The organism is Cupriavidus sp. CER-90, from assembly GCF_057652055.1.
Map to the genome: position 1 here is coordinate 1983667 of NZ_JBYGYM010000002.1, position 112910 is coordinate 2096576.

The 112910-nt window shown below is 66.3% G+C and carries 105 protein-coding genes and 1 tRNA gene (2 of these 106 only partly in view); 53 read left to right on the top strand and 53 right to left on the bottom strand.

The genetic code is table 11. The features are described from left to right. Together AC24R4_RS19740 and AC24R4_RS19745 are read left to right on the top strand one after the other, a co-directional pair. Positions 1 to 702: the 3' portion of a PilT/PilU family type 4a pilus ATPase gene (locus AC24R4_RS19740; protein WP_153947305.1), read on the top strand. 438 nt of this gene lie to the left of the window's left edge; the window shows 702 of its 1140 coding nt (coding positions 439–1140); the start codon falls outside the window, past its left edge; it ends in the stop codon at positions 700 to 702. A 55-nt stretch (positions 703 to 757) separates the two neighbouring features. After that, a complete protein-coding gene (locus AC24R4_RS19745; RefSeq protein ID WP_400391373.1) occupies positions 758 to 1252 on the top strand; it encodes a glutathione peroxidase in 495 nt (164 codons plus the stop codon). Positions 1253 to 1285: 33 nt separating this feature from the next. Here AC24R4_RS19745 and AC24R4_RS19750 read toward each other — a convergent pair whose 3' ends face one another. The 10 genes from AC24R4_RS19750 to AC24R4_RS19795 all read right to left on the bottom strand — a co-directional run bounded on the left by AC24R4_RS19750 (position 1286) and on the right by AC24R4_RS19795 (position 11295). Beyond that, on the bottom strand, positions 1286 to 1978 hold the full coding sequence (locus AC24R4_RS19750; protein WP_092601546.1) for a helix-turn-helix transcriptional regulator: 693 nt from the start codon (positions 1976 to 1978) through the stop codon (positions 1286 to 1288). Positions 1979 to 1985: 7 nt separating this feature from the next. Then, positions 1986 to 2390, bottom strand: coding sequence for a VOC family protein (locus AC24R4_RS19755; protein WP_400391377.1), 405 nt, complete (start codon positions 2388 to 2390; stop codon positions 1986 to 1988). 96 nt (positions 2391 to 2486) lie between these two features. Further along, a complete protein-coding gene (locus AC24R4_RS19760) occupies positions 2487 to 3212 on the bottom strand; it encodes an LrgB family protein (RefSeq protein WP_400391380.1) in 726 nt (241 codons plus the stop codon). After that, positions 3209 to 3580, bottom strand: coding sequence for a CidA/LrgA family protein (locus AC24R4_RS19765; protein ID WP_400391383.1), 372 nt, complete (start codon positions 3578 to 3580; stop codon positions 3209 to 3211). Before AC24R4_RS19765 ends, AC24R4_RS19760 begins: the two co-directional genes overlap by 4 nt. A gap of 167 nt (positions 3581 to 3747) precedes the next feature. Beyond that, positions 3748 to 5019, bottom strand: coding sequence for a glycolate oxidase subunit GlcF (glcF, locus tag AC24R4_RS19770; protein WP_400391386.1), 1272 nt, complete (start codon positions 5017 to 5019; stop codon positions 3748 to 3750). A 42-nt stretch (positions 5020 to 5061) separates the two neighbouring features. Continuing rightward, positions 5062 to 6177, bottom strand: coding sequence for a glycolate oxidase subunit GlcE (gene glcE / locus AC24R4_RS19775; RefSeq protein WP_400391388.1), 1116 nt, complete (start codon positions 6175 to 6177; stop codon positions 5062 to 5064). A gap of 48 nt (positions 6178 to 6225) precedes the next feature. Then, positions 6226 to 7164, bottom strand: coding sequence for an ion transporter (locus tag AC24R4_RS19780; RefSeq protein ID WP_400391391.1), 939 nt, complete (start codon positions 7162 to 7164; stop codon positions 6226 to 6228). A gap of 79 nt (positions 7165 to 7243) precedes the next feature. Beyond that, positions 7244 to 8755, bottom strand: a complete 1512-nt coding sequence (locus AC24R4_RS19785) for an FAD-linked oxidase C-terminal domain-containing protein (protein ID WP_400391393.1) — start codon at positions 8753 to 8755, stop codon at positions 7244 to 7246. 220 nt (positions 8756 to 8975) lie between these two features. Further along, entirely contained in the window at positions 8976 to 9866 is an 891-nt protein-coding gene (locus tag AC24R4_RS19790; protein ID WP_400391396.1) for a LysR substrate-binding domain-containing protein, read from the bottom strand. A gap of 10 nt (positions 9867 to 9876) precedes the next feature. Next, the gene (locus tag AC24R4_RS19795; RefSeq protein ID WP_400391399.1) at positions 9877 to 11295 is read right to left on the bottom strand and encodes an FAD-binding oxidoreductase; all 1419 of its coding nucleotides are present in this window, start codon (positions 11293 to 11295) and stop codon (positions 9877 to 9879) included. 193 nt (positions 11296 to 11488) lie between these two features. On the opposite strand from AC24R4_RS19795, the gene AC24R4_RS19800 reads away from it, so the two are divergent. The 4 genes from AC24R4_RS19800 (at position 11489) to AC24R4_RS19815 (ending at position 17447) form a co-directional block, all read left to right on the top strand. Continuing rightward, positions 11489 to 12043: a cob(I)yrinic acid a,c-diamide adenosyltransferase gene (locus tag AC24R4_RS19800; RefSeq protein WP_400391402.1), complete on the top strand. Its 555-nt coding sequence runs from the start codon at positions 11489 to 11491 to the stop codon at positions 12041 to 12043. Between the two features lie 169 nt (positions 12044 to 12212). After that, entirely contained in the window at positions 12213 to 14159 is a 1947-nt protein-coding gene (gene dnaK, locus AC24R4_RS19805) for a molecular chaperone DnaK (protein WP_400391406.1), read from the top strand. A gap of 174 nt (positions 14160 to 14333) precedes the next feature. Further along, entirely contained in the window at positions 14334 to 15473 is a 1140-nt protein-coding gene (gene dnaJ / locus AC24R4_RS19810) for a molecular chaperone DnaJ (protein WP_400391408.1), read from the top strand. A gap of 114 nt (positions 15474 to 15587) precedes the next feature. Beyond that, on the top strand, positions 15588 to 17447 hold the full coding sequence (locus AC24R4_RS19815; RefSeq protein ID WP_400391411.1) for a chorismate-binding protein: 1860 nt from the start codon (positions 15588 to 15590) through the stop codon (positions 17445 to 17447). Between the two features lie 153 nt (positions 17448 to 17600). Here AC24R4_RS19815 and panB read toward each other — a convergent pair whose 3' ends face one another. The 7 genes from panB to AC24R4_RS19850 form a co-directional block, all read right to left on the bottom strand. Continuing rightward, complete coding sequence (gene panB / locus AC24R4_RS19820; protein ID WP_400391414.1) at positions 17601 to 18422, bottom strand: 3-methyl-2-oxobutanoate hydroxymethyltransferase; 822 nt, start codon at positions 18420 to 18422, stop codon at positions 17601 to 17603. Between the two features lie 123 nt (positions 18423 to 18545). Then, positions 18546 to 19187, bottom strand: coding sequence for a deoxynucleoside kinase (locus AC24R4_RS19825; protein WP_400391417.1), 642 nt, complete (start codon positions 19185 to 19187; stop codon positions 18546 to 18548). Positions 19188 to 19207: 20 nt separating this feature from the next. Continuing rightward, on the bottom strand, positions 19208 to 19726 hold the full coding sequence (folK, locus tag AC24R4_RS19830; protein ID WP_400391420.1) for a 2-amino-4-hydroxy-6-hydroxymethyldihydropteridine diphosphokinase: 519 nt from the start codon (positions 19724 to 19726) through the stop codon (positions 19208 to 19210). 1 nt (position 19727) lies between these two features. Next, positions 19728 to 21347 carry a polynucleotide adenylyltransferase PcnB gene (pcnB, locus tag AC24R4_RS19835; protein ID WP_400391423.1) on the bottom strand — a complete coding sequence of 540 codons (1620 nt, stop codon included), beginning with the start codon at positions 21345 to 21347 and terminating at the stop codon, positions 19728 to 19730. A gap of 1 nt (position 21348) precedes the next feature. Continuing rightward, complete coding sequence (locus AC24R4_RS19840) at positions 21349 to 22023, bottom strand: histidinol-phosphatase (protein ID WP_153947324.1); 675 nt, start codon at positions 22021 to 22023, stop codon at positions 21349 to 21351. 106 nt (positions 22024 to 22129) lie between these two features. After that, positions 22130 to 22843: a DnaA regulatory inactivator Hda gene (hda, locus tag AC24R4_RS19845; RefSeq protein WP_400391426.1), complete on the bottom strand. Its 714-nt coding sequence runs from the start codon at positions 22841 to 22843 to the stop codon at positions 22130 to 22132. 51 nt (positions 22844 to 22894) lie between these two features. Next, positions 22895 to 23965 carry an AI-2E family transporter gene (locus AC24R4_RS19850; RefSeq protein WP_487523503.1) on the bottom strand — a complete coding sequence of 357 codons (1071 nt, stop codon included), beginning with the start codon at positions 23963 to 23965 and terminating at the stop codon, positions 22895 to 22897. A gap of 205 nt (positions 23966 to 24170) precedes the next feature. On the opposite strand from AC24R4_RS19850, the gene purM reads away from it, so the two are divergent. Continuing rightward, complete coding sequence (gene purM, locus AC24R4_RS19855) at positions 24171 to 25223, top strand: phosphoribosylformylglycinamidine cyclo-ligase (protein WP_153947327.1); 1053 nt, start codon at positions 24171 to 24173, stop codon at positions 25221 to 25223. A 167-nt stretch (positions 25224 to 25390) separates the two neighbouring features. Here the strand turns inward: purM and AC24R4_RS19860 are convergent, their stop codons facing one another. From AC24R4_RS19860 to mutL, 3 genes are read right to left on the bottom strand one after another with little or no spacing between them, the layout of a single operon-like run. Next, a complete protein-coding gene (locus tag AC24R4_RS19860) occupies positions 25391 to 25885 on the bottom strand; it encodes a GNAT family N-acetyltransferase (RefSeq protein WP_400392990.1) in 495 nt (164 codons plus the stop codon). Positions 25886 to 25938: 53 nt separating this feature from the next. Next, positions 25939 to 26895, bottom strand: coding sequence for a tRNA (adenosine(37)-N6)-dimethylallyltransferase MiaA (miaA, locus tag AC24R4_RS19865; protein ID WP_400392988.1), 957 nt, complete (start codon positions 26893 to 26895; stop codon positions 25939 to 25941). A gap of 25 nt (positions 26896 to 26920) precedes the next feature. Beyond that, complete coding sequence (gene mutL, locus AC24R4_RS19870) at positions 26921 to 28906, bottom strand: DNA mismatch repair endonuclease MutL (protein ID WP_400392986.1); 1986 nt, start codon at positions 28904 to 28906, stop codon at positions 26921 to 26923. Between the two features lie 125 nt (positions 28907 to 29031). Between mutL and AC24R4_RS19875 the strand changes: the two genes are divergently transcribed. Beyond that, positions 29032 to 29685, top strand: a complete 654-nt coding sequence (locus AC24R4_RS19875) for a VTT domain-containing protein (protein WP_400392992.1) — start codon at positions 29032 to 29034, stop codon at positions 29683 to 29685. Between the two features lie 34 nt (positions 29686 to 29719). Here the strand turns inward: AC24R4_RS19875 and AC24R4_RS19880 are convergent, their stop codons facing one another. Further along, positions 29720 to 30568 (bottom strand): SirB1 family protein, encoded by an 849-nt coding sequence (locus AC24R4_RS19880; RefSeq protein WP_400392984.1) that lies wholly within the window; start codon positions 30566 to 30568, stop codon positions 29720 to 29722. 16 nt (positions 30569 to 30584) lie between these two features. Further along, positions 30585 to 32135: a murein biosynthesis integral membrane protein MurJ gene (gene murJ / locus AC24R4_RS19885; protein ID WP_400392982.1), complete on the bottom strand. Its 1551-nt coding sequence runs from the start codon at positions 32133 to 32135 to the stop codon at positions 30585 to 30587. 353 nt (positions 32136 to 32488) lie between these two features. On the opposite strand from murJ, the gene rpsT reads away from it, so the two are divergent. Further along, the gene (gene rpsT, locus AC24R4_RS19890) at positions 32489 to 32755 is read left to right on the top strand and encodes a 30S ribosomal protein S20 (protein ID WP_066732116.1); all 267 of its coding nucleotides are present in this window, start codon (positions 32489 to 32491) and stop codon (positions 32753 to 32755) included. A 165-nt stretch (positions 32756 to 32920) separates the two neighbouring features. Here rpsT and AC24R4_RS19895 read toward each other — a convergent pair whose 3' ends face one another. After that, entirely contained in the window at positions 32921 to 33226 is a 306-nt protein-coding gene (locus AC24R4_RS19895) for a DUF3579 domain-containing protein (protein ID WP_092601779.1), read from the bottom strand. Between the two features lie 450 nt (positions 33227 to 33676). Between AC24R4_RS19895 and argF the strand changes: the two genes are divergently transcribed. Together argF and ppnP are read left to right on the top strand one after the other, a co-directional pair. Further along, positions 33677 to 34600, top strand: coding sequence for an ornithine carbamoyltransferase (gene argF, locus AC24R4_RS19900; RefSeq protein WP_400392980.1), 924 nt, complete (start codon positions 33677 to 33679; stop codon positions 34598 to 34600). A gap of 83 nt (positions 34601 to 34683) precedes the next feature. Further along, positions 34684 to 34995 carry a pyrimidine/purine nucleoside phosphorylase gene (ppnP, locus tag AC24R4_RS19905; protein ID WP_400392979.1) on the top strand — a complete coding sequence of 104 codons (312 nt, stop codon included), beginning with the start codon at positions 34684 to 34686 and terminating at the stop codon, positions 34993 to 34995. 66 nt (positions 34996 to 35061) lie between these two features. Here the strand turns inward: ppnP and murB are convergent, their stop codons facing one another. Then, a complete protein-coding gene (murB, locus tag AC24R4_RS19910; RefSeq protein ID WP_400392977.1) occupies positions 35062 to 36084 on the bottom strand; it encodes a UDP-N-acetylmuramate dehydrogenase in 1023 nt (340 codons plus the stop codon). Positions 36085 to 36191: 107 nt separating this feature from the next. On the opposite strand from murB, the gene AC24R4_RS19915 reads away from it, so the two are divergent. Continuing rightward, positions 36192 to 36677: a YajQ family cyclic di-GMP-binding protein gene (locus tag AC24R4_RS19915; RefSeq protein ID WP_092601771.1), complete on the top strand. Its 486-nt coding sequence runs from the start codon at positions 36192 to 36194 to the stop codon at positions 36675 to 36677. Positions 36678 to 36701: 24 nt separating this feature from the next. On the opposite strand, the gene AC24R4_RS19920 is transcribed toward AC24R4_RS19915, so the two are convergent. The 3 genes from AC24R4_RS19920 to AC24R4_RS19930 form a co-directional block, all read right to left on the bottom strand. Then, positions 36702 to 37151, bottom strand: a complete 450-nt coding sequence (locus AC24R4_RS19920) for a DUF192 domain-containing protein (protein WP_092601769.1) — start codon at positions 37149 to 37151, stop codon at positions 36702 to 36704. A gap of 151 nt (positions 37152 to 37302) precedes the next feature. Then, positions 37303 to 37497 carry a hypothetical protein gene (locus tag AC24R4_RS19925; RefSeq protein WP_066732106.1) on the bottom strand — a complete coding sequence of 65 codons (195 nt, stop codon included), beginning with the start codon at positions 37495 to 37497 and terminating at the stop codon, positions 37303 to 37305. A 124-nt stretch (positions 37498 to 37621) separates the two neighbouring features. Continuing rightward, entirely contained in the window at positions 37622 to 38233 is a 612-nt protein-coding gene (locus AC24R4_RS19930; protein ID WP_487523504.1) for a pseudouridine synthase, read from the bottom strand. Positions 38234 to 38507: 274 nt separating this feature from the next. Between AC24R4_RS19930 and icd the strand changes: the two genes are divergently transcribed. Continuing rightward, entirely contained in the window at positions 38508 to 39758 is a 1251-nt protein-coding gene (icd, locus tag AC24R4_RS19935; RefSeq protein WP_400396649.1) for an NADP-dependent isocitrate dehydrogenase, read from the top strand. Positions 39759 to 39827: 69 nt separating this feature from the next. Here icd and AC24R4_RS19940 read toward each other — a convergent pair whose 3' ends face one another. Both AC24R4_RS19940 and AC24R4_RS19945 read right to left on the bottom strand, forming a co-directional pair. Then, positions 39828 to 40595, bottom strand: coding sequence for a carbonic anhydrase (locus AC24R4_RS19940; protein ID WP_487523505.1), 768 nt, complete (start codon positions 40593 to 40595; stop codon positions 39828 to 39830). A 400-nt stretch (positions 40596 to 40995) separates the two neighbouring features. Then, complete coding sequence (locus AC24R4_RS19945) at positions 40996 to 41205, bottom strand: cold-shock protein (RefSeq protein ID WP_029051623.1); 210 nt, start codon at positions 41203 to 41205, stop codon at positions 40996 to 40998. A 569-nt stretch (positions 41206 to 41774) separates the two neighbouring features. On the opposite strand from AC24R4_RS19945, the gene clpS reads away from it, so the two are divergent. From clpS to AC24R4_RS19965, 4 genes are all read left to right on the top strand, one after another. Then, the gene (clpS, locus tag AC24R4_RS19950; protein WP_049815983.1) at positions 41775 to 42101 is read left to right on the top strand and encodes an ATP-dependent Clp protease adapter ClpS; all 327 of its coding nucleotides are present in this window, start codon (positions 41775 to 41777) and stop codon (positions 42099 to 42101) included. After that, complete coding sequence (gene clpA / locus AC24R4_RS19955; RefSeq protein WP_153947338.1) at positions 42098 to 44395, top strand: ATP-dependent Clp protease ATP-binding subunit ClpA; 2298 nt, start codon at positions 42098 to 42100, stop codon at positions 44393 to 44395. The genes clpS and clpA overlap by 4 nt, the downstream gene beginning before the upstream one ends. A 221-nt stretch (positions 44396 to 44616) precedes the next feature. Next, positions 44617 to 45630, top strand: a complete 1014-nt coding sequence (locus tag AC24R4_RS19960) for a Bug family tripartite tricarboxylate transporter substrate binding protein (RefSeq protein ID WP_400391637.1) — start codon at positions 44617 to 44619, stop codon at positions 45628 to 45630. 4 nt (positions 45631 to 45634) lie between these two features. Next, positions 45635 to 46480 carry a VOC family protein gene (locus AC24R4_RS19965; protein ID WP_400391640.1) on the top strand — a complete coding sequence of 282 codons (846 nt, stop codon included), beginning with the start codon at positions 45635 to 45637 and terminating at the stop codon, positions 46478 to 46480. 52 nt (positions 46481 to 46532) lie between these two features. On the opposite strand, the gene dut is transcribed toward AC24R4_RS19965, so the two are convergent. The 6 genes from dut to AC24R4_RS19995 all read right to left on the bottom strand — a co-directional run bounded on the left by dut (position 46533) and on the right by AC24R4_RS19995 (position 54117). Beyond that, positions 46533 to 47027, bottom strand: coding sequence for a dUTP diphosphatase (dut, locus tag AC24R4_RS19970; protein ID WP_092601756.1), 495 nt, complete (start codon positions 47025 to 47027; stop codon positions 46533 to 46535). A gap of 97 nt (positions 47028 to 47124) precedes the next feature. Then, positions 47125 to 48144, bottom strand: a complete 1020-nt coding sequence (locus AC24R4_RS19975) for an LLM class flavin-dependent oxidoreductase (protein WP_400391643.1) — start codon at positions 48142 to 48144, stop codon at positions 47125 to 47127. Further along, positions 48137 to 49363: a bifunctional phosphopantothenoylcysteine decarboxylase/phosphopantothenate--cysteine ligase CoaBC gene (gene coaBC, locus AC24R4_RS19980; protein WP_400391645.1), complete on the bottom strand. Its 1227-nt coding sequence runs from the start codon at positions 49361 to 49363 to the stop codon at positions 48137 to 48139. The genes AC24R4_RS19975 and coaBC overlap by 8 nt, the downstream gene beginning before the upstream one ends. 215 nt (positions 49364 to 49578) lie before the next feature. Continuing rightward, positions 49579 to 50127 carry a signal peptidase II gene (gene lspA, locus AC24R4_RS19985; protein ID WP_400391648.1) on the bottom strand — a complete coding sequence of 183 codons (549 nt, stop codon included), beginning with the start codon at positions 50125 to 50127 and terminating at the stop codon, positions 49579 to 49581. Continuing rightward, positions 50127 to 53006, bottom strand: coding sequence for an isoleucine--tRNA ligase (ileS, locus tag AC24R4_RS19990; protein ID WP_400391651.1), 2880 nt, complete (start codon positions 53004 to 53006; stop codon positions 50127 to 50129). The genes lspA and ileS overlap by 1 nt, the downstream gene beginning before the upstream one ends. A gap of 121 nt (positions 53007 to 53127) precedes the next feature. Then, complete coding sequence (locus AC24R4_RS19995; RefSeq protein ID WP_400391654.1) at positions 53128 to 54117, bottom strand: bifunctional riboflavin kinase/FAD synthetase; 990 nt, start codon at positions 54115 to 54117, stop codon at positions 53128 to 53130. A gap of 284 nt (positions 54118 to 54401) precedes the next feature. On the opposite strand from AC24R4_RS19995, the gene AC24R4_RS20000 reads away from it, so the two are divergent. Then, positions 54402 to 56192 (top strand): ATP-binding response regulator, encoded by a 1791-nt coding sequence (locus AC24R4_RS20000; RefSeq protein WP_400391657.1) that lies wholly within the window; start codon positions 54402 to 54404, stop codon positions 56190 to 56192. Positions 56193 to 56324: 132 nt separating this feature from the next. Here the strand turns inward: AC24R4_RS20000 and AC24R4_RS20005 are convergent, their stop codons facing one another. Next, positions 56325 to 56984 (bottom strand): response regulator, encoded by a 660-nt coding sequence (locus AC24R4_RS20005; protein ID WP_029051234.1) that lies wholly within the window; start codon positions 56982 to 56984, stop codon positions 56325 to 56327. Positions 56985 to 57221: 237 nt separating this feature from the next. Between AC24R4_RS20005 and purN the strand changes: the two genes are divergently transcribed. The 6 genes from purN to nadC all read left to right on the top strand — a co-directional run bounded on the left by purN (position 57222) and on the right by nadC (position 64337). After that, positions 57222 to 57881, top strand: a complete 660-nt coding sequence (gene purN, locus AC24R4_RS20010) for a phosphoribosylglycinamide formyltransferase (RefSeq protein WP_400391672.1) — start codon at positions 57222 to 57224, stop codon at positions 57879 to 57881. Continuing rightward, positions 57878 to 59275 carry an RsmB/NOP family class I SAM-dependent RNA methyltransferase gene (locus AC24R4_RS20015; protein WP_400391659.1) on the top strand — a complete coding sequence of 466 codons (1398 nt, stop codon included), beginning with the start codon at positions 57878 to 57880 and terminating at the stop codon, positions 59273 to 59275. Before purN ends, AC24R4_RS20015 begins: the two co-directional genes overlap by 4 nt. Positions 59276 to 59327: 52 nt before the next feature. Continuing rightward, positions 59328 to 60683 (top strand): mechanosensitive ion channel family protein, encoded by a 1356-nt coding sequence (locus AC24R4_RS20020; protein WP_400391662.1) that lies wholly within the window; start codon positions 59328 to 59330, stop codon positions 60681 to 60683. A 307-nt stretch (positions 60684 to 60990) separates the two neighbouring features. Continuing rightward, complete coding sequence (locus AC24R4_RS20025; protein WP_400391664.1) at positions 60991 to 62181, top strand: DesA family fatty acid desaturase; 1191 nt, start codon at positions 60991 to 60993, stop codon at positions 62179 to 62181. A 141-nt stretch (positions 62182 to 62322) separates the two neighbouring features. Next, positions 62323 to 63477: a quinolinate synthase NadA gene (nadA, locus tag AC24R4_RS20030; protein WP_400391667.1), complete on the top strand. Its 1155-nt coding sequence runs from the start codon at positions 62323 to 62325 to the stop codon at positions 63475 to 63477. Continuing rightward, complete coding sequence (gene nadC / locus AC24R4_RS20035) at positions 63474 to 64337, top strand: carboxylating nicotinate-nucleotide diphosphorylase (RefSeq protein ID WP_487523506.1); 864 nt, start codon at positions 63474 to 63476, stop codon at positions 64335 to 64337. Before nadA ends, nadC begins: the two co-directional genes overlap by 4 nt. A gap of 33 nt (positions 64338 to 64370) precedes the next feature. Here nadC and nadB read toward each other — a convergent pair whose 3' ends face one another. The 3 genes from nadB to rpmB form a co-directional block, all read right to left on the bottom strand. Then, entirely contained in the window at positions 64371 to 65984 is a 1614-nt protein-coding gene (gene nadB / locus AC24R4_RS20040; protein WP_400395642.1) for an L-aspartate oxidase, read from the bottom strand. A gap of 223 nt (positions 65985 to 66207) precedes the next feature. Continuing rightward, a complete protein-coding gene (gene rpmG, locus AC24R4_RS20045) occupies positions 66208 to 66378 on the bottom strand; it encodes a 50S ribosomal protein L33 (protein ID WP_029051226.1) in 171 nt (56 codons plus the stop codon). Between the two features lie 13 nt (positions 66379 to 66391). Continuing rightward, positions 66392 to 66625 (bottom strand): 50S ribosomal protein L28, encoded by a 234-nt coding sequence (gene rpmB, locus AC24R4_RS20050; protein WP_008644908.1) that lies wholly within the window; start codon positions 66623 to 66625, stop codon positions 66392 to 66394. Positions 66626 to 67012: 387 nt separating this feature from the next. Here rpmB and AC24R4_RS20055 point away from each other — a divergent pair, with 387 nt between their 5' ends. The 7 genes from AC24R4_RS20055 (at position 67013) to AC24R4_RS20085 (ending at position 74222) form a co-directional block, all read left to right on the top strand. After that, the gene (locus AC24R4_RS20055; RefSeq protein ID WP_400395645.1) at positions 67013 to 67504 is read left to right on the top strand and encodes an FKBP-type peptidyl-prolyl cis-trans isomerase; all 492 of its coding nucleotides are present in this window, start codon (positions 67013 to 67015) and stop codon (positions 67502 to 67504) included. Further along, complete coding sequence (gene ispH / locus AC24R4_RS20060) at positions 67504 to 68496, top strand: 4-hydroxy-3-methylbut-2-enyl diphosphate reductase (protein ID WP_153947353.1); 993 nt, start codon at positions 67504 to 67506, stop codon at positions 68494 to 68496. The genes AC24R4_RS20055 and ispH overlap by 1 nt, the downstream gene beginning before the upstream one ends. 670 nt (positions 68497 to 69166) lie before the next feature. Continuing rightward, positions 69167 to 70375: a branched-chain amino acid ABC transporter substrate-binding protein gene (locus tag AC24R4_RS20065; protein ID WP_153947354.1), complete on the top strand. Its 1209-nt coding sequence runs from the start codon at positions 69167 to 69169 to the stop codon at positions 70373 to 70375. 221 nt (positions 70376 to 70596) lie between these two features. Continuing rightward, a complete protein-coding gene (locus AC24R4_RS20070) occupies positions 70597 to 71532 on the top strand; it encodes a branched-chain amino acid ABC transporter permease (protein WP_092601748.1) in 936 nt (311 codons plus the stop codon). A 13-nt stretch (positions 71533 to 71545) separates the two neighbouring features. Then, entirely contained in the window at positions 71546 to 72700 is a 1155-nt protein-coding gene (locus AC24R4_RS20075) for an ABC transporter permease subunit (protein ID WP_400394916.1), read from the top strand. 13 nt (positions 72701 to 72713) lie between these two features. After that, positions 72714 to 73490 carry an ABC transporter ATP-binding protein gene (locus AC24R4_RS20080; RefSeq protein ID WP_400394918.1) on the top strand — a complete coding sequence of 259 codons (777 nt, stop codon included), beginning with the start codon at positions 72714 to 72716 and terminating at the stop codon, positions 73488 to 73490. Positions 73491 to 73505: 15 nt separating this feature from the next. Beyond that, a complete protein-coding gene (locus AC24R4_RS20085) occupies positions 73506 to 74222 on the top strand; it encodes an ABC transporter ATP-binding protein (protein ID WP_092601742.1) in 717 nt (238 codons plus the stop codon). Between the two features lie 179 nt (positions 74223 to 74401). Here the strand turns inward: AC24R4_RS20085 and AC24R4_RS20090 are convergent, their stop codons facing one another. Together AC24R4_RS20090 and AC24R4_RS20095 are read right to left on the bottom strand one after the other, a co-directional pair. Further along, on the bottom strand, positions 74402 to 75589 hold the full coding sequence (locus AC24R4_RS20090; protein WP_400395867.1) for an acetylornithine transaminase: 1188 nt from the start codon (positions 75587 to 75589) through the stop codon (positions 74402 to 74404). Between the two features lie 261 nt (positions 75590 to 75850). Next, positions 75851 to 76906, bottom strand: coding sequence for a CDP-6-deoxy-delta-3,4-glucoseen reductase (locus AC24R4_RS20095; protein ID WP_400395865.1), 1056 nt, complete (start codon positions 76904 to 76906; stop codon positions 75851 to 75853). A gap of 10 nt (positions 76907 to 76916) precedes the next feature. Between AC24R4_RS20095 and AC24R4_RS20100 the strand changes: the two genes are divergently transcribed. The 11 genes from AC24R4_RS20100 to hutG all read left to right on the top strand — a co-directional run bounded on the left by AC24R4_RS20100 (position 76917) and on the right by hutG (position 89288). Next, complete coding sequence (locus AC24R4_RS20100; protein WP_400395863.1) at positions 76917 to 77942, top strand: NAD-dependent epimerase/dehydratase family protein; 1026 nt, start codon at positions 76917 to 76919, stop codon at positions 77940 to 77942. 335 nt (positions 77943 to 78277) lie between these two features. Then, a complete protein-coding gene (locus tag AC24R4_RS20105; RefSeq protein ID WP_400392847.1) occupies positions 78278 to 79240 on the top strand; it encodes an ABC transporter substrate-binding protein in 963 nt (320 codons plus the stop codon). Positions 79241 to 79253: 13 nt separating this feature from the next. Continuing rightward, positions 79254 to 80126 carry an ABC transporter permease gene (locus AC24R4_RS20110; RefSeq protein WP_400392849.1) on the top strand — a complete coding sequence of 291 codons (873 nt, stop codon included), beginning with the start codon at positions 79254 to 79256 and terminating at the stop codon, positions 80124 to 80126. After that, a complete protein-coding gene (locus AC24R4_RS20115; RefSeq protein ID WP_400392851.1) occupies positions 80123 to 80902 on the top strand; it encodes an ABC transporter ATP-binding protein in 780 nt (259 codons plus the stop codon). The genes AC24R4_RS20110 and AC24R4_RS20115 overlap by 4 nt, the downstream gene beginning before the upstream one ends. A 29-nt stretch (positions 80903 to 80931) precedes the next feature. Continuing rightward, positions 80932 to 81693, top strand: a complete 762-nt coding sequence (gene hutC / locus AC24R4_RS20120; protein ID WP_153947363.1) for a histidine utilization transcriptional repressor HutC — start codon at positions 80932 to 80934, stop codon at positions 81691 to 81693. Between the two features lie 92 nt (positions 81694 to 81785). Beyond that, complete coding sequence (hutH, locus tag AC24R4_RS20125; RefSeq protein ID WP_400392853.1) at positions 81786 to 83348, top strand: histidine ammonia-lyase; 1563 nt, start codon at positions 81786 to 81788, stop codon at positions 83346 to 83348. Between the two features lie 147 nt (positions 83349 to 83495). Then, positions 83496 to 85199, top strand: a complete 1704-nt coding sequence (hutU, locus tag AC24R4_RS20130) for a urocanate hydratase (RefSeq protein ID WP_400392855.1) — start codon at positions 83496 to 83498, stop codon at positions 85197 to 85199. Then, complete coding sequence (locus AC24R4_RS20135; protein WP_400392857.1) at positions 85199 to 85798, top strand: HutD/Ves family protein; 600 nt, start codon at positions 85199 to 85201, stop codon at positions 85796 to 85798. Before hutU ends, AC24R4_RS20135 begins: the two co-directional genes overlap by 1 nt. Beyond that, positions 85795 to 87021, top strand: a complete 1227-nt coding sequence (gene hutI, locus AC24R4_RS20140) for an imidazolonepropionase (RefSeq protein WP_400392859.1) — start codon at positions 85795 to 85797, stop codon at positions 87019 to 87021. The genes AC24R4_RS20135 and hutI overlap by 4 nt, the downstream gene beginning before the upstream one ends. Then, positions 87018 to 88424, top strand: a complete 1407-nt coding sequence (locus tag AC24R4_RS20145; protein WP_400392861.1) for a formimidoylglutamate deiminase — start codon at positions 87018 to 87020, stop codon at positions 88422 to 88424. Before hutI ends, AC24R4_RS20145 begins: the two co-directional genes overlap by 4 nt. Positions 88425 to 88466: 42 nt before the next feature. Next, positions 88467 to 89288, top strand: coding sequence for an N-formylglutamate deformylase (hutG, locus tag AC24R4_RS20150; RefSeq protein WP_400392863.1), 822 nt, complete (start codon positions 88467 to 88469; stop codon positions 89286 to 89288). A gap of 91 nt (positions 89289 to 89379) precedes the next feature. On the opposite strand, the gene aspT (AC24R4_RS20155) is transcribed toward hutG, so the two are convergent. The 5 genes from aspT (AC24R4_RS20155) to AC24R4_RS20175 all read right to left on the bottom strand — a co-directional run bounded on the left by aspT (AC24R4_RS20155) (position 89380) and on the right by AC24R4_RS20175 (position 94628). Further along, a complete protein-coding gene (aspT, locus tag AC24R4_RS20155) occupies positions 89380 to 91065 on the bottom strand; it encodes an aspartate-alanine antiporter (RefSeq protein WP_400392865.1) in 1686 nt (561 codons plus the stop codon). Positions 91066 to 91144: 79 nt separating this feature from the next. Beyond that, positions 91145 to 92848 (bottom strand): aspartate-alanine antiporter, encoded by a 1704-nt coding sequence (aspT, locus tag AC24R4_RS20160; RefSeq protein WP_487523508.1) that lies wholly within the window; start codon positions 92846 to 92848, stop codon positions 91145 to 91147. A gap of 267 nt (positions 92849 to 93115) precedes the next feature. Then, the gene (gene loiP, locus AC24R4_RS20165; RefSeq protein ID WP_487523509.1) at positions 93116 to 93865 is read right to left on the bottom strand and encodes a metalloprotease LoiP; all 750 of its coding nucleotides are present in this window, start codon (positions 93863 to 93865) and stop codon (positions 93116 to 93118) included. A 182-nt stretch (positions 93866 to 94047) separates the two neighbouring features. Beyond that, positions 94048 to 94132: transfer RNA gene (locus tag AC24R4_RS20170), tRNA-Leu, on the bottom strand. Positions 94133 to 94253: 121 nt separating this feature from the next. Then, positions 94254 to 94628 (bottom strand): HNH endonuclease family protein, encoded by a 375-nt coding sequence (locus AC24R4_RS20175; RefSeq protein WP_400393071.1) that lies wholly within the window; start codon positions 94626 to 94628, stop codon positions 94254 to 94256. A 99-nt stretch (positions 94629 to 94727) separates the two neighbouring features. Between AC24R4_RS20175 and AC24R4_RS20180 the strand changes: the two genes are divergently transcribed. Beyond that, positions 94728 to 95666 carry an alpha/beta hydrolase gene (locus tag AC24R4_RS20180; RefSeq protein ID WP_400393073.1) on the top strand — a complete coding sequence of 313 codons (939 nt, stop codon included), beginning with the start codon at positions 94728 to 94730 and terminating at the stop codon, positions 95664 to 95666. 28 nt (positions 95667 to 95694) lie between these two features. On the opposite strand, the gene AC24R4_RS20185 is transcribed toward AC24R4_RS20180, so the two are convergent. The 3 genes from AC24R4_RS20185 to AC24R4_RS20195 are packed head-to-tail and all read right to left on the bottom strand — an operon-like array spanning position 95695 to position 98706. Then, positions 95695 to 96573 carry an NAD(P)-dependent oxidoreductase gene (locus AC24R4_RS20185; RefSeq protein WP_400393075.1) on the bottom strand — a complete coding sequence of 293 codons (879 nt, stop codon included), beginning with the start codon at positions 96571 to 96573 and terminating at the stop codon, positions 95695 to 95697. 25 nt (positions 96574 to 96598) lie between these two features. Next, on the bottom strand, positions 96599 to 97750 hold the full coding sequence (locus AC24R4_RS20190) for a methyltransferase (RefSeq protein ID WP_400393077.1): 1152 nt from the start codon (positions 97748 to 97750) through the stop codon (positions 96599 to 96601). A 14-nt stretch (positions 97751 to 97764) separates the two neighbouring features. Further along, positions 97765 to 98706, bottom strand: a complete 942-nt coding sequence (locus AC24R4_RS20195) for a CysB family HTH-type transcriptional regulator (protein ID WP_400393079.1) — start codon at positions 98704 to 98706, stop codon at positions 97765 to 97767. Between the two features lie 172 nt (positions 98707 to 98878). Between AC24R4_RS20195 and AC24R4_RS20200 the strand changes: the two genes are divergently transcribed. From AC24R4_RS20200 to cobA, 7 genes are read left to right on the top strand one after another with little or no spacing between them, the layout of a single operon-like run. Beyond that, positions 98879 to 99652, top strand: a complete 774-nt coding sequence (locus AC24R4_RS20200; RefSeq protein ID WP_343655851.1) for a sulfite exporter TauE/SafE family protein — start codon at positions 98879 to 98881, stop codon at positions 99650 to 99652. A gap of 31 nt (positions 99653 to 99683) precedes the next feature. Beyond that, positions 99684 to 101366, top strand: coding sequence for a nitrite/sulfite reductase (locus AC24R4_RS20205; RefSeq protein ID WP_400393081.1), 1683 nt, complete (start codon positions 99684 to 99686; stop codon positions 101364 to 101366). Between the two features lie 19 nt (positions 101367 to 101385). Then, positions 101386 to 101973, top strand: coding sequence for a DUF934 domain-containing protein (locus AC24R4_RS20210; protein ID WP_400393083.1), 588 nt, complete (start codon positions 101386 to 101388; stop codon positions 101971 to 101973). Continuing rightward, a complete protein-coding gene (locus AC24R4_RS20215) occupies positions 101970 to 102770 on the top strand; it encodes a phosphoadenylyl-sulfate reductase (RefSeq protein WP_400393085.1) in 801 nt (266 codons plus the stop codon). The genes AC24R4_RS20210 and AC24R4_RS20215 overlap by 4 nt, the downstream gene beginning before the upstream one ends. Positions 102771 to 102796: 26 nt before the next feature. Then, positions 102797 to 103768 carry a sulfate adenylyltransferase subunit CysD gene (gene cysD, locus AC24R4_RS20220; protein WP_400393087.1) on the top strand — a complete coding sequence of 324 codons (972 nt, stop codon included), beginning with the start codon at positions 102797 to 102799 and terminating at the stop codon, positions 103766 to 103768. 24 nt (positions 103769 to 103792) lie between these two features. Beyond that, positions 103793 to 105097 carry a sulfate adenylyltransferase subunit 1 gene (locus AC24R4_RS20225; RefSeq protein ID WP_400393089.1) on the top strand — a complete coding sequence of 435 codons (1305 nt, stop codon included), beginning with the start codon at positions 103793 to 103795 and terminating at the stop codon, positions 105095 to 105097. 39 nt (positions 105098 to 105136) lie between these two features. Beyond that, complete coding sequence (cobA, locus tag AC24R4_RS20230) at positions 105137 to 105913, top strand: uroporphyrinogen-III C-methyltransferase (RefSeq protein ID WP_400393091.1); 777 nt, start codon at positions 105137 to 105139, stop codon at positions 105911 to 105913. A 225-nt stretch (positions 105914 to 106138) separates the two neighbouring features. On the opposite strand, the gene AC24R4_RS20235 is transcribed toward cobA, so the two are convergent. From AC24R4_RS20235 to lptF, 3 genes are read right to left on the bottom strand one after another with little or no spacing between them, the layout of a single operon-like run. Next, positions 106139 to 106564 (bottom strand): sirohydrochlorin chelatase, encoded by a 426-nt coding sequence (locus AC24R4_RS20235; RefSeq protein ID WP_487523510.1) that lies wholly within the window; start codon positions 106562 to 106564, stop codon positions 106139 to 106141. Between the two features lie 2 nt (positions 106565 to 106566). Further along, the gene (lptG, locus tag AC24R4_RS20240; RefSeq protein WP_400395013.1) at positions 106567 to 107769 is read right to left on the bottom strand and encodes an LPS export ABC transporter permease LptG; all 1203 of its coding nucleotides are present in this window, start codon (positions 107767 to 107769) and stop codon (positions 106567 to 106569) included. Then, the gene (gene lptF / locus AC24R4_RS20245) at positions 107766 to 108902 is read right to left on the bottom strand and encodes an LPS export ABC transporter permease LptF (RefSeq protein WP_400395011.1); all 1137 of its coding nucleotides are present in this window, start codon (positions 108900 to 108902) and stop codon (positions 107766 to 107768) included. The genes lptG and lptF overlap by 4 nt, the downstream gene beginning before the upstream one ends. A 165-nt stretch (positions 108903 to 109067) precedes the next feature. Between lptF and AC24R4_RS20250 the strand changes: the two genes are divergently transcribed. From AC24R4_RS20250 to AC24R4_RS20260, 3 genes are read left to right on the top strand one after another with little or no spacing between them, the layout of a single operon-like run. Beyond that, positions 109068 to 110600 carry a leucyl aminopeptidase gene (locus tag AC24R4_RS20250; RefSeq protein ID WP_400395009.1) on the top strand — a complete coding sequence of 511 codons (1533 nt, stop codon included), beginning with the start codon at positions 109068 to 109070 and terminating at the stop codon, positions 110598 to 110600. A 24-nt stretch (positions 110601 to 110624) separates the two neighbouring features. Beyond that, entirely contained in the window at positions 110625 to 111059 is a 435-nt protein-coding gene (locus tag AC24R4_RS20255; protein ID WP_400395007.1) for a DNA polymerase III subunit chi, read from the top strand. Continuing rightward, positions 111056 to 111583 carry a DUF2486 family protein gene (locus AC24R4_RS20260; RefSeq protein WP_400395005.1) on the top strand — a complete coding sequence of 176 codons (528 nt, stop codon included), beginning with the start codon at positions 111056 to 111058 and terminating at the stop codon, positions 111581 to 111583. Before AC24R4_RS20255 ends, AC24R4_RS20260 begins: the two co-directional genes overlap by 4 nt. 155 nt (positions 111584 to 111738) lie before the next feature. Here the strand turns inward: AC24R4_RS20260 and ilvD are convergent, their stop codons facing one another. Next, positions 111739 to 112910 carry the 3' portion of a dihydroxy-acid dehydratase gene (gene ilvD, locus AC24R4_RS20265; protein ID WP_400393018.1) on the bottom strand. Its footprint extends 502 nt past the window's final position, so only the last 1172 of its 1674 coding nucleotides appear in the window; the start codon falls outside the window, past its right edge; the stop codon is at positions 111739 to 111741.

A 112910-nucleotide genomic window follows, 5' to 3' on the forward strand; every position in this document is an offset into this window, starting at 1 on the left:
TCGCTGGCGGCCATGCTGGACCACCGCAACGCGCATTCGTATGGCCACATCATCACGATCGAGGACCCGATCGAATACGTGCATGCGCACCAGAACTGCATCGTCACGCAGCGCGAGGTGGGCATCGATACCGAGTCGTGGCACATCGCGCTGAAGAACACGCTACGCCAGGCGCCCGACGTGATCCTGATCGGCGAAATCCGCGACCGCGAGACGATGGAATACGCGATGCAGTACGCCGAGACGGGCCACCTGTGCCTGGCCACGCTGCACGCGAACAACGCCAACCAGGCCATCGACCGGATCGTCAACTTCTTCCCCGAGGAAAAGCGCCAGCAGCTGCTGATCGACCTGTCGCTGAACCTGAAGGCGATGATCTCGCAGCGTCTGCTGCCGCGCGCCGGTCGCAAGGGCCGCGTGCCGGCTGTGGAAATCATGATCGGCACGCCGCTGGTGGCCGACCTGATCTTCAAGGGCGAGATCCACGAGCTCAAGGAAGTCATCAAGAAATCGCGCGAGCAGGGCATGATCTCGTTCGACCAGGCGCTGTTCGAACTGTACGAGGCCGAGAAGATCACCTACGAGGACGCGCTCAAGAACGCCGACTCGCTGAACGACCTGCGCCTGATGATCAAGCTCCATAGCACGCGGCATCGCGACGCGGATCTTGGCGCCGGCACCGAACACCTGAACGTGATCTGACGCGGGCGGCCGGGGCGCGGTATGCTTGCGCCCATTACCTTTCAGGAGACCGACGATGAGCAACGTCTACCAGTTCGAAGCCAGTTCGCTGGCAGGCCAGCCGGTGCCGCTGGCCGACTTCCGGGGCAAGGTGCTGCTGATCGTCAACACGGCCAGCGAGTGCGGCTTCACGCCGCAGTACGCGGGTCTGCAGACGCTGCAGGACAGCTACCAGACGCGCGGCTTCGATGTGCTGGGCTTTCCGTGCAACCAGTTCGGCAAGCAGGAGCCGGGCGATGCCGAACAGATCGGCGCGTTCTGCGAATCGCGCTTCCACGTCACCTTTCCGATGTTCGCGAAGATCGATGTCAACGGCGCCGATGCGCATCCGCTCTACAAGTGGCTGACGTCGGAAAAGCCGGGGCTGCTGGGCACCCAGGCGATCAAGTGGAATTTCACCAAGTTCCTGCTGCGCCGCGACGGCACGATCTTCAAGCGCTATGCGCCGACCACCAAGCCTGACGAGATTCGCGGCGACATCGAGACGCTGCTCAGCGATCCGGGCGCCTGAAACAGACCCGCCGGCGGCCGGCGGCGGCCGGCTTCAGCCGTGCGAGTCCGCCCGGACCGCGCGCAGGAAGCCGTTGAGCGAACGCTCCGGCGTTTCGTGGAAATGCTCGGCCAGCATGGTCAGCTTGCGGCAGCGGTCCAGCCGGAAGCTCCGGTAGTCCTCGCGCGCCGTGCACCAGGCGGCCACCAGCCAGACATTGCCCCAGAAGAACAACCCCAGCGGCTGCACCACGCGCACGGTGTCGCGCTGTTGCGCATCGGAATAGTCGATCTGCAGCAGCCGCTGCGCGCCGATGGCCGTGTGGACGATGTCGAACGCCTCGCGCACGGCGGGGTGGTTGGCATACTCGGGCGCGAAAATGCGGCTCTGCTGCGCGGCCAGGCGCCGTTGCGGCGGCAGGGCGGCCATCAGCTTTTCCAGCGATGGCTCGGCCGCGGCGGCCAGCGCGCCGCCGCCCCAGGCCTTGAGCAGGCGCAGGCCCGCCACCATGGCCTCCACTTCCATCGACGTGAACATCAGCGGCGGCACATCGTAATCGGGCCGCAGGCGGTAGCCGATGCCGGCTTCGCCCTCCACAGGCACGCCGGACAGCGACAGCGCCTGGATGTCGCGGTAGACCGTGCGTTCGGACACGCCCAGCCGCTGCGCGAGCAGCGCGGCCGTGGTCAGGCGGCGCCCGCGCAGGACCTGGACGATCTGGAAAAGGCGGTCGGCGCGTCGGCTCATGGCGGTGTCAGTGCGCGACGGCGGCGGGTGCGGCAGCCATGGCCGGTTCATGCAGGCCGATCCGGTTGCCTTCGCTGTCGGTGATATGGGCGAAGCGGCCCATGTTGTCGGGCAACTGCACCGGGCCGCGCACGGTGCGGCCTCCGGCATAGGTGACCCGCGCCAGCACGTCGTCGAGTTGCGGGGCGTTGAAATACGGCACCGGGCCGTAGAACGCGCTGGACCGGTACTGCTCGCCGCGCACCAGCGCACCGGCCGAGCTTGCATGGGTGAATACGGCCAGGTCGACGTCGCCCACGGTTTCGCGGCGTAGCGGATGCTCGAACACCGTTTCGTAGAACTGCATGGCGCGCTTCATGTCGGTCACCGGGATTTCCAGCCAGTTGACCAGTGCATTGGACGGGTTGGCCATGGTGGCGCTCCTCTTTGTCGTGTCGGGAGACCGGATCATGCGCGGGCACTCCTGACAGCGTGCTGTCAGGAGCATGTCAGGGGCCCGGGTGCGGTCTCAATGCGGCATCCAGGCCGCCATCACCGGCACCAGGATGGCCGTCAGTACGCCATTCAGCCCCATGCCCAGTGCCGAAAACGCGCCGGCCTCCTGGCTGACCTGAAACGCCCGGGCCGTGCCGATGCCGTGGGCTGCCACGCCCGTGGCAAAGCCGCGCACGGTGTAGTCGCGCACGCGCAGCAGGTTCAGCAGGCCGGTGGCGCTGATCGCGCCGATGATGCCGGTGGCCATCACCAGCACGGCGGTCAGCGACGGCAGGCCGCCAATTTTCTCGGACACGCCCATCGCGATCGGGATCGTCACCGACTTCGGCGCCAGCGACAGCACCACCTCGGGCGACGCCCCAAGCAGGTAGGCGATACCGACCGCCGACACCACGGCGGACACCGAACCGGCCAGCAAGCCGGCCAGCAGCGGCAGTACATTGCTGCGCAGCTTCGGCAACTGGGTGTACAGCGGCACAGCCAGCGCCACGGTGGCCGGCCCCAGCAGGAAGTGCACGAACTGCGCGCCGTCGAAGTAGGTCTTGTACGGCGTGCCGGTCACGGTCAGCACCGTGACCAGGATGGCCACCGAGATCATCACCGGATTGGCCAGCGGCGAGAACCGCGCGCGTTCGTAGATGCGGAACGCGAACACATAGGCGACGAGCGTGGCGGTCAGCCCGATCAGCGGACTGGCGGCCAGGTACACCCAGATTTCATTGAGACGCGGCGACATCATGGCTGGGCTCCGGCATCCACGGCATCGGCCGGCGGCTTGCGCATCAGTGCGCGCGTGACCAGCGCGGTCACGGCGATGGCCACCCAGGTGGAGATCACCAGCGCGATGACGATCGGCAGCCATTCGCTACCGATGCGGTTGGCATGCACCATGATGCCGACGCCGGCCGGCACGAACAGCAGCGACAGGTGCTTGAGCAGGTCATTGGCCGAGCCCTGGATCACGGGCAGCAGCCGGTTGTCGAATACGAGCCAGCCGAACAGCAGCAGCATGCCGAGCACGGGGCCGGGCACGGGCAGACGCAGGGCGTAGCTGATGACTTCGCCCACGGTCTGGAAGACCAGCAGGATGGCAAACGTCTGGAGCATGGGGGCAGCTTGGGAGAATCCGATGTGCCGCCATGTTACTCCCGGACAAGATGCGTGCAAGCTGAGGCACCGGCCCGTTGCGCCGGGAACACGGCCGTCGCGATGGCGGCGCTGGCCCTCTCCCCCGACCCCTCTCGCGCCTTGCGGGAGAGGCGAGCAAACATCCCCTACGCCGCCTGCGCCGCCACTGTCGGCGCCAGCATGCGGTCCACCAGCTCCACCCAGTGGATCACCGGCGTGTCCGTGCCGCTTTGCAGGTGCGTGATGCAGCCGATATTGGCCGTGGCGATGGCATCGGGCGACGTGGCCTGCAGCTTGCTCAGCTTGTCGTCGCGCAGCTTGTACGACAGCTCGGGCTGCAGGACCGAGTACGTGCCCGCCGAGCCGCAGCACAGGTGGCTGTCGGCGCAGAGCCGCACGTCCACGCCCAGGCGCGTCAGCAGCGATTCCACCTTGCCGCGGATCTGCTGGCCGTGCTGCAGCGTGCAGGGCGGATGCCACGCCACGCGGCGGCCATCGCGCGGCACCGCGCCGGCCAGCCGGTGCAGGTCGTCGGCGAAGTCGGGCAGCAGCTCGGACAGGTCGCGCGTCAGCGCCGACACGCGCGCGGCCCGTTCGGCGTACGTTGGATCATTGCGCAGCAGGTGGCCGTAGTCCTTGACCATCGCGCCGCAGCCCGATGCCGTCATGACGATGGCCTCGGCGCCGGCCTGGATATGGGGCCACCAGGCGTCGATGTTGGCGCGCATGTTGTCGAGCCCGCCCGCATGGTCGCCGGTGTGGAAGCGGATCGCGCCACAACAGCCGGCCTCGCGCGCCAACACCAGTTGCACACCAAGCTTGTCGAACACACGGGCCGTTGCGGCATTGATGTTGGGCGACATGGCGGGCTGCACACAGCCGTCGAGCAACAGCATCTTGCGCGGATGCTCGCTGCGCGGCCAGGTGCCCGGCGTCGTCGGGTGGGCCGGCACCTTGTTGCGCAGCGTCTGCGGCAGCAGCGGCCGCACGATCTGGCCCAGCTTCAGCGCCGGGCCGAACAGCCCGGGCCGGGTCAGGCCCTCGCGCAGCATCCAGCGCGCGATGCGCTGCCTGGCGGGGCGCCGGATCCCCTGTTCGGCCAGCCGGTCATCGACGATCTGCCGGCCGATGTCGACCAGGCGCCCGTACGTGACCCCCGACGGGCAGGTCGATTCGCAATTGCGGCAGGTCAGGCAGCGGTCCAGGTGCAGGCGCGTGCTTTCGGTCACCGCGCTGCCTTCGAGCACCTGCTTCATCAGGTAGATGCGCCCGCGCGGGCCGTCCAGTTCGTCACCGAGCAGCTGGTAGGTGGGGCAGGTGGCGGTACAGAAGCCGCAGTGCACGCAGTTGCCGACGATCGATTTCGCCTCTTCGCCTTCGGGCGTGTTGCGCAGGAATTCGGCCAGTGTGGTTTGCATGGTGGGGGATCGTTATCGTTGGGGACCGTGTCCGGACGTGGCTCAAAGCCCGCTGTACATGCGCTGTGGATTGAAGATGCCCGCTGGATCGAAGCTGGCCTTCAGCCGCCGGTGGATCGCCGCCAGTGGCGCCGGGAGCGGCGTGAACACGCCCACGGCCTTGTCGCCGTTGCGGAACAGCGTGGCATGGCCACCCACGGCCTGGGCGGCCGCGCGGACCCGGTCGGCCGACGCGACGCTGTCGTCGGGCGCCAGCCACCAACGCTGGCCGCCGCCCCATTCCACCAGTTGCTCGCCGGGCAGGTCCAGCGGCGTTGTCACCGGCGGGACGGCAATGCGCCACAGCGCGCGGCCGGCGTCGCGCGCCGGCGTGAAGAACGGATAGGTCTGCTCGCGCAGGGCGGTCCACAGCTGTCGGGCATGGCTGGCATCGACCACCTCGCCGCCCAGGCTGTCGCGCGCCGCGCAAACGGCGGCGGTGGCGCCGCTCAGGCGCACGCACAGCACGCCGTCATGCCAGGCCGACGCCGCGATCGGCAACGGCTTGCCGCCCCATTTGTTGAGTTGGTCGATGGCGTCGGCCTGGGACAGCGCAAAGCGCAGCGTGGCGTCGTCGAACGGCACGGGCAGCACCTTCAGCGATACCTCGGTGACCAGGCCCAGCGTGCCGAGCGAGCCGGCCAGCAGGCGCGATACATCGTAGCCGGCCACATTCTTCATGACCTGCCCGCCGAAGTTCAGGATCTCGCCCTTGCCGTCCATCAGCTGCGCGCCGAGCACGAAATCGCGCAAGGCGCCCACCGACTGGCGGCGCGGCCCCGACAGCCCCGCCGCGAAGGCGCCGCCCAGCGTGGCGGTGCTGGCCTGGCCGTGCGCGGCGAAATGGGGCGCCTCGAAGGCCAGCATCTGGCGGTGCCCGGCCAGCACGTCCTCGATCTCGGCCAGCGGCGTGCCGCAGCGCGCGGTGATCACCAGCTCGGCTGGGTCATAGTCGACGATGCCGCGATACGCCCGTGTATCGAGCACGGTGCCGACCAGCGCCTGGCCGTAGAAATCCTTGCTGCCGCCGCCGCGCAGCCGCAGCGGGGTGCGGCTGTCGCCGGCCTGGCGAATCGCGTCGCGGAAGGTCGCGAGGGTGGCGTCGAGGGTGGCTTGCATGAGGACGTGTCGTGATAGGGTGGGTGGGTCAGGGGCGCATCGGGCCCATCATGGGCGCGGCGGCCTGGGCGGCGGCCGGTTCTCCACGGCGCCTTCGAGCCGGCCCTCCAGGCCTGGCTCGCTGCGGTACGCCGGCAGCGCGCTGCCGCAGTGCTGGCAGAACCTGGCGGACGGCTCGTGCCCTTCGGTCAGGCATTGCTCGCACGAGCGCGTGGTCAGCGGCCGCTTGATGATGCTGGCGGCCAGCTCGGCGCCGACGATGCCGGTGGGGAAGGCGATGATCCCGTAGCCCAGCAGGATCGTCAGCGACGTGATGAACTGCCCGATCGGCGTCTTCGGCACCATGTCGCCGAAGCCCGTGGTGGTCAACGTGACGATGGCCCAGTACATACTGAGCGGAATGCTGGTGAAGCCGTGCTCGGGGCCTTCGACCACGTACATCACGGTGCCCAGGATCACCGTGATGATGAACACGGTGGCCAGGAACACGAAGATCTTGCGCCGGCTATTGGCCAGTGCGCGGGCCAGGATCTCGGCCTCCTCGAAGTACACGGTGAGCTTGAGGATCCGGAACACCCGCAGCAGGCGCAGCAGCCGCACGTCGATCAGGAACGCCAGCTCGGGCACGAAGAACGACGCCCAGGTGGGCATGATCGAGATGAAGTCGATGATGCCGTAGAAGCTAAGCGCGTAACGCAGCGGGCGCTTCACCACGCACAGCCGCATGACGTACTCGGCCGTGAACAGCAGCGTGAACATCCATTCCAGCGCCGTGAACGCCGTGCCCAGCCGGGCGTGGATGGACGGCACGCTGTCCAGCATCACCACGCCGACACTGGCGACGATGGCGATCAGCAGCACGACGTCGAACAGTCGCCCCGGGCGCGTGTCGGCTTCGAAGATGATCGTGTACCAGTGCTGGCGCCAGCCCGATTCGGGCTGGCCCAGGCGCTGGCGGATCATGGCGTTGGTGTGGCGTTGTGGCATGTCTGACGAAACAGGTAAGCAGGGGCGGGTGGATAAACAGGCAGCGTGCCGCCATCCCCCGCCGGGCCCTGCGCGTCGATCAGAATCGCGGGATGTCGGGGTGGGGCAGCAGGCCGCGCCTGACGTGCATCTTGCCGTATTCGGCACAGCGTGCCAGCGTCGGGATGGCCTTGTCCGGGTTGAGCAGGCGCGCGGGATCGAACGCCGCCTTCACGCCGAAGAACGCCTCGCATTCCTCGCGCGAAAACTGCACGCACATCGAATTGAGCTTTTCGACGCCCACGCCATGCTCGCCGGTCACGGTGCCGCCCAGTTCGACGCAGGTCTCCAGGATGTCGGCGCCAAACAGTTCGGCGCGGTGCCATTCATCGACGTCGCCGCCATCGAACAGGATCAGCGGGTGCATGTTGCCATCGCCGGCATGGAACACGTTGATGCACCGCAAGCCGTACTTCTGCTCCATCCGTTCGATGCGCTTGAGCAGCGTGCCGATGTGCTTGCGCGGGATGGTGCCGTCCATGCAGTAATAGTCGGGCGAGATACGGCCCGCGGCCGGGAAGGCGTTCTTGCGGCCGCTCCAGAAGCGCAGGCGCTCGGCCTCGTTCTGCGACACCGTGATGCGCGTGGCGCCCGAAGCGCGCAGCACCTCGCTCATGCGGCCGATTTCCTCGGCCACTTCCTCGGGCGTGCCGTCGGACTCGCACAGCAGGATGGCGGCGGCATCGAGGTCGTAGCCGGCCTTGACGAATTCCTCCACGGCGGCCGTGGCGGGGCGATCCATCATCTCCAGGCCGGCCGGGATGATGCCCGCGGCAATCACGTCGGCCACGGCATTGCCGCCTTTTTCCACGTCGTCGAAGCTGGCCATGATGACCTGCGCCAGCTGCGGCTTGGGGATGAGCCGGACGGTGACCTCGGTGACCACGGCCAGCATGCCTTCGGAGCCGATGATCGTGGCCAGCAGGTCCAGGCCCGGCGAATCGGGCGCCTCGGAGCCGAACACGACCACATCGCCCTCCATCGTCACCGCGCGTACGCGCAGCACGTTGTGGACGGTCAGCCCGTACTTCAGGCAATGCACGCCGCCGGAGTTCTCGGCCACGTTGCCGCCGATGGAGCAGGCGATCTGCGACGACGGGTCGGGTGCGTAATAGAGATTGTGCGGCGCGGCCGCTTCGGAAATGGCCAGGTTGCGCACGCCGGGCTGGACCACCGCCGTGCGCGAATACGGATCGACCGACAGGATGCGCTTGAACTTGGCCAGCGACAGCACCAGGCCGCCCGCGACCGGCATGGCGCCGCCGGACAGGCTGGTGCCGGAACCACGCGGCACCACGGGCACGCCGAGTTCGTGGCACAGGCGCAGCACGGCGCAGACCTGGTCCTCGGTGTCGGGCAGCACCACGGCATCGGGCACCTGCCGATAGGCCGCCAGACCATCGCACTCGTAGGGGACGGTGTCTTCAGCCCGCCACAGCACGGCCGCGTCGGGCAGGATGGCCGACAGCCGGGCCAGCAGCGCGGCACGGCGGCCATCTGCGGCTTGGGCGGATACATCCGCAACGGTGCGGGCGTCTTGGGGGGCGTTCATGGCAGCAACTCCTGTGACGGACCGGGCGCCGCATGCTGCTTCGCAGGCACGCGGCCGGGACGGCAGACTATAGCGCAGGCACCTCGCCAGGCGGGCGCCCGGGCACGTGAATTCCGCATGCCGACCCGATCAAAATGGTTCATGCCGGCGCGGGCAGGGGGTGGGCACCGGCGCACACCGTCGTCGGGCAGGGGACGCTTCCAGCGTAGTGGCTCAGGCGCTACCAGTCCAGCCCGAGCAGCCAGTCGATGAAGTAGCGCGCCTCGGGCAGCAGCGGCGCCTGCTCGCGCTCGACGATGTAATAGCCGTGCGGCGAGATCGATTCCACATCGAGCAGCTTCACCATCTGGCCGGCCGCCAGCCACTGGCGCGCCATGCGCTGGCGCACCAGGCCCACGCCCTGGTTCGACACGATGGCCTCCAGCATCAGGCCGATGTCGTTGAACTGGGCGCCGGTCTGCGGCTCGGGCCAGTCCAGGCCCGCCGTCTCGAACCACGGGCGCCACGGTTCCAGCGGGCTGCGCAGCAGCGTCAGGTTGTGCAGGTCCTCGGGCCTGGTGATGGCAAAGCCGTTCACGCGCTCGTAGTATTCGCGGCCGCACGCCGGGAACACCGGCTCCACCAGCAGCCTGGTGGTCTTCAGGTCCGGATAGCGGCCCGTGCCGTAGCGGATCTCGATGTCGGTATCCTCGGCCTTCACATCCAGGAACGGCACGGCCAGGTGCAGTTCCAGGTCGATATGCGGATACAGCGCGCTGAACTCGGGCAGGCGCGGCACCAGGTGCTGGCGCCCGAAGGTGGGCGGAATGGCCACGCGCAGGCGCGTGCGCAGCTTGTTGTACTCGGGGCGCGCCAGTTCGTTGAGCGATTTCAGCGCATCCTGCACGTTGCGCTGGTAGCGTGTGCCGGCCGTCGTGAGCCGCAGCGCGGCGTTCGAGCGCACGAACAGGTCCTCGCCCCAGAGCTCCTCCAGGTTCTTGATGCGATGCGAGACCGCGCTGGGCGTGACCGACAGTTCCTCGGCCGCGCGGGCAAAGCTGCCCAGCCGCGCCGCCGACTCGAAGGCGATCAGCAGGTGCAGCGGCGGAACGCGTTGGAAGACCGATGCCATGGCCGCGGGCTCAGCGCGACGCGCTGAAGATCTTGCCCGGGTTCAGGATATGGTTCGGGTCCAGCGCGTCCTTGATGGCGCGCATCAGGTCCAGCGCGTCCTCGCCGTGCTCCTGCACCAGAAAGCCGATCTTGTGCAGGCCCACGCCATGCTCGCCGGTGCAGGTGCCGCCCATCGACAGCGCGCGCTCGACGATCCGGCGGTTGATGGCCTCGGCCTCGGCCATTTCCTCGGGCTTGCCGGTATCGACCAGGATCGCCACGTGGAAATTGCCGTCGCCGACATGGCCGACGATCGGGCAGGGCAGCGACGATGCGTTCAGGTCGCGCTCGGTCTCGGTCACGCAATCGGCCAGGCGCGAAATCGGCACGCAGACGTCGGTGGTCACCGCGCGGCAGCCGGGCTTGAGCTGCAGCATCGCAAAGTAGGCCGTGTGGCGGGCATTCCAGAGCCGCGTCCGGTCTTCGGGGCGGGTGGCCCACTCGAAGCCCTGGCCGCCATGCTCGGCCACGATTTCCTGCACGGTCTCGGCCTGCTCGCGCACGCCGGCCTCGGTGCCGTGGAATTCGAAAAACAGGTGCGGGGTCTCGGGCAGTGTCAGGTTGTCGTGGCGGTTGATGGCGCGGATGGCCAGCGCATCGACAAATTCCACGCGCGCCACCGGCACGCCCAGCTGGATGGTCTGGATGGTGGCACGCACCGCGTCGCCCATGCTCGGGAACGCGCATACGGCAGCCGAAATGGCCTCGGGCTGCGGATACAGGCGCACCGTGACCTCGGTGATGATGCCCAGCGTGCCTTCGCTGCCGATGAACAGGCGGGTCAGGTCGTAGCCGGCCGACGACTTGCGCGCGTGGGTGCCGGTGCGGATCACGCGGCCATCCGCCATGACCACGGTCAAGGCCAGCACGTTTTCGCGCATGGTGCCGTAGCGCACGGCGTTGGTGCCCGACGCGCGCGTGGCGCACATGCCGCCCAGCGACGCGTCCGCGCCCGGGTCGATCGGGAAGAACAGGCCCGTGTCCTTGATTTCCTGGTTCAGCTGCTTGCGCGTGACGCCCGGCTGCACGGTGACGGTCAGGTCTTCGGGATGGACGGCCAGCACGCGGTTCATTTGCGACAGGTCAAGGCTGACCCCGCCGGCAACGGCCAGCAGGTGGCCTTCGAGCGACGAACCGGCGCCGTAGGGAATCAGCGGCACGCCATGGGTGTTGCACAGCCTGGCCACCTCGGCCACTTCCTCGGTGCTGTGGGCAAATACCACGGCATCGGGCAGGGCGGGCGGAAACGGCGATTCGTCACGGCCATGGTGCTCGCGCACGCCGTTCGAGGTGGAAAAGCGGTCGCCGAAGCGGGAGGTCAGGGCATCGGCCAGGGCGGACGGGAACGGGCGGCGCGCCAGGGCGGCGGCAGGTGTGGGGTGGTTCATGCGGGTCTCCGGGCGGGCCGTATGGCTCTGTATGTAATGGAATGCCGCTATTCTACGACTCGCCTACGCCGCGTGCGCCACCTGATGGGCGGGCATTGGCCGCCATCCGGCCGATAAACGGCCATCCCGGACCGGAAGCAGGCCATAATTGCGCCACTTCGAAGCACCAACCCCAGAAAACGAGGAGACCGGCATGGGCAACCGCCTGTCCAAGATTGCCACGCGCACCGGCGATGCCGGCACCACCGGCCTCGGTGACGGCAGCCGCGTGGGCAAGAACAGCCTGCGCATTGCCGCCATCGGCGACGTCGACGAGCTGAATTCCCAGATCGGCCTGCTGCTGACCGAGCCGGACCTGCCGGCCGACGTGCGCGATGCGCTGCTTCATATCCAGCACGACCTGTTCGACCTGGGTGGCGAACTGTCGATTCCCGGATACACCTTGCTAAAGGAACCCCAGGTGGCGCAGCTCGATACCTGGCTGGCGCACTACAACGCCAGCCTGCCCCGCCTGGCGGAATTCATCCTGCCCGGGGGCAGCCGCACCGCCGCCCATGCCCATGTCTGCCGCACCGTGTGCCGGCGCGCCGAGCGTTCCCTGGTGGAACTGGGCGCCGCCGAATCGCTGAACGACGCGCCGCGCCAGTACCTGAACCGGCTCTCGGACCTGCTTTTCGTACTGGCTCGCGTGCTGAATCGCGCGGGCGGCGGCACCGACGTGTTGTGGCAGCGCGGGCGGCCGTCCTGATTGTGATGAATAGCTAACGTTAAGCCGGCTGGCGGGTCTGGCCGGATAAACCGAGAAAATTACTCGGATTTGCGGATTACACCCTTGAAATGGCCCGGGACGGCCACATTTCGCTCTCAGTCGAGATTGCAGTCCCTGACTGAGAGACAGGGCAATAGGAGAGAACACTATGGGTAAGATCATCGGTATCGACCTGGGTACCACCAACAGCTGCGTGTCGGTCCTGGAAGGCAACACGCCAAAGGTCATCGAGAACTCGGAAGGCGCGCGCACCACGCCGTCGATCATCGCCTACATGGAAGATGGCGAGATCCTGGTTGGCGCCCCGGCCAAGCGTCAGGCCGTGACCAACCCGCGCAACACGCTGTATGCCGTGAAGCGCCTGATCGGCCGCAAGTTCGAGGAGAAGGAAGTCCAGAAGGACATCGGCCTGATGCCGTACTCGATCGTCAAGGCCGACAACGGCGACGCCTGGGTTGGCGTGCGCGACCAGAAGCTGGCCCCGCCGCAGGTGTCGGCCGAAGTGCTGCGCAAGATGAAGAAGACCGCCGAGGACTACCTGGGCGAGCCGGTGACCGAGGCCGTGATCACGGTGCCGGCGTACTTCAACGACTCGCAGCGCCAGGCCACCAAGGACGCCGGCCGCATCGCGGGCCTGGAAGTCAAGCGCATCATCAACGAACCGACCGCCGCGGCGCTCGCGTTCGGCATGGACAAGAACGAGAAGGGCGACCGCAAGATTGCGGTGTATGACCTGGGTGGCGGCACGTTCGACATCTCGATCATCGAAATCGCCGACGTCGATGGCGAGAAGCAGTTCGAAGTGCTGTCGACCAATGGCGACACGTTCCTGGGCGGCGAAGACTTCGACCAGCGCATCATCGACTACATCATCGGCGAGTTCAAGAAGGAACAGGGCGTCGATCTGTCGAAGGACGTGCTGGCCCTGCAGCGCCTGAAGGAAGCCGCCGAAAAGGCCAAGATCGAACTGTCGAGCTCGCAGCAGACCGAGATCAACCTGCCGTACATCACGGCCGACGCCTCGGGTCCGAAGCACTTGAACCTGAAGATCACGCGCGCCAAGCTCGAAGCCCTGGTGGAAGACCTGATCGCCCGCACGATCGAACCGTGCCGTACCGCGATCAAGGACGCCGGCGTCAAGGTCAGCGACATCGACGACGTGATCCTGGTGGGCGGCATGACCCGCATGCCCAAGGTGCAGGAGCAGGTGCGCGAGTTCTTCGGCAAGGAAGCGCGCAAGGACGTGAACCCGGACGAAGCCGTGGCCGTGGGTGCCGCCATCCAGGGTTCGGTGCTGTCGGGTGACCGTACCGACGTGCTGCTGCTGGACGTGACGCCGCTGTCGCTGGGCATCGAGACGCTGGGTGGCGTGATGACCAAGATGATCTCGAAGAACACGACCATCCCGACCAAGCACGCCCAGGTGTTCTCGACCGCTGACGACAACCAGCCGGCCGTGACGATCAAGGTGTTCCAGGGCGAGCGCGAGATGGCCAGCGGCAACAAGCTGCTGGGCGAGTTCAACCTGGAAGGCATTCCGCCGTCGCCGCGCGGCATGCCGCAGATCGAGGTCTCGTTCGACATCGACGCCAACGGCATTCTGCACGTGGGCGCCAAGGACAAGGCCACCGGCAAGGAAAACCGCATCACGATCAAGGCGAACTCGGGTCTGTCGGAAGACGAGATCCAGCGCATGGTGAAGGACGCCGAGGCCAACGCCGAGGAAGACAAGAAGGCCCGCGAGCTGGCCGATGCCCGCAACCAGGCCGATGCGCTGATCCACTCGACCCGCAAGGCCCTGACCGAGCATGGCGACAAGCTCGAGGCCGGCGAGAAGGAAAAGATCGAAGCCGCGATCAAGGAACTGGAAGACGCCGCACGCGGCGGCGACAAGACCGAGATCGATGCCAAGGTCAATGCGCTGTCCGAAGTCAGCCAGAAGCTGGGCGAGAAGGTCTACGCCGACATGCAGGCCAAGGCCGGTGAAGCCGGCGCGGCGGGTGCAGGCGCGGCCGGTGCCGGCCAGCAGCAGGCCCAGCCCCAGGACGATAACGTCGTGGACGCCGAGTTCAAGGAAGTGAACGACAAGAAGTAAGCGGGAAGGGGGCGGCGGCGCGGGTGATGCCGGCGCCGCTGCCCGTTCCCGACGCCGGGCGACGGTGGTCTGACTCACGGTGCAAACCACGGTCGGACACCGCGCTCGGCTTTTTTGCTTATCGCCCGCCGGGTGTTTTCATGACCCGCCGGGCCCATCAGGTATTGAGCCACCATGGCAAAACGTGACTACTACGAAGTGCTCGGGGTAGGCAAGAACGCGAGCGAAGACGAGATCAAGAAGGTTTATCGCAAGCTCGCGATGAAGTACCACCCGGACCGCAATCCGGACAACAAGGAAGCCGAGGAAAAATTCAAGGAGGCCAAGGAAGCCTACGAGATGCTTTCCGACCCCGAGAAGAAGGCTGCCTATGACCAGTACGGCCATGCGGGCGTGGACCCGAACATGGCCGGCGGCTTCGGCGCCGGCGGGTTTGGCGGCGGCGGCTTCGCCGAGGCGTTTGGCGACATCTTCGGCGACATCTTCGGCCAGGCGGCCGGTGGCGGCCGACGCGGCAACGGCCCGCAGGCCTACCGGGGCGCCGACCTGCGCTACAGCATGGAGATCTCGCTGGAGCAGGCCGCGCACGGCCACGAGGCGCAGATCCGCGTGCCGCACTGGGACGATTGCGATCACTGCCACGGCAACGGCGCCGAGCCGGGGTCGTCGGTGGAAACCTGCCCGACCTGTAACGGCGTGGGCCAGGTACGTGTGTCGCAGGGCTTCTTCACGATGCAGCAGACCTGCCCGAAGTGCCACGGCAGCGGCAAGTTCATCCCCAAGCCATGCACCAAATGCCACGGCCAAGGCAAGCTGAAGTCGCAGAAGACGCTCGAAGTGAAGATTCCGGCAGGGATCGACGAAGGCATGCGCATCCGCTCGTCGGGCAATGGCGAGCCGGGCATCAATGGCGGCCCCCCGGGCGATCTGTACGTCGAAGTGCATATCAAGCCGCACGAGGTATTCGAGCGTGATGGCGACGACCTGCACTGCCAGATGCCGATCTCGTTCGCCACGGCGGCGCTGGGCGGCGAGCTCGAGGTGCCGACGCTGGGCGGCAAGGCCAGTTTCCCGGTGCCCGAAGGCACGCAGGGCGGCAAGACGTTCCGGCTGCGCGGCAAGGGCATCAAGGGCGTGCGCTCGGGCTATCCCGGCGACCTCTACGTGCATGTGAACGTGGAAACACCGGTCAAGCTGACTGACGCCCAGAAGGAACTGCTGCGCCAGTTCGACCGCTCGGTCCACGAGGGCGGTTCGCGCCACAGCCCGCAGGAGCAATCCTGGCTGGACAAGGTGAAGAGCTTCTTCAGCTAAGCCTTCGCGCCGCTGGAAACAGAAACCGGCTACGTGAGCAACGTGGCCGGTTTTTTTATGTATCGTTGGTGCTGGAACGGCCCGGTCCGTATCCCGACCACGTTCGCCAGATTGATGTCTCTCACCGATCCCTTCGTTCTGCTCGACGATGCCCACGCGCCGGGCGTCGCCGCATCGCGTCTGTACACCGGCTTCGTGCGCCAGGACATCGTGCCGGCCGGCACCGATGCCGCCGCGCTCGACGCACTGCTGGCACAAGGCTGGCGCGACAGCCTGCACGTTGCCCTGTTTGCGCCGTACGAATTTGGCGGCCATCTCGTCGGCGCTCCGGTCCATCTGGACGAACGGCTACCGTTCCACGACGGCGCCTTGCGCCTGCTGTGGTTCCGTACGCTGACGCTGCTCGATGCCGGACAGGTGAAGCAGTGGGTCGATGCCCAGGCCGGGCCCGGCCCGGCTGGCGTGCTCGACGTGGCCGGCAACCTGTCGCGCGAACAGTACACCGCCGCCATCGCGCGCATCCATGCGTACATCGAGGCGGGCGATACCTACCAGGTCAACTTCACGCAACGGCTCGGTTTCCAGACCTTCGGCGATCCGGTGGCCTTCTACGCCGCGCTGCGCGATGCCCAGCCCGTGCCGTTCGGCGCGCTGGCACGGTTGCCCGGCGATGGCTGGGTGCTGTCGTTGTCACCGGAATTGTTCGTGGCGCACGATGGCGAGGGCCATCTGGTGGCGCGCCCGATGAAAGGCACGGCCCCGCGCACCGGCGATGCTGACGTGGATGCACGATCGGCCAGGGTCCTGGCCGCCGATCCGAAGAATCGCGCCGAGAACGTGATGATCGTCGACCTGCTGCGCAACGACCTGGGTCGCCTGGCCGTGCCCGGCAGCGTGGCGGTGCCCGATCGGTTTGTGGTGGAGCCGTTCGGCCGCGTGCTGCAGATGACGTCCACCGTCACCGCCACGGCGCAGGCCGGCACGTCGTTCGGCAGCCTGATGCAGGCGCTGTTCCCGTGCGGGTCGATCACGGGCGCGCCCAAGCGCCGCACCATGCAGATCATCGCCGAACTGGAATCCTCGCCACGCGGGCTCTACACGGGGTCGATTGGCTGGCTCGACGCGCCGCGCGCCGGTGGCGCGCTGGGCGCTTTCGGCATGTCCGTGGCGATCCGCACGCTGGTGCTGGCCGCAGCCGACGAGGCCGGCCTGCGGCGCGGCGAGATGGGCGTGGGCGGCGGCATCGTCCATGACAGCGTGGCCGACGACGAATTCGCCGAATGCGGCTGGAAGGCGCGCTTCCTGACGGCGCATGACCCGGGCTTCACGCTGTTCGAAACCATGCATGCGCACGACGGCGTCGTGCTGCATCGCGAACGGCATCTCGCGCGCATCGCCAAATCCTCAAAAACGTGTGGATTCGCATTCGACACACCGGCCGCACGTGCCGCGTTGCAGGCCGAGGCCGCGCGGCTGGGCGACGGCGACTGGCGCTTGCGGATGAGCGTCGACAAGCGCGGCGCCATCGCCTTTGCCAGCGGACCGCTCGTGCCCCTGCCGGCCGCGACGGTCGATCTCGACATGGCGGAACTACGATTGCCGGTGGCCGATCCGCTGCGCCGCCACAAGCTCAGCGCGCGTTATACGTTCGATCAGGGCTGGCAGGCCGCGGAGCGTGCCGGGGCATTCGACTGCCTGTTCTTCAACACGCGCGACGAACTGCTCGAAGGCGGCCGCAGCTCGGTGTTCGTCAAGGTCGATGGGCAGTGGCTGACGCCGCCGCTGTCCGCCGACATCCTGCCCGGCGTGATGCGCGCGGTGGTGCTGGAGGCGGGCGATGCGCTGATCGACGGCCCGGTGGCCGAGACGACCGTGACGCGCGAGGCGGTGCTGCGGGCAGAGGCGATCGTCGTCGCCAATGCGCTGCGGGGGACGATGCGGGGGCGGTTGCGTGACGCACCGCCCACTGATTGACTCCCCTCTCCCGCACGCGGGAGAGGGGTTGGGGGAGAGGGCAAACGCTTCGGCTGCGAGATCCTCGCTTGGTACCGCAATCGCCGGCCCTCTCCCCCGCCCCTCTCCCATCAATGGGAGAGGGGAGCCAAACATTCCGGCGAGTGCGCCGGATCAAGCCGAAAACGTATGTTCCACCGCCGGGAAGCTGCCGTCTTTCACGGCGGCCACGTAGGCGCGCACGGCGCCTTCGATCGAGGTCTGGCCGTCCATGAAGTTGCGGACGAACTTGGCCTTGCGGCCGGGGTAGATGTTCAGCATGTCCTGCAGCACCAGCACCTGGCCCGAGCAGTCCACGCCGGCGCCGATGCCGATGGTCGGCACCTTCAGCATCGCCGTTACCTCGCCGGCCAGCTTGGCGGGCACGGCTTCCATCAGGATTACCTGCGCGCCGGCCTGCTCCAGCGCCTGGGCCTCGCGCTTCAGTTGCGCGGCGCCGGCCTCGGTCTTGCCCTGCACCTTGAAGCCGCCGAATGCGTGGACCGATTGCGGCGTCAGGCCGATATGGGCGCACACCGGGATGCTGCGCTCGACCAGGAATTTCACGGTGGGCGCCAGCCATTCGCCGCCTTCGAGCTTCACCATCTGCGCGCCGGCGCGCATCAGCGTGGCCGCGCTTTCGAAGGCCTTTTCGGGCGTGGGATAGGTGCCGAACGGCAGGTCCGTCACCAGCAGCGCGGTCTGGTTGCCGCGTGCCACGCATTCGGTGTGATACGCCATGTGTTCCAGCGTGACGGGCAGCGTGGTTTGCTGGCCCTGTATCACATTGCCCAGCGAATCGCCGACCAGGATCATCTCGACGCCGCAGTAGTCGAGCAGCGCGGCGAAGCTGGAATCGTAGGCGGTCAGCATGGCGATCTTGTCGCCGGCGTCGCGCATGGCCTGCAGCCTGGGCGCGGTGACGGTCTTGCGGGAGGGGTCGAGGAGGTAACTCATGGCAGTGCCCGTATGGAGTGGCGGCCGTGTGTCGCACGAACAAGCTTCGGCGGCGGCCGTTGTCGTTATCGTGTTGTGCTGCCGGGGGCCTTAGGCGCGTCTTTGCAGCGGCTTTGGAGCAGATCAGCGGGCAGCGAGATTCAGGAAGGCCCTGCGGCCTCGCATGTTCTCGATGCGCGACAGTAGTGTACGGAAATCGTCGTCGTTGTCTACCGGATTGAAGTGGGCGGTATCGACGATCAGCACCGGGGCGTCGTCGTAGCGATGGAACAGTTCGCCGTAGGCGTCGTGCAGCCGTTGCAGGTACGTCTCGTCGATGGCGGATTCGCCAGGCAGGCCGCGTCGCAGAATGCGTTCGCGCAGCAGCGACGGCGTAGCCTGCAGCAGGATGACCAGGTCCACGCGCTGCGCGGGCACCTGCAGCCGTGCCGCCAGTGCGTCGTAAAGCGCCAGTTCGTCGGCCTCCAGCGTCAGCGCGGCATAGAGACGGTCGCGCGCGTACAGGACGTTCGTCAGCATGCGCTGGCCGGCAAGCATCGCCGTCTGCCATTGCTGCAACTGGGTGGCGCGCTGGTTCAGGCAGGCCAGCTGCATCGGCAGCGCGTAACGCTGCGGCTCGCGATAAAAGCGTTCGAGGAAGGGATTCTGGCGGGCGCCGTCGGCGAGTTCGCCGGCCCGCAGGTACTGCGCCAGCCGCTGGGCCAGCGCGGACTTGCCCGATCCGACCGGGCCTTCGACGACGATGCGGCGCAGATGGTCGAGCATGCGTCAGGTGCGCGGTGCGCTCAGGACGGGGTGTTGCCTTCCTGCAGGCGCGTGCACTTGCAAGTGGAAAGCTTTTCGATGCGCTGGTCCTGCACGCCAGGCAGGAAGTCCGCTGCCCGGCCGCGGCCGGGAATGTCCAGCGCGGCGTCCAGCTCGATCAGCGGAACCAGCACGAACGCGCGTTCCGTGATGCGCGGATGCGGCACGGTCAGCGCCTCGGTGTTGATCGCTTCGGCGCCGAACAGCAGCAGGTCCAGGTCCAGCGTGCGCGGCGCGTTGCGGAACGGCCGCTCGCGGCCGAACTGGTCTTCGATGTGGTGGCAGATGCGCAGCAGTTGCGACGCCGTGAAGGTCGTTTCGACCTTGACCACGGCGTTGAAGTAGTCGTCGCCGGAGGCGTCGACCGGGGCCGTGCGGTAGAACGACGACCGCGCAACGACCGTGATCCCGACCTGCTGGGCCAGGCACACGATGGCGTCTTTCAACGCCTGGCGCGCATCTCCAAGATTGGCGCCGATGCCGATGAAGGCAAGCGTCATGTTATTCCTCCGGCTGGGCGCGGCGCGGTCCCGGCTCGGGCTGACCTCCATCGGCCCCGTCAGTCGATTGCGCCTCGCTGCGGGAAGACACTTTATCCGATTTCCGCGGACCGCGTCGGCGGCGCCGTTTGCGTGCCGGCGCGTCGCCATCGTGGCCGGTGCCGTCCTCGGCGCCTTCCGCGCCACCGTCGTGGCCGGTGTCCTGGCCGCCGTCGTGGCTCTCACCCGAACCGCCCCTGGAACCCTTGCCGGACTTGCCGCGCGCGGGCCGGGCCGCCTCGATCAGCGCCTCGCGCTCGTCGGGGTGGGCGTTTTGGAAGTCGGTCCACCACTGGCCCACCTCGGCCGGCTGCTCGCCGGCTTCGCAACGCAGTTGCAGGAAGTCGTAACCGGCGCGGAAGCGCGGCGATTCCAGCAGGCGGTACGGCATGCGGCCCACGCGCTTTTCAAAGCGTGGCTGCATGCCCCAGATGTCGCGCATGTCGGTGACAAAGCGGCGCTGGATGGCCAGCTGGCCGGTCTGCTTTTCCAGCACCATGTCCATGGCCGTGTTCAGCGCGGCGATCGGATGCTCGCCTTCGTCGCGCAGCCTGGTCCAACGCTGCAGCACGTGGTGCCACAGCAGCGACGCGAACAGGAAGCCCGGCGACACCGGCTTGCCGGCCTGCACGCGGCGGTCGGTGTTGTCGAGCGCCAGCTGCACGAAACGCTGGCCCATCGGCTGTTCGATGGCCACGTCCAGCAGCGGCAGCAGGCCCTTGTGCAGGCCGGCCTTGCGCAGTTCCTGCAGCGATGCCCAGGCGTGGCCCGACATCAGCAGCTTGAGCATTTCGTCGAACAGGCGCGCGCTGGGCACGTTGTGGATCAGCGGTGCCAGTTCGGCGATCGGCGCACGGGTTTCCTCGTCGATGCCGAAGCCGGTCTTGGCGGCAAAGCGCACCACGCGCAGCATGCGGACCGGGTCCTCGCGGTAGCGCGTGACCGGGTCGCCGATCATGCGCAGCGTGCGGGCGTGCATGTCTTCCATGCCGTGATGGTAGTCATGCACGGTCTGCGCGGCCGGATCGTAGTACATCGCGTTGATGGTGAAGTCGCGGCGTTCGGCGTCTTCGGCCTGCGATCCCCACACGTTGTCGCGCAGCACGCGGCCGCTGGCGTCGATCGCGTGCGTCTTGCTGTCAAGCTCGGCCCGCTTCAGGCGGCGCCCTTCGGGCAGCGTCTCGCTGGCCACGGCGTCCACCAGCGCGCGGAATGTCGAGACCTCGATGATTTCCTGCTCGCGGCCGCCGTAGAACGTCACGTGCACGATCTGGAAGCGGCGGCCGATGATGCGGGAACGGCGGAACAGCGCCTGCACCTGGTCCGGCGTGGCGTTGGTGGCCACGTCGAAATCCTTCGGCTTGATGCCCAGCAGCAGGTCGCGCACGGCGCCGCCCACGATAAAGGCCTGGTACCCGGCCTGCTGCAGCGTGGACGTGACCTTGACCGCGTTGCGCGAGATCAGCGCCGGGTCGATCCTGTGTTCTTCCACGCCAACCACGCGCGGGGTATGGGCGCGGCCCGTGCGGCGCTGTTTCGGCCCCGGCTTGCCCAGCAGCCGGGTGATGAGCTTCTTGATCACGTCAGAACAGGTCCATGATGCGCCAGCCAGCGGCCGCGGCGTGGTTGCGCAGGCGGTCGTCGGGGTTGGCGGCGATCGGCTCGCTGACCTTTTCGAGCAGCGGCAGGTCGTTGGCCGAATCGCTATAGAACGTGGTGGTGCCGAAGTCGTCCCACTTGGCGCCCAGGCTCTTGAGCCAGCTTTCCACGCGGGTGATCTTGCCTTCGCGGAAGCTGGGCACGCCAGCCACTTCGCCGGTGAAGGCGCTCTCGGGCTTGCCGTCGATCGTTTCCGGATCGGTGGCGATCAGGTGCTTGATGCCGAAGGCCTGGGCGATCGGCGCGGTGACAAAGCTGTTGGTGGCCGTCACCACCGCGCACAGGTCGCCGGCTTCCAGGTGCTTGTACACCAGGGCCTTCGCCTGCGGCGTGATCACCGGCTCGATGACCTCGTGCATGAAGCGCACGCGCCATTGATCCAGCCGGTCGCGCGGGTTGGCCGCCAGCGGGGCCAGCGCAAAGCGCAGGAATTCCTGGATATTGAGCGTCCCAGCCTTGTATTGGCTGTAGAACTCGTCGTTCTTGCGACGATACGATTCCTCGTCGACGACGCCCATGCGGACCAGGAAGCGGCCCCATTCGTGGTCGCTATCGGTCGGGATCAGGGTGTGGTCGAGGTCAAACAGTGCCAGATTCATGGGGCGCGATTTTACATTAAGGTGTCCCGGGCGGTCGGCCGGGCCCGGGGGGACGGGCGGGGCGGCATCTCGCCGGCCCTACCAAGCAAGCGTGCGGGTCCGGCGGCTACTCCCGGAATTCGGCGAACATTTCGCGCAGCAGCGGCAGCGTCACCGCGCGCTTGCGCTCCAGCGAATACATGTCCAGCGCGTCAAGCAGCGCCATCAGGCTGGGCATGTCGCGATAGTGGCGCGTCACGAGCCAGTGCGGGATTTCGGGCGAAAGCTGCAGCCCCCGCTCCTTGGCGGCCTGCACCAGCGCGGCCATCTTGTCCTCGTCGGACAGCGGCTGGAGCTGGTAGACCAGCCCCCAGCCCAGCCGTGTGCGCAGGTCTTCACGTACCGGCATGGCGCGCGGCGCCAGGCTGCCCGCCACCACGAGCGCGCAGCGCACATGGGCGCGCACCTCGTTATAAAGCGAAAACACGGCGATCTGGCGCGCCTCGTCCAGCAGGTCGACGTTGTCGACGGTATAGATCTGGCACGCCGGGTCGAACATGAAGTCGGCCAGCGCGTGGTGCGGGCTCAGGTAGCGGCAGTTCAGGCCGGCGTGGATCGCGGCGTCGCAGACGGCATGCAGCAGGTGGGTGCGGCCGGAGCCCATGTCGCCCCACAGGTAGAACAGGCGGTCGTTGGCCTGCTCGCGCGCCACCAGGCCGGGCAGGTCGCGCAGGCGCTGCACCGGCTCGCGATTGGCCGACACGAAGAAATTGTCGAACGTGGACGGGGGCGGGCTGCCCAGTTCCAGCGACAGCTGCTTATGACTTTGACGCGGTGACATGACGAATCCGTTACTTGCGCGATGCGTGCCTGCAGTATGCCTAGTGCCGGCCTAGTGCCGATAGAGGTCGCTGGCCAGGTAAACGCGTCGCAGCTGACGCGCGCCGACCAGCAGCACCGCACAGGTTGGCAGTGCCAGCAGCACGCCAAAGAAGCCGAACAGCTGCCCGAACGCCAGCAGCGCGAAGATCACCACCAGCGGATGCAGGCCGATACGCTCGCCCACCAGCCGCGGTGTCAGGTAGAAGCTTTCCACGAATTGGCCGATGCCGTATACCACCGCCACGGCGCCCAGCCCGTACCAGTTGCCAAACTGCAGCAGCGCGGCCAGCACCGCCAGCGTCAGTCCGATGCCGAAGCCGATATACGGGATGAACACGGCAAGGCCGGTGAAGATGCCTACCGGGATGCCCACATCGAACCCTGCCACGGTCAGGCCGATCGCGTAGATCGCGGCAAGGATCACCATGACCAGGATCTGCCCGCGCAGGTACTGGGACAGCAGGGCGTCGGTCTCGGCCGACAGTTCATGCACCTTGGGCACCCAGCGGCGCGGCACCAGGCGCTCGATACGCCGCATGACCATGTGCCAGTCCATCAGCAGGTAGAACATCAGGATCGGCACGATGAACAGCAGCCCGGCCAGCTCGATCAGCGCCGATCCCGACACGCGCACGTAGTCGAACAGCACCTGCATCAGGTCTTCGGGGCTGGCCGCGAAGCGGTTCTGCAGCATGCTGCGCAGGCCGGGGAAGTCGAAGCGCACGCGCACGCCCAGTTCGGCCAGCCGGGGCGCCAGCACGCTGTTGAGCTTCTGCAGCAGCATCGGCACCTGTTCGCGCAATTGCGGGATCTCGCGCTGGAGCACCGCGATCAGCAGCAGCACCAGCAGCACCAGAACCACGCCCAGCAGCCCGACCATCAGCGCCACGCCGATGAAACGGGGCACCCGGCGGCGTTGCAGCCAGTCCACGCCCGGATTGAGGATGTACGAAAAGATGAAGGCCACCAGAAACGGCGTCAGCACCGGCGCCAGCGCCAGAATCACGGCGAACAGGGCGGCGCCGACCACCATCCACAGCAGGATGCGCTTGGTGTCTTGGGAAAGCAGGGGAGCGGTCATCGGCGGGTCCGGCGCGTCATGGTTTGGCAGTGTGGCAGGTGGATTCGTCCGCGATCACTGGTCGCCAGGAGCCTGTATCCGTTAAAATCGCGATTTTACTGGACTCGCGTCCGTGCTCCGTGCCCGATTGGCCTCCCCGGCCCAGGGACTTAGCTAAAAGCGACGGATTCCGCACTTCATCCTCATCCAAGACAAGCAGGTTCTCATGAGCGCATCCCCGACCGCCGGCCAGGCAGGCCTTTCCTACCGCGATGCCGGTGTTGACATCGATGCCGGCGACGCCCTGATCGACCGGATCAAGCCGTTTGCCAAGCGCACCATGCGCGAAGGCGTGATGGCTGGTATCGGCGGATTCGGCGCCCTGTTCGAACTGTCGAAGAAGTACCAGGAGCCGGTGCTGGTATCCGGCACCGACGGCGTGGGCACCAAGCTCAAGCTGGCGTTCCAGCTGAACCGCCACGACACCGTGGGCCAGGACCTGGTGGCCATGAGCGTCAACGACATCCTGGTGCAGGGTGCCGAGCCGCTGTTCTTCCTGGACTATTTCGCCTGCGGCAAGCTGGACGTGGACACCGCCGCCACCGTGATCCAGGGCATCGCCCATGGTTGCGAACTGTCGGGCTGCGCGCTGATCGGCGGCGAAACCGCCGAAATGCCGAGCATGTACCCGGACGGTGAATACGACCTGGCCGGCTTCGCGGTCGGTGCCGTGGAAAAGAAGAAGATCATCGACGGCACCACGATCCGCCCGGGCGACGTGGTGCTGGGCCTGGCCTCTTCGGGTGCACACTCGAACGGTTACTCGCTGGTGCGCAAGATCATCGAAGTGGCCAAGCCGGACCTGAATGCCGACTTCCACGGCCAGCGCCTGCAGGACGCCATCATGGCGCCGACGCGCATCTACGTGAAGCCGCTGCTGTCGCTGATCGACACGCTGCCGGTCAAGGGCATGGCCCATATCACCGGCGGCGGCCTGACCGAAAACGTGCCGCGCGTGCTGGCCGACAACCTGACCGCCGTGATCCAGCGCGATGCCTGGACGCTGCCGCCGCTGTTCCAGTGGCTGCAGGCGCAGGGCAACGTGGCCGACGCCGAAATGCACCGCGTGTTCAACTGCGGCATCGGCATGGTCGTGATCGTGGCCCGGGAAGACGCCGAACGCGCCATCCGCCACCTGCAGGCCGCCGGCGAAGCCGTGTGGCAGATCGGCGAGATCCAGGAACGCGCCGAAGGCCAGGCCCAGACCGTGGTGGTCTGAGCGTAGCTTCGTAGTCGGTTTTCTCCCCTCTCCTGCCACGCGGGAGAGGGGCCGGGGGTGAGGGCAAAGCGGTTCTGCTTGCCGATCATCGCAGTTTGAACCGCTGCTCCCTCTCCCCCAACCCCTCTCCCGCTGTGCGGGAGAGGGGAGCACCCCCCCGGCATCCCTCAAGCAGCGCTTAGCGCTTTCAGCGCGTCCCCCGTCACGCGGCAGATGCGCCAGTCCGGCATCACGTCGGCGCCCATCGCCCGGTAGAAATCGATCGACGGCTGATTCCAGTCCAGCACCGACCACTCGAAGCGGCCGCAGCCGCGTTCCACGGCCAGCGCCGCCAGATGCTTGAGCAGCGCCTTGCCCAGTCCATGCCCGCGCCAGGCGGACTCGACGAACAGGTCTTCCAGGTACAGGCCGGGTTTGGCCAGGAAGGTCGAGAAGTTGTGGAAGAACAGGGCAAAGCCAACGGCCTGCTTCGCACCCTCCTGGTCGACTTCCACGATCACCGCTTCGGCATGGGGCCTGGCCCCGAACAGCGCGTCGCCAATCTTCTGCGGCGTGGCTTCCACCAGATGCGTCAGCTTTTCGTATTCGGCCAGTTCCGAGATCAGGCGGAACAGCGTGGCGCTGTCGGCGGGCGTGGCGGGGCGGATCAGGAAGGCGGTCATCGCAATTCGCTCAAAAAAACGGAAGCGATGATTATCGGTCACCCGGCGCGCGGTCACCAGCCCGCGGCCTGGGCCACCTGCGCGACGTAGTCGGGTGCCAGGGCATCGATGCTGATGCGCTCCGGCGTGCTGCGCAGCCACGTCAGTTGCCGCTTGCAAAGCTGGCGCGTGGCGGCAATGCCGCGCTCGCGCATGGTGGCGGCATCGCAGTCGCCGTCCAGGTATTCCCACACCTGCCGATAGCCGACGCAGCGCATCGATGGCAGCCCCAGATGCAGGTCGCCGCGCGCGCGCAGCCGCCGCACCTCGTCGATCAGCCCGCCAGCCAGCATCGCGTCGAAGCGGTCGGCAATACGGGTGTGCAGCACTGCGCGGTCCGAGGGCTCCAGCGCAATCACCCGGTAGCGCGCATCGGCCGCCCCCGTGAAGGTCCGCGCATCGGCCTGGCGGGCCAGCAGTGCCGACATCGGCTGGCCGCTGAGCCGGTAGATCTCCAGCGCACGCTGGATGCGCTGCGCATCGTTGGGCGCCAGGCGCGCGGCCGTGACCGGATCGGCCTCGGCCAGCATCGCATGCAGCGCGGGCCAGCCGCGCTCGGCAGCCAGCGCATCGAGTTCGGCACGCACGGTGGCATCGGCCTGCGGCAGATCGTTCAAGCCCTGGGTCAGCGCCTTGTAATAGAGCATGGTGCCGCCGACGATCAGCGGTGTGTGTCCGCGCGCCCGGATCTCGTCGATCAGCCGTTCGGCATCGGTCACGAACTGCGCGGCCGAGTAGCTGTCGAGCGGATCGATGATGTCGATCAGGTGGTGCCGCACGCTGGCCAGTTCGGCCGGCGTGGGCTTGGCCGTGCCGATATCCATCTCGCGATAGACCAGCGCGGAATCGAGGCTGATGATCTCCACCGGGCGGCGCGCGGCCAGCTCCAGCGCGGCAGCGGTCTTGCCGGACGCGGTGGGCCCCAGCAGGCAGACGATCGGCGGAAAGTCGGAAAACTGCGATGACATCATCAAACGGCCAACGGGAAACAGGGGCTTACTGGCCGCGCAGGAACAGGCGGTCGAGTTCGGTCACGGTCAGCTGCACCCAGGTGGGACGGCCATGATTGCACTGGTCGGCGCGTTCGGTCTGTTCCATCTGGCGCAGCAGCGCGTTCATTTCCTCGACGGTCAGCTTGCGATTGGCGCGCACGGCGCTATGGCAGGCCAGCGTGGCCAGCAGTTCGTTCTGACGTTCGGCCAGCACGCGCGAGCCGCCGTAGGACTGCAGGTCGCGCAGCACGTCGCGCGCCAGTGCTTCGGCATCGGCCTGCTTGAGCAGGGCTGGAATGGCGCGCACGGCCAGCGTGGTGGGCGACATCGGCGCGATATCGAAGCCCAGCAGCTGCAGTGTTTCCTGGTGCTCCTCGGCCGCGCCGATTTCCACCGGGCTGGCCGGCAGCGTCACCGGAATCAGCAGCGGCTGCACGGCCAGCTGGCGCGCGGCCAGGCCGTCCTTGATCTGTTCGTACAGGATGCGTTCGTGCGCCGCGTGCATGTCCACCAGCACCAGCCCGCGCGCGTTCTGCGCCAGCACGTAGATGCCGTGCAACTGGGCGATGGCGTAGCCGAGCGGATGATCGGCCGCGCCCGATTCGGCGTCGGCGCCCGGCAGTGCCGGGACGCGCGGCGGCAGGCGGTCCAGCAGGCCGGGCGGCTCGTCGGCACGGGCGGCCTGGGCGTCGGCCAGCCAGGCGGGCGGGCGCGACGACGGCTGCCACGACCCCGGGTTGGCCGATCCCGGCGAGGTGGCGTCACGCACCATGCCCAGATAGGCCTGGCGCGGCTGCGCAATACCCAGTTCGGTCTGGCGGCCCGCCGAGTAGTTGATCCATTGCGGCGCGGCGCCGGGCACCCCGGCTGCCGGCATGGCCGGGCGCGCGGCGGGCATCGGCATCAGGCCGGCACCGTCGCCGGTATCGGAATGCAGGCTGTCGCCCTGTTCGCCGGCCTGGCGCGCCAGGCAACGCTGCACGGCGTGATAGACAAACTGATGGACCGCGCGCGATTCGCGGAAGCGCACTTCGATCTTCGACGGGTGGACGTTGACGTCGACCAGCTCGGGCGGCAGGTCCAGGCACAGCACATACGACGGAAAGCGGTCGCCGTGCAGCACGTCCTGGTAGGCGCTGCGCACGGCGTGGTTCAGCAGCTTGTCGCGCACGAAGCGCCCGTTGACGAAGAAGTACTGCTGGTCGGGCCGTCCGCGCGATGCCGTGGGCAGGCCGGCAAAGCCGTACAGGTGCAACGCATCGGCGTCTTCGTCCAGCGCCAGCCGCGCCCGCGCGAAGTCGCTACCCAGCACCTGCGCGGTGCGCGTGGACACGTCGCCGGCATTCCAGTGTTCCAGCGGCTTGCCGTTGTGGTGGACGGAGATCGTGACATCGGGCCGCGCCAGCGCCGCGCGCCGGATCATCTCCAGGCAGTGGCCCAGCTCGGTTTGTTCCGATTTCAGGAACTTTCTACGCGCTGGCGTGTTGAAGTACAGGTGCTGCACGTCAATCATCGTGCCCACGCCGCCCGAGGCCGGCTGCAACTGACCGCTGTCGGCGCTGATCTGGGTGGCGTGTGCGGCGTCGGCGGTACGGCTGGTCAGTACCAGGTGCGAGACCGAGGCAATCGACGCCAGGGCCTCGCCCCGGAAACCGAGGGTCAGGACCGATTCCAGTTCATCGAGCGAGGCGATCTTGCTGGTGGCGTGGCGCATCAGCGCAACGGGCAGTTCGTCGGCGGGAATGCCGCAGCCGTTGTCGGTGATGACAATGCGCCGCACGCCGCCTTCCTCCAGCCGGATACCCAGCTGGGTGGCGCCGGCATCGAGTGCGTTTTCGAGCAGTTCCTTGACCACCGAAGCGGGGCGCTCCACCACCTCGCCAGCCGCAATCTGGCTGATCAGTTGATCCGGCAACGGACGGATCGGGCGGCCAGGCTGGGTGGTGCGAAGGGGGGCTGAGGCGTCAGGCAGGGCGGCGTCGGCAGGCATGCGGGCGATTATACGTGCGGCCGGACACGTTTTCGGCACAAGTCCCGCCAAGAGGTGACGGATTGTCGTAATGGCTCTTGTATGATGGGGGCCTTCTTTGGAGAGAGGCTAATTTGGATACCGTATTGCATCTGATCGACATGGTCCTGCATGTCGACAAATTCCTGGGGCAGTTCGTCCTGGACTATGGGGTCTGGGTCTACGGCATCCTGTTTGCCATCGTCTTTGCCGAGACCGGACTGGTGGTGCTGCCGTTCCTGCCGGGCGACTCGCTGCTGTTCATTGCCGGCGCCATGTGCGCGGCAGGCGCCATGAACGAATGGATGCTGGTGGGCCTGCTGTTCGTGGCCGCCGTCACGGGCAACACGGTCAACTACTTCGTGGGCAGCTGGATCGGGCCCAAGGTGTTCGACCAGCACTGGCGCTTCCTGGACCAGCAAGCCCTGCGCAAGACGCATGACTTCTATGAACGCCACGGCGGCAAGACGCTGGTGATGGCGCGCTTCATCCCGATCGTGCGCACCTTCGCGCCGTTCGTGGCGGGCGTGTCGCAGATGACGTTTGCACGCTTCCAGATGTTCAATGTGATCGGTGCGGCCACGTGGGTGTTCGGCCTGGTGTTCGCCGGGTACTTCTTCGGCAACCTGCCGTTCATCAAGCAGTACCTGAACCTGATCGTGCTGGCCGGTATCGGCGCGGCCGTGGTGCCGCTGGTGCTGGGCGGGCTGTGGAAGCTGGTGCGCGGCAAGGGCCGCACGCGCGCCCCAGCCGACCGCTAAGGCTGCGCATGGCCCTGAACGCCGCGGCCGGGCGTCAGCTCAGGCTGCGGCTCATCATGCGCAGGGCTGGCATGCGGTCGCGGATCTGCGTGGTGTCGGCGGCGTCGGGCCGCGCCTGGACGTAGGCTTCCAGGTCTTCCAGCGCCGGCCGGAAGCACTCCAGGTTGGCATATGCCAGGCCGCGGTCGCGGACTTCCTCGATCGAATCGGGCAGCAGGATCACCAGCCGGTTCTGCACCGCCAGCAGCCGCTGCCAGCGCGATTCCTGCAGATAGATGGCCTTCAGGTTGCGCAGCATGCGCGCCACGATCTCGCGATGGCCGGCCACCTGCAGGAACAGCCCCAGCGGCACTTCATTCGACCCCGTGATGCCTTCGCGCTCCAGGAACGGGTCGAGCATCTCCTGCAACTGTTCCTTCGACAGCGTTTCGCCAGTCAGCGGGTCGAGCACGACCTCGCCGGCGGGAATCGTCATGCGCACCAGGAAATGGTTCGGAAACGACACGCCTTTGAGCGGCAGGCCGATCTGCTGGCCCAGCTCCATGTACAGCACGGCCAGCGAGATCGGAATGCCCCGGCGCTGCTTGAGCACCACGTTCAGGTACGAATTGTCCGGGTCGTAGTAATCGTTGGCGTTGGGTCCGAAGCCCAGGTCGCGGTAGAAGAAATGGTTTAGCAGGCGCAGGCGCTGGATGGCGGGCGTGCCTTCGGCGATCCGCCGCTTGAGGCGCACCGCCAGTACGTCGAGGGCGGCCAGTTCGGCTTGCAGGTCCAGGTCAGGGTAGGCGTCCTGGGCAATCGCAAGCGCGGTCTCGGTGAGCGGGATCGCATCGTCGTCGGCCACGAGGCTGGCGAAGTAATCCAGGACTTTCGTGGAGGTCATGGGGCGGTGTTCCTGACTAGCCGGCGCGGCGCCGGAAGGCTGCGTAGCGCAGGCCCATGAGCCACAGTGTACCGAAGTAGACCGCCGCTGCAAGTACCAGGCAGGCGGCCATCAGCGCGATGCGCAGCCACGGCGTGGCACCCATCGCCACCCAGTCGAAATTGCGCGAGAACCACAGCAGCATGCCGGACAGGATCAGCATGGCCGCCGCCAGCCGCAGCAGGAACATGCCCCAGCCCGGCGCCGGACGGTAGAAGCCGCGCCGGCGCAAACCGAAGAACAGCAGCAGCGCGTTGACGGTGGCGCCAAAGCTGATCGACAGCGGCAGGCCGGCATGGCCCAGCACCGGCACGAACACGAAGTTGGACAGCTGCGTGATGACCAGCACCAGGATCGCGATCTTGACCGGGGTGCGGATGTCCTGCCGCGCATAGAAGCCCGGCGTCAGGATCTTGATGAGAATCAGCGCCAGCAGGCCCACGCCATAGGTGCCCAGCGCCTGACGCGTCATCTCCACCGCATGGGCGTCGAAGCGGCCATAGTTGAACAGCACCGATGTCAGCGGCGTGCCGAACAGCATCAGCCCGGCCGCGCAGGGCAGGGCCAGCAGGAAGGTCAGCCGCAGGCCCCAGTCGAGCAGGCCCGAGTATTCCTCGCGGTTGTCGTTGGCGTTGGCGCGCGACAGGCTCGGCAGCAGGATGGTGCCCAGCGCCACGCCCAGCAGCGCCGTCGGAAACTCCATCAGGCGGTCTGCATAGGTGATGTACGACACGGCGCCTGCGCCCAGGCGCGATGCGATGTTCGTATTGATGATCAGGCTGATCTGGGCCACCGACACGGCCAGAAGGGCCGGCGCCATCTGCTTGACCACGCGCCGCACGCCGGGATTGGACCAGGCCTGGCGCAGGTCCAGCGAAATCCGCGGCAGCACGCCCAGGCGGCGCATGGCGGGCACCTGGATGGCCAGCTGCAGCACGCCGCCGATCAGCACGCCCCACGCCTGCGCGTAGATCGGCTGCTTCAGGTGGGGCCCCACCCAGACCGCGGCCACGATCAGGCAGACATTGAGCAGCACGGGCGTGAAGGCGGGCACCGCGAAGTTGCGCCAGCTGTTCAGGATGCCCGAGGCCAGGGCCACCATCGAGATCAGGCCGATGTACGGAAACATCACGCGCGTCATGAACACCGCCGAGTCGTAGGTCTCGGCGTCGCCCCGGAAGCCCGTGGCCACCACGGTCATGACGATCGGCGCGGCAATCACGCCCACCAGCGAAACGGCGGCCAGCACCCAGGCCATCACCGTGGCCACGGCGTCGATCAGCAGATGCGTCTCGGCGTCGCCGCGCTTGCCGTGGTATTCGTTCAGGATCGGCACGAAGGCCTGCGAGAAGGCGCCTTCGCCGAAGATGCGGCGCAGCATGTTGGGGATGCGGAAGGCCACATTGAAGGCGTCGGTCATGTCCGAAGCGCCGAAGGCCCGGGCAATCAGGATTTCGCGCATCAGGCCCGTGATGCGCGACAGCATCGTCAGGCCACTGATGGTGGCAAGGGCTTTGAGAAGGTTCAAGGTGGTAGTCGGGGAAAGCTTCGGACCGGCCGGCCGCTGCGCAGCCCGGGCGGAATGCGGTTCAGACGCCCGTTTGGCCCCAAAAGTTGCCGCGGCGCCACGGTCTGCGGCCAGGCGGCGCCGGATGTGGCGCTTATTATACGGATCGGCCGATGTTGGGCGACCGTCAGCACGGGTATACGAATCGCCCTTGCCTGTGCCGCCAGCATGTGTGTATAATCGCCGATTCGCAAGGACAGTCGCGTCCAGGATTCGTTTGTCGAAACATCCCGGGTCGCACGATGTGACTTAATTGTTGCGTCCCAAATTATTGCGTCGCCCCGGGCGCGCATTCTGAATTCAGGAAGAGATACATGGCAAATTCCGCACAAGCTCGCAAGCGCGCGCGCCAAGCCGTCGCCGCGAACGCCCACAATTCCAGCCTGCGCTCGCGTCTGCGCACCGCCGTCAAGGCAGTTCGCAAGGCGATCGACGCCGGCGACAAGGCCGCAGCTGCTGAAATCTTCAAGCAGTCGCAAACGATCATCGACAGCATTGCTGACAAGAAGATCGTGCACAAGAACAAGGCCGCACGTCACAAGTCGCGCCTGTCGGCCGCCATCAAGGGCATGGCCGCCTAAGTCTGCCTGGGCCGCCCCGGTGGCCTGCAGAAAGAAAAGCTCGTCTTCGGACGGGCTTTTTTGTTTTCTGGCGCGTCGCTGTCCCGGGCTTGGCCGCGTGCGGCCCGCCAACAAAAAACCCGGCGCCGGCCGGGTTTCTTCATGTGGGGTGCGTCGACTTCGGTGTCAGTGTTCGACCGAGCAGGCTTCCACTACCTGGAGGTTGTTGTCGCGGGCGAAGTTGAGGACGAAATCGAGCGCCTTGGGCTCGATGTCGCGCAGCCGGGTATCGACCACCACGTTCTTGACGCCAGCCACGATCACCGGGCGCACATACGGCGAGTAGGTCAGGCGGGGATCGCCGGTATCGCCTTCGGGACGGAATTGCGCCATCACGCCGCACAGCCGCTCGGCCCAGTCGCTGGGGCGGAAGGTCTTGCCTTCCTTCGTAACGCCTTGGATGAAATATTCGCGGACTTGGGGGGTGGTCATGGGACTGCGGGGATTCTGCTTGGTGACTCGACGGTAAACCCGCTTCAACGGGCGCACCGTTTGACGCATCCGGCGGGCGAATGGTTCGCGCGCATCCGGACATGACCAGCGGGGCGTGGTGTCGGCGGGGGCACTTTTGATGCCGGCGGCGGGCTGTTGGCATGGGTATGCCGGGCCCCGCGTGAATCAGCGAGTATTATATCTTATATAAGACCTGCGCATACGGCTGAATCCTGTCGGAAACCTGTCAGTGACCGCCGGGGGCGCGCCAGTGCCGCCTCTGGAGGTTAACGGACCGGGCTCGCCAAAGCTGGAATAATCCCTTATGATCTTTGCAATTACATTGCGTAAGCGACGCGAAAGGCGGCTCCGCGACACGCTCCGGCCCTCAAGGATTGCACTTCCGCGCAATCGGGCTGCGTGTTCCAAGCGAGCCGCCTTCTTTGTTTTATGAGCCCAACCCCGATCAAGCATTACCTCCAGTTCAGCGACCTCGGTGCCGACGAGTACGCGTACCTGCTGGACCGCGCGAGGATCCTGAAGGCGAAGTTCAAGAACTACGAGACATGGCACCCGCTGCACGACCGCACGCTGGCCATGATCTTCGAAAAGAATTCCACGCGTACGCGCCTGTCGTTCGAGGCCGGTGTCCACCAGCTGGGTGGCCATGCGGTGTTCCTGAACACGCGCGATTCGCAGCTGGGCCGTGGCGAGCCGATCGAGGATGCCGCGCAGGTGATCTCGCGCATGGTCGACATCATCATGATCCGCACCTACGGCCAGGACATCATCGACCGCTTTGCCGCGCATTCGCGCGTGCCGGTGATCAACGGGCTGACCAACGAATACCACCCCTGCCAGGTGCTGGCCGATATCTTCACGTATATCGAGCAGCGCGGCAGCATTGCCGGCAAGACCGTGGCGTGGATCGGCGACGCCAACAACATGGCGTACACCTGGATCCAGGCGGCCGAGCGGCTCGACTTCACGTTCACGTTCTCGGCGCCCCCGGGCTACCAGCTGGACCCGGCCATGGTGCCGGCATCGGCCGCGCCGCGCGTGAAGGTGTTCGCCAATCCGCTGGAAGCCTGCCAGGGCGCGCACCTGGTGACCACCGATGTCTGGACCAGCATGGGCTTCGAGGCCGAGAACGAAGCGCGCAAGCGCGCGTTCAAGGACTGGATGGTGACCACGGCGATGATGGACTGCGCCGCGGACGATGCCCTGTTCATGCACTGCCTGCCGGCGCACCGTGGCGAGGAAGTGGAAGCCGCCGTCATCGACGGCCCGCGCAGCGTGGTCTGGGAAGAAGCCGAAAACCGCCTGCACGTGCAGAAGGCGCTGATGGAATACCTGCTCTGCGGCCGCTACTGAGCCGCCGCCGGAGCCAATGAAAGGGGGCCGCGATGGCTCCCTTTTTTACGTCTTTACGAACCGCAAGATCCGAGGAGATTGAGATGAGCCAGTTCGACAATGTGTCGGTCGTCAAGAAGGCCAACCTGTATTTCGATGGCAAGTGCGTGAGCCACACGGTGCTGTTTGCCGATGGCACGCGCAAGACGCTGGGCGTGATCTTTCCGGCCGCGCTGACGTTCAGCACGGGCGCGCCGGAAGTCATGGAAATCAACGCGGGCAGCTGCCGCGTGCGCCTGGCCGGCTCGGAAGAATGGAAGACCTACGGCGCGGGCCAGCAGTTCGACGTGCCGGGCAACAGCAGCTTCGACATCGAAGTGACCGACACGCTGGACTACGTCTGCCACTTCGCTTGAGCTTTGGCTTAAGCTGCACGGTTTTCTCCCCTCTCCCGCCTGCGGGAGAGGGGAGAAGTACACCCTTCAAAGGATCACCGGTTCCGGCTCGATCCTGACGCCAAAGCGCGCCTGGACCGTATCCGCGATGCGGTTCGCCAGCTTCAGCAGCGCGGCGCCCGTGCCGCCGCCGTGATGTACCAGCACCAGCGCCTGCTTGCCGTAGACGCCCACCGGGCCGTCGTCCAGGCCCTTGAAGCCGCACTGGTCGATCAGCCAGCCCGCCGCCAGCTTGTAGCGACCGTCGGGCTGGGGATAGCTGACCAGCGCCGGATGCTCGGCCACCAGCGCATCGCGCTGCGCCGCTTCCACCACCGGATTCTTGAAGAACGAGCCCGCATTGCCGATCTGTGCCGGATCGGGCAGCTTGCGCGAGCGGATGGCGATGACGGCATCGCGCACCTGCGCGGCGCTGGGTGATGCAATGTGTTGCAGTTCGCGCGCCAGTTCGCCGTAGTTGAGCACCGGTTGCCACGTTTTCGGCAGGCGCAGCGTCACGGCCGTGATGATGTAGCGGTCGCGGCCTTCGCGCTTGAACAGGCTGTCGCGGTAGCCGAATGCGCAGGCGTCCAGATCCAGCGTGACGAATTCGCATGCCTGGCGGTCGTAGGCGCGCAGCCGCGCAAAGCGGTCACGCAGTTCCACGCCATAGGCGCCGATGTTCTGGATCGGGGCGGCGCCGGCCGTGCCCGGGATCAGGGCCAGGTTTTCGAGGCCCGGCACACCGTCGGCAACCGTGCGACTCACCAGGCCGTGCCAGTTTTCACCGGCACCGGCCGTCACGAGCCAGTCGGCGCGGCCTTCGGCGACGTCCTCGGCGATGTCGTAGCCCGGGATTTCCATCAGCAGCACGCAGGCGTCGAGATCGCCGGTCAGCACGACGTTGCTGCCGCCCCCGAGCACCACCACCGGCATCCCGGCCGCGCGCGGGTCCGACAGGGCCGAAACCAGGTCAGATTCGCTGCGAATATGCGCCGCCAGACGCGCACGCGCATCGAACCCGAATGTATTGTGGGTGCGCAGGGGATAAAATTCGTAAAAATCTGCCATGAAGGACGGGGAAAGCACCCCGGACCGGGGCAGGCCAAGATTATACGTAACCGCATGAACGGGCCGCCGGGGCAAACGGCGCGCCATGCAAGACCAGGAGAATCGATATGCCGTCGTTTGACGTAGTGTGTGAAGCCAATATGGTGGAAGTGAAGAACGCCGTGGAACAGGCCAACAAGGAAATCTCCACGCGTTTCGACTTCAAGGGGTCCGACGCCCGCGTCGAGCAGAAGGAAGGCGAACTGACCGCGTTTGCCGATGACGACTTCAAGCTCGGCCAGGTCAAGGACGTGATGATCAACAAGATGGCCAAGCGCAACGTGGACGTGCGCTTCCTGGACTACGGCAAGGTCGAAAAGATCAGCGGCGACAAGGTCAAGCAGGTCATCACGATCAAGAAGGGCGTGACCGGCGACCTGTCGAAGAAAATCGTGCGCATGATCAAGGACAGCAAGATCAAGGTGCAGGCCAGCATCCAGGGCGACGCCGTGCGCGTGACGGGCACCAAGCGCGACGACCTGCAGTCGGTGATCGCGCTGCTGCGCAAGGACGTCAGCGAGGCGCCCCTGGACTTCAACAACTTCCGCGACTAGGAAGCGCGATCGAACCGCGAACCGTTACTGCCCCTGCCGCGCCTGCGGCAGGCCGCCGATCTTTGCGCCGGGCTTGATGCCCTTCTGCGCAAACCAGCCCTTGTTCATTTCCAGCGCGTAGCGCACGGCCGCGCGCGGGCAGTGGTTGTCCTCGGTCTGGGGCTTCATGTCCTCGATGTTCACGATGCTGCCGTCATCGGCCAGGAAGGCGATGGAAAGCGGCAGGTCCGTGTTGCGCATCCAGAAGCAGTGCCCGGCCTTTTCCTCGAACACGAACAGCATGCCGGCGTTGGCGGGCATCGACTTGCGGAACATCAAGCCGCGCTCGCGCGCTTCGGACGATGCCGCCACTTCGGCCTGGATGGCGTACATGCCGGCGGTCAGCGGGATGACAGGCAGTGCGGACTGCGCCTGGGCCAGGCTCGTCAGCGCGGCGGCGCCCACGGCCATCAGGGTCTTGAACACGGGATGCATGGCGGATCTTGTCGTTGGGGGTCTTGCTGCAGGCGAGAGCATAGCGCAGCCATGCCGGCCGTGCCGAGAGCGCCGGACATGAAAAAAGGCAGGTCGCATGGGCGCCTGCCTTTCTACAGACGCGCGGAAGGTGTCCGCGCGCAGGGTCGCCTTACTGGGCGGCCGGTGCCGAAGCTTCCGCCTTCTTGGCGTGGTGCTTGGTCGACGAATGCTTGTGGTGGGTGGACTTCGCGGGCTTCGCGGCTTCCTTGGCGGCCGGCGCAGCGTCAGCGGCGGGAGCCGAAGCTTGCGCGAAAGCGCCGGTAGCGAACAGGCCAACAACCAGGGCAGCGATCAGTTTTTTCATTGCGAGTACCTCAGAAATGTATCCAGTATTTGGAGGGTTCGACGCGCGTAGACGTGTCACTCGCAAAAACGAAACGCCATCTTTTGCCGTTGACGTCATGTTTAACACTATTTGTAACTGCGTTTTACCGGCGTCTGGGCACATGTATTGCGCCACGGACATGTGACGGGCGGGATGGAAGTCCCAGTGCGCGGACATCCACCTCGCCCCATTGCCCCGGGATCAGGCCAAGCGCGGGCAGCGACAGGCTGCCGATGGCGACCCGGATCAGCCGAAGCGTGGGAAAGCCCACGGCGGCCGTCATCCGCCGCACCTGGCGATTCTTGCCTTCGCGAATCTGCAGTTCGACCCAGGTGGTGGGAATGGCCGCGCGATACCGGATCGGCGGATCGCGATCCCATAGCCAGGCGGGCGCATCGACCACGCGCACAGCAGCCGGCAGCGTCGTGAAATCGCCAAGATCCACGCCCCCGCGCAGGCGCGCCAGCGCGGCATCGTCCGGTATGCCCTCCACCTGCGCCAGATAGGTCTTGGCCAGCTTGTGCCTGGGGTCGGCGATGCGCGTCTGCAGCGCGCCGTCGTCGGTCAGCAGCAGCAGGCCTTCGCTGTCCGCGTCGAGGCGTCCGGCCGGGTAGACGCCGGGCATGTCGACGCAGTCGGCCAGCGTCGCCCGCGACGGATGCGCGGAGAACTGGCTCATCATCTGGAAGGGCTTGTTGAGGGCGATCAAGGTCATGGGCGCGCATTATCCACCAGTGCCGCCATGGCCGGCGTCCAAAGGTTGGCGCGCGCCATCGCTTTATGCATAATATACAGATAGTCTTATGTCTTATATAAGACTGCTGTGCGATGTGGCATACCCCCGGGCACACCGCCGGCGCGGATGCCGTTGGCCTATGTCGCGCGACGGTGGCGAAACGCCCGTTACAATGCCTCGCACAACACAATCGCGTCGCCGGGCTCCTCGGCCTGGTGCCAGCCATCACCCCCATCCGCAGTTGGAGACGAACATGTATCAGCACATCAAGGTGCCGGCAGGCGAGAAGATCACGGTCAACGCCGATTTCTCGCTGAACGTGCCCGACAACCCGATCATTCCGTATATCGAAGGCGACGGCACGGGCGTCGATATCACCCCGGTGATGCTGAAGGTGGTGGACGCCGCGGTGGCCAAGGCCTACGGGGGCCAGCGCAAGATCGCGTGGATGGAGGTCTTCGCCGGCGAGAAGTCCACGCGTATCTACGGCCCGGACGTCTGGCTGCCCGAAGAGACGCTCGACGTGGTCAAGGAGTACGTGGTGTCGATCAAGGGCCCGTTGACCACGCCGGTCGGTGGCGGCATCCGGTCGCTGAACGTGGCGCTGCGCCAGCAGCTCGATCTCTATGTGTGCCTGCGCCCGGTTCGGTATTTCAAGGGCGTGCCGTCGCCTGTGCGCGAGCCGGAAAAGACCAATATGGTGATCTTCCGCGAGAATTCGGAGGACATCTACGCCGGCATCGAATGGGAGGCCGGCAGCGAGGGGGCGAAGAAGCTGATCGCCTTCCTGCAGGACGAAATGGGCGTCAAGAAAATCCGTTTCCCGGACACGTCGGCCATTGGCGTGAAGCCGGTGTCGAAGCAGGGCACGCAACGGCTGGTGCGCAAGGCGATCCAGTATGCGATCGACAACGACAAGCCGTCGGTCACGCTGGTGCACAAGGGCAACATCATGAAGTTCACCGAGGGTGGCTTCCGTGACTGGGGCTACGAACTGGCGCAGCAGGAATTCGGTGCCGAACTGGTCGATGGTGGCCCGTGGTGCAGGTTCAAGAACCCGAAGACCGGCCGCGACATCGTGATCAAGGACGTTATCGCCGATGCCTTCCTGCAGCAGGTGCTGCTGCGCCCGGCCGAGTATTCGGTGATCGCCACGCTGAACCTGAACGGCGACTACATCTCCGACGCGCTGGCGGCCCAGGTGGGCGGCATCGGCATCGCGCCGGGCGCCAACATGTCGGACGACGTGGCCATGTTCGAGGCCACGCATGGCACGGCGCCGAAATACGCTGGCAAGGACTACGTGAATCCGGGGTCGGAAATCCTGTCCGCAGAAATGATGCTGCGCCATATTGGCTGGACCGAGGCTGCCGACCTGATCATCGAGTCGATGGAAAAGTCGATCCAGTCGAAGAAGGTGACCTATGACTTCGCGCGGCTGCTGGAAGGCGCCACGCAGGTGTCGTGCTCGGGCTTCGGCCAGGTGATGATCGACAACATGTAAGGCTGGCCGACCCGGACGGCAAGCGCCCCGGCACCGAGAGGTGGCCGGGGCGTCTTTTTTCGGATGCCCTCAACCGTCCGACTGCACGGCGCGCCCATCCAGCGGCTGGGGCGGCCGCGCATTCATCGGATAGCGGCTACGAAACGCGGCCAGTTGTTGCGGCGAGATCGTCAGCGGCTGCTTCATCACGTACCACTGGACATCCTCGGTACAAGGCGGCGTGGTCAGGCTGCCGGGGAACGTGTAGTAATGATGTGATGTCGGCAGCAGGCCGGCGATGTTGACCCGGCCGGGCATCGGCACGGGCTGGGCGCCCGGCTTGGGCAGCGTGCGGAACAGCGTGGCCAGTTGCGGATTGGGTTTGCCCATCTTGAACATGACCGCGACCACGGCGACGACGCGCCCGTTATCGTCCTGGTGGACAAAGTGCGCGGACAGCGGATAGGCCTTGCCGTTGAAGCGGGTCTCGCTGGGCGTGTGAAAGTGGAATTGCGCCAGCCGATAGGTGCCCGTCGCCGTGGTCAGCGTCTCGGCGCCAGCGGGCCGCACTTCGATCGTATGGCCGGTATTGGCGACCTTGACCCGTGTGGGCCGATAGTGAAACGCGAGCGCCGGAAGGTGCGCCGGTGTCGCGCCATGGATATCCACGGGCGATTGCAGTTTGCCCGAGGCGCAACGGAAAAATTCGGGGTCCAATTCGCCCCAGTGAGAGGGGTCCGTCGCGCCTTCGTAGGACCAGGCGTGAGGGTCGTGGCCAGGCGGTTCGGCGGCGATTGCGCTGGCTGACCCCATGACGATGGCGCCGCAGAAGGCGGCTGCTCGTAGCGTGTGTGTCATTTGGCGAAGCTCCGATGGTCGAGAGTGTCCGCGCGCAACATGCGCGGGGATGGCTCGGGCCAGTCTACGAAGCCGCCATCGATGCCGAAATGGCGCTCCTACGAAAGGAGGCGCCCCTGGGAAGTTTCCTTGACCTGGTTGACAGCGCCGGCCCCGTGGGATGGATCGGAACGCCGTTCCGCAGTCAGGAACCGCAGCGGCCGACGCAGAAACAGAAACGCCCGGCACATGGTTCACATGGGCCGGGCGTTTTTCCGGATGCTTGGCGTACGCGCTTGGCGCGTGCCCCGGACTGGCATTGCCAGCCGTGGCACAGGATCCCGTTCCGAAGGAAGTTTCCCCCCTTCACATCCGCATTGGCCGACGCCGCTCTGTATGGCGCGTTCGGCCGCGGCGCACTTTACTGGGCGGCGTCCTGGATGTTCGTGGCTTGCTTGCCCTTCGGGCCTTGCACCACCTCGAACGAAACGCGCTGGCCTTCCTTCAGCGTCTTGAAGCCCGCCATCTGGATTGCCGAAAAGTGCGCAAACAGTTCTTCCTCGCCATCGTCCGGCTTGATAAATCCGAAACCCTTGGCGTCATTGAACCATTTGACGATACCGCTTGCCATAAACTCCCCCAACGAAAAAGCTGATTTCAAGCGGGGAAACCAATGGCCAGCTGAAAACCACCCTGGCGGCCCAGCATGCCGTTCCTGACGGACCGGCCGCGTAAAGCGCCGCGCAAATGAAATTCGCGTGGCCAGCCGCCGCGCCCGTCCGGAAACGAGCCGCAAATGGCTGACCTACGCCGGTCGTGGGCCTCCCTGCTCACGGATACATCCGGTCTGGACTTTTTGCTTCGGCTCGCTGTCCAGGCCCCGATGTGCAAACGATTTTTCTGGCAAACCTACATACTGTCAAGCTGGCAGATTCCCCACTGGGCGTGGGGTGTGGCGGGATTGAAACGGCGCCAGATGGTACCTTTGTCGCCGTGGTGCATGGATTTTTTTGAAAATGCCGTCTGGCGGCCCGTCCGGTGCCCCGGCGAGGGTCGGCGGGCGCGTACCATGCACCGGGAACGTGCGCCGGGCGCCCTTTGTGCGGTTGCCCACGCCAGGATTTTTCCGAAGGGCTGCCCTTGAATACGGGGCCAGTTCCCCAAATTGCAGACTTGTGAGTAAGGGTTAGAATAAAAGCCATGGCGACACGGCTGGCGAACACCCCCCAACGCGAAGCAGGCACAGTCATCGAGCGGAAAGAGCAGCAGCTCAAGCCGCCGGCGATGTACAAGGTGCTCCTGCTCAATGACGACTACACTCCGATGGAGTTTGTCGTGATGATCCTGCAGCAGTATTTCAGCAGGGACCGGGAAACGGCGACGCAGATCATGCTCACCGTCCACCGGGAAGGTAAAGGCGTTTGTGGTATCTACACGCGGGATATTGCGGCGACCAAGGTCGAGCTTGTATCAACCCATGCGCGGCAGGCGGGCCACCCCCTGCAGTGCGTGATGGAGGAAGCATGATTGCGCAAGAATTGGAAGTAAGTCTGCACATGGCCTTTGTCGAGGCTCGCCAGGCACGCCACGAATTCATTACCGTGGAGCACCTGCTACAGGCGCTGCTTGACAACCCCACAGCAGCTGAAGTGCTGCGCGCGTGCGCGGCCAATATCGAGGACTTGCGCACCAGTCTGAAGAATTTCATCGCAGACAACACGCCTGTCGTACCGGGCACCGATGAAGTGGACACGCAGCCCACACTGGGCTTCCAGCGTGTGATCCAGCGCGCCATCATGCACGTGCAGTCGACGTCGAATGGCAAGAAGGAGGTGACCGGCGCCAACGTGCTGGTGGCCATCTTCGGCGAAAAGGACTCCCACGCGGTGTACTACCTGCAGCAGCAGGGCGTGACGCGCCTGGACGTGGTCAACTTCATCAGCCATGGCATCCGCAAGGACCAGGCCGAACCGGCCAAGCACGGCGAGGGCAACCCCGAAGGCGAGGGCGGCGACGGCAAGGAAAGCCCGCTCGAGCAATACACCCAGAACCTGAACGCGCTGGCCAAGGCCGGCAAGATCGATCCGCTGATCGGCCGCGACAGCGAGGTGGAGCGCGTGGTGCAGGTGCTGTGCCGCCGGCGCAAGAACAACCCGCTGCTGGTGGGCGAAGCTGGCGTGGGCAAGACCGCCATTGCGGAAGGCCTGGCCTGGCGCATCACCAAGAACGAGGTGCCCGATATCCTGGAAAAGGCTACCGTGTACTCGCTCGACATGGGCGCGCTGCTGGCCGGCACCAAGTACCGCGGCGACTTCGAACAGCGGCTCAAGGGCGTGCTGAAGTCGCTCAAGGACAATCCGCACGCGATCCTGTTCATCGACGAAATTCACACGCTGATCGGCGCGGGCGCCGCATCGGGCGGCACGCTGGACGCCAGCAACCTGCTCAAGCCGGCGCTGTCGTCGGGCCAGCTCAAGTGCGTGGGTGCCACCACGTTCACGGAATATCGCGGCATTTTCGAGAAGGATGCGGCCCTGTCGCGTCGTTTCCAGAAGATCGACGTGGTCGAGCCGTCGGTGGACCAGACCGTGCAGATCCTGCGCGGTCTGAAGTCGCGCTTCGAAGAGCACCATGGCGTCAAGTACGCGGCCTCGGCGCTGACCGCGGCGGCGGAGCTGTCCGCCCGCTTCATCACCGACCGCCATCTGCCTGACAAGGCCATCGATGTGATCGATGAGGCAGGTGCCGCGCAGCGCATCCTGCCGAAGTCGAAGCAGAAGAAGACCATTGGCAAGGGCGAGATCGAGGACATTGTGTCGCGCATCGCCCGCATCCCGCCGCAGAGCGTGAACCAGGACGACCGCAGCAAGCTGCAGACGCTGGAACGCGACCTGAAGTCGGTGGTGTTCGGCCAGGACCCGGCCATCGAGGCGCTGGCATCGGCAATCAAGATGTCGCGCGCCGGCCTGGGCAAGACCGACAAGCCGATCGGCTCATTCCTGTTCTCGGGCCCCACGGGCGTGGGCAAGACCGAAGTGGCCAAGCAGCTTGCGTTCATCATGGGCATCGAGCTGCTGCGCTTCGACATGTCGGAATACATGGAGCGCCATGCGGTCAGCCGCCTGATCGGCGCGCCGCCGGGCTATGTCGGGTTTGACCAGGGTGGCCTGCTGACCGAAGCCGTCACCAAGAAGCCGCACTGCGTGCTGCTGCTCGATGAGATCGAGAAGGCACATCCGGATATTTTCAATATCCTGCTGCAGGTGATGGACCACGGTTCGCTGACCGACAACAACGGCCGTCGCGCCGACTTCCGCAACGTGATCATCATCATGACCACGAACGCGGGGGCCGAGACGATGAACCGGGCCACGATCGGTTTCACCACGGCGCGCGAGCAGGGCGACGAGATGGCCGACATCAAGCGCATGTTCACGCCGGAGTTCCGCAACCGTCTGGATGCGACCATCAGCTTCCGGGCGCTGGACGAGGAAATCATCCTGCGCGTGGTGGACAAGTTCCTGATGCAGCTGGAAGAGCAGTTGCACGAGAAGAAGGTGGAAGCCAGCTTCTCGGAAAAGCTGCGCAAGTACCTGGCCAAGAAGGGCTTCGATCCGCTGATGGGCGCGCGGCCGATGCAGCGTCTGATCCAGGACATGATCCGCAAGGCACTCGCGGACGAGTTGCTGTTCGGCAAGCTGGTCACCGGCGGCAAGGTGGCCGTGGACCTAGACGAAGCGGACCAGATCAAGCTGACGTTCTCGGAAGCCGATCCGGAGCCGCCCGAGGCGCCGGAAAGCGAGCAGCGCGCGGAAGTCTGAGCGCGCGCCGATTGCGCCACGCCGCAACGCAAAAATGGCCGGGTTCTCCCCGGCCATTTTTTTGCCGATTGCCGGCCGATCGGGGTGCGATTGTTCCATTTTTGGGCGATCAGCGAAGGGCAATCCTGCAAGTGGCGCGATCATCGGGCAAAATACGCGGCTGGCGGCATGCCGCCTTTTCCTGATTCCGCGGCCATCCGGCCGCCCAGCCCGAGTCTCTGATGTCTTCTCCCGACCGCATGCGGCTGCGCCGCCTGCTGCTCAAGTCCCTGCCGATGGGCGCCATGCCCGTGGCGTCGCTCGCGGGCCTCGCCCAGGTTTCCCACGCAGCCGAGCCCTCGGCAACCAGCCGGCCGATTTCGATGGTCCTGCCGTTCCCGCCCGGGGGCAGCGTCGATATCGTGGCCCGGCAGCTGCAACCGGGATTGAAGACGATCCTGGGACAGACCGTGGTGGTCGACAACAAGCCCGGCGCCGGCGGCCTGATCGCCAGCAGCACCGTGGCGCGGGCCAAGCCGGACGGCAACACGCTGCTGATGGCCTTCGACACGCACGCCATCAACCCGTTTGCGTACAAGAACCTGCCGTACGACACCTTCAAGGATTTCACGCCGATCACCCAACTGGTGCGCTTTCCGCTTGTTATCGCCGCCAACCCGGCGCTATCGGCATCGAACGTGCGGGAACTGATCGAACTGGCGAAGTCGAACCCGAACGCGGTGCGCTTTGCCTCGTCGGGAATCGGCAGCCTGAACCAGCTGGCGGCCGAGGCCCTGGCCACCGAGGCAGGCGTGCATTTCCTGCACGTGCCCTACAAGGGCGGCGGCCCGGCCGTGCAGGCCGTGCTGGCGGGCGAGGTGGACCTGTTCTTCAGTAGCTACGCGGCCGTACAGGCCCACGTGGCGGCCAGGACGATCAAGGTGCTTGGCGTCACGGGAACGAGCCGGATCAAGCAGATGCCGCAGGTGCCGACCGTGGCCGAGCAAGGCTACAAGGGCTTCGAAGCGTATTCGTGGATTGGCGTTTTCGGGCCGGCGCAGATGCAACAGGACACCGTGATGCGCCTGCACGACGCGTTGGGCGCATCGATCAGGCAGCCCCGCGTGGTGGAGGCGCTGACCGCGCAGGGATTCGAAATCGCCGTGGGGTCGCCGGCCGACCTGGGCAACCTGGTCCGTCACGAGCACGACAAGTGGCAGGCCGTAGCCCGCAAGGCCAACATCCAGTTCGACTGATCCGATGCCGACCTTGCCCGAACCGTTCGACCACGCCGTTATCGTCTGCGCAGACCTGGACGCTGCCGCAGACCGCTGGCGCGCGCTGGGTTTCACGCTGACGCCGCGCGGCTATCACACGCTGGGATCGCAGAACCACTGCATCATGCTGGCGCGCGACTACCTGGAATTGCTGCACGTGACCGCGCCCAGCCCGAGCCGCCAGTATTACTGGGATGCCCAGCAGCGCGGCGGCGGTTGCGCAGCCATGTCGTGCAAGAGCCGCGATGCGTTTGCCACGGCCGACCGGCTGCGGGCTGCCGGCTTCCATCCTTCGGACCCCATCGAGTTCTCTCGGCCGGTGCGTCTGGACGATGGTTCGGAGCATCCCGCCACGTTCCGCGTGACGGCGTTGGACCAGGCGCCGGGCGCCCGCTATTTCGTCTGCGAGCATCGCACGCCGGAACTGCTGTGGCGGCCGGAATGGCTGACGCACGCGAATGGCGCAACGGCGATTGCGGCGACGTATCTGGTGGTGGAAGCGGACCGGGTGGCGGCCACGGCCGAAGCCTATGCCACGCTGACCGGCGCGACGATTGCCCGCGCCAGTGGCGAAACGGCGATGCTCGATATCGATGGTGCATCGTTCGTGGTCACGGCGCCGCAGGCGCTGGCCGATGCTGCCGACGTGCCGGGGCTGCGGCATGGCGCCACGGGCTATGCAGCGATCCGGCTTGCCACTGACGATCTGGAGAAAGCCCGCGCACACTGGCGGGCCAATGGGGTGCAGGCCACCGACCTGTCGCCGTCCATCACGCTGATCCCGGCCGGGCAGGCCAACGGCGTGGCGCTAATCTTCGAGCAACGCTGATTCTTGCTCCCCTCTGCCGCTGTGCGGGAGAGGGGAGAACACCGATCTGGCCTTACGCCTTCGCGTGCGCCACGCCGGTCGAGCCGAAGCCGCCGGCGCCGCGCGCGGAATCTTCCGAAAACGCTTCCACCGTTGTGAACACCGGACGCAGTACCGGCACGAACATCATCTGGGCGATGCGCTCGCCGGGCTGGATCACGATCGGCTCGGTGCCGGGCGCGTTGCGGTTCCACACGCTTACCATGATCTGGCCCTGGTAGTCGGCATCGATCACGCCGATCGAGTTGCCCAGTACCAGTCCCTTCTTGTGACCCAGGCCCGAGCGCGGCACGATGGTCGCGCACATGAACGGGTTGGCCATATGCACCGCGAAGCCGGCCGGCACCAGTTGCGCCGGCGTGCCGGGTTCGATGGTCACCGGGCCGTCCACGCAGGCGTGCAGGTCGATGGCGGCGGCCATGTCGCTCTGGTAGGCGGGCAGGCCCCAGTCGTTCAGGCGGGCGTCGAGCACCTTGATTTCGACAGTCGGATTCGCGGCTACGGTCATGGATGTGGATTCGTACGAGGGGACAAAGGCGGCATGATACCGCGCCGCCTTCGCTGATCCGCCACTTCGATCCGCCACGGGGTGTCGCGCCCCGCGGTCAGCCTTGCAGGTCGAAGGCCTCGGCCAGCAGTTCGTACGTGCGCATGCGCGCCTGGTATGACGCCGTCACGCTCAGCACCACCAGTTCGTCGGCCGCGAAGCGGTCCTTCAGCGCCAGCATGCGCTCGGCCACCTGCGCGGGCGTGCCGCAGATCGTACGGGGCCGCTCGCGTTCGATGATCAGGCGGTCGCGCTCGGTGGGCGTGAAATCGGCGGCCTGGGCCAGTGACGGAATCGGCGCATTGACGCCATAGGCCATCTGCAGCCGGCGGATATCGACGGCGCGCTCCAGCGCGGAGGCCTCGGCCTCTGTATCGGCGCAGATCACGAACACCGCAGCCGCGCTGTATGGCTGGTCTTCGTACCCGGCCTCGAAATCCTCGCGGTACTGCTGCGCCACCATGTCGCCGCCATGGGCGTTGATGAAATGCGCGAAGGCGAATCGCAACCCCAGCCGCGCGGCCAGCGCGCCGCCGAAGTCGCTGGAACCGAGCACCCAGATCTCGGGCCGGGTATCGATGGCCGGCTGCAGCAGCACGCCTTCGGCCAGATGATCGGGCGGCACCTCGCCGCGCAGCAGGAAGGCCAGGTCCTGCACCTGCTGCGGGAACTGGTCGCCCCGGTTGTACTGGCCCATGGCCACGGCCTGCGCGGTGCGCATGTCGCCGCCTGGGGCACGGCCCACGCCAAGGTCGATCCGGTTCGGAAACAGCGCCTCAAGCATGCGGAACTGCTCGGCCACCTTGAACGGGCTGTAGTAGGGCAGCATCACGCCGCCCGAGCCCAGCCGGATGCGCCGGGTCACGCTGCCCAGCCGCGCCAGCATGACTTCGGGGGCCGGGTTGCACACGCCTTGCAGGCCGTGGTGCTCGGCGCACCAGTAGCGCGTAAAGCCAAGGCTGTCGGCCATCTGGGCCAGATCGATCGTGGCCGCGATGGCGTCGCGGGCGGTATGGCCGTGGATGACCGGGCTCTGGTCCAGCACGGACAGGCGCAGCCTGGGGCGGGTATTACTCATGGCTGTGGGTGCGGCGGTGGGACACGGGCTTGTGCGGCAGGCGCTGGCCGATGGCGGCCACCAGTTCGCGGGCCAGCGACAGCTTGTCGGCACGCGGCAGGCGCGTCATGCCGTTGGCATCGAACAGCACGATCTCGTTGTCGTCGAGGCCGAAGGTGTGGTGGCCGATATTGCCCACCAGCAGCGGCACGCCCTTGCGCTGGCGCTTCTGCTCGCCATACTGCTCCAGGTTCTCGCTTTCGGCCGCGAATCCCACGCAGTAAGGCGCATCCGCGCGGGCTGCCACGGCCGCCAGGATGTCGGGGTTCTGCACGAACTGCAGCCTCGGCGTGTCGGTGTCGTTGGCCTTCTTCAGCTTCTGCTGGGCCACCTCGGCCGGGCGCCAGTCGGCCACGGCAGCCACGGCGACGAACACATCGACATCGCGCAGTTGCGCCATGACCGCATCGTGCATCTGCCGGGCGCTGCGGATATCGGTACGCGCCACGCCGCGCGGCGTGGGCAGCGATGTGGGTCCGGCCACCAGCAGCACGTCGGCACCGGCTTCGCGGGCCGCGCGGGCGATCGAGAAGCCCATCTTGCCCGACGACAGGTTGGTGATGCCGCGCACCGGGTCGATGGCCTCGAATGTCGGGCCGGCGGTGATCAGCACCCGCTTGCCCTGCAGCGGCTTGGGCTGGAAGAACGCGATCAGGTCTTCCACCAGTTCCTCGGGCTCCAGCATCCGGCCGTCGCCGATTTCGCCGCAGGCCTGGTCGCCGGTGCCGGGGCCCAGGATCGCCACGCCATCGGCGCGCAGCTGGGCCGCATTGCGTTGCGTCGGCGCGGCGGCCCACATCTGGCGGTTCATGGCCGGTGCCACCAGCAGCGGACACTCGCGCGCGATGCACAGCGTGGTGAGCAGATCGTCACAGAGGCCGTTGGCCACCTTGGCCAGGAAGTCGGTGGAAGCGGGGGCGATCAGGATGGCGTCGGCCTCGCGCGAGAGGTCGATATGCGCCATGTTGTTGTCGATGCGCGCGTCCCATTGCGACAGGAACACCGGGCGCCCGGACAGCGCCTGCATCGTCACCGGGGTGATGAAATGCGTTGCCGCTTCGGTCATGGCCACCTGCACGGTGGCACCTGCCTTGGTCAGCAGCCGTACCAGCTCGGCCGACTTGTAGCAGGCGATGCCGCCGGTCAGGCCAAGGACAATGTGCTTGCCGCGCAGATCCATGGGATAGCTCTTCGGAGATCGGAGTTCCGCATGATACCGCCGGGCGGGCGGATGCGCTGGGAGATGCGGCAGGTTTGCTCCCCTCTCCCGCCAGGCGGGAGAGGGGTTGGGGGAGAGGGTATGGCGGCTCTGCTTGCCACGCTTCGCAGTTTGCACCGCCTGGCCCTCTCCACCGGCCCTCCCTCCCACAAGTGGGAGAGGGGCGTCTGCAGCCGTCAATGCCGCCGCACGCGTCGCAATTCGTCCACGATGAGCAGGATCGCGCCGACCGTGATCGCGCAATCGGCCACGTTGAAGGCCGGGAAATGCGTGTTGCGCCAGTGGAAGTCCAGGAAGTCGATCACATGGCCATGGATCACGCGGTCCACCACGTTGCCCACGGCGCCGCCCAGGATCAGCGACACGGCCAGGCAGAACATCTTCTGCCCGGTATGGCGATACAGCAGCCAGACGATGAAGCCGCCCACGGCCACGCCCAGCACCGTGAAGAACCAGCGTTGCCAGCCGCCCGCATCAGCCAGGAAGCTGAACGCCGCGCCCTTGTTGTAGACCAGCACCAGGTTGAAGAAGCTGGTGACCGGGCGCGATTCCGCATACTGGAACGACCGGGTGATCACGACCTTGAAGAACTGGTCGATCATCACCACCAGCAGCGCAAACGCCATCCACAGCCACGGCGTGACGTTGGCGCCGGGCTTGCCGCTGGACTTGCTCTTGCTGCGCGGCGAGGACGAACGCGACGAACGGGTCGAGGACGATGCCATCAGGCGTGGCTCCTGTGTTCACCGGCGCCGAACAGGTTGCTGTCGCAGCGGCCGCAAAGGGTGGGATGCGCCGGGTTGTGGCCCACGTCGGCGCGATAGTGCCAGCAACGTTCGCACTTGGCGTGCTGCGACGGCGTGACCGTCACCAGCAGGTCGCCGCCTTCCGGCGCCGGCGTGACCTTGGCCGCCGACGTCAGCAGCACAAAGCGCAGGTCGTCGGACAGGCTCTGCAGCGCGGCCAGCACCGGCCCGCCCGCGGCGATCGTGACCTCGGCCTGCAGCGACGAACCAATGTCGCCTTCCACGCGCACCGCTTCCAGCTGGCGCGTGACTTCGGCGCGCACCGCGCGGATCTCGTGCCACTTCTGCAGCAGGTCGTCGGCTTCGCTGACCGGCGGCAGGTCGTAGTACGTGCTCGTGAAGATCGTGTCGGTGTGCTCGGTGCCGTGCGCGAACACCTGCCAGGCTTCCTCGGCCGTGAACGACAGGAACGGCGCCATCCAGTGCAGCATCGCCTGGGTGATGTGGTACAGCGCGTTCTGCGCGGCGCGGCGCGCCTGCGAATCGGGGGCCGTCGTGTACAGGCGGTCCTTCAGCACGTCGAGGTAGAAGCCGCCCAGGTCTTCCGAGCAGAACGTCTGCAGCTTGGCCACCACCGGGTGGAACTCGTACGCCTGGTAGTGCGACAGCACTTCCTTCTGCAGGCGGTCGGTCAGCGCCACCGCGTAGCGGTCGATCTCCAGCCATTCCGAGGCCGGCAGCGCATGCCTGGCGTGGTCGTAGTCGGTCAGGTTGGCCAGCAGGAAGCGCAGCGTGTTGCGGATGCGGCGATAGCCTTCCACCACGCGCTTGAGGATTTCCTCGGAGATCGACAGCTCGCCGGAATAGTCGGTCGAAGCGACCCACAGGCGGATGATTTCCGCGCCCATCTTGTTCGAGATGTCCTGCGGCGCCACCGTGTTGCCCACCGACTTCGACATCTTGCGGCCTTCACCGTCCACCGTGAAGCCGTGTGTCAGCAGCGCCTTGTAGGGCGGCTTGCCGTACAGCATCGACGCGGTCAGCAGCGACGAATGGAACCAGCCGCGGTGCTGGTCCGAGCCTTCCAGGTACAGGTCGGCCAGGCGGCCATCGGGCGTGTCGGCCGACGGATCGTAGAGTTCGTCGCGATGCGAGCCGCGGATCACGGTCCAGTGCGTGGTGCCGGAGTCGAACCAGACGTCCAGCGTGTCGCGATTCTTCTCATAGAGCGCGGCTTCGTCGCCCAGCAGGTCCTTCGGGTCCAGCGACTGCCAGGCCTCGATGCCGTGCTGCTCCACGCGCCGGGCCACTTCTTCCAGCAGCGCCGGCGTACGCGGATGCAGCGCGCCGGTTTCCTTGTGGATGAAGAAGGCCATCGGCACGCCCCATTGTCGCTGGCGCGACAGCGTCCAGTCCGGGCGGTTGGCGATCATGTTGTGCAGGCGCTGCTTGCCCCACGACGGGTAGAACTCGGTGGCCTCGATGCCGGCCAGCGCGCTCTCGCGCAGCGTCGGGCCGTTGTCGGCCGGGTCCACGTCCATGCCCGCGAACCACTGCGACGTGGCGCGGTAGATGATCGGCGTCTTGTGGCGCCAGCAGTGCATGTAGCTGTGCTCGTACTTGTGCGAGTTGAACAGGTTGCCCGACTCACGTAGTACTTCGACGATTTTCGGGTTGGCATCCCAGATCGACAGGCCGCCGAACAGCGGCAGCGTGCTGGCATAGACGCCATCGCCCATCACCGGGCTGATGATTTCCGCATCCGGCATGCCGTGCGCCTTGCACGACTGGAAATCCTCCACGCCGTAGGCCGGGGCCGAGTGGACGATGCCGGTGCCGGTGTCGGTGGTCACGTAGTCGCCCAGATACACCGGCGACGTGCGCGCATAGCCGGCATCCATCCTGGACAGCGGATGGTGGAAGCGCACCTCGGTCAGCGCATCGCCGCGCGCGGTCGCCACGATCCGGCCTTCCAGCGCATAGGTCTTCAGCTGTTCCTCGACGCGATCCTTTGCCAGGATCAGGAAGCCGCGCGGGGTCTCGACCAGCGCGTATTCCACTTCCGGGTGCATGTTCAGCGCCTGGTTGGACGGGATCGTCCACGGCGTGGTGGTCCAGATCACGATCCAGCCCGGCTTGCCTTCGAGCTGGGCCAGCGGCACGTGGAAGGCGTGGGCGATCTTGTCGGTCTCCGCGAACGGGAAGCCCACGTCGATCGACAGGTCGACCTTGTCCTTGTATTCGACTTCGGCCTCGGCCAGTGCCGAACCGCAGTCGAAGCACCAGTTCACCGGCTTCAGGCCACGGAACACATAGCCTTTTTCCATGATCTTGCCCAGCGCGCGCAGCTCGTCGGCTTCGTTGCTGAAGTTCATGGTCAGGTACGGATTGTCCCAGTCGCCCAGCACGCCCAGGCGCTCGAAATCCTTCTTCTGGCGGGCGATCTGCTCGGTGGCGTAGGCGCGTGCCTTGGCCTGGACTTCCTGCACCGGCAGGCCCTTGCCGAACTGCTTCTCGATCTGGATCTCGATCGGCATGCCGTGGCAGTCCCAGCCCGGCACGTAGACGGCGTCCAGTCCGGTCAGGCCGCGCGCCTTGATGATCATGTCCTTCAGGACCTTGTTCACCGCATGGCCGATATGGATATCACCGTTGGCGTACGGGGGGCCGTCGTGCAGCACGAACTTCTTCGCCCCCTTGCGCGCGGCGCGGATCTTCTTGTAGAGCTGCTTGTCCTGCCATTGCTTGACCCACAGCGGCTCGCGCTTGGGCAGGTCGCCGCGCATCGGGAACGGGGTATCCAGCAGGTTGACCGGATACTTGCTTTTTTCAGGCTTGGCGCGTTTGTCGTCGGACATGGTTGATTCTCGGGGCAATTCGTTTGGGCGCGGACCGGGGGATGACCGCCGCGCGCGTGTCATTTCGGGGCAAGGCAGGGCGGGTCCCGGCGGCGCGCATGCATGGGCGCGCCGCCGGCCGCTAGCTAATTCGGTCGGTGGCGGAGGTGGCGAAGTCGCGCCGGTCGCCGGCCGGATTGGCGGCCTCCAGGCCGAAGAACGCCCGGGCTTCGCGGGCATCCTTGGCGATGGCCTCGGTCAGCGCCTCGAGCGAGTGAAAGCGCTCTTCGTCGCGCAGCTTCTTCATGAATTCCACGCGCACCAGCTTGCCGTAGAGGTTCGCGTTGAAGTCGAACAGATGCACCTCCAGCAGCACGCGCCCGGCGTCTTCCACGGTGGGTCGCACGCCAATGCTGGCCACGCCTGGCAGCGGGTGATCGGCAATGCCGTGGACCTGCACCACGAAGATGCCGTTCACGGCCGGGCGCTTGTGCGTGATCCGCAGGTTCAGGGTCGGAAACCCCAGGTTGCGGCCCAGCTTGCGGCCGTGGATCACGTGGCCGCTGATGGCATAGCCGTGGCCCAGCAGGCGACGCGCGTGTTCCAGGTCGCCATCGGCCAGCGCCTGGCGCACGGCCGAACTCGAAATGCGGATGCCGCCTTCGGAGACCGAGCCCATCTGCTCCACATCGAAGCCAAACTGGCGGCCGGCCTGCTGCAGGTAGCCGAAGTCGCCGGCGCGCTTGGCGCCAAAGCGGAAATCGTCGCCCACCAGCACCCAACGCGCATGCAGGCCGTGCCAGAGCACGTTCTCAACGAACTGCTGCGGCGACTGGGCGGCAAAATGGGCGTTGAAGTGTTCCACCACCACGCGGTCCACGCCGTTGCGGCGCAAGGCATCGAGCTTGTCGCGCAGCAGGGCAATGCGGGTGGGGGCGTGCTCCGGCGCAAAGAACTCGCGCGGGTGCGGCTCGAACGTCATGACGCATAGCGGCAGGCCGCGCGCGTCGGCGGCCGCACGGGCGCGCGCGAGCAGCGACTGGTGGCCGCGATGCACACCGTCGAAATTGCCGATGGTGAGCGCGCAGGGCGCCCGGCTTTCGGCGTTGGGCAGGCCGCGGAAGACTTTCACGAGGACGGCGGACGAGCTTTTCAGGGAAAGCGAGCATTATAAGGCGAATGGCACCGCGTGCCGCCGGATTGCCTGTTTTGACGGCACCGGCCTTGTGCCGTTGTAGGCAAGCTGCCCACAAATGGCGAATTTGTGGGCCTATCCGCCACTCCGCCATGGCGCAGCGCCGCAAAAGGCGGCATGATATGCCCAATTCAGAACAAGAACCGCGCGATTCCTGCAACAGTCGCCGCTCCCCGGGTCTGTCGCAGCGGAATGTCGTCGCCTTACATGCCAGGCCGCACTTGAACGCGCTGCTTAACAAGATATTGCCGCCCCCCGGGCCGCAACTGGACACCGAGACGCGGGCCAAGCTGCTGGCCACGGTCCATCGCGTCTCCCCCACCGCCATTGCCTCGTCCGTGCTCCTGCCGGGCCTGACCGCCTGGGCATTCTGGAACGAAGCCAGCCATGCCGCCCTACTGGTCTGGTGCGCGATCATGCTGCTGCTGACGGCCGGCGGCAGCTGGTTCTACCTCGGTTACCAGCGCGACAGCGGCAAGATGAGCCGTTCGGCGCACACGCGCAAGTGGTGGAACAACATGCGCGCGATTGCCTTCCTGACAGGCCTGACCTGGGGAAGCTCGGCGCTGCTGCATTTGTATACAGGCTCGGTGGTGTTTTCCAGCGTGCTGTACCTGCTGACGCTGGGGGTGCTGGCGGGCGGCGCCACGTCGCAGTCGCCGATCCCCTCGAACCTGGTTTTTGCCGGCGTGCCGATCCTGGTGCCCAATATCCTGCTGGCCGAGATCGCCTTCCCGGCCCATGGCGGCTACGTGCAGCTGCTGCTGGTGGTCTATGCGCTGATGCTGGCGCGCCATTCGCTGAACCTGCAGCACACGCTGGTGCGCGCCATCCAGCTCGAATCGGAAAGCCGCCGGCTGGCCAAGCAGTTCCAGGAGGAAAAGGAGCGGGCGCTTCATGCCAGCGAGGAAAAGTCGCGCTTCCTGGCCGCCGCCAGCCACGACCTGCGCCAGCCCGTGCATGCGCTGGTGATGCTGGTCGAGGCGCTGCGCGCGCGCAACCAGTCCAGCGCGCTGCATCCGCTGGTGGAGCAGGTGGCGGCCGGCACGCAGACCATCGACCTGCTGTTCCGCTCGCTGCTGGACCTGTCCAAGCTCGAAGGGCGCAAGGTGCTGCCCACGATGGAGCCGTGCGAGCTGCACTCGTTGATCCACGACGTCATGAGCCAGTTCGCCGCCGACGCGCGCGAAAGCGGCCTGACGCTGACGCCGCGCGTGCCCGACGAACTTTACGCGATGGCCGAGCCTGTGCTGCTGCGGCGCGCGCTGTTCAACCTCGTGCAGAACGCGCTGCGCTATACCAAGCGCGGGGGCATCCTGGTCACCGCGCGCCAGCGCCGCAAGCATGTGCGCGTGGAAGTCTGGGACACCGGCGCGGGCATCACGCCGGAACACTTGCCCGAGATCTTTTCGCCTTATTACCAGGTGCATAACCCCCAGCGCGATCCGTCGCAGGGCCTGGGGCTGGGGCTGGCCATCTTCAAGGAATGCGTGCGTTTGATGCGCGGCACCTATGGCGTGCGCTCGGTGCCGGGCAAGGGTTCGGTGTTCTGGTTCGCGCTGGCGCCGGTGCCGGCCGAGACCGTGGCCAACGTCCGGGCGATGCGCGCCAATGCGCAGGCCGAGGAAGCGCGGCAGGATCGGCTGCGCGGCACGGTGCTGGTGGTGGACGACGACAGCCAGATCCGCAAGGCGTGGATCGCGCTGATGGAGGCCTGGGGTATCCGCGTCGCCTGTGCCGCGCACGGGCAGGAGGCCGATGCACTGTTCGCCAAGGGCCTGAAGCCGGACATCATCTTCTGCGACTTGCGCCTGCCGGGCAACGAGAACGGCCTGGACCTGCTGGAACGCTGGCAGACCACGCAGCCGCAGGCGCGCAGCGCCTTGCTGACGGGCGACCTGAAATCGGCGGCGCTGCTGGCGGCCGAGGATGCCGGCTATTTCGTGCTGCCCAAGCCGGTGGACCCGGCCAATCTGCGCATGCTGCTGCGCCGCTGGCTGCAGGTGGGTTGAAGCGGGTCGCCGCCTGTCCGCTCCGTCTGGCCGGCCTGTCCAACGTCGCGTCGAAAGGCATCACCCAAACAAAAACGCCGCCCTGGATACCAGAGGCGGCGTTTCTTTATTGTGGCGGGCCGGGCAGGGCGCTTACTGGCGCAGGCGGAATCGCTCCATGCGCGACATTACCTGCATGCGCGTCCGCACGCCCAGGCGTTGCAGAATGGCGGACACGTGTTCCTTGACCGTGTTTTCGGTCAGCCCCAGCTTGCGTGCGATGACCTTGTTCGGCAGGCCTTCCAGCACCAGCGCCAGCACGGAACCCTGGCGCGGCGTCAGGCCCAGTTCGGCCGGGGTGACGGGGATGCCGTGCGCCGGGCCAAACGACTGCGAGCGACCGGACAGCGCTTCGTCCGACGGAAAGCTCGTATCGCCGGCCAGCACCTTGCGCACGGCGGCCGTAAAGGCATTGGCATCGAGATGCTTGCCGACAAAGCCGCATGCGGACAGCGCACGCGCACGGCCCACGATCTCGGGCGTGGCCTCGGCGGACATGAAGATGAAACGTGCGCCCGGAATCACGGTCTTGAACGCCTGCATGGCATCAAAGCCAGTGCCGTCATTCAACCAGATATCGAGCAGCACGATATCGGGACGAAGTCCCTGGTTCAGCGAGTGGAGAGCCTCCTTGGCGCTCCCGGCAGCGTGGACAGCAACGTCGGGCATCACCTCCGCCAGGAAGGCGGTGGTGCCGGAAAGAGCCATAGGATGATCATCGACCACCAACAAAGTCGGTGCAGCGTTCGACATGCGTATTCCCGTCTAATTTCCCGTTTCGTCCTTGTTGTCACCGTTTTCCGAGAAAGCGGCGCGTGGACGTAGGACCCACTCTAACAGAGCGGGGTGCGCGTCACAATCGGTGGCACTTGGGTATTTCTTCTTGCAGGCGTGCCCAAAAGCGTTGTGGGAGGCGCGTTTCGCGGTAATTAAGTACCTATTGAGCACGGATTGCAAGCGTTTGCACCACAGCTTGGTAGAATCGCGGCGATGAAAAATATTGTCATATTGATTTCCGGGCGCGGCTCCAATATGGAAGCCATTGTCCGGGCCTGCGCGGCCGAGCGGTGGCCGGCGCGCGTGGCCGCAGTGCTGTCGAACCGGCCCGATGCCTCGGGCCTGCAGTTTGCCGCCGATCACGGTATCGCCACGGGCGTGGTGGACCACAAGCAGTTTCCCGATCGATCCAGTTTCGACGCGGCGATGCGCGACGCCATCGACGCGCACCAGCCCGACCTGGTGGTGCTGGCCGGCTTCATGCGTATCCTGACCGACGACTTCGTCGAGCATTACGCGGGCCGGATGCTGAATATCCATCCGTCGCTGCTGCCGAGCTTTCCGGGCATGCATACGCACCGCCAAGCCCTGGAGGCGGGCGTCAAGCTGCATGGCGCGACCGTGCATTTCGTCACGCCCGAACTCGATCACGGCCCGATTGTGATACAGGCTGCGCTCGATGTTCTGCCTGGCGATACGCCAGACTCCCTGGCCGATCGTTTGCTCGATAGCGAACATGTCATTTACCCGCGCGCCGTGCGCTGGTTTGTCGAAGACCGCCTGCATGTGCAGGACGGCGTAGTTCAAGTTCAACCGGCCGAACCCCAATGGTTCATGGCCATCTCGCCCGCAGCGGCAGGAAAACAGCCATGAGTCGCCAACAAGAAAACACGACCTCCCGCGACAACCGCCAGCGTTCGCGCGGCAGCAAGGGCAAGGCCAGCCCGATCCGCAGGTCCCAGGGTGACCAGGCCAATCACGCGCCCCGTACGCCGGGCGCGCTGCAGGCGTTTCACCTGCAGCACATCGACCGCCTGATCGGCAAGGTGCTGCTGTTCGCGCGTCCGGCCGATGCCGTGGTGAGCCACTACTTCCGTGAAAATAACAAACTTGGCCATCGTGATCGCGGAATCATTGCCGAAGCAGTTTTCGCAGTGTTGCGCCGACGCGTCGAATTTGGTCAGTTTGCCGAAAGCGGCACCGGCGCGGCCACGCGCCGCCTGGGCCTGCTGGGCCTGGCCGCCACGCTGGGGCGCGACACGCTGACGCCTTTCCTGTATCCCGACGAAGCCGAGTGGCTGGACCGCCTGACCACGATCGAGCGCTCGAGCCTGGCGCCGCGCGTGCGCGCCAACCTGCCCGAATGGCTGTACGACGACCTGGCGGCGCATCATGGCGAAGCGTTCACGGCCGCCCTGGGGGATGCCTGGCTGCGCCCGGCGCCGCTGGACCTGCGCGTCAACACGGCCAAGCTCTCCCGCGAGGAGGCGCTGGCCGAACTGCAGACCGCTGGTATCGCGGCCGAACCGGCGCCGATGGCCCCCGCCGGTATCCGCCTGAAGGGCAAGCCCGCACTGAACCAGTTGCCGCTGTTCATCAACGGCGGCGTCGAAGTGCAGGACGAAGGCAGCCAGCTGCTATGCCATCTGCTGGCACCGAAGCGTGGCGAAATGGTCGTCGACTTTTGCGCGGGTGCGGGCGGCAAGACGCTGGCGCTGGGGGTGGCCATGCGTTCGACGGGCCGCCTCTATGCCTTCGATGTGTCGGAAAAGCGCCTCGCCAATCTGAAGCCCCGTCTGGCACGTAGCGGTTTGTCCAATGTTCATCCGGTGCTGATCGACTCCGAGCGCGATGTCAAGGTCAAGCGTCTGGCCGGCAAGATCGACCGCGTGCTGGTCGATGCACCGTGCAGCGGCCTGGGCACCCTGCGCCGGAACCCGGACCTGAAGTGGCGTCAGACGCCGGAATCGGTGCTGGAACTGACCGCCAAGCAAGCGGCGATTCTGGAAGCGGCTGCCAAGCTGGTGAAGGGTGGCGGCCGTGTCGTATACGCCACTTGCAGCGTGCTGGAGGCCGAAAACGAAGCCATCGTCCGTGATTTCCTGGCCAAGAACGAGAACTTCCGCCTCGTGCCGGCGGCGGAGGTGTTTGCCGAGCAGAAGATCACGGTGCCCGATTTGCCGGCAGAAGGCGGCATGTTGGCGCTGTATCCGCACATCCACCAGACCGACGGCTTCTTCGCGGCCGTGCTGGAACGTACGCGCTAAGGAGTAAGGGGTTGAAGCGGGAGATGCGCGAAACCATGCAGAAGGCAGCACGATGAACCCTGATACGCTCGCGGCGCTGACCCGCTCGCATTCGGTCATGGGCAAGATGCTCGACGATCTGATCCACGATGCAGGCGGGCAGGGGTTCTTCTGGCAGATCGGCATCCTGGCCGCGTGCCTGCTGGTGGCCTGGCCGCTGGCGCGCAACGTGGTCAAGCGGCTCGAAGCCCGGCACGAGACATCGAGCTTCGCGCTGCGCCTGGCGGCCGTCAGCCTGGAGCGGGCCATGTTCCCGCTGTTCGCCTGGCTGCTGGTGCTGGTGGCGCGTTACGCGCTGGCGCCGTTCGCGTCGATCAGCGTGCTGCGGCTGGCGCTGGTGCCGTTGTTCGGCATCACGGGCCTGTATTTCACCTTCTATATCCTGCGCCGGGTGATGTCCGCCAACGGACAGCTCCACGGCATGCTGGTCTTGGTGGAGAAGGTGCTGACCACGCTGGTGTGGATCGGCATGGCGCTGTACGTGGTAGGGCTGCTGCCAGACGTGGTGCGGTGGATGGAGTCCGTGCGGTTTTCGGTGGGCGGCAAGCACCCGATCAGCATTGCCGACGCGCTGATGGGTGTGGTCTGGATCCTGCTGACCGTGCTGGTGGCGATGTGGTTCGGCTCCTGGCTCGAAGACCGCCTGATGCGCGCCCAGACGCTGGACGCCAATCTCAAGGTGGTGCTGACGCGGATCACCAAGGCGCTGCTGCTGCTGGTGTCGCTGCTGGTGAGCCTGTCGCTGGTGGGGATCGACCTGACGGTGCTGTCCGTGTTCGGCGGCGCGCTGGGCGTGGGTCTCGGCCTGGGCCTGCAGAAGATCGCCAGCAACTACATCGCCGGGTTCATCATCCTGCTGGACCGCTCGATCACGCTCGGCGACCAGATCACCGTGGACAAGTACACCGGGATCGTGTCGCAGATCCGCACGCGCTATACGGTGCTGCGCAACGGCGACGGCGAAACGCTGCTGCCGAACGAGCAGCTGGTGGCCCAGTCGGTGCAGAACCATTCGTTCTCGGGGACCCATGTGCGGGTGGCGGTGCGGGTGCAGGCCGACTACAACACGGACCCCGAAACGGTGATCGGGCTGCTGCAGGAATGTGTGCGCGATATTCCACGTGTGCTCGATGCACCGGCCCCCGCCGCCTTCCTGGTGGCGTTTGCCGATAGCGGTATCGAGTACGAAGCTGCCGTCTACATCGCCGATCCGCAGAACGGCAAGCTAGGCGTGCAATCGGCGATGAACCGTGCCATCTGGCGAACTTTCCAGCAACATGGGGTGTCCATACCGTTCCCGCAGCGAGAATTGCGGGTGCTGAACCCCACTTCGGGTGCCTTGCCCGTCACCGCAGCCAACGCCGAGTAAGTTCCTCGCGCATCACCTGCGGAACAAAGGCCGATGGCCGGTATCAAAGTCGGGGAAAAAGCGGATGTCCCTCTCGCGCCGATCCGGTAGAATGCCGGGTTGTCGCGGGTATACGGGCGACCCGCAGCCCCACACCAGACAACCGCCAGATTGCAGCGGTTCGTGCCTCGGCCAGGCTCCCTCAGGGATACAGCCCGCGCCAGAAAGCTATCGCAATCGATAAATTTGCAGTCTTTTTTCTGCGCGACAGGTGCGCCGCACGGTGGTGCCGCGCTGCAAACACTCGTTTTACGACGGAGAACATAGTTTGTTCGACACAATTCTTGACTGGGCCGCCAACGGCCTCGCCAACTGGTCCTGGTGGGAGATCGTGATCTACACGCTCGTGGTGACGCACATCACGATTGCCGGTGTCACGATCTTCCTGCACCGCTGCATGGCGCACCGGTCGCTGGACCTGCATCCCATCGCCCAGCATTTCTTCCGCTTCTGGCTCTGGCTGACCACGGGCATGGTGACCAAGGAATGGACCGCCATTCACCGCAAGCACCACGCCAAGTGCGAAACCGAGGACGATCCGCACAGCCCGCAGACCCGCGGCATCCGCAAGGTGCTGCTGGAAGGCGCCGAGCTGTATCGCGCCGAGGCCAAGAACAAGGAAACCATCGCCAAGTTCGGTCACGGCACGCCCGATGACTGGGTCGAGCGCAATGTGTATTCGCGCTTCGGCTGGCAGGGCGTGGGCCTGATGCTGATCATCGACCTGGCGCTGTTCGGCGTGGTCGGCATGAGCGTGTGGGCCGTGCAGATGCTGTGGATTCCGATCCACGCCGCCGGCATCATCAACGGCCTTGGCCACTGGTGGGGTTATCGCAACTACGATTGCGAGGACGCATCGACCAACGTGTCGCCGTGGGGCTTCATCATTGGTGGCGAAGAGCTGCACAACAACCACCACACGTATCCGACGTCGGCCAAGTTCTCGATCAAGTGGTACGAGATCGACGTAGGCTGGTGGTACATCCGCGCGATGCAGTCGGTGGGCCTGGCCAAGGTCAAGAAGACCCCGCCCAAGGCTCGCCTGGTGGAAGCGCGTCCGGTGGATCACAACACGCTGGAAGCGATCATCGCCAACCGCTACGACGTGATGGCCCGCTACGCCAAGGCGCTCAAGAACGCGTACAAGGCCGAGCTGCGCAAGCACAAGGAAGGCAATTCGCCCGAGTACAAGAGCTACAAGCCGGCCCGCAAGTGGATCCACCGCGAGGAAGTGAAGCTGGGGGCGCCGCAGCGCCAGCAACTGGCCAGCATCACCGAGCAGAACAAGATGCTGCACACCTACGTGGAAATGCGCCGCGAGCTGGCCGTGATCTGGGGCCGCTCGAACATGACGCGCGAACAACTGCTGGCCCAGCTGCAGGCCTGGTGCCATCGCGCCGAAGCCAGCGGCATTCAGGCACTGCAGGAGTTTTCGCTGCGCCTGCGCCGGTACGCCTGATACAATCGCCGACGCGCCCGTCATGGCTAAAAGCCCCGCCCCAGGCGGGGCTTTTCTTTTGGCTACACTCCCCCATGTTCGCGGCATAGATCGCGCGCTCAAGCGCGGCGGCCACCGGGTGCCCCGAGGAGTACTGCACAGATGACCCCACAATCGATCAAGACCGTCGAGTTCGAAAAGCCGAACCTGGCGGATGCCGACAACGCCGCCGGCGGTAGCTGCGTGGCCCATGCCTGGGCCAAGGTGCCGCCGGCACTGACGCCGGATGAGCGCGGCGCCCTCAAGGACCGTATCCGCAAGCTGCTCAAGGCGCGCAACGCGGTGCTGGTGGCGCATTACTACGTCGATGCCGACCTGCAGGACCTGGCCGAGGAAACGGGCGGCTGTGTGTCCGATTCGCTGGAAATGGCGCGTTTCGGCCGCGATCACGCGGCGCAGACGCTGGTCGTGGCCGGCGTGCGCTTCATGGGCGAGACGGCCAAGATCCTGAGCCCCGAAAAGACCATCCTGATGCCGGACCTGGACGCGACGTGTTCGCTCGACCTGGGCTGCCCGGCCGACGAATTCACCGCGTTCTGCGACGCGCATCCGGACCGGACCGTGGTGGTCTACGCGAACACCAGTGCCGCCGTGAAGGCGCGTGCCGACTGGATGGTGACGTCCAGCATCGGCCTGAAGATCGTCGAGCATCTGCACGCGCGCGGCGAGAAGATCCTGTGGGCCCCGGACAAGCACCTGGGCAGCTATATCCAGAAGCAGACCGGCGCCGACATGCTGCTGTGGCAGGGCTCTTGCCTGGTGCATGACGAGTTCAAGGGCATCGAACTCGACCTGCTGCGCCGCGAACACCCGAAGGCGAAGATCCTGGTGCATCCGGAGTCGCCCGCGAACGTGGTGGAGCAGGCCGATGTGGTGGGCTCCACCAGCCAGCTGATTGCCGCTGCCCAGCAGCTCGACGCGAACGAATTCATCGTGGCCACCGATAACGGCATCCTGCACAAGATGCGCATGGCCGCGCCGGGCAAGCTGTTCATCGAGGCGCCCACGGCCGGTAACAGCGCCACCTGCAAGAGCTGCGCGCACTGCCCGTGGATGGCCATGAACGCACTGACCAATCTGGCCGAAGTGCTAGAGACCGGTCGCAATGAAATCCACGTCGATGCCGATATCGGCCGGCGTGCCGTCACCTGCATCGACCGCATGCTCGATTTCGCCGCGCAACAGAAGACCAATGTCCGTCCTGCCGCGGACCTGGCCAAGGCGGCCGCGCTGTTCCAGGGGGTGGGCCCGGCATGAGCGTGAATCCCGTATTCGACAGCTACGGCCCGGCGCTCAAGGCGGCGCTGGAAGCCAATGTTCGCGCCGCCATTGCCGAGGATGTGGGCACCGGCGACCTGACCGGCCTGCTGGTGCCGGCCGACAAGCCGGTGCAGGCGCGCGTGATCGTGCGGGAAGCCGCCGTGCTGTGCGGGCGCCCGTGGTTCGAGGCGTGCATGAAGGCCGTGGACGAGCGCCTGCAGGTGACGTGGCGCAAGGAAGAGGGCGCGCGCATGGCGCCCGACGACGTGGTCTGCGAGATCGCGGGCCCGGCCCGGGCGCTGCTGACCGCCGAGCGTCCGTCGCTGAACTTCCTGCAGCTGCTGTCGGGCGTGGCCACGGCCACGCGCCGCTACGCCGATCTGATCGCCGATACGCGCGCACGCGTGCTCGATACGCGCAAGACGCTGCCTGGCTTGCGGTTGGCGCAGAAGTACGCGGTGAAGGTGGGTGGCGGAGAGAATCAGCGGCTGGCGTTGTACGACGGCATCCTGATCAAGGAAAACCACATTGCCGCGGCGGGCAGCATCACGGCGGCGATGGAGGCCGCGCTGGCGCTGCGTACCGAGGCGTCGATCCAGATCGAAGTGGAATCGATCGCCGAACTTGAAGAAGCCCTGGCAGCGGGTGCGAAGTCCGTGCTGATCGACAACTTCACGCTGGAGATGATGCGCGAGGCCGTGGCCCTGAACCACGACCGTGCGCTGCTGGAAGTGTCCGGTGGCGTGAACTACGAGACGATCCGCCGGTTCGCCGAGACCGGCGTTGACCGCATCTCGGTGGGCGCGCTCACCAAGGATGTGCGCGCGACCGACTACTCGCTGCGCATCATCGGCTAAGGGCTGGCCAAGGGCCGGCCATCGGCCCGTTGATCAGCCCCGGTGCTGACGGTGGCGGGCCGCCCGGCCCGTTTCCGGCTGCAGCACCGTGGGCAGCGCCTTCGGCAGCGTTTCCGGATAGTCGCGGCTGTAGTGCAGCCCGCGGCTTTCGTGGCGCGAGTACGCGCCATCGACGATCAGCGACGCCACTTCCACCAGGTTACGCAGCTCCAGCAGGTCGCGCGTGACGCGGAAGTTGGCGTAGTACTCGGCGATCTCCTCGCGCAGCAGGCCGATACGGTGCTGGGCACGCTCCAGGCGCTTGTCGGTGCGCACGATGCCCACGTAATTCCACATCATCCGGCGCAGCTCATCCCAGTTGTGCGACACCACCACTTCTTCGTCCGCGTCCGAGACCCGGCTTTCGTCCCAGGCGGGCAGCACGATATCGGGCGCGCCGGACTTGCCCTGTGACGCGATGTCCGAGGCTGCGGCCTGGCCGATCACCATGCATTCGAGCAGCGAATTGGATGCCAGCCGGTTGGCGCCATGCAGGCCCGTGCAGCCGGTCTCGCCGACCGCGTACAGGTTGCCGATATCGGTGCGGCCCGCGGTGTCCGTGACCACGCCGCCGCAGGTGTAGTGCGCGGCCGGTACCACCGGAATCGGCTCGCGCGCGATGTCGATGCCCAGTTCCAGGCAGCGTGCGTGGATGGTGGGAAAGTGCTCTTTCAGGAACGACTCGGGCTGGTGCGTGATGTCGAGATAGACGCAGTCGATGCCGCGCTTTTTCATTTCGAAGTCGATGGCGCGGGCCACCACGTCGCGCGGCGCCAGTTCGGCACGGTCGTCGTGCTCGGGCATGAAGCGGGTCCCGTCGGGCAGCTTCAGCAGGCCGCCTTCGCCGCGCACCGCCTCGGAGATCAGGAACGACTTGGCGTAGGGGTGATAGAGGCAGGTCGGGTGGAACTGGATGAATTCCATGTTCGCCACACGGCAGCCCGCGCGCCAGGCCATGGCGATGCCGTCGCCGGTGGCCGTGTCGGGATTGGTCGTATAGAGATAGACCTTGCCCGCGCCGCCGGCCGCCAGCACCGTGTGCGTGGCCGTGATGGTGCGTACCTCGTCCGTGGTCACATCCAGCACGTAGAGGCCGTAGCAGCGGTTGCCCGGCAGTCCCAGCTTGGCCGACGTGATCAGGTCGATCGCGAACTGGTCTTCCAGGATCGTGATGTTCGGATGCTTGCGCGCCTGCTCGGCCAGCGTGGTGACCACGGCGTGGCCCGTGGCATCGGCCGCGTGGATGATCCGGCGGCGGCTGTGGCCGCCCTCGCGCGTCAGGTGGAAGCCCAGTTCGGCCTGGTCGTCGCGCGTGAACGGCACGCCGCGATCGATCAACCACTGGATTGCCTCGCGCCCATGCTCCACGATGAAGCGCGTGGCTTCCTCGTCGCAGAGTCCGGCACCGGCGACGAGCGTGTCCTGCGTATGCTCGTCGTGGCTGTCACCGGAATCGAGCACGGCTGCAATGCCGCCCTGCGCCCAGTCGCTGGCCCCCGTTGTCATGGCGCGCTTGCTGAGGATGACAACCCGGTGGGTGTCGGCCAGCTGCAGCGCGACGGTAAGGCCGGCCAGACCGCTGCCGACAATCGCGACATCGAAGTTCATGGTGCAGGGGGATCGCTTCGGGGGCGAAAGCGTGATGGGGAAAGCTGGCAAGTCTACACCGGCTTGCCACGAAACTGACATCTTTCCCTTGTCTGACAAGGGTTGGCGGGGTGTGGATAGGCGGGGAGCGCAACGCCGGCGGCGCCCAAGCCCGGTGCGGGCGGATGCCCCAAAGCAAAAAGCCCCGCGAGGGCGGGGCTTTCGGCTGAAGACCAGGGATCAATTACTTGATCTTGGTTTCCTTGTAAGGCACGTGCTTGCGGGCGATGGGATCGAACTTCGAGATCTCCATCTTTTCCGGCATGGTGCGCTTGTTCTTGGTGGTCGTATAGAAATGACCGGTACCCGCGGTCGATTCCAGCTTGATCTTGTCGCGTCCGCCTTTGCTGGCCATGATTTACTCCTTATTAGACTTCGCCGCGTGCGCGCAGGTCTGCGAGCACGGCGTCGATGCCTTTCTTGTCGATCAGGCGCAGACCGGCGTTCGAGACGCGCAGGCTCACCCAGCGGTTTTCCGATTCAACGAAGAAGCGGCGGTTCTGCAGGTTGGGCAGAAAACGGCGCTTGGTCTTGTTGTTTGCGTGGGAAACGTTGTTGCCGACCATCGGCGCTTTCCCGGTCACTTGACAGACGCGTGCCATGAAGCACTCCTAAATCTTATTCGTGGACAATGTTCGCAACAGATCAACAAAAGGCGCACGGGCCCGGACTGCAGCGGATTGGTACTTCAGCGAAACGAACATTATAGACCGGAATCGAGCGGCGAATCAATGCCTTCCGGCAGATTCGGAAGGGGGCTGTTGCGCCGTGCCGCCTGCGTCACGTGGGGTGACACCCGGAAGCCGGTCCTGCTCAGGACGCACCACGGACGAACAGTGGTGCGGGCCACACTGTAATGGGGCGGGGGCGGCCTGTCCAGCCCGGCGACGGCGGGGCAACTTCGTCGATTTCCGACACAGGGGCGCGGCCGTACCCGGCGGCGGACGGTCCAGTCGCATACAATGGCGGCTGTTGACCGGTTGACTCCCATGACTTTGCAAACTTCTTCGGCGCAAGCCGCCGCTGGTGACGCGTCCGCGCGCAAGACCGTCCAGGCCGATTCCTTCCTGACGCTTCATTACAGTATCGCCCTCGAGAACGGCACCGAAGTGGTGAGCACGTTTGAGGAAAAGCCCGCCACGCTGCTGCTGGGCCAGGGCCAGCTTGCCCCGACGCTGGAGCAGGCGCTGCTGGGCATGCCCGAGGGCGACCGCATGACGTACCGGCTGGATGCCGAGCACGCGTTCGGCCCGCGCAATCCTGAACTGCTGCAGTGGGTCTCGCTGGCCACGCTGCGCGAGAACAGCTCGTTCGAAGAGGAATACACCCCCGGCGATCTCGTCGAATTCAACGCGCCCGGCGGCGGCAAGTACGCCGGCGTGCTGAAGGAATACGGCGACACCGCGGCGCTCTTCGATTTCAACCACCCGCTGGCCGGACAGACGATCCTGTTCGACGTCCAGCTGATCGGAATTCTCTGATGTCCGCCGTGGCGATGGAACGCAGCATGACCGAACTCACTACCTCTGCAGACGCCGAAATCCTGATGGCGCAGCCGCGCGGCTTCTGCGCCGGCGTGGACCGCGCCATCGAAATCGTCGAACGCGCGCTGTCGCGGTTCGGCGCACCGATCTACGTGCGTCACGAGATCGTGCACAACGCCTACGTGGTGGCCGACCTGCGCAAGAAGGGTGCGATCTTCATCGACGAACTGGACGAAGTGCCAGCCGGTTCGACCGTCATCTTCAGTGCGCACGGCGTGTCGAAGGAAGTGCGCGCCGATGCCACGCGCCGTGGCCTCACGGTGTTCGATGCCACCTGCCCGCTGGTGACCAAGGTTCACGTCGAAGTGGGCAAGATGCGCGCCGAAGGCTGCGAGATCATCATGATCGGCCACAAGGGGCACCCCGAGGTGGAAGGCACGATGGGCCAGTCCGAACAGGGCATGCTGCTGGTGGAGTCGGTGGAAGACGTGAACCGCCTCGAGGTTGCCAACCCGGCCCAGCTGGCCTACGTCACGCAGACCACGCTGTCGGTGGACGAGACGGCCGAAATCGTGGCCGCGCTCAAGTCGCGCTTCCCGCAGATCCGCGAGCCCAAGAAGCAGGACATCTGCTATGCCACGCAGAACCGCCAGGACGCCGTGAAGTTCATGGTGCCCCAGGTGGAAGTGGTGATCGTGGTGGGCAGCCCGAACAGCTCGAACTCGAACCGCCTGCGCGAACTGGCCGACCGCCTTGGCGTGCCGGCCTACATGGTGGACGACCCCGAGCAGCTCAAGCCCGAGTGGGTGGCTGGCAAGCGCCGGATCGGCCTGACCGCCGGCGCGTCGGCGCCCGAGGCGCTGGCCCAGGCCATCGTCGAGCGCCTGCGCACGTTTGGCGTCAAGAGCGTGCGGGCGCTGGAAGGCGTGGAAGAGAACATGTCGTTCCCGTTGCCGCGCGGCCTGGCGAGCGTGTCGGTCCAGTCCTGACGACCCCGCCTGATTTCTGACGTTGCCGAACGCCGCTGGCCAGCCGCCAGCGGCGTTTGCGTTTCCAGGGGCACCTCGTCCCGATCGCGCCCCCGTTCTGGCGCGCTTCTCCGAATCCCATCGCCACCGGTTGCACCGCTCCGGTGCGCCGGGCCGTATCTTCCGGAATACGTTGCAATACGCCCTGGGCGGCGCAATGCCTTATTTGGCGTGATTATCCAGGGGTCCCTGTACGAACACGCAGACAATATCAGGGTAATCCCGGGGAATGGGGTTTTCCCTATTATGGTGCGGCGCTACATTCTGCACATTAGAGCAGGCGTCCGGTAAATCGAATGAAATGCCTAATTAATAGCACGGCATTATGGGTGGCGCCGGGACGGCTTAATTGGTGCCCTGTGCGGCGCCTCAGGCGCTGCAGGCATGATTCTTGAAAGGGAAGGAGACGGGTCTGCCAAGTGGGCGGAGATTGCCCCAATCTGTGCATTGGGGAAATTCCCTAGCTCATTTGGCGGGTAAATGGTTCAGGTTGTTGCGTCGCGTATTGCATCCGCAAAGAAAGGGGATACAATGCGCGCGTTTCAAATTGAAACTAAACAAAGGCGGTCCAGGGAATACGTCCGGGAGGCGTAGTTATTTCCCTGTTTTTGTGAATCCTAGGAGATCACTCATGCAATTCACGTTTGCCAAGATTCTGCCGATCGCGGCCGCTGTGGCGCTGGTCGCTGCATGTGGCAAGAAGGAAGAAAAGCCGGCTGATGCGGCAGCATCTGCACCGGCGGCCGCCGCGGCGCCTGCCGCCGCCGGTGGCGGTGAAACCGTCGTCAAGATCGGCCACGCCGCGCCGCTGACGGGCGGCATCGCCCACCTTGGCAAGGACAACGAAAACGGCGCGCGCCTGGCCGTCGAGGAAGTGAACAAGACCGGTCTGGAGATCGGCGGCAAGAAGATCAAGCTGGAGCTGGTGGGCGAAGACGACGCCGCCGATCCGAAGACCGGCACCGCCGTGGCCCAGAAGCTGGTGGATGCCAAGGTCGTGGCCGTGGTGGGTCACCTGAATTCGGGCGTGTCGATCCCGGCCTCGAAGATCTACAGCGACGCCGGCATCACGCAGATCTCGCCGTCGTCGACCAACCCCGACTACACCAAGCAAGGCTTCAAGACCACGTACCGCGTGGTGGCCACCGACGCCCAGCAGGGCCCGGCACTGGCCAACTACGCCGCCAAGAGCCTGCACGCCAAGAGCGTGGCGATCGTCGACGACGCCACCGCCTACGGCAAGGGCCTGGCCGACGAGTTCGAGAAGACCGCCAAGGCCGCCGGCGTGAACGTGGTGGCACGTGAAGCCACCAACGACAAGGCCACCGACTTCAAGGCCATTCTGACCAAGATCAAGGGCAAGAAGCCGGACGTGATCATGTACGGCGGCATGGACGCCACCGGCGGCCCGTTCGCCAAGCAGGCCAAGGAACTGGGCATCACGTCCAAGATCGTTGGCGGCGACGGCGTGTGTACCGACAAGGTAGCCGAACTGGCTGGCGACGCAGTGACCAACATCATCTGCTCGGAAGCCGGCCTGGCGCTGTCGAAGATGGAAACGGGCGCCGATTTCGAGAAGCGTTACCAGGCCCGTTTCAACTCGCCGGTGCAGATCTACGCACCGTTCACCTATGACGCCGTGATGGTGATCGTGGATGCGATGAAGCGCGCCAACTCGACCGAACCGGCTGCCATCCTGGCCGAAATGCCCAAGACGAACTACAAGGGCGTGATCGGCAACATCGCCTTCGACGAGAAGGGCGACATGAAGGAAGGCACCATCACGCTGTACGAGTACAAGGACAAGAAGAAGTCCGTCCTCGACGTCGTGAAGATGTAATCCGGGGCTTACCGTCCCAGACGAACGGCACCGTGAGTACCTTGCGGTGCCGTTCTTTTTAGTCTCGCCAACGTGTTATGAGCATCCTTACCATGGGTGGAACAGGGCGGGCAGCACACCAGCAAAACTGATTACCAACCTACCCGACCTATCCAACATTACCGTCCCTTCCGCGGCATCCACACCATGCCGGCCGGAGCGGGGCTGAAGCAGGAGTTTTCATGGATATCTTTATCCAGCAGATCGTGAACGGTCTGGTGCTCGGCAGCATCTATGCGCTGATCGCACTGGGCTACACCATGGTCTACGGCATTCTGGGCATCATCAACTTCGCCCATGGCGACGTCCTGATGATTGGCGCGCTGACCGCTTTGTCGGCAATCATGGGGCTGCAGAAATTCGCCCCCGGCCTGCCCGAATGGCTGACGCTGGTGATCGCCACGCTGATCGCCATGCCCGTCTGTGCAGTGCTTGCCTATACCATTGAACGCGTGGCCTACCGGCCGTTGCGCAACGCGCCGCGCCTGGCCCCGCTGATTACCGCGATCGGTGTCTCGATCATCCTCCAGACCATGGGGATGCTGATCTGGTCGCGCAACCCGCTGACGTTCCCGCAACTGCTGCCGTCGGACCCGATCGACATCGGTTCCACCGGCGCCACCATCACCGGCAAGGAAATGGTCATCATCGGCCTGGCCGTGATGGTCATGGCAGGCCTGCTGGCCCTGGTCAACCGCACCAAGCTCGGCCGCGCCATGCGCGCCACCGCCGAGAACCAGAAGGTGGCGGGCCTGATGGGCGTGAACCCCAACTTCGTGATCTCGGCCACATTCATGATCGGCGCCACGCTGGCGGCGCTGGCGGGCGTGATGATGGCCACCAACTACGGCAACGCCCACTTCTACATGGGCTTCATCCCCGGCCTGAAGGCGTTCACCGCCGCCGTGCTGGGCGGCATCGGCAACCTGGCGGGCGCCATGGTGGGCGGCATGCTGCTGGGGCTGATCGAGGCACTGGGCGCCGGCTATATCGGCGACCTGACCAATGGCGTGTTCGGCTCGAACTACCAGGACGTGTTTGCCTTCATCGTGCTGATTACCGTACTCGTGTTCCGTCCGTCCGGCATCATGGGCGAACGCGTGGCCGACCGGGCCTGAGGAGAGAGAATCCATGAATACTCCGATTCCATCCACGGCCGTGGCGGCACCGTCGCGTGTCCCGGCCAAGACCCTGGCGGCCTTGCTGGCCTTCCTGGTGGTGGCGCTGTGCGCGCCGTTCTTCGTCCAGACCTTCGGCGGCAACTACTGGGTGCGCGTGCTCGACTTCGCGCTGCTCTACATCATGCTGGCGCTGGGCCTGAACATCGTGGTGGGCTTTGCCGGCCTGCTTGACCTGGGCTACATCGCGTTCTACGCGGTGGGGGCCTACAGCATGGCGCTGCTCGGTTCGCCGCACCTGGCCAACCAGTTCGAGTGGATCCACCAGCTGTTCCCGAACGGCCTGCACCTGACGATGTGGCTCGTATTGCCATGCGCGGTGCTGATCGCGGCCACCTTCGGGGTGCTGCTGGGGGCGCCGACGCTGAAGCTGCGCGGCGACTACCTGGCCATCGTGACCCTGGGCTTCGGCGAGATCATCCGGATCTTCATGAACAACCTGGACCGTCCGGTGAACATCACCAACGGCCCCAAGGGCATCACGGCGGTGGACCCGGTGCATATCTTCGGCTTCGACTTCTCGAAATCGCACGAGATCTTCGGGATGAAGTTCACGCCGGTCTTCATGTACTACTACCTGCTGGTGTTCCTGGTCATCGTGATCGTGTTCATCTGCCTGCGCCTGCAGAACTCGCGCATCGGCCGGGCCTGGGTGGCCATCCGCGAAGACGAGATCGCGGCCAAGGCCATGGGCATCAACACCCGCAACATGAAGCTGCTGGCCTTTGCCATGGGGGCGTCGTTCGGCGGCGCCTCGGGTGCGGTGTTCGGCGCTTTCCAGGGCTTTGTCTCGCCCGAATCGTTCACGCTGTGGGAATCGATCTACATCCTGGCCATCGTGGTGCTGGGCGGCATGGGCCATATCCCGGGCGTGATCCTGGGCGGCGTCCTGCTGGTGGGTTTCCAGGAACTGCTGCGCGTGGTGGCGGAGCCTATCCAGACCGGGCTGTTCGGCCACGTGATCGTCGACGCCGAAGTGCTGCGTCAGCTGTTGTTCGGCCTGGCGCTGGTGGCGGTGATGCTGTACCGCCCGGCAGGCATCTGGCCATCGCCGCGCAAGGAAGACCGCCCGGTGGTGCGCCGCGCGGGCAACGTGGGCCGTTTCTGAGCAGGAGGACAACATGAGCAATTCCGAATTCCTCCTGTCCGTACAGGGGGTCAACAAGCGTTTCGGCGGCCTGCAGGCGCTGTCCGATGTGGGCCTGCAGATCAAGCCCGGTGAAATTTACGGCCTGATCGGCCCGAACGGCGCGGGCAAGACCACGTTCTTCAACGTGATCACGGGCCTGTACACGCCCGATTCGGGCGAGTTCGTGCTGGGCGGCAAGCCGTACCAGCCGACCGCCGTGCACGAGGTGGCCAAGACCGGCATCGCGCGGACGTTCCAGAACATCCGCCTCTTCGGCGACATGACCGCGCTGGAAAACGTGATGGTGGGCCGCCATGTGCGGACCAAGGCCGGCCTGTTCGGCGCCGTGTTCCGTCCGCCTGCGGTGCGCCGGGAGGAAGAGGGCATCGAGGACATGGCGCACGACCTGCTGGACTACGTCGGCATTGGCAAATACGCCAATTTCACCTCGAAGAACCTGTCGTACGGCCACCAGCGCCGTCTGGAGATCGCCCGCGCGCTGGCCACCGAGCCCAAGCTGCTGGCCCTGGACGAGCCCGCGGCGGGCATGAACGCCACCGAGAAGGTGGAACTGCGCGGCCTGCTGGAAAAGATCAAGAACGATGGCAAGACCATCCTGCTGATCGAGCACGACGTGAAACTGGTGATGGGCCTGTGCAACCGCATGACCGTGCTGGACTACGGCAAGGTCATCGCGCAGGGCCTGCCGCATGAAGTCCAGAGCAATCCTGCCGTGATCGAGGCCTACCTCGGCGCGTCGGCGCATTAAGGCGGGAGAGAAGCCATGCCACAAACGATTCTGAAGATTGCGGGCCTGAAGGTGGCCTATGGCGGCATCCAGGCCGTCAAGGGTGTCGATCTGGAGATCCAGGACGGCGAACTCGTGACGCTGATCGGTGCCAACGGCGCCGGCAAGACCACGACCATGAAGGCCATCACCGGCCTGCAGGGCTGGGCCGGCGGCGACGTGGAGTACATGGGCAAGTCCATCAAGGGCGTGCCCAGCTACACGCTGCTCAAGCAGGGCCTGGCGATGGTGCCGGAAGGCCGCGGCGTGTTCGCGCGCATGACGATCACCGAAAACCTGCAGATGGGCGCGTACACGCGCAACGACGAGGCCGGGATCAAGGCCGACATCGACCGCATGTTCGAGACGTTCCCGCGCCTGAAGGAACGTGCCAACCAGCTGGCCGGCACGATGTCCGGCGGCGAGCAGCAGATGCTGGCCATGGCGCGTGCGCTGATGAGCCAGCCCAAGCTGCTGCTGCTGGACGAACCGTCGATGGGTCTGTCGCCGATCATGGTCGAGAAGATCTTCGAGGTGGTGCGTACCGTGTCGGGGCAGGGCGTGACCGTGCTGCTGGTCGAGCAGAACGCGCGCCTGGCGCTGCAGGCCGCCCACCGCGGCTACGTGATGGAGTCGGGCCTGATCACGATGAGCGGCGACGCCAAGCAGATGCTGGACGATCCGAAGGTGCGGGCCGCGTATCTGGGCGAGTAATGCACCGAGGGTGTTCTCCCCTCTCCCGCTTGCGGGAGAGGGGCGGGGGAGAGGGCAAGCAGTTCAAATTGCAACAGACTGCAAGCAGAACCGCATTCCCCTCTCCCCCAACCCCTCTCCCACGTCGTGGGAGAGGGGCGCAAGACTAAAAAGCCTCGCGTTCTGCGAGGCTTTTTTGCTTACGCCAGCTTCTTCAGCAACGCGCGCAGCATGCCGATCATCTGGTCGATCTCTTCGCGCGTCACGTTCAGGGCCGGCATGAAGCGCAGCAGGCTCGGCCGCGGCGCGTTCAGCAGCAGGCCGGTCGGGTTCATCTCGCGCGCTTCCTCCACGATCTGCGGGCCGATGTCCTTGCCCAGCACCAGCGCGCGCAGCAGGCCTTCGCCGCGTTCGCCGCCCAGGCCGAACTCGGCCGACAGCGCCAGCAGCTGCTCGCGCAGGTATTCGCCCTTGGCCTTCACGTCGTCCAGGAAGCCCGGCGCGGTCAGCTGCGAGATCACCGAGCTGCCCACGGCCGTCATCAGCGGGTTGCCGTTGTACGTGCCGCCCTGGTCGCCGGCCTCGAAGCTGGCCACGTCGGCCTTGCACAGCAGTGCCGACAGCGGTACGCCGCCGCCAATGCCCTTGCCCAGCGTCATGATGTCCGGCTCCACGCCCGACAGTTCGTACGCGAACAGCGTGCCGCAGCGGCCGCAGCCGGTCTGCACTTCATCGACGATCAGCAGCAGCTTGTGCTTGTCGGCCAGCGCGCGCAGGCCCTGCATGAACTCGCGGCTGGCGGGGATCACGCCGCCTTCGCCCTGCACCGGTTCCAGCATGATGCCGACGGTCTTGTCGTTGATCAGCTTTTCCACCGAAGCCAGATCGTTCAGGTTGGCCTTCGGGAAGCCCGGCACCTGCGGCGCGAAGATGGTGTCCCAGCCGGCCTTGCCCGATGCGCTCATGGTCGCCAGCGTGCGCCCATGGAAGCTGTGGTCCATCGTGATGATCTCGAACGCGCCGTCCTTGTGCTTGCGGCCCCATTTGCGCGCCAGCTTGATCGCGCCTTCGTTGGCTTCGGCGCCGCTGTTGGCGAAGAACACCTTGTCGAAGCAGCTGTTGTCGGTCAGCTGCTGCGCGAGCTTCAGCATCGGCTCGTTGTAGAAGGCCGGGCTCGGGTTCAGCAGCTTGCGGGCTTGCTGTTCCAGCGCCTGGATCATGCCCTCGTTGGAATGGCCCAGCGCGTTGACCGCCCAGCCCTGCACGAAATCCAGATAGCGCTTGCCGTTATGGTCCGTCAGCCACGAACCCTTGCCTTCGGTGAAGACCAGTTCGGGGCGGTTGGTGATGTACATCAGCGATTGGACGGGAAACTCAGCAAATGCCATGGCGGACTCCTGGGATCGGCACGAAAAGAGGGACGGAGAAAAGCAAAAAGCCACGGGGGCTGCCCGTGGCTTGTTGACCTGAACAAACGCTGTCTGCGGTCAGCCGCGCGGCACCCCGGAGGGGAGCAACGTACGTGCGCGGCGTCGGATCATGGCGGTGTTCATGGCGGCCAATATAAGACGCATGCGCCCGGGTGTCAAAGCGAAATTTGGCAGACCCGGGTGGCATTGTTGTGTCGGCGCCAACGGCGGCGGGGCCGGTCAGGTGCTGCCGGCCGCGTGCAGATCGGCCTCGGACGTGAACGAATCGGCGAAGAACGCGTCCTCGTGCAGGCGGCACTGGGCCGAGAAATCGGTGCGCGCGGCGTTGACCATGACCGGCGCGCCGCAGGCGTAGACCTCGTGGCCCGACAGGTCCGGATGGTCGGCCATCACGGCCTGGTGGACAAAGCCGGTACGGCCCGTCCAGTTGTCGCCGGCCTGCGCGTCGGACACCACCGGCACGTACCTGAAGTTCGGCAGGTCGCGCGCCCACTGCTCGCACAGCGCATGCATGTACAGGTCGGCCGGACGGCGGCCGCCCCAGTACAGCGTCATCGGGCGCGTGATGCCGGTGTAGGCGGCGTGCTCGACGATGGCCTTGATCGGCGCGAAGCCGGTGCCCGATGCCAGCAGGATGATCGGCTTGTCCGAATCCTCGCGCAGGAAGAAGCTGCCCAGCGGGCCCTCGAAGCGCAGGATGTCGCGTTCCTTCATGGCCGGCATGCCTTCCCTGGCGCCGAACACGTAGTCGGTGAACGCGCCGCCGGGCATGTGGCGGATATGCAGTTCGATCGGGCCTTCCTCGTGCGGCGGCGTGGCGATCGAATAGCTGCGGCGCTTGCCGTCGCGCAGCAGGAATTCCACGTACTGGCCGGCCAGGAACTGCATGCGCTCGGTGGCGGGCAGTTGCAGCTTGACCGAGATCACGTCGTCGGCCAGGCGCTCCATGGTGGCCACGCGGCACGGGATCTTCTTGATGGGGATGTCGCCGGCGCCATGCACCTCGCGGCATTCGATCGTGATGTCCGACGTGGCGTTGGCGCAGCAGAACAGCGCGCGGCCCTCGGTCTTTTCCTGGGCGGTCAGCGCCGATGCGGCATGGTCGCCCTGGTGGATCGTACCCTCGACCACGCGGCCCTTGCACGACCCGCAGGCGCCGTTCTTGCAGCCGTAGGGCAGGCCGATGCTATGGCGCAGCGCGGCGCCCAGGATGGTTTCGTCGGCAGCCACTTCGAACTTGTGGCCACTCGGCATGACGGTAACTTGATAAGCCATAATCGGGTCTATGAACCAAATTCTGTCGCCGCAAGCGGCGTTGTCTTCCCCACGGGGCGTCCGGCGTCGGCGGCTGGGCCGTCCGCGCCTGCTGATCGTTGGCTGCGGCGATGTGGGCACCCGCATCCTGCGCGTGCTGGCCACGCGCATGCGCGTGTTCGCCGTGACATCGCAACCATCGCGCCAGGCGGCACTGCGCGAAGCCGGCGCGATACCGCTGGTGGCCAACCTGGATCAGCCGGCCACGCTGGCACGGCTGTCGCGGCTGGCCGGCCGGGTCATCGACCTGGCGCCGCCGCCCGGTCAGGGCGATGGCGATCCACGCACGCAAGCGTTGCTGGGTGCGCTACGGCGCACCAGCTGGCGTCGCACGCGCGCCCTGCGGCCCGGTGTCAGCGAGGCCGCCATTCTACCCGAGCGGGGCTGGCATCGCGCGTTTGAGGCATCGGCGCGCCACCGGGCCCCGGGGGCCTTCATCTACGCCAGCACCACCGGCGTCTACGGCGACCGCGGCGGCGCGCGCGTGCAGGAATTTCATGCGGTGCGTCCGCAGACGGCACGGGCCCGGCGGCGCGTGGCGGCGGAAGCGGCGGTGCGCGCCTTTGGGCGCGACGCCGGCTGGCGGACCGGCATCGTGCGCATTCCGGGCATCTATGCCGAAGACCGGCTGCCCGTGGCGCGCCTGAACAAGGGCACGCCGGCGCTGGCGCCGCAGGACGACGTCTACACGAGCCATATCCATGCCGACGACCTGGCGCGGGCGATGATCGCCGCGCTGTGGCGCGGCCGCCCGCAGCGCGTGGTGCATGCCAGCGACGACACCGAACTGCGCATGGCCGACTATTTCGACCTCGTGGCAGACCGCAAGGGCCTGCCGCGCCCGCCGCGCATCACCCGCCAGCAGGCGCGGGACACCATCGACCCCACGCTCCTGAGCTTCATGAGCGAATCGCGCCGGCTCGACAACCGCCGGCTCAAGCGCGAACTGCGGCTGCGGCTGCGTTATCCCACGGTCAGCGCGTTTTTTGATCGCTGACGCGGCCCATGCCGATCTCTGGCACCCCTCTCCCGCCTGGCGGGAGAGGGGACCAACCATCACGTAGCGGCCACCTCTTTCCAGGCCAGGCACGCCCATTGCGTCACCCTGCGCCTGCGTCACCTGTATAGACAAGTTGGTGCATCCTGCGGCACTGCGTGCTAATCCCATGCGCCGCTGCGGTGCATTGCAGCATGATCGGGCACCGCAATTGCGCGCCCTCGTTGGCATTCAGCAAGACGCACTTGACTGACGACTCAGGTAAACCCCGGGTTTGACTTGTATATACAGCATTGATAGATTGCCTTCACCCCACGACTGATGGAGCCGACAGCATGAAGCTGCCCCTGCCGTTCCGTTTTGCCGCCGTTGCGTCCACCCTTGCCGCCGCAGTCCTGGCCGCGCCCGCCCACGCCCAGAACACGCCGGTCACCATCGGCATGAGCGGCTGGACCGGTTTCGCGCCGCTGACGCTGGCCGACAAGGCGGGCATCTTCAAGAAGCACGGCGTGGATGTGGATATCAAGATGATTCCGCAGAAGGACCGCCACCTGGCGCTGGCCTCCGGGGCCATCCAGTGCGCGGCCACCACCGTGGAAACCCACGTGGCCTGGAACGCCAACGGCGTGCCCATCACCCAGATCGTCCAGCTCGACAAGTCGTACGGCGCCGACGGCCTGGCCGTGCGCAGCGACGTGAAGACGTTTGCGGACCTCAAGGGCAAGACCATCGGCGTCGATGCGCCGGGCACCGCGCCGTACTTCGGGCTGGCGTGGATGCTGAAGAAGAACGGCATGACGCTCAAGGACGTGAAGCTGACCACGCTGTCGCCGCAGGCGGCCGCGCAGGCGTTCGTGGCGGGCCAGAACGACGGCGCCATGACCTACGAGCCGTATCTGTCCACGGTGCGCGCCAATCCGGAGCGCGGCAAGATCCTGGCCACCACGCTCGACTACCCGATGGTGACCGACACGCTGGGCTGTGCGCCGAAATGGCTCAAGGACAATCCCAAGGCCGCCCAGGCGCTGGTCGACAGCTACTTCGAGGCGCTGGAGATGATCCGCAAGGAGCCGGAGAAGTCCAACGACATCATGGGCGCGGCCGTCAAGCAGACCGGCGAGCAGTTTGCCAAGTCGTCGGCCTACCTGCGCTGGCAGGACAAGGCGGCCAACCAGAAATTCTTCTCGGGCGAGCTGGCCAGCTTCAGCAAGGAAGCAGCCGATGTGCTCAAGGATATCGGCGTGATCCGCCAGGTGCCCGACGTGACGGCGCTCTATGACGCCCGATACCTCAAGTAAGCCGGAGTCCGTGATGTCGTCGTCCGTGCAAGCCCCCGCCACGGCGCGCCCGCCCGCGCCCATCGCCGCCCAGCCGGCGGACCGTGCGCCGCGTGCGCGCCATCCGTGGCTGTCGCCGCTGGTGCCGGTGTCGTCGCAGGCGCGCTGGATCCTTGGCCTGTCGTTCTTCGTGGCGTTCTTCGGCGTCTGGGCCGTGGTCACGCTGGGCGGCCTGGTGCCGCGCACGTTCCTGGCCGATCCGGTGACGATGGCGCACGAGGGCTGGCTGCTGTTCACGCAGTACGGCTTCATCGGCGATATCGGCATGACCGTCTGGCGCGTGGTCGGCGGCTTCGTGCTGGCCGCCGTGCTGGCCGTGCCGCTGGGCATCTTCATGGGGTCCTACAAGGCGGCCGAGGCGTTTTTCGAGCCGTTCGTGTCGTTCTGCCGCTACCTGCCGGCGTCGGCGTTCATCCCGCTGCTGATCCTGTGGGCCGGCATTGGCGAGACGCAGAAGCTGCTGGTGATCTTCATCGGCTCGTTTTTCCAGATCGTGCTGATGGTGGCGGTCACGGTGGGCGGCGCGCGCAAGGACCTGGTGGAGGCCGCCTACACGCTGGGCGCCACGCCGCGCGGCATCGTGCGCCGCGTGCTGATTCCGGGCGCGGCGCCCGAGATTGCCGAGACGCTGCGGCTGGTACTGGGCTGGGCGTGGACGTACGTGATCGTGGCCGAGCTGATCGGCTCGTCCTCGGGCATCGGCCACATGATTACCGACAGCCAGGCGCTGCTGAACACCGGGCAGATCATCTTCGGCATCATCGTCATCGGCTGCATCGGGCTGGTGTCCGACCTGGTCTTCAAGCTGGCCAACCAGCGCCTGTTTCCGTGGAGTTCGATCAAATGAGCGCGCTGTCGATCCAGCAGGTATCCCGTACCTTCGAGAATCCGCGCGGCGGCAGCACGCAGGCGTTGCTGCCGGTCGATTTCGAGGTGCGCGACAACGATTTCGTGACGATCCTGGGCCCGTCGGGCTGCGGCAAATCCACGCTGCTGCGCATCGTGGCCGGGCTCGATACCCCCAGCGGCGGCCGCGTGCTGCTCGACGGCCAGCCGGTGGCCGGTCCGGGCGCCGACCGCGGCATGGTGTTCCAGTCGTACACGCTGTTTCCGTGGCTGACGATCGAGCAGAACGTGCGCTTCGGGCTGCGCGAACGCGGCATGAGCCTGGCCGAGCAGAAGGAACGTAGTGATTTCTTTATCGCCCGCGTGGGGCTGCGCGGCTTCGAGCAGCACTACCCCAAGCAGCTGTCGGGCGGCATGCAGCAGCGCACGGCGATTGCGCGGGCGCTGGCCAACGATCCGAAGATCCTGCTGCTGGACGAGCCGTTCGGCGCGCTGGACAACCAGACGCGCGTGCTGATGCAGGAGCTGCTGCTCGGGATCTGGGAGTCGCACCGCAAGACGGTATTATTCGTCACGCACGATATCGACGAGGCCATTTTCATGGCCAACCGCGTGGCGGTCTTTTCCGCGCGGCCCGGTCGGATCAAGAGCGAGATCGCGGTGGACTTTGCCCATCCGCGCCATTACACGATCAAGACATCGCCCGAGTTCTCCGTGCTCAAGGCGCGGCTCACCGAGGAGATTCGTGCCGAAGCCATGGCATCGGCCGAGCACTGAACCGGCAATCCGGCATTCCGCAACAGGTCATGAATCCGTCCGCCAACCCGGCACCTTCCCCGTCCAACGCTCCGGCCGCGCTGTACCAGCAGGTCAAGGAGTACATCGCGCGCCAGATCCAGAGCGGCGCGTGGCAGCCCGGCGACCGCGTGCCGTCCGAGCAGGAACTGGTGAACCGCTTCTCGGTGTCGCGCATGACGGTCAACCGGGCCTTGCGCGAACTGTCGGAGCAGGGCAGGGTGGTGCGCGTGGCCGGCGTGGGCACGTTCGTGGCCGAACACAAGCCGCAATCCACGCTGCTGTCGGTGGTCAACCTGCAGGACGAGATCCGCATGCGCGGCCACGACTACGCCTGCGACGTGATCCTGGTGGAACGCGTGTCGGCGTCGATCGAGGTGGCCGCCGCGCTGGAACTGCGCACCGGCGAATCGGTGTACCACTCGATCTGCATCCACCGCGAAGACGGCTTGCCGGTGCAGCTGGAAGACCGCTACGTGAATCCGCGCGTGGCGCCCGATTTCATCACGCAGGATTTTGCCGATACGCAGCCGGGCGAGTACCTGCTGCGCAACGTGCCGTATGACCAGGTGGAGCACGTGGTCGATGCCATCGCCGCCACGGCCGAACAGGCCGCGCATCTCGAGATGCCGCCCACGCAGCCCTGCCTGCTGCTGACCCGCCGCACCTGGACGCATGGCGTGCCGGTCACATTCGTTCGCTGCCTGCACCCGGGCAACCGGTATCGGCTGGGCAGCCGGTTTCGCGCCGACGGCAATCCCGCCTTCGGCTAGAACAGATTCCCGAGGCCAGCCAAAAGCCGGCCATCGGGTTTATTTTTCGACTAACCTGTATAGACAGGCTCATACAACAAAGACGTACGCAGATGACCAACGATTCCCGCTCCCTCCTGACCCTGAACCCTGGCCACGTGTCGCTGGACGACCTGCGCCGCATCTACCGTGGCGAAGTGCGGCTGGCGATGGCCGAATCGGCCTGGGCCGGCGTGCGTGCGGCGCAGGCCACGGTGCAGGACATCATCGACGCCGACGCCGTGGTCTACGGCATCAACACCGGCTTCGGCAAGCTGGCCCAATCGCGCATCGCCCATGACAAGCTGGCCGAACTGCAGCGCAACCTGGTGCTGTCGCACAGCGTGGGCACCGGCGCCGACCTGCCGGCCGATACCGTGCGTCTCATTTTGGCGATCAAGGCCGTCAGCCTGGCGCGCGGCCATTCGGGCGTGCGTCCGGAACTGATCGATGCCCTGCTGGCGCTGGCCAACCACGGCGTGTCGCCGTGCATCCCGGCCAAGGGGTCGGTCGGTGCCTCGGGCGACCTGGCGCCGCTGGCCCATATGTCCTGCACGCTGATTGGCGTGGGCGACGTGATGATCGACGGCCGCCGCGTGCCGGCCGCGCAAGGCCTGGCGCATGCCGGGCTGGACGTCTTCACGCTGGGCCCGAAGGAAGGGCTGGCGCTGCTGAACGGCACGCAGGTGTCCACGGCGCTGGCGCTGGCCGGGCTGTTTGCCGCCGAGGACGCCTTCGCGGCAGGGCTGGTGGCGGGCGCGCTGTCGCTGGAAGCCATCAAGGGATCGGTCAAGCCGTTCGATGCCCGCATCCACGCGGCACGCGGGCAGGTGGGCCAGATTGCCGTGGCCGGCGCCGTGCGCGCGATGCTCGATGGCAGCGAGATCGTCGATTCGCACAAGACCTGCGGGCGGGTGCAGGACCCGTATTCGATCCGCTGCCAGCCGCAGGTGATGGGCGCGTGCCTGGACAACCTGGCGCACGCCGCGCGCATCCTGCGCATCGAGGCCAACGCCGCGTCCGACAACCCGCTGGTGTTTTCCGAACAGGGCGACGTGGTGTCCGGCGGCAACTTCCACGCCGAGCCGGTGGCCTTTGCCGCCGACATCATCGCGCTGGCCATCGCCGAGATTGGCGCCATCTCCGAGCGCCGCCTGGCGCTGCTGCTCGATACGGGGCTGTCCGGCCTGCCGCCGTTCCTGGTACGCGATGGCGGCCTGAATTCGGGCTTCATGATCGCGCAGGTCACGGCGGCGGCGCTGGCGTCCGAGAACAAGTCGCTGGCGCATCCGTCCAGTGTGGACAGCCTGCCTACATCGGCCAACCAGGAAGACCATGTGTCGATGGCCACCTACGGCGCACGCCGCCTGGGCGACATGGCCGCCAACACGGCCGTGATCGTCGGCATCGAGGCTATGGCCGCCGCGCAGGGCATGGAATTCCATCGGCCGCTGAAGTCGTCGCCGCTGGTGGAGCAGGAACTGGCGCGCATCCGCAGCCGCGTGGCGTTTGTGGAATCCGACCGCTATCTGGCGCCCGATATCGAGGCGATGAAGCAGTGGGTGGTGCAGGGCGACGCCGGCGCGGGCTGGCCTGACGCCGTGAGGGAGATCCTGCCGACGAACGTAGCCGCTTGAGATGCTGGCCCTCTTCCGCAACGGGACACTAAATCGGTGGTTGAAATGCCGTCGGTTTGCTCCCCTCTCCCGCCCGCGGGAGAGGGGTTGGGGGAGAGGGCAAGCGCATCCAGATCCGACCAGTCATCAAACATACCGGGACACACCATGAACGCCAACGAACACCAATTCACCGATACCCCGCGCGGCCAGCGCGAAATCCGTGCTCCGCGCGGCAGCCAGCTGCACTGCAAGAACTGGCTGATCGAAGCGGCCTATCGGATGATCCAGAACAACCTGGACCCGGATGTAGCCGAACGCCCGCAAGACCTGGTGGTCTATGGCGGCATCGGCAAGGCCGCGCGTAACTGGGAATGCTTCGACGCCATCCTGGACAGCCTGCGCCGCCTGGGCGAGGACGAATCGCTGCTGGTGCAGTCGGGCAAGCCGGTGGGCGTGTTCCGCACCCATGCCGACGCCCCGCGCGTGCTGATCGCCAATTCCAACCTGGTGCCGCACTGGGCCACCTGGGACAAGTTCAACGAACTCGACCGGGCCGGCCTGATGATGTACGGCCAGATGACCGCGGGCTCGTGGATCTACATCGGCACGCAGGGCATCGTGCAGGGCACGTTCGAAACGTTCGTGGAAGCCGGCAACCAGCACTACAACGGCGACCTGACCGGCAAATGGATCCTGACCGCCGGCCTGGGCGGCATGGGCGGCGCGCAGCCGCTGGCCGGCGTGCTGGCCGGCGCGTGCGTGCTGGCCATCGAATGCCAGGAATCGCGCATCGACTTCCGCATCCGCACGCGCTACCTGGACAAGAAGGCCACCACGCTGGACGAGGCGCTGGCCATGATCGAGGACGCAACCCAGCAGGGCCAGGCGATCTCGGTGGGCCTGCTCGGCAACGCCGCCGAAATCGTGCCCGAACTGGCGCGCCGTGCGCAGGCCGGCGGCATGCGGCCCGATATCGTGACCGACCAGACCTCGGCGCACGACGTCATCAACGGCTACCTGCCCGAAGGCTGGACCGTGGACCAGTGGGAAGACCTGCGCGTGCGCGACCCCAAGGCCGTGGAAGCCGCCGCGCGCCAGTCGATCGTCAAGCATGTGCAGGCCATGCTGGCGTTCCAGCAGATGGGGGTGCCAACGGTGGACTACGGCAACAACATCCGCCAGGTGGCGTTCGAGGAAGGCGTGAAGAACGCGTTCGATTTCCCGGGCTTCGTGCCGGCGTATATGCGCCCGCTGTTCTGCCGCGGCAAGGGCCCGTTCCGCTGGGTGGCGCTGTCGGGCGACCCGGAGGATATCTACAAGACCGACGCCAAGATGAAGGAACTGTTCCCGGACGACAAGCCGCTGCACCGCTGGCTGGACATGGCGCGCGACCGTATCGCGTTCCAGGGCCTGCCGGCGCGTATCTGCTGGGTGGGCCTGGACGAACGGCATCGCGCCGGCCTGGCTTTCAACGAGATGGTGAAGAACGGCGAACTCAAGGCGCCGGTGGTGATCGGGCGCGATCACCTCGACTGCGGCTCGGTGGCATCGCCGAATCGTGAAACCGAGGCGATGCGCGATGGCTCCGATGCGGTGTCCGACTGGCCGCTGCTCAACGCGCTGCTGAATACGGCCGGCGGTGCCACGTGGGTCAGCCTGCATCACGGCGGCGGCGTGGGCATGGGTTTCTCGCAGCATTCGGGTGTGGTCATCGTCTGCGACGGCACCGACGCGGCGGCCAGGCGGATCGAGCGCGTGCTCTGGAACGATCCGGCCACGGGCGTGATGCGCCATGCCGACGCCGGCTACGACATCGCCATCGATTGCGCCCATGAAAAGGGCCTGAACCTGCCGATGGTGAAGCGCTGATGGCCGTCACGCGGTTCGCGCTCGACGCCATCGCCCCCACACCGTGGAAGAACGGCGGCGGCACCACGCGCGAGATTGCCGTGTGGCCGCCGGGCGCCGGCATGGACACGTTCGACTGGCGCATCAGCGTGGCCGATATCGCCACGGACGGGCCGTTCTCGGCCTTTCCGGGCATCGACCGCCAGATCGTGCTGATCGACGGCGCCGGCGTGCATCTGCAGGCCCACGACGATGCGTTCTGCCACAAGCTTGTGCGCGTGGGCGAGCCATACGCGTTTTCTGGCGATACGGCTATCCATGCCGCGCTGGTCGATGGCCCGACACGCGACCTCAACGTGATGACGCGCCGGGGCCGCTGCCGCGCCGAAGTCCGCCTGATGCGGCAGCCGTTCACGGCGGTGCCCACCTTCGCCACCGTGCTGGTCCTGGCGCTGCGCGGCGACTGGGACGCCAGCGACAGCCGCGGCGGCGACGGCCAGCATCTGTCGGCGGGCGAGGGCATACTGATGCCGGCCGGTTCGCCGGCCGTCACATGCGCCCACACCGAACTTTCCGCGCTGTGCCTGCGCGTGATACTGCATAGGGAGCCGGACCGATGAACTTCCACGATGCGCCTTCTGCCGATGGCGTCTGGCATCACTGCCACCTACTGCCCGACGCGGACCCCGAACGGGCCGTCCGCGACGGCGCGCTGGTGATCGAACAGGGCCGCATCGCCTGGCTCGGGGCGCTGGCCGACCTGCCGGACAGCTATCGCCATCTCGACCGGCACAATGCCGGCGGCGCGTGGATCACCCCCGGCCTGATCGACTGCCATACGCACCTGGTGTACGGCGGCCAGCGTGCCGACGAATTCGCGATGCGGCTGGCAGGCGCCAGCTACGAGGACATCGCGCGCGCCGGGGGCGGCATCGTGTCCACGGTGCGGGCCACGCGCGAGGCCGACGAGGCCACGCTGTTCGCGCAGGCGGCCGTGCGGCTGGAGGCGCTGCTGGCCGAGGGCGTGACCACAATCGAGATCAAGTCCGGCTATGGCCTGTCGCTCGACGCCGAGCGCAAGCAACTGCGCGTGGCGCGCCAGCTGGGTGCAGCCTATGGCGTGACGGTCTACACGACGTTCCTGGGCGCGCATGCGCTGCCGCCCGAATACGCGGGCCGCGCCGACGACTATATCGACCTGGTCTGCCATACGATGCTGCCGGCGCTGGCCGAGGAAAAGCTGGTCGATGCGGTCGATGCCTTCTGCGAGGGCATCGGATTTTCGCCAGATCAGACCGCACGCGTATTCGCGGCCGCCGCGCGCCACGGCCTGCCCGTGAAGCTGCATGCCGAGCAACTGAGCAACCTCGGCGGTGCGGCACTGGCGGCGCGGCACAGGGCGCTGTCGGCGGATCACCTCGAACACCTGGACGAGGCCGGCGTGATGGCGATGGCCGAGGCCGGCACGGTGGCCGTGCTGCTGCCCGGCGCCTACTATTTCCTGCGCGATACCCATCTGCCGCCGCTGGCCCTGTTGCGGCAGCATGGCGTGCCGATTGCCATTTCCACCGATCACAACCCGGGCACATCGCCCACCACATCGTTGCTGCTGATGATGAACATGGCCTGCACGCTGTTCCGCATGACGGTGCCCGAGGCGCTGGCCGGCGTGACCACGCACGCGGCGCGCGCGCTGGGCGCGGCGGATCGCCACGGGCGGCTGGCCCCGGGCCGCGCCGCCGACTTCGCGCTGTGGCGCGTGGCGTCGCCGGCCGAACTGGCCTACTGGTTTGGCCGCAACCCGTGTGCCGGGGTGGTGCGGCAGGGCAAGGTGTTCCGATGAGCGCCGGCCAGCTGTTTGCGCGCCATGCGCTGCTGCCCGATGGCTGGGCACGCGATGTGCTGCTGGAGTGGGGTGCCCACGGCGCTTTCACGGCCATCACGCCTGGCGCCGCGCCGGCGCCATCGGTGCCCGAGGCGGCCGGCCCGGTGCTGCCGGGCATGCCGAACCTCCATTCGCACGCGTTCCAGCGCGGCTTTGCCGGGCTGACCGAATACCGCAGCGTGTCGCCCGACGCCGATCCGGCCGGCGGCGATTCGTTCTGGAGCTGGCGCACGCTGATGTACCGCTTTGCGCTGCGCCTGTCGCCCGACGCGCTGGAGGCCATCGCCACGCAGCTCTATATCGAGATGCTGCGCGCCGGCTACACCAGCGTGTGCGAATTCCATTACGTCCATCACGACCCCGACGGCAAGCCGTATGCCGACCGCGCCGAGATGTCGCTGCGGCTGCTGCGCGCGGCGCAGGCCGCCGGCATCGGCATGACGCTGCTGCCCGTGCTGTACCAGACCGCCGGGTTTGCCGGCAAGCCCGCGCAGCCCGACCAGCGCCGCTTCCTGAACGATACCGACGCCATGCAGGCGTTGCTGGAAAAGCTGGCGCCACATTGCACCGCCTACGGCGCACGGCTGGGCCTGGCCCCCCATTCGCTGCGCGCGGTGCCGCCGCACAGCCTGACGCAGGCCGTTGCCGCGCTGCACGCGATGGATGCCACCGCGCCGGTGCATATCCACATCGCCGAACAGCAGAAGGAAGTGGACGACTGCCTGGCCACCCACGGCGTGCGGCCCGTGCAATGGCTGCTGGACCACGCGCCGGTGGACCCGCGCTGGTGCCTGGTCCATGCCACCCACATGGACTGGGACGAGCGGCGGCGGCTGGCCCATAGCGGCGCCGTGGCCGGCATCTGCCCAACCACCGAAGCCAACCTGGGCGATGGCGTGTTCGAGGCCGCGCCGTACCTGGCGCAGCACGGCTGGTGGGGCGTCGGGTCGGACAGCCACGCCAGCGTCAGCGTGGCCGAGGAACTGCGCACGTTCGAATACGGCCAGCGGCTGGGCCTGCAGCGGCGCAATGTGCTGGCGTCGGACCGGCATCCGCAGGTGGCCGACCGGCTCTGGCTCGAAGCCGTGGCCGGCGGCGCGCGCGCGGCGGCGCGGCCGGTGGCGGGCCTGGCGGCCGGACAGCGTGCCGATTTCCTGGTGCTGGACGGCCAGCATCCCACGCTGGCCGGGCTCGACGGGGCCCATGCGCTGGCCACTTACGTGTTTGCCAGCCACGGACATGAGACACTAGCGGAAGTCCGCACGGGCGGCACGCGCCGCTTGCAGCACGGCGTGCATCCGCTTCAAGGGGATGCGGGCCGGTTGTTCGCCGAGGCGCGCGCCCGCCTGCTGGCCGACTGAAGGGTCCCGAACCCGCCCCATACCAAGCAGCCCCGAGACAAGATGTCCTCCTCCTTCACCACCGATATTCCCGCTTTCACGCTGCATCGCGGCACCCGGCCGTTGCTGGTGTCGATGCCGCACGTCGGCACCTATGTGCCCGCCGGCCTGGCCGAGCGTCTGACGCCCGAGGCGCGCACCGTGCCCGATACCGACTGGCACATGGACCGCCTGTACGACTTTGCCCGCGAGCTGGGCGCGTCGATCCTGATGGCCACGCACTCGCGCTACGTGATCGACCTGAACCGTCCGCCCGACAACGCCAACCTGTACCCGGGCCAGGACACCACGGGCCTGTGCCCGGTCGATACGTTCGACAAGACGCCGGTGTACGCCGACGGCGCGAGCGGCCCCGACGACGCGGAAATCGCGCTGCGCCGTGGCGCGGTCTGGCACCCGTATCACAACGCGCTGCAGGAAGAACTGGCGCGCCTGCGCGCCGAGCATGGCACGATCGGCCTGTGGGACGCCCATTCGATCCGCTCGGTGCTGCCGCGCTTTTTCGAAGGCAAGCTCACCGACTTCAACCTGGGATCGGCCGACGGCAAGAGCTGCGACACCGGCCTGGCAGCCGATGTGGTCAAGATTGCGCAGGCGGTGCCCAACCATACGGCCGTGCTCAACGGCCGCTTCAAGGGCGGCTACATCACGCGCCAGTACGGCAATCCGGCGGACGGCGTGCATGCCATCCAGCTGGAACTGACGCAATCGTCGTACATGGAAGAGGTGTACCCGTTCGCGTACGACCCGGCGAAGGCCGCCAACGTGCAGCCGGCCATCCGCCAGATGCTGGAAACCGTGCTGGCGTTCGTGGAAGCGCGCTGACACATCGGCGTTTCGGCAAAAGAACGGCCCGTGGTGGCACTTCGGTGCCACGGACGGGCCGATGTGCTGCGGTGACGCTCCCCGGCAGACGTCAGACAAGCCCGACGACGAGCGGGCCGAGCAGCGTCAGCAACACGTTGGCCAGCGCATAGGTGATGGCGAACGGCACGGTCGGCACGGGGCTTTCGGCCTTGTCCAGGATGCCGCCGAAGGCCGGGTTGGCGCTGCGCGAGCCGGCCAGCGCGCCGGCCAGCAGCGCGGCGTTGTCGTACTTGAGCACGTAGCGGCCAAACAGCATCGTCAGGAACAGCGGCAGCAAGGTGACCACGGCGCCGAGCAGGAAAATCGTCAAACCGCTATGGCGCAAGGTGTCTACCGCCTGTAGTCCCGAGTTGATGCCCACGATGGCGACGAACGCGGCCAGCCCGAAGTCCTTCAGCAACTGGCAGGCTGCCGTCGGCATCGCGCCATACATCGGATGCTTGGACCGTGCCCAGCCGAACACCAGGCCCGACAGCAGCGCGCCGCCGCCTGCGCCCAGCGTCAGCGGAATCGACCCGATGCGCACCACCAGCAGCCCGATCAGCAGGCCCACCAGCACGCCGGCGCCGAAGTAGACGAAGTCGGTCTTCTCGCTCGGCACCAGTTCATAGCCGGCGCGCTCGGCGGCACGCCGGGTGTCCGCCGGGGTGCCGTAGAACGTGATGATGTCGCCATGCTGGAGCTTCAGGTCGGGCAGGATCGGCAGCGCATGGTCGTATCGCTCGATCCGCTCCAGATAGACCCCATGGCGCATCTCGCGGCTGATATTGGCCACGATCTCGCCCAGCGGCTTGTTGTTCAGGCCGGCGCGCGTGAACACGGCGCGGCGCGTCTGCATGACCATGCCCATGCCTTCGGCGTCGGCCACTTCGTCGCCGATCACCAGCGCGGTGGGGACCATGGCGTCGCGCCGGCCCACCAGCAACACCAGGTCGCCGGCTTCGAGCACGGTGTCCTGCGTGACGTCGATCGGCTTGCCGCCGCGCTGGAGCTTTTCCACGGTGACCAGGTCTTCGCCGCCGATCTCGATGTCCTTGATGGTCTTGCCCGCGGCAGCCGTCACGCGGAACAGCCGGCCCACCAGGCGGGGCAGCGCGCCGGCCTGGCCCGGGCCGAACTGCGGCAGGCCGCCGTGCATGGCCGCCTCCACTTTCTTCGCGTCGGACTTCAGGTCCGCGCGCATGAAGCGCGGCAGGATATTCACGCAGACGATGATGGCGCCGAGCGATCCGAAGACGTAGGTCACCGCGTAGCCGATGGCCACGTTGGCCTGCAGCGTCTTCACCTGGTCCGGCGGCAGGCCGAGCTTGGTGATGGCGTCGCCGGCCGTGCCGATGATGGCCGACTGCGTCATGCCGCCGGCGGCCAGGCCTGCCGCGATCCCCTTGTCGAGCTGGAAGATCTTGGCCAGCACCACCACGGTCACCAGCCCCGCCACGGCCATGAAGACGGCCATCGCGATCTCGCGCAGCGAATTGCGGTTCAGCGAGTTGAAGAACTGCGGGCCGCTTTCGTAGCCCACCGCGTAGATGAAGACCGCGAACATCACGGCCTTCACGCCGTTGTCGATCTCGACGCCAACCTGGCTGATGATCACCGCCGCAAGCAGCGACCCGGCGACGCCGCCCAGCTGGAACTTGCCGAAGGTGAGCTTGCCGATGGCATACCCGATGGCCAGCGACAGGAACAGCGCCGACTCGGGCGATTTCTGGAAGATGGCGTGCAACCAATCCATAGGGAACTCCTGTAAGGCGTGACACAGGTGACAGCGGCCCACCCGCGGGCGTTCGTGGCCCGCGGCGAGCCAGACACAGCTACCGCGGTGCCGATGCCAGCGCGCTGGCCATCGCCACGGCGATCGGCCCGAGCAATGGCAGCAGGACGTTGGAGATGGCGTAGGTAATCGTGTAGCCGATGACGGGCGTGCCGTTGCCGGCGGCGTTGGTGAGCGCCATGATCGTGGGGGTGCTGCAATGCTGGCCGGCCACCGCGCCGAGCAGGATCGGCATGTCGAGCTTCAGCCAGCGATGCCCGATATACAGTGAAATGGCCGCCGGGATGACCGATATCAGGACGCCCGCGACGGGCAGGATCAGGCCGAACTTCTGCACCAGCCGCAGCGCGTCGGGGCCGGCCGAGAGGCCCACGGCGGCGATGAACGTGGCCAGCCCGAAGTCCTTGAGGATTTCGGCCGCGGGTGCCGGCAGCGAGCCCATCACCGGCAGCCGTGCGCGCAGCCAGCCGAAGGCCAGGCCCGACACCAGGCATCCGCCGCCCACGCCGAGCGTCAGGTCTGCCTGGCCCACCTTGACGCGCCACGCGCCCAACAGCATGCCAAGCAGCACGCCGATGCCCAGGAAAACGAAGTCGGTGCGGATCGTCGGGATGACCGGATAGCCCAGTTCGGGCGCCACGCGCCGCAGGGCCTCGTCGGGGCCGGACAGCGTGACGACGTCGGCGCGCTCCAGCACGGTTTCGGGCAGGATCGGCACCGCATGCTGCATGCGTGTGATGCGCGACACATAGACGCCGCGGCCCATGCCCACATCCACGCTCTGGCGCAGCCGCGCCAGCGACACGCCGCTGACCTCGCGGCGCGTCAGCAGCACCGACAGCTCGGCCTGCACCACGGCGTCCATGCCGGGCTCCTCGGGCATCTCGGGGCCGAGGGCGGCGGCAAACGGCACCATCGCGTCGCGCCGGCCCACGGCCAGCACGATGTCGCCGGCGCGCAGCACGTCTTTTGGGGTGGGACGAAAGGTATTGCCGTCGCGGCGAATGCGCCGGATCGTGACACCGAGCGCCACTTCATGCTCGGCTTCCACGACGGTCTTGCCGGCCATATGGTCCACCCGCAGTACGCGCGCCACGATCGTCGGCAGCGCCGTCATCTGGTTGTCTGCCATGTCGTTCTGCCCGCCCAGCTTCTGCCAGAGCTGGTGGGCCGATTCGCGCAGATTCTGACGCAGCAGGATTGGCGCCAGCTGGCTGGTGAACAGCACGATCGCGATCAGCCCGAACAGGTAGGTCACGCTGTAGGCCGTGACGATATTGGTCTGCAGCACGCGGATGGCGTCGGCCGGCAGGCCGAGCCGCGCGATGGCCTCGGACGCCGTGCCGATCACCGCCGATTCCGTGGCCGCGCCGGCCAGCAGCCCCGATGCCGTGCCGGGGTCCAGATGCAGCAAGGGCACCGCCACGGCCAGCAAGGCGAGCAGTACGAACACTTCGACCAGCGACAGCACGCCGATCCGCCATTCGCGCGCGACATTGGCGAAAAACTGAGGTCCGCCCGTGAACCCGAGCGCAAAGATGAACACGGCGAAGGCCACGTTCTTGACGTCGTTGTCCAGCCGCACACCGCTCTGGCCGATGACCAGCGACGCAATCAGCGTGCCGCAGATGCCGCCAAGCTGAAACGGTCCGAAACGGATCGCGCCCAACGCATGGCCGACGGCCAGTGCCAGGAACAGCGCAATCTCCGGTTGTCCGGCAAGCAGGGCGGAAACGGACTCCATGACGCGGCGCAAGCCTCCCTATGGCTCATGGCAAGCCAGCGGAGGGCCCGCAGGCGTGAGGCATTATCCGCACGGGGCGCGTTGGCGCGTACTGAAAGCTTTTGAATGCGTGTTAAACGCAATCAAGCAAACGGCTATGTCTGAAAGTGGGGAGAAAGGGAGAGGAGGCGAGCCTGGCGCAGGGAGTGCCCGCAAGGCTTGAGCGGCTGCCGCACATGGCGCGCGGCAGCCCGGGTAACGTGTTCGCCACGATACCGCCGTGCGGCGTTACTTGCCGCTGTTGATCCGGTCCTGGATATGTTTGGCCCGCGCGTCGGAGCCGGGGTGCGAACTGAGCAGGCCCGACTGCCCGCCATCGAGCTTGGCCAGCTTCTGGAAAGCGGAGACCAGCGCCTGCCGGTTGGCGCCATTCTTCGTCAGCAGGTTGTACGAGTAGTCGTCCGCCTCGCTTTCCTGGCGCTGCGAGAATTGCGCGTTGACAAAGGTTTCGCCAAGTTCGCCGATCTGCGATGTCGATAGCGCCGTCAGCGTGGCGTAGCCGGTGGACCCGAGCGCGCCGCGCGCGGCCGCCGTGGCATAGGCCACCTGCATGGCCTTCTTGGTGTGCCCCAGCGCCACGTGGCCGATTTCGTGGCCCAGCACGCCGCGCACCTCGTCGTCGGTCATCAGGTCCATCAGGCCGCTGTAGACGCGCACGCAGCCGTTGGCCATCGCCCAGGCGTTGACGTCCTTGGTCAGGTAGACCTTGGCATCGAGCGGCAGCCCGGTGTTCTGCAGGCCGCTCATGATGTTCACCAGCCGTTTGGCGTACGGGCTGTCCGCCGCGGCGACCGTGTTTTTCTTGTCCATGTCAGCGCAGGACTGGTCAGACAGTTGCTTGACGTTGGCGTCGGTGAGCGCGGCGGCGCTGAACAGGCTGCCACCCGCCTGGCTCAGGCTGTTCATGTCGGCGCCGGCACAGCCGGCGAGCAGCGTTGCGCAGCCGATGGCGGCCGCCGTAGCAATATAGCGATTCATCTTCGGTTCCCTGATGGTCGGTCGTTGTTATGGAGGCGCAGGCAAGAAGCATAAGCAAGCGATTGCGTGGCCGCCAGTGGAGGACGTCTGACAGGGGGGAAGGCGGGGGCGGAGAGTCGCTGGCGGAGGGTGCCAGGCACCGGGGGAATGGCCAGTCTGAAGAAGCCAATCCGAAGAAAATCTGGTGCCCGGGGTCGGACTCGAACCGACACGCCTTGCGGCGGGGGATTTTGAGTCCCCTGCGTCTACCTGTTTCACCACCCGGGCATTGGGCGTGGGCGATGGGCAAAAATCCACATCGCGCGCTGATGAACCGCCGATTATGCCGCAATTCCACAGTACGGACAACCAGCGGCCGCCCCATCGGAGGGCGCGGCCGGGCGGTCGTCTAGCGTCCACGCCGGGCGTTGGTGGTTCGGCTGCGGTCGTAGAAGCCGGGTGGCTTGCGGGCGATCCAGCGGATGAAATCGGCCATGGCCGGGTGGGTGCGCAGTGCGTCCCAGTCGTGGTAGGTCGTGGCCAGTTCGATTTCGGTAAAGACCGAATGGATCTTCTGATGGCAGACGCGATGCATGGCGATGACCGCGCGTCCGCCCCGGCTGCGGGGTACGGGGTGGTGCAGGTCGGTGCTGGCGTCGTCGAGCAGCGGCCTCCCGCACAGCGGACAGCGCGCAGGGTCCTGGCCGGTTGCCGGATCGAGCGCGACATCGGGTGGCCCGAGCTGTGGAGCCTTGCCGGCGCGCAGCCGGCGCTTGACGACCATACGCGAATTCGCTGAAAAGTGGGTGCCCTGGCAGTTGCGGTAGGATAGCGCGCAACCGTCCCATGCCGTGTCGCCGCGACTTCACCGGAGCCGAGAGCCATGTCTGCCCAGCCGACCCTCGATGCCACGCCCACCGCCAGCCTTGCCTCGCTGGCAGCCTTGCCCTCGCAAGACCCCGCCTTCTACGCCCAGGCCTACAACAACCGCGCCAATGTGCCGGACAATGCCGTCCACATGGCGCGCTGGGCGGCGGATTCGGCACTGGTGCGGGCCGGCATGGTGACGTATTTCGAGAACCTGGCCTATGGCGATGCGAATTCGCCACTTGCCGATACGGAAACGCTCGATTACTTCCCGGCGTCGCTGCGCGATGACGACGCGCCGCCGCTGCTGGTGTTCCTGCACGGCGGTTACTACCGGGCGCTGGACAAGCGCGACCACAGCTTTGTGGCCAGCGTGCCCACGCGGCGCGGGGTGTCGGTGGCGGTGGTCAACTACGCGCTGTGCCCGGCGGTGACGGTGGAAACCATCGTGTGGCAGGTCATGCAATCGGTGGCGTGGCTGTATCGCGAGGCCGACCGGCTTGGCCACGACCGCCACCGCATGTTCCTGGCCGGCCATTCGGTGGGCGGGCACCTGGTGACGATGATGATGGCCGCGCTCTGGCCGCAGTTCGCGGACGACCTGCCGATCGACCTGATCAAGGGCGGGCTGTCGATCAGCGGGCTTTACGATCTGGAGCCGCTGCGCCGCGCCGATTTCCTGCAGGCCGACCTGCAGCTCAGCGAAGCCGATGTGGCGCGCCTGTCGCCGGCGTTCATGGTGCCGGCGACCGACGCGCCGCTGATCACCGCCGTGGGCGAGCTGGAATCCAGCGAGTACCAGCGCCAGCACGCGCTGATCCGTGCGGCATGGCCGAATAACGCGCGTGACGATATCGCGCTGCCGGGCCGTCATCATTTCAATGTGATGGATGACCTGATGCGGGACGACAGCCAGTTGTCGCGCGCGCTGCTGGGCATGATCGCGGGCGTCTGACCGGCGTCCGCCGGCCCGCGCCGCGCGCCTACGTTTGCGGTTTCTTCAGCTCCAGCACCTTCAGCAGCGACGACGTATCGTCCTTGCCCCAGCCCTGATCCATCAGTTCGCCCAGTTGCGCGGCCGTGGCGCGCATGGCGGGCAGGTCCAGGCCGATTTCCCCGGCGATGTCGGCGGCCAGGCCAAAGTCCTTGGCGTGCAGCCGCGATTCGATCCCTGCGGAAAAATCGCGCGACACCATCTTCGGGCCCAGCAGGTCCAACATGCGGCTGCCGGCGAAGCCCGTGGACAGCGCCTGGAAGACCTTGCCCGTATCCACGCCTTGCGCGCCGGCAAAGCGCATCGCTTCCGCAATGCCTTCGATATTGACCACCTGGGCAATCTGGTTGCAGAGCTTGGCCACCTGGCCGGCGCCGTGATCGCCGATATGGGTGATCGTCTTGCCCAGGCATTCCAGCAGCGGTCGCACTTTCTCCAGATTCTCGGCCTTGCCGCCGACCATGATCGTCAGCGTGGCGGCCTGGGCGCCAATGGTGCCGCCCGATACCGGGCAGTCGAGCGCCTCGATGCCTCGGGCGGCCAGTGCCTGGGCGATCTCGCGCGTGACGATGGGTGAAATCGTGCTGTGGTCCACGCAGATGGTGCCGGGCGCGGCGCCTTCGATCACGCCTTGCGGGCCCAGCAGCACCTGACGCACGTCTTCAGACGACGTCACGTTGGTGAAGACCACCGCCGCGCCGCGTGCCGTCTCGGCCGGCGTGAAGAACGGTTCGGCGCCCAGCTCGCGCGCGGCGTCGGCCGCTTCGGGGCGGCGTACAAAGGCGCGCACGGTGTGGCCGGCGCGGATCAGGTGTCCGGCCATCGGCGCGCCCATCGCGCCCAGGCCGATAAATGCTACGGTCGTCATGACGGTTTCCTGGTGTCGAGGGCCCTTACTTCGCGGCCAGTCGCCACAGCGACGTGACCTCGGCCTTGCGCGCGGCGAACAGCGGATCGTCGGCATCGGCGGCCTTTGGGTGCCGTGGCCGGATGTCGGAGCGGCCCAGCACCTTGAGCCCCGCCGCATCGATCCAGCCCAGCAATTCGTCGCGCGAACGCAGGCCCAGGTGCTCGGCAAAGTCCGACAGGATCAGCCAACCCTGGCCGCCCGGTTCCAGGTGCGCGGCCAGGCCGTCCAGAAAGCCGCGCAGCATGCGGCTGTCGGGATCGAACACGGCGTGCTCGATAGGCGAACTGGGCCGTGCCGGCACCCAGGGCGGGTTGCAGACCACCAGCGGGGCGCGGCCCTCGGGGAACAGGTCGGCCTCGATGATCTCGACCTGCTTCGCCAGGCCCAGCCGGTCGATATTCTCGCGGGCGCAGCCCAGGGCGCGCGGGTCCTGGTCGGTGCCCACCACGCGCTTGACGCCGCGCTGTGCCAGCAGGGCGGCCAGCACGCCGGTACCGGTGCCGATGTCGAAGGCCAGCGCCGTGGACGGCAGGGGCTCCTTGGCCACCAGTTCAATATATTCGCCGCGCACCGGCGAGAACACGCCGTACCAGGGGTGGATGCGCTCGCCCAGCACCGGGATCGCGACGCCTTTTCTGCGCCATTCGTAGGCGCCGATCAGGCCCAGCAGTTCGCGCATCGATGCCACGTAGGGGGTGTCGCTCTTGCCATAGACCTGCTCGCAGGCCTCTTGCACGTCCGGGGCGCGGCGCAGCGGCACCACGTGACCGGCCTCGAACGGCAGCAGCAGCATGCCCAGCGTGCGGGCGCGCTGCGATTGCGCCAGCCGGTGCTTGTGGAACGACTCGGTCAGGCTGGCCGGGGCCGGGGCGGCACCGCGTGCCTTGCGCTGGGGTTTGCGGTCCACGCGCCGCGCCATGGCCTGCAGCAGCTGGCGGGCATTCTGGAAGTCGCCGCGCCAGAGCAGGGCGGTGCCTTCGCTGGCCAGCCGGTAGGCGGTGTCGGCCGGCGTCTGGTCGTCGGCGATCACCACGCGCTTCGGCGGCGGCAGGCCGGCTTCGGAACGCCACAGCGCGCTGCGCTCGGCGCCGTCCTCGGTCCAGTGGAGGGTGGGGAGGGAATCGGATACTGACATATATATAGGGGGGCTTACAGTTCGTAAGCTTCGTGGTCGCCGGACATGGCCTGTTCCACAAGCTTGCGGTTCAGTGTCGGCGAGAACAGTTCGATGAAGGTATAGACGAAGCTGCGCAGGTAGGCGCCCTGCTTGACGGCCAGATGGGTCACATTGGTGCCGAACAGATGGCCGGCGGGGATGCCGCGCAGATTGCGGTCGCGTTCGGGGTCGAAGGCCAGGCCGGCCACGATGCCGATGCCGAGTCCCACTTCCACGTAGGTCTTGATCACGTCGGCGTCGATGGCTTCGAGCACGATGTCCGCGTCCAGGTGACGCAGCGCGAACGCCTTGTCGATCTTGGGCCGCCCGGCAAAGTTCACGTCGTACGTGATCAGCGGATAACCGGCCAGGTCTTCCAGCGTGAGGTGCTTCTTTTCCAGCAGTGGATGTTCAGGTGGCGTAATCACCATATGCTGCCACTGGTGTCCCGGCAGGGATACCAGGCTCTTGTCGCTGCTGATGCCTTCCGTGGCGATGCCGATATCGGCCTGGTCATGCAGGATCATGTCGGCAATCTGCGCCGGCGTGCCCTGCTGGATCGACAGACGCACCTTGGGGTAACGCTTGGTGAACTCGGCGATCACGCGCGGCAGCGCGTAGCGGGCCTGGGTGTGCGTCGTGGCAATGGTGAAGTTGCCCTGATCCTGCGCGGCGTAGTCCTTGCCCACGCGCTTCAGGCTTTCCACCTCCTGCAGGATCTTTTCGACCGACAAGAGGATGCGGCGGCCCGGTTCCGTGAGGCTACGGATGCGCTTGCCATGCCGTGTGAAGATATCGACACCCAGCTCTTCCTCCAGCTCGATAATCGCCTTCGAAACGCCAGGTTGTGATGTATAAAGCGCCTTTGCAGCCTCGGTGAGGTTGAAATTCTGGCGGACGGCCTCGCGCACGAAGCGAAACTGGTGAAGATTCATATAACTTCGCTCGTATAAACAAACAACTTCTTATTAGTTTGAGATATGAGGCGAGTTTATTACGATTCTCGAACTTTGTTAAACGTTCGCCTGCCCGACTTGCGTCCGCGCCCAGCCTGAAAAGGTGGCGCGGGGACCACCGGAGAAGCAGGCGGCAGTCGAGAAGCCCCCGATGTCCCTTGCCTATACCGTATCCGGTCTGTTGGTAGGTCTCCTGGTCGGTCTGACCGGGGTAGGCGGGGGTTCGCTCATGACGCCGCTGCTGACGCTGCTGTTCGGCTTCTCGCCGGCCACGGCGGTCGGTACCGACCTGGCGTTCGCTTCCATTACCAAGGGTTTCGGCACCATCGCGCACCGCGCCCACGGCCATGTGCAGTGGCAGGTGGTGCGCCGCCTGTGCCTGGGCAGCCTGCCTGCCGCGCTGGCGGCCATCCTGGTGCTCAAGAGCGCCGGCGAACTCGATGCCCGGTGGCTGCATGCCATCCGCGTGACGATCGGGGTTTCCGTGCTGCTGACGGTACTGTCCCTGCTGTGCCGCAAGCAGATGCTGGCGTGGCTGGAGCGTAACCCCCGCTTCCAGCTCGAAGGCCGCCCGCAGGCGGTGGCCACGGTGATCGTCGGCGCCGTGCTCGGCGTGCTGGTGACCGTGTCCTCGATTGGCGCAGGTGCCGTAGGCGCCACCCTGATCCTGCTGCTGTATCCCCATATGAAGCCGGCCGAAGTGGCCGGTACCGATATCGCCTACGCCGTGCCGCTCACGGCCGTGGCCGGGCTGGGCCACGTGTGGCTTGGCACCGTCGACTGGAATTTGTTGCTGGCGCTGCTGGTGGGCTCGATCCCCGGCATCTGGCTCGGTGCGCAACTGTCGCGGGCACTGCCCGAACGGCTCGTGCGCGCCGCACTGGCTACCACGCTGACGCTGGTGGCCATCAAGCTCGTTTCCTAAGCATTCAACGAATACTGAACGGACCCACACCATGTATCAGTACGATCAATACGACCAGCGCATCGTCCAGGAACGTGTCGGGCAATTCCGCGACCAGGTGCGCCGCCGCCTGTCGGGCGAGCTGACCGAGGAAGAATTCCTGCCGCTGCGTCTGCAGAACGGCCTGTACATGCAGCGTCACGCGTACATGCTGCGCGTGGCCATTCCGTACGGCCTGCTGGCCTCGAAGCAACTGCGCATGCTGGGCCACATCGCCCGCAAGTACGACCGCGGCTATGGCCATTTCTCCACGCGCCAGAACATCCAGTACAACTGGATGGAGCTGGAGCACGTGCCCGACGTGCTGGCAGACCTGGCCAGCGTGGAAATGCACGGCATCCAGACGTCGGGCAACTGCGTGCGCAACATCACCACGGACCAGTTTGCCGGCGTGGCGCCGGACGAATCGGTGGACCCGCGCGTGCTGGCCGAACTGCTGCGCCAGTGGAGCACGTTCCAGCCGGAATTCGCGTTCCTGCCGCGCAAGTTCAAGATCGCGATCTCGGCCAGCCAGGACGACCGCGCCGTGGTGCAGATGCACGACATCGGCATCTATGCGTACAAGAACGCACAGGGCGAAACGCGCCTGCGCATCCTGGCCGGTGGCGGCCTGGGCCGTACGCCGATCCTGGGCACGATCATCAAGGAAGACCTGCCGTGGCAGCACATGCTGACCTACGTGGAGTCGGCCATCCGCGTGTACAACCGCTACGGTCGTCGCGACAACAAGTACAAGGCCCGCATCAAGATCCTGGTGAAGGCCATCGGCGCCGACAAGTTCGCCGCCGAAGTGGAAGAAGAGTGGAAGTTCAGCAAGGACGGTCCGGGTACGCTGACGCAGGCCGAGTTCGACCGCGTGGCGCAGTACTTCGCGCCGCCCGCCTACGAGAAGCTGGCCGACACCGACGCCTCGTTCGAAAAGCACCTGCTGGAGAACAAGGCGTTCTCCCGCTGGGTCAGCCGCAACGTGCGCGCGCACCGCGTGCCGGGCTACGCTTCGGTCACGCTGTCGACCAAGCCGGGCCCCGCGTCGCCCCCGGGCGACGCCACGGCCGAGCAGATGGATGCGGTGGCCGACTTTGCCGACCGCTACGGGTTTGGCGAACTGCGCGTGGCGCACGAGCAGAACCTGGTGCTGCCGGACGTCAAGAAGCACGACCTGTTCGCGCTGTGGGAAGAGGCGAAGAAGGCCGGTCTGGCCACGGCCAACATCGGCCTGCTGACCGACATCATCGCCTGCCCCGGCGGCGACTTCTGCTCGCTGGCCAATGCCAAGTCGATTCCGATCGCGCTGGCCATCCAGGAACGCTTCGACGATCTCGACTATGTCCATGACCTGGGCGAAGTCTCGCTGAACATCTCCGGCTGCATCAACGCCTGCGGCCACCACCATGTGGGCAATATCGGCGTGCTCGGCGTCGACAAGGATGGTTCCGAGTGGTACCAGGTGACGCTGGGTGGCGCCCAGGGCAATGACTCGGCGATCGGCAAGGTGATTGGCCCGTCGTTCAGCGCCGAGGAAATGCCCGAGGTGGTGACCCGCATCATCGACACGTTCGTGGCCAACCGTGCCGGCGACGAGCGCTTCATCGAAACGTTTGCCCGTATCGGCATCGCCCCGTTCAAGGAGCGCGTGTACGCCGACAAGCAGCGTGAAGAGCGCGCCGAAGCCTGACGAACGAGAGAGATTGAACATGGCAAAGATCATTCAACTGCAACGCGACGACGCTGGCCAATTCCGTCCCGTGATCGTCGAAGACAACTGGACCGTGCTGCGCGCCACCGAAGCACAGCCGCTGGACGAGGCGCATGTCGCCGCCGTGGCGCAGGGCACCGACGCCGTGCTGTTCCCGCTGTCGGTGTGGAAGGCCCACGCGGCGCTGCTGGGTGGCCGAGACAAGGCCATCACCGGCGTGTGGCTGGCACCGGAAGACGAACCGGGCGATGCCGAGGCGCTGTTCGACCGCGTGTCGGCCGTTGCCGTCGATTTCCCGGTGTTCCGCGATGGCCGCGGCTTCTCGTCGGCCTACCTGCTGCGCACGCGCTACCACTGGGCCGGCCAGCTGCGCGCCATCGGCGACGTGCTGCGCGACCAGCTGAACTTCATGAAGCGGTGCGGCTTCGACACGTTCGCCGTGCGTGCGGACAAGAACATCGAGGACGCGATCAAGGGCTTTACCGAGTTCACCGTGGCCTACCAGGCGTCGGTGGACGAGCCGCTGCCGCTGTTCCGCCGCGCACGTGCGGACGTGACCGACGCCACGGCACGGGGCGCCGCATGAGTGCCGTGATTTCCGAAATCCCAGTGGTCGATGCATCGGCCTCGCCGCTGCGCCCCCCAGCGCTGTGGACGAAGCCGGCGTACACGGGTTCGGTCGAGGCGCTGGAAGCCAAGGAGCGCGAGCTGGCCGAGCGCCTGTCGGGCATCGCCGCCCGGTTCTTCCGCGCGCGCTTTGCCACGAGCCTGGCCGCCGAGGACATGGTGCTGACCGACGCGATCCTGCGCGGCGGCGAAGCGGTGCGCGCCGGCATCCGCGTGTTCACGCTGAACACGGGCCGCCTGCACGCCGAGACGCTGGCGGTGCTGGACCAGGTGAAGGACCACTATGGCTACTCGATCGAGCAGTTCACGCCCGACCAGGACGCGGTGGACAACTACCTGCGCAACCACGGCCTGAACGCGTTCTACGACAGCGTGGACCTGCGCAAGAGCTGCTGCGGCATCCGCAAGGTGGAACCGCTGAACCGCGCGCTGTCGCACGCCGATGCCTGGATGACCGGCCAGCGCCGCGAACAGGCCGTGACGCGTGCCGAGCTGCCGTTCGAGGAAATGGACGAGGCGCGCGGCATTCCGAAGTTCAATCCGCTGGCGGACTGGACCGAAGCCGAAGTGTGGGCCTACCTGACGCGCCACAACGTGCCGGTCAACGCGCTGCACGCCAAGGGCTACCCCAGCATTGGCTGCGAGCCGTGTACGCGGGCGGTCAAGGCTGGCGAAGATGTGCGCGCGGGCCGGTGGTGGTGGGAAAACCGCGATTCGAAAGAGTGCGGGCTCCACGAACAGAACATCAAGCACTGAACAGAATTAGTAGAGGCCAGAACGACATGGGCATCATGAACGACATCGCAGACGCAGGCGTGGCCGCCAACGTGGAACACCTGCTGCAGGTCCAGAACGACCACCTCGACCGGCTCGAAGCCGAGTCGATCTACATCATCCGCGAGGTGGTGGCCGAATGCCGCAACCCGGCGCTGCTGTTCTCGGGCGGCAAGGATTCGATCGTCATGCTGCACCTGGCGCTGAAGGCCTTCCGTCTGGGCGACCGCAAGGTGGAACTGCCGTTCCCGCTGGTGCATATCGACACCGGCCACAACTATCCGGAAGTGATCGCGTTCCGCGACCAGCGCGTGGCCGAACTGGGCGCGCGCCTGGTGGTGGGCCATGTGGAGGATTCGATCAAGCGCGGCACGGTGCGCCTGCGCAAGGAAACCGACTCGCGCAACGCCGCGCAGGCGGTGACGCTGCTGGAAACCATCGAGGCGCACAAGTTCGACGCGCTGATGGGCGGCGCCCGCCGCGACGAAGAGAAGGCCCGCGCCAAGGAGCGCATCTTCTCGTTCCGCGACGAATTCGGCCAGTGGGACCCGAAGGCCCAGCGCCCGGAACTGTGGAGCCTGTACAACGCCCGCATGGCGCAGGGCGAACAGATGCGCGTGTTCCCGATCTCGAACTGGACCGAGCTTGACGTGTGGCAGTACATCGCCCGCGAAAATCTGGCCCTGCCGCCGATCTACTACGCGCACCAGCGCGAGGTGGTGCGCAAGAACGGCCTGCTGGTGCCGGTCACGCCGATCACGCCGAAGCAGGACGGCGATGTCAGCGAAGTGCTGTCGGTCCGCTTCCGTACCGTGGGCGACATCAGCTGCACCTGCCCGGTGGCCAGCGTTGCGGCATCGCCGGTGGAGATCATCGCCGAGACCGCGGTGACCGAGATCACCGAGCGCGGCGCCACGCGCATAGACGACCAGACGAGCGAAGCGTCGATGGAACGCCGCAAGAAGGAAGGCTATTTCTGATCGACGCAGCAGAGGAATACGACAATGTCTCACCAATCCCAACACCAAGGCCTGCTGCGTTTCATTACGGCGGGTTCCGTCGATGACGGCAAGAGCACGCTGATCGGCCGCCTGCTGTTCGACAGCAAGGCCGTGCTGTCCGACCAGCTGACCGCGCTGGCCAATGCCAAGAACAAGCGCACCGCCGGCGAGGAGATCGATTTCTCGCTGCTGACGGACGGCCTGGAAGCCGAGCGCGAGCAGGGCATCACGATCGATGTGGCATACCGCTACTTCTCGACCGCGCGCCGCAAGTTCATCATCGCCGATACGCCGGGCCACGAGCAGTACACGCGCAACATGGTCACGGGCGCCTCGACGGCCCACGCCGCCATCGTGCTGGTGGACGCCACGCGCGTCACGGTGACCGACGGCCGTGCCGAACTGCTGGCCCAGACCAAGCGCCATTCGGCGATCCTGAAGCTGCTGGAACTGCAGCACGTGATCGTGGCCGTGAACAAGATGGACCTGGTCGAATACAGCGAGCAGCGTTTCAACGACATCCGCACGGCCTACACCGCGCTGGCCGGGCAGCTGGGTCTGAAGGATGTGACCTACGTGCCGGTGTCGGCGCTGCGGGGCGACAACATCGTCCACGCCAGCGACGCCATGCCGTGGTACCAGGGCGAGCCGCTGCTGCCGCTGCTGGAAGCCCTGCCGGTGGAAGACGTGGCCCCCGAGGGCGACGCCGCGCTGCGCTTCCCGGTGCAGCTGGTGGTGCGCCAGGATGGCTCGGCCGCCGACGATTTCCGAGGCTACGCCGGCCGCGTGGAAGCGGGTACGGTGCGCGTGGGCCAGAAGCTGCGCGTGCTGCCGGCCAATCGCGAAGCCGTGGTGGCCGAGGTGCTGACGCCGAATGGCTCGGCCGACGCCGCCAACGCCGGCGACACAGTGACCGTGCGCCTGTCGGAAGACGTGGATGTATCGCGCGGTGACATGTTCGTCGCCGCTGACGCCGCTGCCGCGTCGGCCAAAAAGCTGACGGCGGACCTGTGCTGGTTCGACGACGAATCGCTGAATCCGTCGCGCAAGTACGTGCTCAAGCACACCACGGCCAGCGTGTTCGCCCGCGTGTCGACGGTGGATCGCGTGCTGGACGTGCACACGCTGTCGCACGAGACCGGCCGCCACGAGATCAACCTGAACGACATCGGTTCCGTGCAGATCTCGCTGCAGAAGCCGATCGTCTGCGACACCTACGGCGACAACCCCGCGACGGGGGCATTCGTGCTGATCGACGAAGCCACCAACCATACGGTGGCGGCGGGCATGATCCGTGCGTTTGCCTGATATCGTCCACGCTGGACAGATCGGATAACGGTGGCAGAGATGAACGCACAGAAGGCAACGTCGACCGGCAAGGTGTACCTGATTGGTGCAGGCCCCGGTGCGGCAGACCTCATTACGGTGCGGGGTGCACGGCTGTTGGGCGAAGCCCAGGTCGTGCTGCACGACGCGCTGGTGTCGCCCGAGATGCTGGCGTGGTGTCCCCAGGCCGAGCTGATCGAGGTGGGCAAGCGATGCGGCCAGCGGTCGACCGCGCAGTTGTTCATCAACCGCCAGATTGTCGATCTGGCCATCAAGTACGAGCGGGTGGTGCGCCTCAAAGGCGGCGATCCGATGCTGTTCGGCCGTGCCGACGAAGAACTGCAGGCGCTGGAAGCGGCCGGCATCGAATATGAGGTGGTGCCCGGCATTACCGCTGCCCTGGCGGCGGCCAGCGCCATTGCCCGGCCGCTGACCAAGCGCGGCGTGTCGCGCAGCGTGGCGTTCGCCACGCAGGCCAAGGCGGCCGATGCCGTGGACGTCGAGGCTGACGTCAAGGCCGATACCATCGTCTATTACATGGGCCGCGACCAGGCCGCCAATATCGCCGCGCAACTGATGGCGCGCGGCAAGCCGGCATCCACGCCCGCCTGGGTGGTGGAGGCGGCCACCACACCCAATCAACGCAGCCGGCAATTCACGCTGCGCCAGATGGCGGCGGGCGAGGCGGCGCGCTGGATGGACCCGGTGCAGCCCAGCCTGCTGATGATTGGCGAGGCATTGGGCACCCGCGCAACCGAGCATGTCGAAGCCCACGCAAAGGGCGAGCGGGCGGCGTGATCCGGTCGTCTGTGGAAATGCGAAAAGGCCAGCGTGTCAGCGCTGGCCTTTTCGCATTTTGAACCGCTGGCCCTCTCCCTGACCCTCTCCCGCAAGCGGGAGAGGGGACCGGCTCACAGCGGTTCAGCTTCCTCGCCGCAAGCGGGGGACCGGCTCACAGCCGTTCAAACACTGCCGGTCTGCTCCCCTCGCCGACAGCGGAAGAGGGGACCGGCTTACAGCCGTTCAGACACTGCCGGTTTGCTCCCCTCGCCCGCTTGCGGGAGAGGGGCTGGGGGAGAGGGTCAGCGCGCAATATGCCGCAATGGCATCCAGCACCCCATCCACCTCGCCAACGGCCGTGGCGGCCTGAATCGTCACCCCCGGATACTTCGCCCGGCATTCCTCGATCAGCACCGGAAAATCGCGCCGCAGATGGCCACCCTGGCCAAAAAAGACCGGCACCACGGTGATCGCATTCACGCCAGTTCCGGCCAGCTCATCGATGGCTTCCGCCAGCGACGGCGCCATCAGTTCCAGAAAGGCCAGCCGGACCGCACAACCGGGCAGCAACGCCACGAGCTTGCCTTGCAGCCGGTCGAACGGCTCGCGCCAGCGGGCGTCGCGGGCGCCGTGGCCGAACAGGACGATGGCGGGCTTCGATGCAGCCATCGTCAGTGCCGATCCACCCAGCGCAACGATGTCAGCGCGATGGTCAGGTACAGCGTGCCCGGCACCAGCGCCGAGACGATCGGCGGCCACGTGTGCAGCAGGCCCACGTGCGAGAACAGCGTATTGGCCAGGTGGAACGACAGGCCCAGCATGATGCCGCCGAACACCTTCACGCCCACCGCGCCGGCCCGTGCGTGCAGGTAGGCGAACGGCAGGGCCAGCGCCACCATCACGAACAGCGTCAGCGGATAGACCACCTTCTTCCAGAACGCGATCTCGTATCGCTGCGTGTCCTGCTTGTTGTCGCGCAGGTGGCGGATATAGCGGAACAGGTCCAGCGTCGACATCCGCTCCGGCGTGACCAGCAGCACCGACAGGATCTGCGGGGTCAATTCGGAGTGCATCACCATGTTCGGGAACAGTGCCTGCTCGGCGCGGAAGTCGGGCGCCAGTGCATCGCGCTTGGCGGCGGGCTGGCCGGCCTGGGCCGGTCGGGCCGGCTGGGCGGCCTGGCCTGCCGGAAGGTCGCGCAGTTCGGCAAAACGGGTCTCGTTGACGTCGTTGAGCTGCCATTGCTGGCCGCCCTGGTACCGGCCTTCCTTGGCCACGCGGATCACGCGCAGGCGGTAGTTGCTGTCGAACTCGTAGATCGTGATGCCATTGATGGTCTGATCCGCCTTCAGGCCCTGAACATTGACAAAGCGGGTGATCTCGCCGCCACCCGCCGCGTCGCGATCGCGGTCCTTGACCCAGACACCCGACCGGAAGCCCGACGACACCGTGGCGCCAATCGCCTCCAGCTTGATCTTCTGCGCGTACTGCTCGGCGGCCGGGCCGATGAATTCGCCGAACACGAAGGTGACCACGGCCAGCGGCACGGCCAGTTTGAACAGCGAGAACAGCGCCTGGCGCGTGTTCAGGCCGGCCACGCGGAAGATCGTGTACTCGGACTGGCTGGCCAGTTGCGAGAACACGTAGATGGCGCTGATCAGCACCGCGATCGGCAGCACCTCGTAGATCCGCGTCGGCGCTTGCAGCATGACGTGGAAGAACGCCACCATCGACGTGTATTTGCCCTGCACGCTCTCCAGTTCGCTGAGCATGTCGAAGAAGATGAACAGCGCCAGCACCGCAAACAGGATGAACGAGAAGACCCCGTAGATCAGTCGCGCGAAATAACGCTCATAGACGGCCAGGATTCTCATGCCTTGCCCCCGCCGCTCTTGCCGTTCGCCTTCCCGAGCCGGTGCAGGCCGAACACCGCCCGCCAGCCGCCCAGGCTGCGGTTTGCACGGTAGCGGAACATCAGCAGCGCGCAAAGGAACACGAAGACGTGGATCGGAACCAGCGCCGTCCAGAACGAGAGCGACCCCGAGCGCACCCAGGCCTGGGCCAGGTTGATCATGTTGCTGTACGTCAGGTAGATCAGCACGGCGAACACCAGCGGCGTATAGCGGCCCAGGCGCGGGTTCACATAGGCCAGCGGGATGGCGATCATCACGAAGTTGAAGGCCAGGATCGGCAGCGACACGCGCCACAGCAGTTCGCCGAGGTTTTCACGCGTGGGATTGCGCAGCAGGTCGATCGTGTCCCGGCTCTTGGCCGGCTGGTCGGCTTCGGTCTCCGGGGGCTTGTTGTCGACCCTCACGGCGTATTTATCGAATTCGATGATCCGATAGTTGAGCTGGCCCGGGATGCCGGCGTAGCGGCGGCCATGCTCCATGACCACCAGGCGGTCACCGTTGGCCTGGGTTTCGAACTGGCCCTGGTGCGACAGCGCCACCCCGATCTTGCCAGCCTCCGAATTTGCAACAAAAACGTTACGGGCGTGCTTCATGTCGGCGTCGATGCCCTCGATGAACAGCACGTAGTTGCCGTTGGCGGGCTCGATGAAGCGCCCGGAGGCGATCATCGACAGCACGCCGCGCTGCTGGAAGCGGTCGCGGAACAGCGCGCTCTGCTGGTTGGCCCACGGCCAGGCGAAGGTGCCCAGCAGCAGCGCCATGATGAAGAACGGCGTGGCGAACTGCAGCACCGGCTTGACCAGGTCGCGCAGCGAAATGCCGGCCGAGAACCACACCACCATCTCCGAGTCCTTGTACCAGCGCGTCAGGACGATCAGGGTCGAGATGAACAGCGTGGCCGACAGCAGGATCGACAGGTAGCCAATGGTGGCCAGGCCGATCAGCATCAGCACGTCGTTGGGGCTGGCCTTGCCGTTGGCGGCCATGCCCAGGATGCGGATCACGAGCGACGTCAGCATGAACGTCAGCATCACCAGGAACACCGCACCGGCGGTGTAGGCGAGCTCGCGTCGCAGGGCTTGTTGAAAAATCATGCGTGAATCGCTTCCGGCTTCCGGCCGGCGCGGGCGATATGCCGGGGGCCGAGGGACTGGCAGGACCGCGGGCTGTCAGCTTGCAGGATCGGCGGCGGCAGATCGCGGATGAAAATCGCGGATAATGGGGGCTTTCTTTTCGACGAGCCCCTGGAAGGAAGCGCGATGGAATTTAGCACAAAAGCCCTGGATCTGAGCAAAGCCGGCCAAAATGGTTTCCTGGCCACCAAGACCGACTGCCTGGTGGTAGGCCTGTTCGAGGGCCAGAATCTTGCCGGCGTGGGCAAGGCACTGGACGTGGCCACCAAGGGGCTGGTGGCGCGCCTGGTCAAGCAGGGCGATTTCGAAGGCAAGCGCGGCAGCCATCTGATGCTGCACGAAGTGGCCGGCATCGGCGCCGCCCGCGTGCTGCTGGTGGGCCTGGGCAAGGAAGCCGAATTTTCGGACAAGGCCTTTGCCGAGGCCGTGCGCACGGCCATGCGTGCGCTGGGCGGCACGCGTGCCGCATCGGCACTGTGGTGCCTGGCCCAGCAGGTGCCGCAGCAGCGCGACGTGGCCTGGGCCGTGATCACCACGATCAGCATCGTGCGCGAAGCCGGCTATCGCCTGCTGGAGCGCCATCCCGAACTCAAGCGCGCGGCCAAGGGCGCCGGCGCGGCCGACAAGCCCACGCTGCGCAAGTTCGTGCTGGCCGTGGACGCGGCCGACGCCAAGGCGGCCACCCAGGCCGTGGTGCGCGGCACGGCCATCGCCAACGGCATGGAACTGACCCGCGACCTCGGCAACCTGCCGTCGAACATCTGCACGCCGACCTACCTGGCCAATACCGCCCGCGGCATCGCCAAGAAGCACAAGCTCAAGGTCGAAATCCTGGGCCGCAAGCAGATCGAGGCGCTGAACATGGGCGCCTTCCTGGCCGTGACCAAGGGCAGCGTGGAGCCGCCGCAGTTCATCGTGCTGCGCTATGACGGCGCCAGCGCCAAGGCCGCGCCGGTGGTGCTGGTGGGCAAGGGCATCACGTTCGACACCGGCGGCATCTCGCTGAAGCCGGGCGAAGGCATGGACGAGATGAAGTACGACATGTGCGGCGCCGCGTCGGTGCTGGGCACCATCCAGGCCGTGGCCGAGATGGGCCTGAAGCTGAACGTGATCGCCGTGGTGCCCACCTGCGAGAACATGCCGGCCGGCAACGCCACCAAGCCGGGCGACGTGGTGGTCAGCATGTCGGGCCAGACCATCGAGATCCTGAACACGGACGCCGAAGGCCGCCTGATCCTGTGCGACGCGCTGACCTATGTGGAGCGTTTCAAGCCGGCCGCCGTGGTCGACGTGGCCACGCTGACCGGCGCCTGCATCATCGCGCTGGGCCATGTGAACAGCGGCCTGTACGCGCGCAGCGACGTGCTGGCCGACCAGCTGCTGAACGCCGGCCGCAAGGCCATGGACACCGCCTGGCGCCTGCCGCTGGACGATGACTACCAGGACCAGCTCAAGTCGAACTTTGCCGACATGGCCAATATCGGCGGCCGCCCGGCCGGCAGCGTCACGGCGGCGTGCTTCCTGGCGCGTTACACCGAGAAGTACGACTGGGCCCACCTGGATATCGCCGGCACCGCCTGGAAGAGCGGCGCGGCAAAGGGGGCGACGGGCCGTCCGGTACCGCTGCTGACGCAGTTCCTGATGGACCGTGCCGGGTAACCGGCCAATCGAAGGCAGCACAGGATGACGCGCATCGACTTCCACAGCAACGTGCCGGATACGCTGGCCTACGTCTGCCGCCTGGTCCGCAAGGCCTATGGGGCAGGGCAGAAGGTGGTGGTGTTCGGCGCCCCGCAGCAGCTGGCGCAGCTTGACGCGCGGCTGTGGTCGTTCTCGCCGCTCGACTTCCTGCCGCATTGCGGGCTGGACAGCCCCAATGCGGCGGTGACGCCGATCATCCTGGCCGCCACGCTGGAACAGGTGCCGCACCACCAGCTGCTGGTCAATATCGCGCCGGAAGCCCCGGCGCAGTTCGCCAGCTTCGAGCGAATGATCGAGGTGGTGGGCGCCACCCCCGACGCCCGCGACGCCGGCCGCGATCGCTATCGTTTCTATCGTGAGCGCGGGTATCCGCTCACGCACCATGACATCGGGCAGGCCAAAGGAGAATCGGCATGAGCGAACGCACGACATCGCGGGTGATTCCGCGGCTGGGGCCCAATGACAGCGTGCCGCTGCTGACCGAAATCGTCGAATTGCCAGACGCGGCGTTCGAGGCGCCCACGCAGCCGCTGGATCAGCCGGCGGCGCAGCCAATGGCCGCACGGCCTGGCGCCACGGTCATCGATACCGCCGACATGCCCGACTCGGGCGTGGTGACGGCAGTCGGCGACACCGATTCGCTGGCCGACGCCGCCACGGCCGCGGACACGCAGCCGCCGATGGTGGACCCTGCGGCCTTCCTGCCCGGCGAGGACGACCTGCGCGCGGTGCGCACCGAACTGCTGACGCGCGTGATGATGCGTTTCCGGACCGAATGGCCGCAGGTGGTGGAAGCCCATACCGAGGCCACGCTGCAGTCGCGCCTGGCGCCGCTGACGGCCCAGTTGGCCAGCGAACTGACGCAGGCGCTGGAGGCAAGGCTGGTGGAGTGGCTCGACGCCACGCTGGAAGAGATCGAACGGGACCCGGGCGGGATGTAGACAGTTTTCTCCCCTCTCCCATTGATGGGAGAGGGGCGGGGGAGAGGGCGGGCGGTTCAAATTGCGCCGGATTGGCAAGCAGAACCTCTCGGCCCTCTCCCCCAGCCCCGCTCCCGCCGTGCGGGAGCGGGGAGCGGGTCAGCGGTATTTCAACCTCAGTCCGTCACCGCGCCCTTGCTGGCCGTCGATGCCAGTTTCGAGAACTTCGCCAGCACCCCGCGGGTATAGCGCGGCGCCGGCTGCTTCCAGCCGGCACGCCGCCTGGCCAGTTCGTCGTCCGGCACGTTCAGTTGCAGCACCAGCTGGTGCGCGTCGATCGTGATCGAATCGCCTTCCTGCACCAGCGCGATGGTGCCGCCGACGTAGGCTTCCGGTGCCACGTGGCCGACCACCATGCCCCAGGTGCCGCCCGAAAAGCGGCCGTCGGTAATAAAGCCCACCGATTCGCCCAGCCCCTTGCCGATGATGGCCGAAGTGGGCGCCAGCATTTCCGGCATGCCCGGACCGCCCTTGGGGCCCAGGTAGCGCAACACCAGGACATCGCCGGCATTGATCTTGTCGCCCAGGATGGCCTCCATCGCGCTCTGTTCGTCCTCGAACACGCGTGCCGGGCCGGTGATGACCGGATTCTTGAGCCCGGTGATCTTGGCCACGGCGCCTTCCTCGGCCAGGTTCCCCTTCAGGATGGCCAGGTGGCCCTGCTTGTAGAGCGCGCGATCGAGCGGCATGATCACGTCCTGGTCGGCGCGCGGGTGGTCGGGTACGTGCTCCAGTTCCTCGGCCAGCGTGCGGCCCGTGATGGTCAGGCAGTCGCCATGCAGCAACCCTGCGTTCAGCAGGATTTTCATGACCTGCGGAATGCCGCCGGCCCGATGCAGGTCGGTGGCCACGTAGTCGCCCGACGGCTTCAGGTTGCAGATCACCGGCACGCGGCGGCGGATGCGCTCGAAATCGTCGATGGTCCATTCCACTTCGGCCGAGTGGGCGATGGCCAGGTAGTGCAGCACGGCGTTGGTGGACCCGCCGGTGGCCATGATCAGCGTGACGGCGTTTTCGATGGACTTGCGCGTGATGATGTCGCGCGGCTTGATGTCCTTCTTGACCGCCTCCACCAGCACACGGGCCGATTCGGCGGCGCTGTCGACCTTTTCCTGGTCCGGGTTGGCCATGGTGGACGAATACAGCAGCGACATGCCCAGCGCCTCGAACGACGAACTCATCGTGTTGGCCGTGTACATCCCGCCGCACGAGCCGGTGCTCGGGCAGGCGTTCTGTTCCACGCCCTCGAAGTCTTCCTGGCTCATGCGGCCGGCCGTGAACTCGCCCA

Coding starts and splice junctions, on each gene's coding strand:
- AC24R4_RS19745 (WP_400391373.1), top strand. CDS start 758: ATGAGCAACGTCTACCAGTTCGAAGCCAGTTCGCTGGCAGGCCAGCCG.
- AC24R4_RS19750 (WP_092601546.1), bottom strand. CDS start 1,978: ATGAGCCGACGCGCCGACCGCCTTTTCCAGATCGTCCAGGTCCTGCGC.
- AC24R4_RS19755 (WP_400391377.1), bottom strand. CDS start 2,390: ATGGCCAACCCGTCCAATGCACTGGTCAACTGGCTGGAAATCCCGGTG.
- AC24R4_RS19760 (WP_400391380.1), bottom strand. CDS start 3,212: ATGATGTCGCCGCGTCTCAATGAAATCTGGGTGTACCTGGCCGCCAGT.
- AC24R4_RS19765 (WP_400391383.1), bottom strand. CDS start 3,580: ATGCTCCAGACGTTTGCCATCCTGCTGGTCTTCCAGACCGTGGGCGAA.
- glcF (WP_400391386.1), bottom strand. CDS start 5,019: ATGCAAACCACACTGGCCGAATTCCTGCGCAACACGCCCGAAGGCGAA.
- glcE (WP_400391388.1), bottom strand. CDS start 6,177: ATGCAAGCCACCCTCGACGCCACCCTCGCGACCTTCCGCGACGCGATT.
- AC24R4_RS19780 (WP_400391391.1), bottom strand. CDS start 7,164: ATGCCACAACGCCACACCAACGCCATGATCCGCCAGCGCCTGGGCCAG.
- AC24R4_RS19785 (WP_400391393.1), bottom strand. CDS start 8,755: ATGAACGCCCCCCAAGACGCCCGCACCGTTGCGGATGTATCCGCCCAA.
- AC24R4_RS19790 (WP_400391396.1), bottom strand. CDS start 9,866: ATGGCATCGGTCTTCCAACGCGTTCCGCCGCTGCACCTGCTGATCGCC.
- AC24R4_RS19795 (WP_400391399.1), bottom strand. CDS start 11,295: ATGAACCACCCCACACCTGCCGCCGCCCTGGCGCGCCGCCCGTTCCCG.
- AC24R4_RS19800 (WP_400391402.1), top strand. CDS start 11,489: ATGGGCAACCGCCTGTCCAAGATTGCCACGCGCACCGGCGATGCCGGC.
- dnaK (WP_400391406.1), top strand. CDS start 12,213: ATGGGTAAGATCATCGGTATCGACCTGGGTACCACCAACAGCTGCGTG.
- dnaJ (WP_400391408.1), top strand. CDS start 14,334: ATGGCAAAACGTGACTACTACGAAGTGCTCGGGGTAGGCAAGAACGCG.
- AC24R4_RS19815 (WP_400391411.1), top strand. CDS start 15,588: ATGTCTCTCACCGATCCCTTCGTTCTGCTCGACGATGCCCACGCGCCG.
- panB (WP_400391414.1), bottom strand. CDS start 18,422: ATGAGTTACCTCCTCGACCCCTCCCGCAAGACCGTCACCGCGCCCAGG.
- AC24R4_RS19825 (WP_400391417.1), bottom strand. CDS start 19,187: ATGCTCGACCATCTGCGCCGCATCGTCGTCGAAGGCCCGGTCGGATCG.
- folK (WP_400391420.1), bottom strand. CDS start 19,726: ATGACGCTTGCCTTCATCGGCATCGGCGCCAATCTTGGAGATGCGCGC.
- AC24R4_RS19840 (WP_153947324.1), bottom strand. CDS start 22,023: ATGAATCTGGCACTGTTTGACCTCGACCACACCCTGATCCCGACCGAT.
- hda (WP_400391426.1), bottom strand. CDS start 22,843: ATGTCACCGCGTCAAAGTCATAAGCAGCTGTCGCTGGAACTGGGCAGC.
- AC24R4_RS19850 (WP_487523503.1), bottom strand. CDS start 23,965: ATGACCGCTCCCCTGCTTTCCCAAGACACCAAGCGCATCCTGCTGTGG.
- purM (WP_153947327.1), top strand. CDS start 24,171: ATGAGCGCATCCCCGACCGCCGGCCAGGCAGGCCTTTCCTACCGCGAT.
- AC24R4_RS19860 (WP_400392990.1), bottom strand. CDS start 25,885: ATGACCGCCTTCCTGATCCGCCCCGCCACGCCCGCCGACAGCGCCACG.
- miaA (WP_400392988.1), bottom strand. CDS start 26,895: ATGATGTCATCGCAGTTTTCCGACTTTCCGCCGATCGTCTGCCTGCTG.
- mutL (WP_400392986.1), bottom strand. CDS start 28,906: ATGCCTGCCGACGCCGCCCTGCCTGACGCCTCAGCCCCCCTTCGCACC.
- AC24R4_RS19880 (WP_400392984.1), bottom strand. CDS start 30,568: ATGACCTCCACGAAAGTCCTGGATTACTTCGCCAGCCTCGTGGCCGAC.
- rpsT (WP_066732116.1), top strand. CDS start 32,489: ATGGCAAATTCCGCACAAGCTCGCAAGCGCGCGCGCCAAGCCGTCGCC.
- AC24R4_RS19895 (WP_092601779.1), bottom strand. CDS start 33,226: ATGACCACCCCCCAAGTCCGCGAATATTTCATCCAAGGCGTTACGAAG.
- argF (WP_400392980.1), top strand. CDS start 33,677: ATGAGCCCAACCCCGATCAAGCATTACCTCCAGTTCAGCGACCTCGGT.
- ppnP (WP_400392979.1), top strand. CDS start 34,684: ATGAGCCAGTTCGACAATGTGTCGGTCGTCAAGAAGGCCAACCTGTAT.
- murB (WP_400392977.1), bottom strand. CDS start 36,084: ATGGCAGATTTTTACGAATTTTATCCCCTGCGCACCCACAATACATTC.
- AC24R4_RS19915 (WP_092601771.1), top strand. CDS start 36,192: ATGCCGTCGTTTGACGTAGTGTGTGAAGCCAATATGGTGGAAGTGAAG.
- AC24R4_RS19920 (WP_092601769.1), bottom strand. CDS start 37,151: ATGCATCCCGTGTTCAAGACCCTGATGGCCGTGGGCGCCGCCGCGCTG.
- AC24R4_RS19925 (WP_066732106.1), bottom strand. CDS start 37,497: ATGAAAAAACTGATCGCTGCCCTGGTTGTTGGCCTGTTCGCTACCGGC.
- AC24R4_RS19930 (WP_487523504.1), bottom strand. CDS start 38,233: ATGACCTTGATCGCCCTCAACAAGCCCTTCCAGATGATGAGCCAGTTC.
- icd (WP_400396649.1), top strand. CDS start 38,508: ATGTATCAGCACATCAAGGTGCCGGCAGGCGAGAAGATCACGGTCAAC.
- AC24R4_RS19940 (WP_487523505.1), bottom strand. CDS start 40,595: ATGACACACACGCTACGAGCAGCCGCCTTCTGCGGCGCCATCGTCATG.
- AC24R4_RS19945 (WP_029051623.1), bottom strand. CDS start 41,205: ATGGCAAGCGGTATCGTCAAATGGTTCAATGACGCCAAGGGTTTCGGA.
- clpS (WP_049815983.1), top strand. CDS start 41,775: ATGGCGACACGGCTGGCGAACACCCCCCAACGCGAAGCAGGCACAGTC.
- clpA (WP_153947338.1), top strand. CDS start 42,098: ATGATTGCGCAAGAATTGGAAGTAAGTCTGCACATGGCCTTTGTCGAG.
- AC24R4_RS19960 (WP_400391637.1), top strand. CDS start 44,617: ATGTCTTCTCCCGACCGCATGCGGCTGCGCCGCCTGCTGCTCAAGTCC.
- AC24R4_RS19965 (WP_400391640.1), top strand. CDS start 45,635: ATGCCGACCTTGCCCGAACCGTTCGACCACGCCGTTATCGTCTGCGCA.
- dut (WP_092601756.1), bottom strand. CDS start 47,027: ATGACCGTAGCCGCGAATCCGACTGTCGAAATCAAGGTGCTCGACGCC.
- AC24R4_RS19975 (WP_400391643.1), bottom strand. CDS start 48,144: ATGAGTAATACCCGCCCCAGGCTGCGCCTGTCCGTGCTGGACCAGAGC.
- coaBC (WP_400391645.1), bottom strand. CDS start 49,363: ATGGATCTGCGCGGCAAGCACATTGTCCTTGGCCTGACCGGCGGCATC.
- lspA (WP_400391648.1), bottom strand. CDS start 50,127: ATGGCATCGTCCTCGACCCGTTCGTCGCGTTCGTCCTCGCCGCGCAGC.
- ileS (WP_400391651.1), bottom strand. CDS start 53,006: ATGTCCGACGACAAACGCGCCAAGCCTGAAAAAAGCAAGTATCCGGTC.
- AC24R4_RS20005 (WP_029051234.1), bottom strand. CDS start 56,984: ATGTCGAACGCTGCACCGACTTTGTTGGTGGTCGATGATCATCCTATG.
- purN (WP_400391672.1), top strand. CDS start 57,222: ATGAAAAATATTGTCATATTGATTTCCGGGCGCGGCTCCAATATGGAA.
- AC24R4_RS20015 (WP_400391659.1), top strand. CDS start 57,878: ATGAGTCGCCAACAAGAAAACACGACCTCCCGCGACAACCGCCAGCGT.
- AC24R4_RS20020 (WP_400391662.1), top strand. CDS start 59,328: ATGAACCCTGATACGCTCGCGGCGCTGACCCGCTCGCATTCGGTCATG.
- nadA (WP_400391667.1), top strand. CDS start 62,323: ATGACCCCACAATCGATCAAGACCGTCGAGTTCGAAAAGCCGAACCTG.
- nadC (WP_487523506.1), top strand. CDS start 63,474: ATGAGCGTGAATCCCGTATTCGACAGCTACGGCCCGGCGCTCAAGGCG.
- nadB (WP_400395642.1), bottom strand. CDS start 65,984: ATGAACTTCGATGTCGCGATTGTCGGCAGCGGTCTGGCCGGCCTTACC.
- rpmG (WP_029051226.1), bottom strand. CDS start 66,378: ATGGCCAGCAAAGGCGGACGCGACAAGATCAAGCTGGAATCGACCGCG.
- rpmB (WP_008644908.1), bottom strand. CDS start 66,625: ATGGCACGCGTCTGTCAAGTGACCGGGAAAGCGCCGATGGTCGGCAAC.
- AC24R4_RS20055 (WP_400395645.1), top strand. CDS start 67,013: ATGACTTTGCAAACTTCTTCGGCGCAAGCCGCCGCTGGTGACGCGTCC.
- ispH (WP_153947353.1), top strand. CDS start 67,504: ATGTCCGCCGTGGCGATGGAACGCAGCATGACCGAACTCACTACCTCT.
- AC24R4_RS20065 (WP_153947354.1), top strand. CDS start 69,167: ATGCAATTCACGTTTGCCAAGATTCTGCCGATCGCGGCCGCTGTGGCG.
- AC24R4_RS20070 (WP_092601748.1), top strand. CDS start 70,597: ATGGATATCTTTATCCAGCAGATCGTGAACGGTCTGGTGCTCGGCAGC.
- AC24R4_RS20075 (WP_400394916.1), top strand. CDS start 71,546: ATGAATACTCCGATTCCATCCACGGCCGTGGCGGCACCGTCGCGTGTC.
- AC24R4_RS20080 (WP_400394918.1), top strand. CDS start 72,714: ATGAGCAATTCCGAATTCCTCCTGTCCGTACAGGGGGTCAACAAGCGT.
- AC24R4_RS20085 (WP_092601742.1), top strand. CDS start 73,506: ATGCCACAAACGATTCTGAAGATTGCGGGCCTGAAGGTGGCCTATGGC.
- AC24R4_RS20090 (WP_400395867.1), bottom strand. CDS start 75,589: ATGGCATTTGCTGAGTTTCCCGTCCAATCGCTGATGTACATCACCAAC.
- AC24R4_RS20095 (WP_400395865.1), bottom strand. CDS start 76,906: ATGGCTTATCAAGTTACCGTCATGCCGAGTGGCCACAAGTTCGAAGTG.
- AC24R4_RS20100 (WP_400395863.1), top strand. CDS start 76,917: ATGAACCAAATTCTGTCGCCGCAAGCGGCGTTGTCTTCCCCACGGGGC.
- AC24R4_RS20105 (WP_400392847.1), top strand. CDS start 78,278: ATGAAGCTGCCCCTGCCGTTCCGTTTTGCCGCCGTTGCGTCCACCCTT.
- AC24R4_RS20110 (WP_400392849.1), top strand. CDS start 79,254: ATGTCGTCGTCCGTGCAAGCCCCCGCCACGGCGCGCCCGCCCGCGCCC.
- AC24R4_RS20115 (WP_400392851.1), top strand. CDS start 80,123: ATGAGCGCGCTGTCGATCCAGCAGGTATCCCGTACCTTCGAGAATCCG.
- hutC (WP_153947363.1), top strand. CDS start 80,932: ATGAATCCGTCCGCCAACCCGGCACCTTCCCCGTCCAACGCTCCGGCC.
- hutH (WP_400392853.1), top strand. CDS start 81,786: ATGACCAACGATTCCCGCTCCCTCCTGACCCTGAACCCTGGCCACGTG.
- hutU (WP_400392855.1), top strand. CDS start 83,496: ATGAACGCCAACGAACACCAATTCACCGATACCCCGCGCGGCCAGCGC.
- AC24R4_RS20135 (WP_400392857.1), top strand. CDS start 85,199: ATGGCCGTCACGCGGTTCGCGCTCGACGCCATCGCCCCCACACCGTGG.
- hutI (WP_400392859.1), top strand. CDS start 85,795: ATGAACTTCCACGATGCGCCTTCTGCCGATGGCGTCTGGCATCACTGC.
- AC24R4_RS20145 (WP_400392861.1), top strand. CDS start 87,018: ATGAGCGCCGGCCAGCTGTTTGCGCGCCATGCGCTGCTGCCCGATGGC.
- hutG (WP_400392863.1), top strand. CDS start 88,467: ATGTCCTCCTCCTTCACCACCGATATTCCCGCTTTCACGCTGCATCGC.
- aspT (WP_400392865.1), bottom strand. CDS start 91,065: ATGGATTGGTTGCACGCCATCTTCCAGAAATCGCCCGAGTCGGCGCTG.
- aspT (WP_487523508.1), bottom strand. CDS start 92,848: ATGGAGTCCGTTTCCGCCCTGCTTGCCGGACAACCGGAGATTGCGCTG.
- loiP (WP_487523509.1), bottom strand. CDS start 93,865: ATGAATCGCTATATTGCTACGGCGGCCGCCATCGGCTGCGCAACGCTG.
- AC24R4_RS20175 (WP_400393071.1), bottom strand. CDS start 94,628: ATGGTCGTCAAGCGCCGGCTGCGCGCCGGCAAGGCTCCACAGCTCGGG.
- AC24R4_RS20180 (WP_400393073.1), top strand. CDS start 94,728: ATGTCTGCCCAGCCGACCCTCGATGCCACGCCCACCGCCAGCCTTGCC.
- AC24R4_RS20185 (WP_400393075.1), bottom strand. CDS start 96,573: ATGACGACCGTAGCATTTATCGGCCTGGGCGCGATGGGCGCGCCGATG.
- AC24R4_RS20190 (WP_400393077.1), bottom strand. CDS start 97,750: ATGTCAGTATCCGATTCCCTCCCCACCCTCCACTGGACCGAGGACGGC.
- AC24R4_RS20195 (WP_400393079.1), bottom strand. CDS start 98,706: ATGAATCTTCACCAGTTTCGCTTCGTGCGCGAGGCCGTCCGCCAGAAT.
- AC24R4_RS20200 (WP_343655851.1), top strand. CDS start 98,879: ATGTCCCTTGCCTATACCGTATCCGGTCTGTTGGTAGGTCTCCTGGTC.
- AC24R4_RS20205 (WP_400393081.1), top strand. CDS start 99,684: ATGTATCAGTACGATCAATACGACCAGCGCATCGTCCAGGAACGTGTC.
- AC24R4_RS20210 (WP_400393083.1), top strand. CDS start 101,386: ATGGCAAAGATCATTCAACTGCAACGCGACGACGCTGGCCAATTCCGT.
- AC24R4_RS20215 (WP_400393085.1), top strand. CDS start 101,970: ATGAGTGCCGTGATTTCCGAAATCCCAGTGGTCGATGCATCGGCCTCG.
- cysD (WP_400393087.1), top strand. CDS start 102,797: ATGGGCATCATGAACGACATCGCAGACGCAGGCGTGGCCGCCAACGTG.
- AC24R4_RS20225 (WP_400393089.1), top strand. CDS start 103,793: ATGTCTCACCAATCCCAACACCAAGGCCTGCTGCGTTTCATTACGGCG.
- cobA (WP_400393091.1), top strand. CDS start 105,137: ATGAACGCACAGAAGGCAACGTCGACCGGCAAGGTGTACCTGATTGGT.
- AC24R4_RS20235 (WP_487523510.1), bottom strand. CDS start 106,564: ATGGCTGCATCGAAGCCCGCCATCGTCCTGTTCGGCCACGGCGCCCGC.
- lptG (WP_400395013.1), bottom strand. CDS start 107,769: ATGAGAATCCTGGCCGTCTATGAGCGTTATTTCGCGCGACTGATCTAC.
- lptF (WP_400395011.1), bottom strand. CDS start 108,902: ATGATTTTTCAACAAGCCCTGCGACGCGAGCTCGCCTACACCGCCGGT.
- AC24R4_RS20250 (WP_400395009.1), top strand. CDS start 109,068: ATGGAATTTAGCACAAAAGCCCTGGATCTGAGCAAAGCCGGCCAAAAT.
- AC24R4_RS20255 (WP_400395007.1), top strand. CDS start 110,625: ATGACGCGCATCGACTTCCACAGCAACGTGCCGGATACGCTGGCCTAC.
- AC24R4_RS20260 (WP_400395005.1), top strand. CDS start 111,056: ATGAGCGAACGCACGACATCGCGGGTGATTCCGCGGCTGGGGCCCAAT.